The organism is Pedobacter aquatilis, from assembly GCF_032678425.1.
GTDB lineage: Bacteria > Bacteroidota > Bacteroidia > Sphingobacteriales > Sphingobacteriaceae > Pedobacter > Pedobacter aquatilis_B.
In genome coordinates, this window is sequence record NZ_JAVTSG010000007.1 from 115343 (window position 1) to 230685 (window position 115343).

General features: G+C 36.7%; 83 protein-coding genes (2 of these 83 running past the window's edge). 53 read left to right on the top strand and 30 right to left on the bottom strand.

Annotated features, from left to right (window positions below; translation table 11 throughout):
• The 6 genes from R2Q16_RS18760 to R2Q16_RS18785 form a co-directional block, all read left to right on the top strand.
• Positions 1 to 1550, top strand: the 3' portion of a protein-coding gene (locus R2Q16_RS18760; RefSeq protein WP_316739392.1) for a nitrite reductase. It extends 544 nt beyond the left edge of the window; the window shows 1550 of its 2094 coding nt (coding positions 545-2094); its start codon lies beyond the left edge, outside the window; the stop codon is at positions 1548 to 1550.
• An 84-nt stretch (positions 1551 to 1634) separates the two neighbouring features.
• A complete protein-coding gene (gene cobA, locus R2Q16_RS18765; protein WP_316739394.1) occupies positions 1635 to 2405 on the top strand; it encodes a uroporphyrinogen-III C-methyltransferase in 771 nt (256 codons plus the stop codon).
• Positions 2389 to 3900: a TSUP family transporter gene (locus tag R2Q16_RS18770; RefSeq protein ID WP_316739395.1), complete on the top strand. Its 1512-nt coding sequence runs from the start codon at positions 2389 to 2391 to the stop codon at positions 3898 to 3900. Before cobA ends, R2Q16_RS18770 begins: the two co-directional genes overlap by 17 nt.
• Before the next feature lie 2 nt (positions 3901 to 3902).
• On the top strand, positions 3903 to 4613 hold the full coding sequence (locus R2Q16_RS18775) for a phosphoadenylyl-sulfate reductase (RefSeq protein ID WP_316739396.1): 711 nt from the start codon (positions 3903 to 3905) through the stop codon (positions 4611 to 4613).
• A gap of 215 nt (positions 4614 to 4828) precedes the next feature.
• Positions 4829 to 5734 carry a sulfate adenylyltransferase subunit CysD gene (gene cysD, locus R2Q16_RS18780; protein WP_316739397.1) on the top strand — a complete coding sequence of 302 codons (906 nt, stop codon included), beginning with the start codon at positions 4829 to 4831 and terminating at the stop codon, positions 5732 to 5734.
• A 153-nt stretch (positions 5735 to 5887) separates the two neighbouring features.
• Positions 5888 to 7138 (top strand): sulfate adenylyltransferase subunit 1, encoded by a 1251-nt coding sequence (locus R2Q16_RS18785; RefSeq protein WP_316739398.1) that lies wholly within the window; start codon positions 5888 to 5890, stop codon positions 7136 to 7138.
• An 88-nt stretch (positions 7139 to 7226) separates the two neighbouring features.
• On the opposite strand, the gene R2Q16_RS18790 is transcribed toward R2Q16_RS18785, so the two are convergent.
• Complete coding sequence (locus tag R2Q16_RS18790) at positions 7227 to 8090, bottom strand: hypothetical protein (RefSeq protein ID WP_316739399.1); 864 nt, start codon at positions 8088 to 8090, stop codon at positions 7227 to 7229.
• 238 nt (positions 8091 to 8328) lie between these two features.
• Between R2Q16_RS18790 and R2Q16_RS18795 the strand changes: the two genes are divergently transcribed.
• The gene (locus R2Q16_RS18795; RefSeq protein ID WP_316739402.1) at positions 8329 to 8685 is read left to right on the top strand and encodes a response regulator; all 357 of its coding nucleotides are present in this window, start codon (positions 8329 to 8331) and stop codon (positions 8683 to 8685) included.
• Positions 8686 to 8695: 10 nt separating this feature from the next.
• Here R2Q16_RS18795 and R2Q16_RS18800 read toward each other — a convergent pair whose 3' ends face one another.
• The 5 genes from R2Q16_RS18800 to R2Q16_RS18820 all read right to left on the bottom strand — a co-directional run bounded on the left by R2Q16_RS18800 (position 8696) and on the right by R2Q16_RS18820 (position 12185).
• Positions 8696 to 9043 carry a hypothetical protein gene (locus R2Q16_RS18800; RefSeq protein ID WP_316739403.1) on the bottom strand — a complete coding sequence of 116 codons (348 nt, stop codon included), beginning with the start codon at positions 9041 to 9043 and terminating at the stop codon, positions 8696 to 8698.
• A 73-nt stretch (positions 9044 to 9116) separates the two neighbouring features.
• Entirely contained in the window at positions 9117 to 9899 is a 783-nt protein-coding gene (locus R2Q16_RS18805) for an HAD-IIA family hydrolase (RefSeq protein WP_316739405.1), read from the bottom strand.
• Between the two features lie 82 nt (positions 9900 to 9981).
• Complete coding sequence (locus R2Q16_RS18810) at positions 9982 to 10191, bottom strand: DUF6965 family protein (RefSeq protein WP_316739406.1); 210 nt, start codon at positions 10189 to 10191, stop codon at positions 9982 to 9984.
• 336 nt (positions 10192 to 10527) lie between these two features.
• Positions 10528 to 11727 (bottom strand): pyridoxal phosphate-dependent aminotransferase, encoded by a 1200-nt coding sequence (locus tag R2Q16_RS18815; protein ID WP_316739407.1) that lies wholly within the window; start codon positions 11725 to 11727, stop codon positions 10528 to 10530.
• Positions 11728 to 11789: 62 nt separating this feature from the next.
• The gene (locus tag R2Q16_RS18820; protein WP_316739408.1) at positions 11790 to 12185 is read right to left on the bottom strand and encodes a DUF1573 domain-containing protein; all 396 of its coding nucleotides are present in this window, start codon (positions 12183 to 12185) and stop codon (positions 11790 to 11792) included.
• Between the two features lie 172 nt (positions 12186 to 12357).
• On the opposite strand from R2Q16_RS18820, the gene R2Q16_RS18825 reads away from it, so the two are divergent.
• Both R2Q16_RS18825 and R2Q16_RS18830 read left to right on the top strand, forming a co-directional pair.
• Complete coding sequence (locus tag R2Q16_RS18825; protein WP_316739411.1) at positions 12358 to 14778, top strand: thiamine pyrophosphate-dependent enzyme; 2421 nt, start codon at positions 12358 to 12360, stop codon at positions 14776 to 14778.
• Between the two features lie 414 nt (positions 14779 to 15192).
• The gene (locus R2Q16_RS18830; protein ID WP_316739413.1) at positions 15193 to 17292 is read left to right on the top strand and encodes a tetratricopeptide repeat protein; all 2100 of its coding nucleotides are present in this window, start codon (positions 15193 to 15195) and stop codon (positions 17290 to 17292) included.
• Here R2Q16_RS18830 and R2Q16_RS18835 read toward each other — a convergent pair.
• From R2Q16_RS18835 to R2Q16_RS18875, 9 genes are all read right to left on the bottom strand, one after another.
• On the bottom strand, positions 17289 to 18026 hold the full coding sequence (locus R2Q16_RS18835) for a LytTR family DNA-binding domain-containing protein (protein ID WP_316739414.1): 738 nt from the start codon (positions 18024 to 18026) through the stop codon (positions 17289 to 17291). The genes R2Q16_RS18830 and R2Q16_RS18835 overlap by 4 nt on opposite strands.
• Positions 18027 to 18094: 68 nt before the next feature.
• On the bottom strand, positions 18095 to 18703 hold the full coding sequence (locus tag R2Q16_RS18840) for a DUF1684 domain-containing protein (RefSeq protein ID WP_316739415.1): 609 nt from the start codon (positions 18701 to 18703) through the stop codon (positions 18095 to 18097).
• 186 nt (positions 18704 to 18889) lie between these two features.
• Entirely contained in the window at positions 18890 to 19987 is a 1098-nt protein-coding gene (gene aroC, locus R2Q16_RS18845; RefSeq protein WP_316739417.1) for a chorismate synthase, read from the bottom strand.
• An 82-nt stretch (positions 19988 to 20069) separates the two neighbouring features.
• Positions 20070 to 21338 (bottom strand): 3-phosphoshikimate 1-carboxyvinyltransferase, encoded by a 1269-nt coding sequence (gene aroA, locus R2Q16_RS18850; protein WP_316739418.1) that lies wholly within the window; start codon positions 21336 to 21338, stop codon positions 20070 to 20072.
• 184 nt (positions 21339 to 21522) lie between these two features.
• Positions 21523 to 22662, bottom strand: a complete 1140-nt coding sequence (locus R2Q16_RS18855; RefSeq protein ID WP_316739420.1) for a chorismate mutase — start codon at positions 22660 to 22662, stop codon at positions 21523 to 21525.
• A 90-nt stretch (positions 22663 to 22752) separates the two neighbouring features.
• Entirely contained in the window at positions 22753 to 23586 is an 834-nt protein-coding gene (locus tag R2Q16_RS18860; protein ID WP_290244125.1) for a prephenate dehydratase, read from the bottom strand.
• A gap of 582 nt (positions 23587 to 24168) precedes the next feature.
• Positions 24169 to 25122, bottom strand: a complete 954-nt coding sequence (locus tag R2Q16_RS18865) for a sterol desaturase family protein (protein ID WP_316739423.1) — start codon at positions 25120 to 25122, stop codon at positions 24169 to 24171.
• Position 25123: 1 nt separating this feature from the next.
• Positions 25124 to 26182 carry a 3-dehydroquinate synthase gene (gene aroB, locus R2Q16_RS18870; RefSeq protein ID WP_316739424.1) on the bottom strand — a complete coding sequence of 353 codons (1059 nt, stop codon included), beginning with the start codon at positions 26180 to 26182 and terminating at the stop codon, positions 25124 to 25126.
• Positions 26182 to 26388 carry an RNA-binding S4 domain-containing protein gene (locus R2Q16_RS18875; RefSeq protein ID WP_025142770.1) on the bottom strand — a complete coding sequence of 69 codons (207 nt, stop codon included), beginning with the start codon at positions 26386 to 26388 and terminating at the stop codon, positions 26182 to 26184. The genes aroB and R2Q16_RS18875 overlap by 1 nt, the downstream gene beginning before the upstream one ends.
• A gap of 92 nt (positions 26389 to 26480) precedes the next feature.
• On the opposite strand from R2Q16_RS18875, the gene R2Q16_RS18880 reads away from it, so the two are divergent.
• Positions 26481 to 27668 carry a proline dehydrogenase family protein gene (locus tag R2Q16_RS18880; protein ID WP_316739428.1) on the top strand — a complete coding sequence of 396 codons (1188 nt, stop codon included), beginning with the start codon at positions 26481 to 26483 and terminating at the stop codon, positions 27666 to 27668.
• Between the two features lie 391 nt (positions 27669 to 28059).
• On the opposite strand, the gene R2Q16_RS18885 is transcribed toward R2Q16_RS18880, so the two are convergent.
• The 4 genes from R2Q16_RS18885 to R2Q16_RS18900 all read right to left on the bottom strand — a co-directional run bounded on the left by R2Q16_RS18885 (position 28060) and on the right by R2Q16_RS18900 (position 30654).
• The gene (locus tag R2Q16_RS18885) at positions 28060 to 28380 is read right to left on the bottom strand and encodes a DUF962 domain-containing protein (RefSeq protein ID WP_316739430.1); all 321 of its coding nucleotides are present in this window, start codon (positions 28378 to 28380) and stop codon (positions 28060 to 28062) included.
• Between the two features lie 9 nt (positions 28381 to 28389).
• Positions 28390 to 29025: an HAD family phosphatase gene (locus R2Q16_RS18890; RefSeq protein WP_316739433.1), complete on the bottom strand. Its 636-nt coding sequence runs from the start codon at positions 29023 to 29025 to the stop codon at positions 28390 to 28392.
• 65 nt (positions 29026 to 29090) lie between these two features.
• Positions 29091 to 29288, bottom strand: coding sequence for a hypothetical protein (locus R2Q16_RS18895; protein WP_316739435.1), 198 nt, complete (start codon positions 29286 to 29288; stop codon positions 29091 to 29093).
• A gap of 52 nt (positions 29289 to 29340) precedes the next feature.
• Positions 29341 to 30654 (bottom strand): patatin-like phospholipase family protein, encoded by a 1314-nt coding sequence (locus R2Q16_RS18900; RefSeq protein ID WP_316739436.1) that lies wholly within the window; start codon positions 30652 to 30654, stop codon positions 29341 to 29343.
• A gap of 183 nt (positions 30655 to 30837) precedes the next feature.
• On the opposite strand from R2Q16_RS18900, the gene R2Q16_RS18905 reads away from it, so the two are divergent.
• Positions 30838 to 31602, top strand: coding sequence for a LuxR C-terminal-related transcriptional regulator (locus tag R2Q16_RS18905; protein WP_316739439.1), 765 nt, complete (start codon positions 30838 to 30840; stop codon positions 31600 to 31602).
• A 202-nt stretch (positions 31603 to 31804) separates the two neighbouring features.
• Here the strand turns inward: R2Q16_RS18905 and R2Q16_RS18910 are convergent, their stop codons facing one another.
• Both R2Q16_RS18910 and R2Q16_RS18915 read right to left on the bottom strand, forming a co-directional pair.
• Positions 31805 to 31987, bottom strand: coding sequence for a hypothetical protein (locus tag R2Q16_RS18910; RefSeq protein WP_316739440.1), 183 nt, complete (start codon positions 31985 to 31987; stop codon positions 31805 to 31807).
• Positions 31988 to 32238: 251 nt separating this feature from the next.
• On the bottom strand, positions 32239 to 32643 hold the full coding sequence (locus R2Q16_RS18915; RefSeq protein ID WP_316739441.1) for a hypothetical protein: 405 nt from the start codon (positions 32641 to 32643) through the stop codon (positions 32239 to 32241).
• A 246-nt stretch (positions 32644 to 32889) separates the two neighbouring features.
• Here R2Q16_RS18915 and R2Q16_RS18920 point away from each other — a divergent pair, with 246 nt between their 5' ends.
• Positions 32890 to 33666: a helix-turn-helix domain-containing protein gene (locus R2Q16_RS18920; protein ID WP_316739442.1), complete on the top strand. Its 777-nt coding sequence runs from the start codon at positions 32890 to 32892 to the stop codon at positions 33664 to 33666.
• A gap of 3 nt (positions 33667 to 33669) precedes the next feature.
• Here R2Q16_RS18920 and R2Q16_RS18925 read toward each other — a convergent pair whose 3' ends face one another.
• Together R2Q16_RS18925 and R2Q16_RS18930 are read right to left on the bottom strand one after the other, a co-directional pair.
• Positions 33670 to 34365: an NUDIX hydrolase gene (locus R2Q16_RS18925; protein ID WP_316739444.1), complete on the bottom strand. Its 696-nt coding sequence runs from the start codon at positions 34363 to 34365 to the stop codon at positions 33670 to 33672.
• Between the two features lies 1 nt (position 34366).
• Positions 34367 to 35038: an HAD family phosphatase gene (locus R2Q16_RS18930; RefSeq protein ID WP_316739446.1), complete on the bottom strand. Its 672-nt coding sequence runs from the start codon at positions 35036 to 35038 to the stop codon at positions 34367 to 34369.
• A 128-nt stretch (positions 35039 to 35166) separates the two neighbouring features.
• On the opposite strand from R2Q16_RS18930, the gene R2Q16_RS18935 reads away from it, so the two are divergent.
• Complete coding sequence (locus R2Q16_RS18935; RefSeq protein ID WP_316739448.1) at positions 35167 to 36315, top strand: aldose epimerase family protein; 1149 nt, start codon at positions 35167 to 35169, stop codon at positions 36313 to 36315.
• A 1-nt stretch (position 36316) separates the two neighbouring features.
• Here the strand turns inward: R2Q16_RS18935 and R2Q16_RS18940 are convergent, their stop codons facing one another.
• The 4 genes from R2Q16_RS18940 to R2Q16_RS18955 are packed head-to-tail and all read right to left on the bottom strand — an operon-like array spanning position 36317 to position 39116.
• Positions 36317 to 37138 (bottom strand): amidohydrolase family protein, encoded by an 822-nt coding sequence (locus tag R2Q16_RS18940; protein ID WP_316739450.1) that lies wholly within the window; start codon positions 37136 to 37138, stop codon positions 36317 to 36319.
• Positions 37139 to 37144: 6 nt separating this feature from the next.
• A complete protein-coding gene (locus R2Q16_RS18945; RefSeq protein ID WP_316739452.1) occupies positions 37145 to 37474 on the bottom strand; it encodes an L-rhamnose mutarotase in 330 nt (109 codons plus the stop codon).
• 3 nt (positions 37475 to 37477) lie between these two features.
• Positions 37478 to 38326 (bottom strand): fumarylacetoacetate hydrolase family protein, encoded by an 849-nt coding sequence (locus R2Q16_RS18950; RefSeq protein WP_316739454.1) that lies wholly within the window; start codon positions 38324 to 38326, stop codon positions 37478 to 37480.
• Positions 38327 to 38351: 25 nt separating this feature from the next.
• On the bottom strand, positions 38352 to 39116 hold the full coding sequence (locus R2Q16_RS18955; protein WP_316739457.1) for an SDR family oxidoreductase: 765 nt from the start codon (positions 39114 to 39116) through the stop codon (positions 38352 to 38354).
• A gap of 342 nt (positions 39117 to 39458) precedes the next feature.
• Between R2Q16_RS18955 and R2Q16_RS18960 the strand changes: the two genes are divergently transcribed.
• The 7 genes from R2Q16_RS18960 to R2Q16_RS18990 all read left to right on the top strand — a co-directional run bounded on the left by R2Q16_RS18960 (position 39459) and on the right by R2Q16_RS18990 (position 54547).
• Positions 39459 to 42209, top strand: a complete 2751-nt coding sequence (locus tag R2Q16_RS18960; RefSeq protein WP_316739459.1) for a hypothetical protein — start codon at positions 39459 to 39461, stop codon at positions 42207 to 42209.
• 1 nt (position 42210) lies between these two features.
• Positions 42211 to 43758, top strand: coding sequence for an MGH1-like glycoside hydrolase domain-containing protein (locus R2Q16_RS18965; protein ID WP_316739460.1), 1548 nt, complete (start codon positions 42211 to 42213; stop codon positions 43756 to 43758).
• Between the two features lie 15 nt (positions 43759 to 43773).
• Positions 43774 to 45360 (top strand): glycoside hydrolase family 28 protein, encoded by a 1587-nt coding sequence (locus tag R2Q16_RS18970; protein ID WP_316739461.1) that lies wholly within the window; start codon positions 43774 to 43776, stop codon positions 45358 to 45360.
• Between the two features lie 41 nt (positions 45361 to 45401).
• On the top strand, positions 45402 to 48215 hold the full coding sequence (locus R2Q16_RS18975; protein ID WP_316739464.1) for a glycosyl hydrolase family 95 catalytic domain-containing protein: 2814 nt from the start codon (positions 45402 to 45404) through the stop codon (positions 48213 to 48215).
• 4 nt (positions 48216 to 48219) lie between these two features.
• Entirely contained in the window at positions 48220 to 51729 is a 3510-nt protein-coding gene (locus R2Q16_RS18980; protein ID WP_316739466.1) for a malectin domain-containing carbohydrate-binding protein, read from the top strand.
• Positions 51730 to 52048: 319 nt separating this feature from the next.
• Positions 52049 to 53554 carry a sodium:solute symporter gene (locus R2Q16_RS18985; protein ID WP_316739468.1) on the top strand — a complete coding sequence of 502 codons (1506 nt, stop codon included), beginning with the start codon at positions 52049 to 52051 and terminating at the stop codon, positions 53552 to 53554.
• Between the two features lie 60 nt (positions 53555 to 53614).
• Positions 53615 to 54547, top strand: coding sequence for a dihydrodipicolinate synthase family protein (locus tag R2Q16_RS18990; RefSeq protein WP_316739469.1), 933 nt, complete (start codon positions 53615 to 53617; stop codon positions 54545 to 54547).
• A 74-nt stretch (positions 54548 to 54621) separates the two neighbouring features.
• Here the strand turns inward: R2Q16_RS18990 and R2Q16_RS18995 are convergent, their stop codons facing one another.
• The gene (locus R2Q16_RS18995; RefSeq protein ID WP_316739471.1) at positions 54622 to 55491 is read right to left on the bottom strand and encodes an AraC family transcriptional regulator; all 870 of its coding nucleotides are present in this window, start codon (positions 55489 to 55491) and stop codon (positions 54622 to 54624) included.
• A 229-nt stretch (positions 55492 to 55720) separates the two neighbouring features.
• On the opposite strand from R2Q16_RS18995, the gene R2Q16_RS19000 reads away from it, so the two are divergent.
• From R2Q16_RS19000 to R2Q16_RS19050, 11 genes are all read left to right on the top strand, one after another.
• On the top strand, positions 55721 to 56002 hold the full coding sequence (locus tag R2Q16_RS19000; RefSeq protein ID WP_316739473.1) for a hypothetical protein: 282 nt from the start codon (positions 55721 to 55723) through the stop codon (positions 56000 to 56002).
• A 6-nt stretch (positions 56003 to 56008) separates the two neighbouring features.
• Positions 56009 to 56683 carry a DUF3826 domain-containing protein gene (locus R2Q16_RS19005; protein ID WP_316739475.1) on the top strand — a complete coding sequence of 225 codons (675 nt, stop codon included), beginning with the start codon at positions 56009 to 56011 and terminating at the stop codon, positions 56681 to 56683.
• A 33-nt stretch (positions 56684 to 56716) separates the two neighbouring features.
• Positions 56717 to 59887, top strand: coding sequence for a TonB-dependent receptor (locus tag R2Q16_RS19010; RefSeq protein ID WP_316739476.1), 3171 nt, complete (start codon positions 56717 to 56719; stop codon positions 59885 to 59887).
• 10 nt (positions 59888 to 59897) lie between these two features.
• The gene (locus R2Q16_RS19015; protein WP_316739477.1) at positions 59898 to 61754 is read left to right on the top strand and encodes a RagB/SusD family nutrient uptake outer membrane protein; all 1857 of its coding nucleotides are present in this window, start codon (positions 59898 to 59900) and stop codon (positions 61752 to 61754) included.
• A gap of 115 nt (positions 61755 to 61869) precedes the next feature.
• Positions 61870 to 62847 (top strand): hypothetical protein, encoded by a 978-nt coding sequence (locus R2Q16_RS19020; RefSeq protein WP_316739478.1) that lies wholly within the window; start codon positions 61870 to 61872, stop codon positions 62845 to 62847.
• A 387-nt stretch (positions 62848 to 63234) separates the two neighbouring features.
• On the top strand, positions 63235 to 64890 hold the full coding sequence (locus R2Q16_RS19025; protein ID WP_316739479.1) for a polysaccharide lyase: 1656 nt from the start codon (positions 63235 to 63237) through the stop codon (positions 64888 to 64890).
• A gap of 1 nt (position 64891) precedes the next feature.
• Positions 64892 to 66523: a polysaccharide lyase gene (locus R2Q16_RS19030; protein ID WP_316739480.1), complete on the top strand. Its 1632-nt coding sequence runs from the start codon at positions 64892 to 64894 to the stop codon at positions 66521 to 66523.
• Positions 66524 to 66719: 196 nt separating this feature from the next.
• On the top strand, positions 66720 to 69881 hold the full coding sequence (locus R2Q16_RS19035; protein WP_316739481.1) for a DUF6298 domain-containing protein: 3162 nt from the start codon (positions 66720 to 66722) through the stop codon (positions 69879 to 69881).
• A gap of 2 nt (positions 69882 to 69883) precedes the next feature.
• Complete coding sequence (locus R2Q16_RS19040) at positions 69884 to 71284, top strand: glycoside hydrolase family 140 protein (RefSeq protein WP_316739482.1); 1401 nt, start codon at positions 69884 to 69886, stop codon at positions 71282 to 71284.
• Positions 71285 to 71508: 224 nt separating this feature from the next.
• Complete coding sequence (locus R2Q16_RS19045; protein ID WP_316739483.1) at positions 71509 to 72438, top strand: glycoside hydrolase family 43 protein; 930 nt, start codon at positions 71509 to 71511, stop codon at positions 72436 to 72438.
• Between the two features lie 84 nt (positions 72439 to 72522).
• Positions 72523 to 74346 (top strand): six-hairpin glycosidase, encoded by a 1824-nt coding sequence (locus tag R2Q16_RS19050; RefSeq protein WP_316739484.1) that lies wholly within the window; start codon positions 72523 to 72525, stop codon positions 74344 to 74346.
• 18 nt (positions 74347 to 74364) lie between these two features.
• On the opposite strand, the gene R2Q16_RS19055 is transcribed toward R2Q16_RS19050, so the two are convergent.
• Entirely contained in the window at positions 74365 to 75093 is a 729-nt protein-coding gene (locus R2Q16_RS19055) for a hypothetical protein (protein ID WP_316739485.1), read from the bottom strand.
• Between R2Q16_RS19055 and R2Q16_RS19060 the strand changes: the two genes are divergently transcribed.
• From R2Q16_RS19060 to R2Q16_RS19105, 10 genes are all read left to right on the top strand, one after another.
• Positions 75071 to 76429 (top strand): sialate O-acetylesterase, encoded by a 1359-nt coding sequence (locus tag R2Q16_RS19060; RefSeq protein WP_316739486.1) that lies wholly within the window; start codon positions 75071 to 75073, stop codon positions 76427 to 76429. The two genes, R2Q16_RS19055 and R2Q16_RS19060, sit on opposite strands and share 23 nt — an antisense overlap.
• Positions 76429 to 79197 carry a glycoside hydrolase family 2 protein gene (locus R2Q16_RS19065; RefSeq protein WP_316739487.1) on the top strand — a complete coding sequence of 923 codons (2769 nt, stop codon included), beginning with the start codon at positions 76429 to 76431 and terminating at the stop codon, positions 79195 to 79197. Before R2Q16_RS19060 ends, R2Q16_RS19065 begins: the two co-directional genes overlap by 1 nt.
• Before the next feature lie 542 nt (positions 79198 to 79739).
• Positions 79740 to 82478, top strand: a complete 2739-nt coding sequence (locus R2Q16_RS19070; protein WP_316739488.1) for an alpha-L-rhamnosidase — start codon at positions 79740 to 79742, stop codon at positions 82476 to 82478.
• 232 nt (positions 82479 to 82710) lie between these two features.
• Positions 82711 to 83847: a sialidase family protein gene (locus R2Q16_RS19075; protein ID WP_316739489.1), complete on the top strand. Its 1137-nt coding sequence runs from the start codon at positions 82711 to 82713 to the stop codon at positions 83845 to 83847.
• Entirely contained in the window at positions 83844 to 85427 is a 1584-nt protein-coding gene (locus R2Q16_RS19080) for an acetylxylan esterase (protein WP_316739490.1), read from the top strand. The genes R2Q16_RS19075 and R2Q16_RS19080 overlap by 4 nt, the downstream gene beginning before the upstream one ends.
• Positions 85428 to 85433: 6 nt before the next feature.
• Positions 85434 to 86327 (top strand): sugar phosphate isomerase/epimerase family protein, encoded by an 894-nt coding sequence (locus R2Q16_RS19085; protein ID WP_316739491.1) that lies wholly within the window; start codon positions 85434 to 85436, stop codon positions 86325 to 86327.
• 7 nt (positions 86328 to 86334) lie between these two features.
• Positions 86335 to 88836, top strand: a complete 2502-nt coding sequence (locus R2Q16_RS19090) for an L-rhamnose mutarotase (RefSeq protein WP_316739492.1) — start codon at positions 86335 to 86337, stop codon at positions 88834 to 88836.
• A gap of 263 nt (positions 88837 to 89099) precedes the next feature.
• A complete protein-coding gene (locus R2Q16_RS19095; RefSeq protein ID WP_316739493.1) occupies positions 89100 to 90185 on the top strand; it encodes a Gfo/Idh/MocA family oxidoreductase in 1086 nt (361 codons plus the stop codon).
• A 261-nt stretch (positions 90186 to 90446) separates the two neighbouring features.
• Positions 90447 to 92033 carry a sodium:solute symporter family transporter gene (locus R2Q16_RS19100; RefSeq protein WP_316739494.1) on the top strand — a complete coding sequence of 529 codons (1587 nt, stop codon included), beginning with the start codon at positions 90447 to 90449 and terminating at the stop codon, positions 92031 to 92033.
• Positions 92034 to 92157: 124 nt separating this feature from the next.
• Positions 92158 to 94323, top strand: a complete 2166-nt coding sequence (locus R2Q16_RS19105) for an amylo-alpha-1,6-glucosidase (RefSeq protein WP_316739496.1) — start codon at positions 92158 to 92160, stop codon at positions 94321 to 94323.
• Positions 94324 to 94627: 304 nt separating this feature from the next.
• On the opposite strand, the gene R2Q16_RS19110 is transcribed toward R2Q16_RS19105, so the two are convergent.
• Positions 94628 to 95401, bottom strand: a complete 774-nt coding sequence (locus R2Q16_RS19110; RefSeq protein WP_316739498.1) for an IclR family transcriptional regulator — start codon at positions 95399 to 95401, stop codon at positions 94628 to 94630.
• A 274-nt stretch (positions 95402 to 95675) separates the two neighbouring features.
• Between R2Q16_RS19110 and R2Q16_RS19115 the strand changes: the two genes are divergently transcribed.
• The 12 genes from R2Q16_RS19115 to R2Q16_RS19170 form a co-directional block, all read left to right on the top strand.
• Positions 95676 to 98435, top strand: a complete 2760-nt coding sequence (locus R2Q16_RS19115) for a family 78 glycoside hydrolase catalytic domain (RefSeq protein ID WP_316739499.1) — start codon at positions 95676 to 95678, stop codon at positions 98433 to 98435.
• Positions 98428 to 99528 carry a glycosylase gene (locus R2Q16_RS19120; RefSeq protein WP_316739501.1) on the top strand — a complete coding sequence of 367 codons (1101 nt, stop codon included), beginning with the start codon at positions 98428 to 98430 and terminating at the stop codon, positions 99526 to 99528. Before R2Q16_RS19115 ends, R2Q16_RS19120 begins: the two co-directional genes overlap by 8 nt.
• A 6-nt stretch (positions 99529 to 99534) precedes the next feature.
• Positions 99535 to 102093, top strand: a complete 2559-nt coding sequence (locus R2Q16_RS19125) for a glycoside hydrolase family 2 TIM barrel-domain containing protein (RefSeq protein WP_316739503.1) — start codon at positions 99535 to 99537, stop codon at positions 102091 to 102093.
• Between the two features lie 209 nt (positions 102094 to 102302).
• The gene (locus R2Q16_RS19130; protein WP_316739504.1) at positions 102303 to 103463 is read left to right on the top strand and encodes an ABC transporter substrate-binding protein; all 1161 of its coding nucleotides are present in this window, start codon (positions 102303 to 102305) and stop codon (positions 103461 to 103463) included.
• Positions 103460 to 104611 (top strand): CaiB/BaiF CoA-transferase family protein, encoded by a 1152-nt coding sequence (locus R2Q16_RS19135; protein WP_316739506.1) that lies wholly within the window; start codon positions 103460 to 103462, stop codon positions 104609 to 104611. Before R2Q16_RS19130 ends, R2Q16_RS19135 begins: the two co-directional genes overlap by 4 nt.
• A 309-nt stretch (positions 104612 to 104920) precedes the next feature.
• On the top strand, positions 104921 to 106084 hold the full coding sequence (locus R2Q16_RS19140) for a CaiB/BaiF CoA-transferase family protein (RefSeq protein ID WP_316739508.1): 1164 nt from the start codon (positions 104921 to 104923) through the stop codon (positions 106082 to 106084).
• A complete protein-coding gene (locus tag R2Q16_RS19145; RefSeq protein ID WP_316739509.1) occupies positions 106077 to 107312 on the top strand; it encodes an extracellular solute-binding protein in 1236 nt (411 codons plus the stop codon). The genes R2Q16_RS19140 and R2Q16_RS19145 overlap by 8 nt, the downstream gene beginning before the upstream one ends.
• Complete coding sequence (locus R2Q16_RS19150) at positions 107312 to 108391, top strand: Gfo/Idh/MocA family oxidoreductase (RefSeq protein WP_316739512.1); 1080 nt, start codon at positions 107312 to 107314, stop codon at positions 108389 to 108391. The genes R2Q16_RS19145 and R2Q16_RS19150 overlap by 1 nt, the downstream gene beginning before the upstream one ends.
• Before the next feature lie 301 nt (positions 108392 to 108692).
• Entirely contained in the window at positions 108693 to 109133 is a 441-nt protein-coding gene (locus R2Q16_RS19155) for a MaoC/PaaZ C-terminal domain-containing protein (protein WP_010603407.1), read from the top strand.
• A gap of 143 nt (positions 109134 to 109276) precedes the next feature.
• Positions 109277 to 110566, top strand: coding sequence for an L-fucose:H+ symporter permease (gene fucP, locus R2Q16_RS19160; RefSeq protein WP_316739517.1), 1290 nt, complete (start codon positions 109277 to 109279; stop codon positions 110564 to 110566).
• A 52-nt stretch (positions 110567 to 110618) separates the two neighbouring features.
• Complete coding sequence (locus R2Q16_RS19165) at positions 110619 to 114020, top strand: glycosyl hydrolase (RefSeq protein WP_316739519.1); 3402 nt, start codon at positions 110619 to 110621, stop codon at positions 114018 to 114020.
• Between the two features lie 88 nt (positions 114021 to 114108).
• Positions 114109 to 115343 carry the 5' portion of a glycoside hydrolase family 127 protein gene (locus tag R2Q16_RS19170; RefSeq protein WP_316739520.1) on the top strand. The gene runs 787 nt beyond the window's last position, so only the first 1235 of its 2022 coding nucleotides appear in the window; the start codon lies at positions 114109 to 114111; the stop codon falls past the right edge of the window.

The following is a 115343-nucleotide window of genomic DNA, read 5'->3' on the forward strand; positions in this document are numbered from 1 at the left end:
TCAGTTACATCCATGATTTAGGTTTCATCCCAAAAATTAATGAAGCTGGTGAACGTGGTTTTAAGGTTTTATTTGCTGGTGGTTTGGGCGCACAACCATTTTTGGCTAACGCGATACATGAGTTTTTGCATGAAGACCAATTGATTCCGTTTACAGAATCTGTTCTTCGCGTATTCGACCGCTACGGCGAACGCAGCAACAGAAATAAGGCTCGTTTAAAATATTTAGTACAGAAACTGGGTTTGGAGGAGGTTTTACGCTTGGTTACCGAAGAGCGTATCGCAAATAAAGTTAAAACTTATAAAGTTGATATAAATACCGTTCCGCAACCTGAATTACCAGCTGAGCAAAACTTTGGCGAGATTGATATTTTAAACGAAACCCATTATAAACACTGGTTTGCAACAAATGTTGTCGAACAAAAGCAAGCTGATTTTTATTCGGTTTACGTAAAAGTTCAGGTTGGAGATATTAAAACTGATAAAGCAAGAGCATTTGTAGATGCGATTAAACCTTTCGTTGCTGATGAAATCAGGGTAACACAAAATCAGGGGTTACTTTTAAAATTCGTTAGAAAGGAAGCTTTACCATCATTATATTCAGCTTTAAATAAAATTGGTTTTACTACGGCTGGCTTTGATAGTTTGGCAGATATTACCACTTGCCCTGGAACAGATACTTGTAACTTGGGAATCTCAAATTCCATGACTTTAGCCGAAGTTTTGGAAGATGTAATTTATACTGATTTTCCTGAATTTATCTACGAGAAAAACATCAACATTAAAATAAGTGGCTGCATGAATTCTTGTGGTCAACATGGTTTGGCAGAAATTGGTTTTCATGGCAGTTCGGTGAAAGCAGAAGGTAAAGTGGTTCCTGCGGTACAAGTAATGTTGGGCGGTGGTACAGTTGGAAATGGTGTTGGTAGAGTTGCTGAACGCGTTATTAAAGTGCCATCGAAAAGAGCTACAAGCGTTTTACATTTCATTTTAAACGATTTCAAAGCGAATAACGAAGAGAATGAAAATTTCCATCAATATTATGATAGAAAAGGTAAGGACCATTTTTATCAGTTGTTAAAACCATTAGCAGATTTAACGAATCTACAACAAGAAGAGTTTGTGGATTGGGGCCATGCAGAAGAATTTGTTACAGCAATTGGTGTTGGTGAGTGTGCGGGTGTTGTAATTGATTTAGTGGCAACTTTGCTTTTAGAAGCTGACGAGAAATTTGGCTGGGCAAAGCAAAATTTAGAAAAAGCTGCTTACGCTGATTCGATTTACCATACCTATGCAACTTTCGTTAGTGCAGCAAAATCCTTGCTTTTAGATAAAGGTGTAAACAGCAGTACACAAGTTGGCGTAATCAGAGAGTTCGATAATCACTATGTGGAAAGTGGAGAATTTGATTTGCCTACAAATTTTTCAGATTTAGTACTTCAAATTAATAAGAATGAACCTACTGAAGAATTTGCAGTGAAATACTTTAACGAAGCTGGAGAATTTTTAAATCAGATTAAAGTGAAAAGGAATGAGAGAATGATTGAGTAAGAGAATGATTGAATTTTAGCAATCGCTAGAAAACATTCAGTCAATCACTCATTAAAAATTCACTCATTAAAAAATTTAAAAGACATGATTAATCAATATAGAGAATCAAAAATTACCCTTTTAGGCGCTGGTCCGGGCGACCCGGATTTGCTGACTTTAAAGGGTGTAAAAGCTTTGCAAGCCGCTGATGTAGTGTTGTACGATGCTTTAACGAATGAGGCCTTGTTAGAGCATGCGCCAACTGATGCTATAAAAGTTTACGTTGGAAAACGTTCTGGCGAACATTCTTATCCGCAAGAAACGATTAATAAATTGATGATTGATTATGCTTTAAACTATGGTCATGTGGTGCGTTTAAAAGGTGGCGACCCATTTGTTTTTGGTAGAGGATATGAAGAATTAGATTATGCTGCCTCTTACAGTATTCCTGTTGATGTAATTCCAGGGATTTCGAGTTCGATTGGTGTGCCAGGATTGCAACAAATTCCAGTAACGCATCGTGGCTTAAGCGAAAGCTTTTGGGTAATTACGGGTACAACAACATCAGGTGAAGTTTCGAATGATATTTATCTGGCGGCAGAATCAAATGCGACCGTTTTGGTTTTGATGGGCTTGAAAAAATTATCAAAAATTGTAGAAATTTTTAAAGCGGCTGGTCGAAATAATTTGCCTGCTGCGATTGTACAAAATGGTTCATCAGAAGAAGAGAAATTAGTAATTGGTACCGTTGAATCCATTGAAAAAATGGCTCAGGAAGAAAGTTTGAAAGCACCAGCGTTGTTAATTTTTGGTGAAGTTGTTTCCTTACATCCATCCTTTAAAAAATTAGTAAAACAATATGCAAGTATTGCCTAACCAACCTAATAATGAAGCAGCTTTCTTCGAAGAAGAGAAAGGAAATCAGCTTTTTCCAGTTTTTGTAAAGCTGAACAAACTGCGTACATTATTAATCGGGGCAGGAAATATTGGCCTTGAAAAGTTAACGGCGATTGTAAATAATAGCCGTCAGGCTAAAATTACCATTGTTGCAGAAATTGTTTCGCCAGAGGTTTATGCGCTAATTGCAAGTTATCCTCAAATAAAAGTAAAACAAAAAAGTTTTGATGTTTCTGATTTGGAAAACATCGATATTGTTTTTGCAGCAACAAATAATGATATTTTAAACGAAGAAATCAGAGCTGTAACGCATGAAAAAGGCCTCCTAATTAATGTTGCTGATAAACCCGATTTATGCGATTTCTATCTCGGTTCTATCGTACAGCGAGGTGATTTGAAAATTGCGATTTCTACTAATGGTAAATCTCCAACGATTGCAAAACGATTAAAACAAATTTTAAATGAAGGCTTGCCAGCAGAATTGGATGAAACCTTACAAAATATGAGCGCTTTGCGCCAAACTTTAAATGGCGATTTTTCGGCAAAAGTTAAAAAACTGAATAAGGTTACGCAGAGTTTGATTAATCCACGTAAAAGTTTTGCCGAGCGTAATATCAAATGGCTAATTTGGGTGGCTTCAATTTTGTTGGTAGGTGCAATTGGTTTTTCACTATGGAATACCGAACCCGAATTTCAAACCTTTTTAATCAACATCGACCCATTATTTTATTGGTTTTTAGGTGCTGGATTTTTATTTGCCTTAGTCGATGGCGCAATCGGAATGTCGTACGGCGTAACCACCGCTTCATTTTCTTTGGCTATGGGTTTACCGCCTGCATCAGCGAGTATGGCTATTCACATTTCTGAAGTAATGAGCAATGGTATAGCAGGCTGGATGCACTATAAGATGGGTAATGTAAACTGGAAATTGTTTAAAATTCTCATCATTCCTGCAATTATCGGTGCGGTTTTAGGTGCTTATATTTTATCTTCTTTAGAACATTACAGTTCGTATGTGAAACCAATTGTTGGTCTGTATACATTATTTTTGGGTGGTGTAATTTTAACTAAAGCGTTTAACATCAAAAGGAAAAAAAGCAACGAAAAAATTAAAAAAATTGGATTTTTAGGCTTTGTTGGTGGGTTTATAGATGCTGCTTTTGGCGGCGGATGGGGTTCAATCGTTTTGTCGAGTTTAATTGCAGGTGGCCGCCATCCTTTATTTTCTTTAGGTACGGTAAAAATTAGTAGGTTTTTTATTGCAACCTTAAGCTCACTTACTTTTTTTACCATGCTAGGCGGTAAATATTGGGAAGCCGTAGTGGGTTTAATTATTGGTAGTGCAATCGCTTCGCCAATTGCAGCAAGAGTTTCGAATAAAATTTCGGCAAAAACCATTATGGTTGCCGTTGGAATTATTGTAATGATTGTGAGTTTGCGTAGCGTAATAATGTTTATTTTAAAATTAATATAGTGATGGGGAATTTAGCGGAGATACAACTGGAATTATCAGGTCTAAATACAATAGATAAGTTAAAATATCTGGCAGAAAATTTTGCCGATAGAATCATTTTTTCGACCAGTTTTGGTTGGGAAGACCAAGCCATTACACACTTAATTTTCTCTAATAATATTCCAATTAAAGTATTTACACTCGAAACGGGTCGGCTTTTTCCAGAAACCTACTATGTTTGGAATCGCACTTTAGAGGTTTACGATAAACCGATCCATGCATATTACCCAAAAAATGATTTATTGCAGGATATGGTTAATACAAAAGGACCGAATAGTTTTTACGAATCTGTTGAGAACAGAAAAGAGTGTTGCTATATCCGTAAAATCGAACCTTTAAAAAGAGCTTTAAAAGGGAACGAAATTTGGGTAACGGGTATTAGAGCTGAGCAAAGCCCGAATCGTGAAGATATGCACGATTTAGAATGGGATGAGGGAAATCAATTGGTTAAATTCCATCCAATTTTCGATTGGACATTGGATGATGTGAAAACTTACATCAAGGAAAATAACATCGTTTACAATACTTTACACGATAAGGGTTTTCCAAGCATTGGTTGCGCACCATGTACAAGAGCAGTACAATCAGGCGAAGATTTTAGAGCAGGAAGATGGTGGTGGGAAGACCAAAGCAAAAAAGAATGTGGCTTGCACGCAACGGAGCAGAAAGCTTAAAGACAAAAGTGGAAAGCTTAATGACAAAAGGGGGAAAGGTCAAAGCCTAAAGCGGAAAGCTTTCAACTCCACGTCACTGCGAGGTACTAACCATTCTTAAAGTTGTAGATGTGCATTAGGATTGCTTCACGCCTCGCAATGACGAAAATATAAACAACAACAACAAATATTTGAATTAGGAACATTCCAACATTCAAACATTATAACATTACCAAATGAGTACATATAATTTTGATTATTTAGATGAACTAGAAGCTGAGGCGATTCACATTTTACGAGAAGTAGCAGGGCAATTTGAAAAGCCTGCCTTATTATTTTCTGGCGGAAAAGATTCGATTACTTTAGTTCGCTTGGCAGAAAAAGCCTTTAGACCTGGGAAATTTCCTTTTCCATTGGTGCATATTGATACGGGGCACAATTTCGAAGAAACCATTACTTATCGTGATAAAATGGTAGAAAGAATTGGCGAACGCTTAATTATTGGCTCTGTTCAAGAATCTATCGACCAAGGAAAAGTGATTGAGCAAACTGGTAAAAATGCCAGTAGAAATGCTTTGCAAACCGTTACGTTGTTAGATACCATTGCTAAACATCAGTTCGATGCTTGTATAGGTGGTGCCCGTAGGGACGAAGAAAAGGCCAGAGCGAAAGAACGTATTTTTTCTGTTCGAGATGAGTTTGGACAGTGGGACCCAAAACGCCAGCGCCCCGAACTTTGGAATATTTACAATGGTAAAATTCATAAGGGCGAAAATGTTCGTGTTTTTCCAATTAGCAACTGGACTGAACTTGACGTTTGGAATTACATCCGCAGAGAAAAAATTGAATTGCCGAGCATTTACTTTTCGCATGAGCGTGAAGTGATTACCAGAAATGGCCAACTAATGGCTGCATCACCATTCTTAAATATGGATGAAGAAGATTTTATTTTCCGCAAACAGGTACGTTTCCGTACCGTAGGCGATATGTCTTGTACTGCCGCTGTAGAATCAGAAGCAACTTTAATAGATGATATAATTGCCGAAATCAGCGAATCGAAAATTTCTGAACGTGGTGCACGTATGGATGATAAAGTTTCGGAAGCCGCAATGGAGGATAGGAAAAAAGGGGGATATTTTTAATGTAGTAGATAGTGTTTTGGTATCTAGTATCAAGTATTAAGTCTGGATGCGAATTACAAAAACTAATCTTCTAAATAAAACTAGTATGAGTTGAATGTGATAGACTGCAATTCGTCTTGATACTTGATACTTGTAGCTTAATACTTAAAGAACATGAACATATTAAAATTTTTCACAGCAGGCAGCGTAGATGATGGTAAAAGTACCCTAATCGGCCGTTTGTTATACGATACAGATTCCATTTTAGCTGACCAGTTGGAAGCATTACAAAGCTCTAACCGCAAAAACGACGATGGAACAATAGATTTAGCCATTTTAACCGATGGTTTAAGAGCTGAGCGTGAGCAAGGAATTACCATCGATGTGGCTTATAAATATTTCCAAACCCAGAAACGTAAGTTTATCATAGCAGATACACCTGGACACATTCAGTACACCAGAAATATGGTTACAGGTGCATCTACAGCTAACTTGGCAATCATTTTAATTGATGCAAGAAACGGCGTGGTGGAGCAAACCATTCGCCATTCTTATTTGGTTTCTTTGTTGGGTATTAAACATGTTGTTGTTGCAATTAACAAAATGGATATGGTTGATTATAGCGAAGATGTTTACAGTTCAATTATCGAAAAATACAAAGTTTTGGCGCAACAGCTAAGATTGAAAGATGTAACCTATATTCCAGTAAGCGCATTAAAAGGCGATAATATCGTTCAAAATTCTGAACGTATGGATTGGTATGATGGCGAAAGTTTGCTACACTTTTTAGAACAAGTTGATACAGATAATCTAGATAAATCTCAATTGGCTCGTATGCCTGTGCAGTGGGTTATTCGCCCGCAAACGGATGAACTTCATGATTACCGCGGTTATGCCGGGCGCATTTTGAGCGGCACATTTAACTTAAATGATAAGATTACGGTTTTACCATCGGGTGCAAATTCTACTATTGAAAGGATCGAATTTTTCGACCAAGCACCTAATGCCGCACACGCAGGTCAATCTGTTACCATTCATTTAAAAGATGATGTAGACATTAGTCGTGGTGATACAATTGTAAATGCATCGGCTTTGACACAAGAATCTAAATTAATTGAAGCCGATTTATGTTGGATGGATGGGCGTGCCTTGGATACTTCAATTATGTATCTAATTCAGCACAATAGCAAAACCACAAAATGTAAAATCAGCGAAATTTTGCACAAGGTTGATATCAATACCCTAGAAAAGCATCAAGCTGATGAATTTAAATTAAATGATATTGGTAGGGTAATTGTTAAAACTGCTGATGCTTTGGCTTTTGATTTATATGATGATAATCGGGCAAATGGTTCGGCAATATTAATTGATAGCCGTACAAATTTAACCGTTGGTGCTTTAATGTTCAGGGCGGCTGTAGAATAAGTTTCTGCCATTTATTCAAGATAAAAAGTTATAATATCGGCTATTTAATTTCAAGATTAGAGGCCGATATTATTGTTTCAGGTATTCCCTAACTTGTCTGATTTACAACCTCATCAAGCTTGATTTTATAGAGGTTTTCGAGCTTGTTTACTCTTTTATTGTTTTCATCAAACAGCCTTTTCAGCTCGTCAAAATCATTTTTTAAATACCTTGATGCAAACGAATTGGAAATAAACTGTCGGATTTTATCACCCAAAAAAACTTCTGTTAAGATTAAAGATATGATGAAAATATAGTGTATCGCAAATATAGAATGCGAAGCTCTGCTTGTTGAAGTTAAGCCTCTTGTTAAAAAATCTAAAATGATTGGGATTATCAAAATGGCGATTACTGATGCTATTTTAGTTGCATAAACAATTTTCTGCTCGGCACTTTTAAGTTTAATGAAGTTGCTTGAGCTTTTATCATCAGCATTTGGTTTTGCGATTGTGCTGCGCTGGTTAATTTTCTCTTGCTGTTTACCATACTCAATATCGATTTCCCGAACGTGGTTAATCAATTCTGTTTCAGCTTGATTTAGTTTTTCTTGGTCAGAAACTATGGATTCTTGCTCTGCAATTAGCTTTTCCATTATTAGCAAATCATCAGGAATTCCCCTTGCCATTTTTTGTTCTGCTGCAATAATTCTGTTATCCAGCTGCCTGTACTGTTTTTTTAATTCCAAGAGTTCGGCATCCCAATGGGCCTTTTTTAAATCATAATCTTTTTTAATGCGAATAATCTCAGCTTTATTTTCAAACCGTTTTAGAGCACTTTCGTTTATTTCTAATTTACTATAAAGTTCAATCAGTTGGGCAAATAAAAAACTTATAGAATTTTTCTTATCAGATAAAAATCTTTGAAAACCAATAATATCTTTTTCAGAAAGTGGAGTCAATGGCGTGTTGGGCATATCGTTGCTAAAATTATAAAAATTATGCCAGTAGTGGATATTTAATGCTAAGGGAAAATAAATTTATGCTTCGATTATTTAACGAAATAAAATGCAAATGATACGCTTAAACTTCTGCTAATTAGTAATAATAATTTGTGTGATTTTGTAACAGCTTGTTGGCCAGTTAGAAAGACTTAATTGTTCTGCTTTACATTATAACATATATTACTTAGATTTAAGTACCGAATCTCCTCTTATGTCAAAAATACTGATAGTTGATGATGACGTAGTTAACGCCGATTTACTGACCTCAATTTTCGAAAAAGAAAATTTTGATGTAGAAAGTATCCACAATTGTGATTTGCTGCAAGCCGTTATTCAGCACTTCCGTCCAAATTTAATTGTAATGGATATTCAACTTAATTGCGCAGATGGTAGAATATTGTGCAATATCATTAAAGATAATCCGAAGAATAGTAAAATTCCAGTTATTCTATTATCAGCCTTGAGGCCTAAAGAGTTTTTGGAAATCCCATGTTCGGCCGATGATTTTATTATCAAACCTTTCGATGTTGAAGACCTTTTAGAAATCGTAAAGTCATATTTACGCTGAATATTTAGGGTTAAATCTCTCGTAAATAATCTTCGATTGAAATTTTCAAATCGCTATTTATAGGTTCTTCGCTAAAATTTTTAAGTTTATGTTGAGATGAATTATATTTCTCAATATAGGTTGCCTCAGCCGAATTAAACTTCAAATATCCTTGTTCAAAAAAGCGTTCTTCTATTTCTGTTGATGAATCCATTGAAAGAAACAATAATTTCACTAACGATTTTGAACCTTTTTCGAAATGCAACCAATGAAATGTTTCGTTTAAACTTGCCGTTTCTGGCAAACCAAGGCGTTTAATTTCTATAATTACCAGTTCCTGGTTTTCAAATTGAAATAGTGTTTTGTATTTAGAAGACATTGTTGCAAAAATAAAAACAAGAAGCTATCCACTTGAATTTATTTGTCAACATTTAATAAAAGATAATAATTATTTATTTGGCTACCCACCAACTTAACGGAAACTGAATTTCATCAACAGAACTTGCAACCATATCAGGTTTGAAGGCATAATGGCCAAGCGTATCTTTACTCGAAATTCCAGAAAGCACAAGAATGGTTTTGTAACCCATTTGTACACCTCCTTGAATATCTGTTTCCATTGTATCGCCAATTACAGTAGTTTCGCTGGTTTCTAAGCCTAAAAACTTTCTGGCCGAGCGCATCATGACCGGACTAGGTTTTCCTGTAACGAATGCTTTTCTTCCGGTAGCTTCCTCAATCATAGCTGTCGTTGCGGCAATGCCAAGATTATTCCAGCCTGGTTTTTTAGGCGAAGGATCACGATTTGTGGTAATAAACTTTGCTCCAGCTAAAATCATATCAACAGCCCGCTGAACCATCTCCAACGTGAAATTTCTGCCTTCTCCAAGCACCACAAACTCTGGGTCGGTATTTACTAAAGTGATGCCATTATCATGTAAACTGCTCAGCAAACCACCTTCACCTAAAACATAAGCTGTTCCGTTAGGACTTTGGTCTGCCAAAAACTTTGCAGTTGCCATTGCGCTTGTGTAAACATGGCTTTCATCAACAGTAATTCCTAAACCTTTTAATTTACGTACCACCTCGAGGCTGGTTCTTTGGCTATTATTCGTCATGAAGGCAAAGGGAATATCTTCGTCAATTAGGTTCTTGATAAATTTATCAGCTCCAAAAATTAGTGCCTCGCCGCTGTAAATTACACCGTCCATATCAATTAATAAGCCTTGCTTCATAGGTATATGATTTTGTTTCGGTAAAAATAATTGTTAAATGTTAACTGCCGATGAAATATTAGGCATAAAATACCACTAGTTTTTATGCATTAGATTCGATTAGAAGTTTTAAGGCCTTTAACCGCCAAAGTAGTGGTTGGTTTACTCGTGAATCCGGATCTTTTCTTAAAGGAGCAAAGTGACTTTCTAAAAAATGCTCGTAATTATTAATTACCGTTGCAGGATTGAGCAAGATTGGCAACTGCGGTTTTTCTGCTGTTTTAAAATATTCTTCGAGTTCTGATATCGTCATAGTTCAAAGATAGCAATTGAAACAACAGGGCTTAATTAAACTGCTTTAAAATTATTATAGAGATAAGTACAAAACTTAGAATTAAGATAAACATAACCAATTGGCTATGGTCAGATTCATCACTATTTGCATTGTTACTTCTTATCGATTTTAAAAAATTCATGAGCCGTTCCTTTAAATTCATTGACAGAAAATTTGAGAGAAATAATTTATCAAAGTTTGACAGCTATAATTCTTGAAAGATTAATCGAGACAAAAATTTAACATTTAGATAATCTTGGACAAAAAAAGGCTTCAGTTTTAATTGAAGCCTTAAATATTGTTATGCAAAGTAAATTAAATCACTCTACCGGGATATTGTTTCAAAGCTAGCTCTAAACAGTCCATTGATGCATTTAAATCATCAGTATTTAAAACGTAAGCCATTCTAACTTCATTTTTTCCAGAACCTGGGGTAGAATAGAATCCCGTTGCAGGCGCCATCATAACGGTTTGGTTGTTGTGGCTAAATTCTTCCAACATCCATTGGCAAAATTTATCAGCATCATCAATAGGGAATTTGGCAACAACATAAAACGCACCACCCGGATTTGGACAAAATACGCCTTCAATATTATTTAGGCGATTTACAAGCGTATCTCTGCGAAGTGTATATTCAGTATTTACTTTTTCAAAATAACTATCTGGTGTATCAACAGCAGCAGCTCCGGCAATCTGCTCAACCATTCCTGGGCTTAATCTTGCTTGTGCAAACTTCAAACCTGAAGAAATTACTTCTTTATTTTTAGTGATTAAACAACCTAAACGAGCGCCGCAAGCACTGTAACGTTTAGAAACTGTATCCATAATTACCACATTTTCGTCCAGTCCATCTAAGTGCATCGGTGAAATAAACTCGCGACCATCGTAGCAAAATTCACGGTAAGCCTCATCAGAAAATAAAAACAAATCGTATTTTACACAAAGTGATTTCAAAGCTTCTAATTCTTCTTTTGAATATAGATATCCGGTAGGGTTATTAGGGTTGCAAATAATTATTGCCTTGGTTTTATCGGTAATAAGTTTTTCAAATTCTGCAATTGGTGGCAATGCAAAACCATTTTCGATATAAGACAAAATTGGTTTTACCCCAACATTGCTCATACATGCAAAACCGTTATAGTTTGCATAAAATGGCTCAGGAATAATAATTTCATCACCTTCATTAACACAAGTTTGCATAGCAATTGTAATCGCTTCCGAGCCACCAACAGTTACTAAAATATTTTCTGGTGTAATGTTATAACCAAGCTTATTGTAATATTCTGTTAATTTTTGGCGATAAGCTAAAGTACCTTCTGATGGCGTGTAAGCCCAAACATCAAAATCGATGTTTTTAATTGCATTTAACATTCCTTCTGGCGTTTCAATATCAGGCTGACCAATATTTAAATGAAAAACCTTTTTTCCATCTTGTTTTGCTTTATCTGCAAATGGCGTTAACTTTCTGATTGGCGATGCAGGCATCTGCAAGCCTTTTTGTGAAATTTTTGGCATGGCACAAAAATAAAAAAGTCCCGATGAAAATCGGGACTTTTTAAACATTATAGATTAAAAAATTATTTCGTGGCAGAAGCAACTGTTTCTCCTTTGATGTAAAGAACTTTAACAGGCGTTTTAGCGTTTGAAGTAATTGTTACTGTTTTTGTAAAAGGTTGTGGCGCACCAGCAGCACTAAATGTTACTGAAATTGTTCCACTTTCACCTTTTTTCAAAGGAACAGTAGTATATTTTGGTACAGTACAACCGCAACTTGCTTCAGCCTTTGTAATAATCAATGGCTCTTCACCAACGTTGGTATATTTAAAATCGTAAGTTACTGGTTTATTAACCGTAATTTTTCCAAAATCGTGGGTTTCAGCCTCGAATTTAAATTCTGCTTTGGCTGCGGTTTGTGCATTAGCTACTAAACCAAATCCCAAAATAAAAGCAAATAATACAAAAATCTTTTTCATGTTTATGTGTTGAAAATGTTTGTTAAAATTTATAAAACAAATTTAATATTTATAGGAGTAAAACAAAAACTATTCCAAATATATTTTACTAATCCATATATAATTTTACAATTGAGGTTAAAAGCAAACTTTTAATTTTATATATATTTGCGGCAACCAATATTTGATTACGATGCAGAATGAAAAATTGACTACCAACTCCATTAATACTTCTGAATTAAGTTTTAACGATTTTAAATCTATCGTTATAAACGACTATAAAATTGCTTACGAAAGCCGTCAGGCGAGTGTTTTAGGCAGGAGAGAAGTGTTAACAGGGAAGGCAAAATTTGGCATTTTTGGTGATGGTAAAGAAGTTCCGCAAATTGCAATGGCCAAAGCATTTAAAAATGGCGATTGGCGTTCTGGCTACTATCGTGATCAAACTTTTGCGTTCGCTACGGGGATTTCTACCATCAAGGAATTCTTTGCCCAGTTGTACGCAAACCCGGCAGAGGGCGCCGATCCTTTTTCTGGCGGCAGACAGATGAATTGTCATTTTGCAACAAAATCTATAAACGAAGATGGAAGCTGGAATGATTTAACTCAAATCAAAAATTGTTCATCAGATATTTCTCCAACAGGCGGTCAAATGGCTCGTTTGGTTGGTTTGGCTTATGCTTCTAAATTATTTAGAAATAATAAGGAACTCGATTATTTAAAGCATTTTTCGGTTAACGGAAATGAGGTTGCTTTTGGTACAATCGGTAATGCATCAACATCTGAAGGTGTTTTCTTCGAAGCAATAAATGCTGCCGGTGTTTTACAAATTCCAATGGCAATATCAGTTTGGGATGATGCTTATGGTATTTCAGTTCCAGCGAAATATCAAACTACAAAAGAAGATATTTCCGAAGTTTTAAAAGGTTTTCAGCGTGATGAAAATGCTGCAGGTTACGAAATTTACAAGGTAAAGGGATGGGATTATCCCGCTTTATGCGAAGTTTACGAAAAGGCAATAAACGTTTGTAGAGAGGAGCATGTTCCCGTATTAATCCATGTTACTGAACTCACACAACCTCAGGGACATAGTACTTCTGGTTCGCATGAAAGATATAAATCAAAAGATAGATTAGCTTGGGAAAACGAGCACGATTGCATCCTGAAAATGAGGACATGGATGCTAGAATCGGCAATAATTTCTGATGAAGACCTTGCAGAATTAGAAAAAACAGCAAAAATATTTGTTCGTAATGCGCAAAAAGAAGCTTGGAACGAATTTTTAGATAGTATAAAACCAGAACAAAAGCAGGTAATTGATTTAATTGGTGGATTAGTTAAGCACCAACCGGAACTTGCTGCACTCGCTACCCAACTCGCTTCAATTGCTGATGCGCAACGACGTGAGATATTCACAATCGCTCGCAAAGCGATTCGTTTATCGGCAAAATTTAATTCAGCTGAGCGAGATGAACTTTTATCATGGTATAAAAATCAACAGGGGTTAAATTACGAAAGATATAATTCAAAACTTCATACCAATGGTAATGAAGCTCCTGATAAAATTGAAGTTGTAGCACCTGTCTTCAATGAATTTTCAAAAATGATTGACGGTCGCGAGGTTTTGAATGCCTGCTTTAACGCAAATTTTGAACGCGACCAAAGACTTGTTGCATTTGGAGAGGATTTAGGTAATATTGGAGATGTAAACCAAGGTTTTGCAGGTTTACAGGAAAAGTTTGGTGAGCTGCGCATCACTGATACTGGAATTCGTGAAATGACGATTATGGGGCAGGGTATAGGGCTAGCGCTAAGGGGCTTAAAACCTATCGCAGAAATTCAGTATTTAGACTATTTAATTTTTGCTTTAAATGTACTTAGTGATGATTTGGCCTCACTAGCATATCGTACAAAAGGCATTCAAAAAGCACCAGTTATTGTTAGAACCAGAGGACATAGATTAGAGGGAATCTGGCATTCTGGTTCTCCAATTGCCATGCTTTTAGGTTCTTTAAGAGGTATGCATCTTTGTGTACCACGCAATATGACCCAGGCAGCGGGCATGTATAATACACTTTTTAGAGCTGACGAACCAGCTGTAGTAATTGAGTGTTTAAATGGATATCGCTTGAAAGAGAAACTACCAGAAAATGTTGGTGAATTTACCGTTCCATTAGGTGTAGCTGAGGTTTTGGAAGAAGGTTCTGATATTACAATTGTTTCTTATGGTTCAACATTGAGAATTGTACAGGAAGCTGCAGAAGAATTGGCAACAATGGGTATTTCCGTTGAGATTGTCGATACTCAAACTCTATTACCTTTTGATAAAACGATGATTTGCGCTGAATCATTAAAGAAAACGAATAAGCTTTTAGTTGTTGATGAAGATGTACCGGGAGGCGCTTCTGCCTATATTTTACAACAAATTTTAGAGCAGCAAAAAGGTTATTTTCACTTAGATGGACAACCAAGAACACTTTCTGCTAAAGCACATCGCCCGCCTTTTGGTTCAGATGGTGATTATTTCAGCAAGCCATCAGTTGATGATGTAGTTGAAATTGTTTGTGAAATGATGCACGATTCTAACCCAAATAAATATATCAGTCTATTTTAAATCGAACAACTATAGGTTGTAAAACTAGCGATTGTAATCAAAAACTTGGTTTTGGTGAGGATGGATTAACTTTTGGGTTTATCTATTGGGTAAAAAAAATTATCTTTCGGGATAATTAAGAAACCAATCATCCCAAATCATTCTCGTTTTCTAAAAACGATTTTTCTAATCAGTTCCGTTTGTACAGTTTCTTAATAGATCAAAATTTTTGAGTTAATTAAGATTGAACTAATGGTTGATAGGCGCTCCAAGATAAGTGATGTGTTTTTTAGTATAAAGACCTTTAGATTGTGCTTTATTATCTTAATTTGCGTCGCATTTTGTTCTAAAAGCATTGCGCAAAATGCTCTTCCTCATAAACTCGACAGCCTTTTTAAAGCAAATCAGAAAAATTCTAAACCAGATTCTAATAAGATGAAAACTTCTTATTTGATTATGAGGGAATATATGTTGCTTAGGAATTTTCCAAAGGTTGATGAATATTTTCAGAAAAGTCTTCAATTGTCTAAGGATTTGGATATGAGAAATTTTTCAGCAACGATTTATAATCGCAGGGCATTATTTAATCATGGTTTAGGGAATTATTTAGAGGCTGAAAAGTATTATAAAAAAGCATTGTACGAGTATGAAATTTTAAAAGATGAATACCAGCAGGCAAACATGTATTTAAATATGAGTGCTCTTTATAGTTCAATTCCCGATTATGCTAAATCTCTTGAGGTTAACCAAAAGGCAATGGCTTTGTATCAAAAGAACAATAAGCAAGATGATTTAGCCAGTTGTTACATAAATATTGCTGCTGTTTATCAGGCTTTAGGGCAACAAAAAACAGCATCAGAATATGGAAAACGGGCCTTGAAAATTTTCACTCTTAATGAAGATAAAATAGGCATAGCCTACGCTTATGAATGTTTGGGGCTAAGTTATTCTTCTGCAACATCGGCAGATTTAGTTGCGATGAAAATTGAGGAAGATAAAAAGTTGAATATTGCTTTGGATTATTTTACCAAAGGTTTAAAAATCGCAGAAAATTCAAATGATCAATTAGGAATTTCATCATTCAAAAAAAATATTGGCAAAATTTACGAGAAACAAGGAGAGGGTGAACTGGCTTTGCACTTTTATAAAGATGCTTTAAGCATTGATGAAAAAACAGGACAAAAAGGCTATTACGCCGAAAGTTTAAAAACCTTGGGTACTTTTTATAAAAATCAGCGGAAGTACGGTGAGGCCATTGAAATGCTCAATCTGGCTTTAAATATTTCAATTGAGAAAAATTTTTTGGATACCCAACGGGATGTACTTTTAAAGCTTAGCGAGGTTTATCAAGATTTAAATAAAAACAAGGAATCGTTAGATTATTATAAGCGATACATAATTGCCAGAGATAAACTTTTTAACGAAGAAAAGGAACGAGAGATAACCAGGAGGCAGTTAATGGTTGATTTTGGTGTCAAGGAAAACGATTACAAATTGAAGCAAAAAGTTTCTGATGCCACTTTGAAAGAGCAATATCTATTGGCAAGGCAGCAAGAACAACAGCTTTTACTCCGTAAAAAAGAACTTGAATTTTTTGGTCAGCAAAAGAATTTGCAAAGCAGTAATTTTGAACGCTCTAAACTGCAGTCGGCATACGATTCTTACCAAAAAAACAAGCAAATTTCTGAACAAAAACAGCAAATAGCATTTGATGAAAAAGTAAAAATTTTCTTAACTGTTGCGATTACATTAGTTGTTTTTACCGCAGGGTTAATTTATTTCAATCAACGGAAAACCACACGGTTGAATAAAATTATTAATAAGCAAAAACGAGAATTAGAACAATTGAGCAGAGTAAAAGATAGAATTTTCAGCATTGTTAGTCACGATATGCGTACACCTGTAAATTCATTAATTTCTTTTATTCAATTATTGGAGGCCGGAAAAATCGACCAGCCTAAGCTTACAAAATACGCATCTTCGCTAAAAAATAGCCTTACATATACCTCATCTATGATGGAGAATTTACTTAACTGGGCGGCAAGTCAAATGCAAGGTTTTAACCCATATTTGGAAACTTTAGATATATCAATTTTAATTACTGATGTCGTTAATACATCAAAAGATGCAGCAGATTTTAAGAAAATCATTATAGAAAATAATATTCAGCCAAATACACTTTGTAAGGCCGATGAAAATATGCTTTCGCTGGTACTAAGAAACTTAATCAGCAATGCAATAAAATTTACACCTGATGAAGGGAAGGTTATCATTTCATCTCATTTAGATAATAATGAACTAAAAATTTCTATTACTGACGATGGTATTGGTATGTCTGCCGAACAGGTAGAACATTTCAATAATTCGGCTTTTCAAGGTGCCGGATTTAGCACTCCCGGAACAAATAGAGAAAAAGGTACGGGTTTAGGGTTACTCTTATGCCGAACTTTTATGACACTTATGGATGGTAAAATTGTTCTGAATTCTTGTAAGAATGAAGGTTCAACATTCAATCTAATCTTTAAAAAGGATTAACTTTTTTTAAATCTGGAAAGTGTTTTTTTCTCAATCACATTCTCCATTAATTCTTGCTTGGCGGTTGCACTTAAGGGAACAACGTAATTATGTTCTAAATGTACCTCATGTGCAGTAAGCGTTGAAATTGCATTGATGTTGATTATATATTGCTTATGAACCCTCATAAAATGATTTGGCAGTTGTTTTTCGAGGTTTTTTAACCCAACCAAAATAATGTGCTTTTCGCCAGCTGTATATATTTTCGAAAAATCGCCCATACTCTCAATGTAAATTACATCGTTATATTTTAGCTTCGTAATACCTTTTGTTTCTCTAAAGAAAAAGTAATCATCTTCCTGGCGGATATCATTATCAACTGATTTTGCAGCCTTGCGAAGTTCAATATATTCAATAGCTTTATTTGCAGCCTTTAGTATTCGCTCAAAAGTTGCTGGTTTTACCACAAAATCGATTGCGTCTAAATCAAAACTTTCTGCAGCATACTGATTATGAGAAGTAATAAATATAAAAACTGGTTTATTTTTTAAAGTTTTTAATAAAGATGTACCAGAAAGTTCAGGCATATCGATATCGGAGAATATAATGTCAATCTTTTTTGTGTTTATAACATCAATTGCTTCAACACCATCTTTGCATATCGAAACGATATTTAAATTTGGGATTTTACTGATGTGCATAGTAATCGCATCGCGTTCTATCTCGTTATCATCTACTATTAAACAGTTATACATTATAGGGCGTTTTAGAAATTAAATATAACTATTAAAACAACTCTAATAGTCAAAATGTTCAAGCTTTCTTATTTATGCTTCCTTTCTCCTGTATATAATTTTTCTCCGGCTTTTATTTCCAATTGTAAATCATTTTCTTCCGGCGGAACCGGGCAACGATAACCATCACTATAGGCACAGTACGGATTGTACGCTTTATTAAAATCGACCTCAATTTTATTATCGATTATTGCTTTTGAACTTAAATCGATGTAGCGGCCACCACCATAAGTTTCTTTATTATTGGTTTCATCGGTAAAGGGCAAGAAAAGTAAGTTTTTATAAGCAGGGTTATTGGCTAAAGCAATACTTTTATACAATGTCATTGTAGTTGCTTTGCCATTTAAGTCGAATTTAATTTTCGCAAAACGATAAAATTCCTTACTCGTGCCATCATAAGTAGGCATTTTAAAAACCTTCTCATTTTTTAAAATTTCTACATCAGCTAAAACTTTATAAGTGCTGTCTGCATCAAAAAAGTGAAGGTTTGGCAAATCAGCTTCTTTTAATGGAGCATTTCCTTCTTTAATAAAATCCTGTTTATAGCTATCGCGATGCTTGGCGATTTGCTCGGAATAGGTTTGCGCAAATGAATTGATGCTAAAGAATAGGAATAGGATTGGGAGTAGTTTGCTCATAATTTTTATTTTGCCATCGTCATTTCGATTGGAGCAGAACGGAATGGAGAAATCTTTGAAATCTGATAAACGTAGTTCAAAGATTTCTCGGCTTCGCTCGAAATAACGGTTAATAATATTAGTAAAATCCTTCGACAAGCTCAGGATGACAAGTTGCTTTAGAATATTGCAATATTGGCTTTTAGCCTAAATCACACTCACTTTATTTCTCAAAAACTGGTCGGCTAAAATTAAAGCAGCCATCGCCTCAACAATAACTACAGCTCTTGGCACAACACAAGGGTCATGGCGACCTTTACCTTTAATTTCAGATGCTTCGCCTGCTGCATTTATCGTTTGCTGATTATGCATAATAGTGGCTACAGGTTTAAAGGCCACTTTAAAAGTGATATCCATTCCGTTTGAAATGCCACCTAAAATACCGCCAGCAAAATTTGTTGTGGTTTTAAATATTTTCGAATCAGCGGCTTTCGGTTGAGGAATATCATTATGTTGAGAACCTCTTAATTCGCTTCCGGCGAAACCAGAACCGTATTCAAAACCATGAACCGCGTTAATACTTAACATTGCTTTGCCTAAATCAGCGTGTAATTTATCAAAAACAGGCTCGCCTAAACCAGCAGGACAGCCTTTAATTACACAACCAATTTTACCGCCAACGGTATCACCATCTTTTCTAACCGAATCTATAAATTCAATCATTTCATGCGCTGTTGCAGGGTCGGCACAACGAACAATATTTTCTTCTCTTATATCCAGCAAAGCTGATAAATCGTTACTTTCTAAGTTTGGCGCCTCAATGGTTCCAACGGAAGTTACATGGGCAAAAATTTCGATGCCTTGCTGTTTTAAGAGTAGCTTAGCAATTGCACCAGCAGCTACACGAGCTGCCGTTTCACGGGCAGATGAACGTCCACCACCGCGATGGTCGCGTATGCCATATTTTGCATCATACACATAATCTGCATGACTCGGGCGATATACATCAACATTATGCCCGTAATCTTTTGAACGCTGGTCTTCGTTTGGAATGAGCAAAGCAATAGGTGTTCCTGTACTTTTTCCTTCGAAAACACCAGATAGAATTTGAACAGTATCACTTTCTTTTCTCTGCGTGGTTATTTTTGATTGACCTGGTTTACGTTTATCCAATTCTGATTGAATAAAATCCATATCAATATCCAATTGCGCCGGACAGCCATCAATAATTACTCCAATAGCTACACCATGAGATTCGCCAAAAGTAGTGATGCGAAAGAGTTGTCCGAATGAATTGCCTGCCATATTTATTTTAGATTGATGATTTTGGATTTACGATTTTAAGACGTTAGGTTTAGTCTTGATACTTGATTCTTATTACTTGATACTACTTAACACTAACATCAAACCCTGCTTTATTCAAATCTTCCCAAAAATAAGGATAAGATTTTTCAACAACCTGCATTTCTTCAATCTCCACTTCTTTAATTAATAGTGCAAGGGGGGCAAAAGCCATTGCCATACGGTGGTCTTCGTAAGTTGCAATGGTAATTTTTTCAGGGAAATGAAGTTCATCGGTGTTTAAAGTGTAAACTAAATTATTCTCTGTTAAGGTTACGCCAATTTTTGCCAATTCGTTTTGTAAAGCAGCAATTCTATCTGTTTCCTTTATTTTTAGGGTTTCTAGGCCTGTAAACTTCATGTTTTTACCTAATGCAGCTGCAATAACCACAATAGTTTGAGCTAAATCTGGGCAAGTTTTTAAATCTAAAACTTGATTAGTTTCTAAAGCAATGCCTAAGTTGCTAATCGAGATTCCTGTTTCAGTTTTGCTGGTAGCAATACCAAAAATCTTCATGATTTTTTGAATCTGACTATCGCCTTGCAAGCTTTTTTCTTTTAGTGCAGGCAAACTGATTTCAGCTTCATCAGCCAATGCCGCAATACTATACCAATAAGACGCTGCACTCCAATCTGGCTCAACAACCAATGTTCCAGGTTTAAAAGCCTGCGGTTTAATCGTAATCGAATTGCCATTCCAAGAATGTTCAATACCTACTTCGGCTAACATATCCAAAGTCATATCAACATATGGTTTTGAAGTTAATTCACCCTCAATTTCTAAAGTTAAACCTTGTGGTAAAATTGGTGCAATCATCAGCAAAGCTGATATATATTGACTGCTGATATCGCCTTTGATTTTAACTTCTGCAGTTTTTTGATTTAACGGGCCAGATATATTTAGTGGAGGAAATCCCTCAGACTCTGCGTAGGAAATATCTGCACCAATAGTTTTTAAAGCTTCAGCCAAAATTCCAATTGGGCGTTGTTTCATTCTCTCTGTTCCTGTTAAAAGGAAGTTTCCGTTTTTAGCAGAAAGATAAGCCGAAAGAAAACGCATAGCTGTTCCTGCCGGACCAACATCAACGGTTTTAGATTCCTCGATTTCAACTTCCAATTCTTCTTCAAGATTATTAAGTATACCGTTTAACGTTACCGTATCAGCAGCATTAGAAAGGTTTTCTACTTTAACTAATTTTTTACTTAAAGCGCTTATAATTAAGGCTCTATTGCATTCGCTTTTTGAGCCGGTTAATTGGATTTCCGTATTAATATTCTTGGTTCCTTTAAAAGAAACTAAGGCGTTTTTTGACATGGTATTCTGTTTTTATTATCAAATGCAATTGTCAGATGTCGTCACCTGACAATGCATTGTAATTTATAATATCACTTTTTCGTAGCGACCGTTTTAAGATTGCTTCGTGCCTCGCAATGATGTTGTGCTTCAGACCTTGCTTTCGCTTTCACTTTAGTCTTTCTGCTTCAAGCTTTTCGCTTTACTAAGCTTTAACTTCAGTATGTTGCTCAGCAGCAATTCCTTTTTCAGCTTTGCCAGCATTCATAATTTCAGTTTGCTTACGGATAGACTCGCCGTGTACCAATTCTAAGAATTTCTCGGTAAAGTTTAAATCTAATTTTAAAGCTTTTGCAAAAGCATGTCCTTTTTTGATAATCGAATCCCAACGATTTACTTGTAAGATGGTTACTTGATTATCGCGTTTGAATTCACCTATTTTCTCAACGATAGCCATACGTTCCGCTAATTTCTGTAAAAGGATATCATCAATTTTGTCGATGTTTTTACGTAGATCAGCTAATTTATCTGCAAAAGCTTCATTTGGTGCTTCTGGTTCACGAACGGTTAAACGGTCAACTAATTCAGCTAAAGCAGCTGGCGTAACTTGTTGTTTAGCATCTGTCCAGGCAACTGAAGGGTCAACATGAGATTCAATCATTAAACCTTGCATATCTAAATCCAAAGCCTTTTGAGAGATGTATGGAATTAACTCGCGGTTACCACAAATGTGACTTGGATCGTTGATGATTGGTAACTCTGGGCATAAAGTTTTCAACTGGATAGCCATTTCCCACATTGGTTCGTTACGGAAAGAACTTTTCTCGAAAGAAGAAAAACCACGGTGGATTGCACCAATTTTAGTAATTCCGGCACCATTAATACGCTCGATAGCACCAATCCACAGTTGTAAATCAGGGTTCACCGGATTTTTAATTAAAACAGGAACATCATGGCCTTTTAAAGCATCAGCAATTTCCTGAACTGTGAAAGGGTTTACGGTAGAACGAGCACCAATCCAAAGGATATCAACACCTGCAGCCAAAGCTTCTTCTACGTGTTTTGCATTTGCAACTTCAACAGCTGTTGGTAAACCAGTTTCTGCTTTAGCACGTTTTAACCACTCTAAACCAATGCTACCAATACCTTCGAATTCTCCCGGACGAGTACGTGGTTTCCAGATACCAGCTCTTAAAACCGATACTTTGCCAGTTGCAGCCAATAGATGTGCTGTAGTTAATAATTGCTCTTCAGTTTCTGCACTGCATGGTCCTGAAATGATTAATGGTTCGTTGTTAACGTTTAACCAAGTGTTTAGAGGTTGGATGTTTAAATTAAGTTTCATGATTTATGGCTTGTAATATTTTATAATTCGATTGTTTAATTGTTATATTGATGTTGAATCGTAATTCGTATATCTAAAATTGTAATTCACTTATACTTTATCGTTCTTTTGATATTCTCCGAGGATATTGAAATTTGACGTGTATTTTAATGCTTTGCGTACGGCTTTATCATATTTTTCAGTGCTTGGCCATTCTAAGTCAACGTAAAAATAATATTCGTTGCGCTTACCAAGCACCGGCATAGATTGTATTTTTGTTAAGCTTACCTCTTGTTCGGCAAAGATGTTTAATACGGTTGCCAAAGAGCCTGCTTTGTGTCCAACTTGGAAGCATATTGAAGCTTTGTTTATTTTTTTGCCTTCGTCTGTTTTATCTTTTTTAAGGATAAGAAAACGAGTATAGTTTTTCTTATTCGATTCTACGCGACGTTCTAAAATGTTTAATCCGTAAAGTTCTGCGGCTAAGTTGTTTGCAATCGCCATTGTATCCGTTAATTTTTCTTCCTGAATACGTTTGGCACAAGCTGCCGTATCATTACTTTCTACAATTTTAATATGCGGGTAATCATAAAAGAAATCGATGCACTGGCGGATTGCAATAGGGTGTGAGGTTACAATTTTGATATCCTCAAACTTTACACCTGGCAATGCCATTAAGTGCAATTGAATAGGTAAATAAACTTCGCCAACTACCGAAAATCCATAATCGCGGATTAGTGTATAATTTGGTAAAAGGCTACCCGCGATAGAGTTTTCAATCGCCATTACAACGAAATCTGCATCGTTTTTTTCTAGTTTATCACAAGTTTCTTTGAAAGAATTGCACTCTACAGTTTCGATGTTTTTACCGAAGAATTTGTAAGCTGCTTCTTCGTGAAAAGATGCTTTAATACCTTGAATTGCTACTCGTTTTGTCGTTTCCATTTTTGCGTTAAAACAAAAAAAGTCCCGGCTGTTTGCCGGGACTTTTTTATACATTTTAATATTGTTATATATCTTTTTGCATATTAGCCCCGGCTCTTACTAAAATAGTAAAAGTAACCAAAGTAATATGTGTTGAATAATTTCATTTTTCTTTTTGAATGAGCCAAATGTAATAACAAAATTTAATTTGTCAATAAGAAAATGAAAATATTTTTATTTTCTTATTGTTTATACCGTTTTGGTGTTGGGTATGAAAGAGCTTAATTAATTGATTGAGGGCTGTGGAAGTGATTAAAAGAAATCATGTTTTTTGTTCCCTAAACCTGATAGCAACGGAAATACTTTTTGTTGCAGGTCTTCGACAAGCTCAGACTGACATAGGACAAAAAGATTGAAGTGTATAGCAGGGCTGCATAAGCCAAAATGAACGGAACCTTACATTTCCAAATTTTTCAAATAATCTGCAGAATAAAAATCGCTTATAATTTTGCTACTTTGAAGATAACTCACAATTTAAATCGTGGGCAATATTCTAATTCTTGAAAAACAAAAACGGCCTGTAAAATACAGACCGCTTAAATATTATCCTGTTGAACTTAAGGTTTGATGCTTTTCATTAAAAGCTTTAACATCGTTTTTCTTTGCTAATTCCTCTTCTTCATGCAATTCTTGCTGCATAATTTTAGCAATTTTGGTGCTGCCATCATGGCTCCAACCCGGCGGATTGAAGATGTATTTCACTTTATCCATAAAGGTTGGGGCCTTTTTTACATCAGCAGTTAAGGCAATAAATTCGTGGAAAATAATATTTACCGGACCAGTATCTTTTGGTTGGGTGGTTAAACCGTATTTAACTTCATCTTCTGGTAATTCGGCTTGAAAAGTGCCAAACCATCTATCCCAAAGAATTAAAACCATGCCCATGTTTTTATCCAAATAACGTACGTTACTGGCATGGTGAACGCGGTGGTGAGATGGCGTAACAAATACATATTCGTACCATTTCGGGAATTTGATATTATACTGCGTATGAACCAAATTACCATAAATTTGTGTAACCAAATAGGCGAAAAGGATATCTACGGCGGTAAAACCCATAAATGCTAATGGCAAATAAAAGAAAACGCGATAAAGGGGTTCGAAAACTGTAGAACGAAATCCGGTGGTTAAGTTAAAATGCTCTGACGAATGGTGGGTAACATGCATGGCCCAAAAAAAGCGAACGTAGTGCCCAACGGTGTGCAAAAACCAATACAAAAAATCTTGTGCTAAAATTAAAACCAACCAATAAATCCAAACATTTGAAATCTGGAACAAACGGAATTGATAGCAATATTCGAGCAGAACAAATGTGCCTGTTTTGGTTGCTAAATTGATAACAATTGCAGCTGTCATCAAGTAAATGTTAGTCCAGGTATCGCGTTTGGTGTATAGTTTTCTGTCGTGCAAGTAACTGAAATACATTTCAACCAAGGTTAAAACGATTACAAAGCTAAAAAGCCCTATTACAGAAATATCACTTCCGGTATACTTCATTTTATAAACTGTTATAATAATCTAAACTGCTTAAAATATCGGCGGTAGCTACACGGCAGTTAAACGTGCATTTGCCTGTGGTTTCTAATAAGGAGAATAAAATGTTACCATCCTCGTTCTTTTTATCGCTCTGCATCAGCTCTAAAAGCGTATCAAAACTTTCTTTTTTAATGTCGTATTTGGGATATAGCGATAAAATATAGCTACTAATATCCTTCAATTCTTCCTTAGTTAAACCACTGTTTTTGATTGATAATGCGGCTTCGCACACAAAACCGATAGCAATTGCTTCACCATGTGTAAGTGGATTTTCATCATTTGCTAGAGAATAACTTTCTACAGCGTGACCAATGGTATGACCAAAATTTAAAATCTTACGCAGATTTTTTTCATGCGGGTCAATGGTTACAACTTCGTTTTTAATTTCTACTGAACGGTAAATATCTACGGCCGATGGCGTTGAATAATCGGTAGTTTTTAACTTTTCGTAATAAGCTTTATCATAAATCAAGCCATGTTTAATCATTTCGGCAAAGCCTGATAAAAGCTCGCGTTGAGGCAAGGTTTTTAAAAACTCAGTTTCGATAAAAACCATTTGTGGTAAGGTAAAAGTTCCCACCATGTTTTTAACATTGTCAATATCGATACCCGTTTTACCACCAACAGAAGCATCAACCTGCGAAAGTAGGGTAGTAGGAACGTTTACAAAATCGATGCCTCGTTTGTAGGTAGAAGCGATAAAACCGCCCATATCTGTGATAACACCACCGCCTAAATTAATCATCAAACTTTTGCGGTCGGCTTCAAAATCTAAGAGCGTTTTCCAAATGCCGATACAAAAATCTATGTTTTTATTTTCTTCTCCAGCTGAGGTTTCAATTAAATCGAAATCAGCAAAATCATCCATCATCGATTGAAAAACAGGCAAACAAATTTCGCTGGTATTTTCATCAGCAAGAACAAAAACTTTGCTGTATTTATTGCTGTCTATTAAGGTTTTTAAGGCGTCTAAATTGCTTTCGAAATAAAGCGAATGGCCTGCGCTCGTTAAGGTTTCCATTATATTACTTCGATTTTATCTTGTTCAAAAGTAATGATATCGCCAACCCTAACTTTATAACGTTTGCGAAACTCTACTTCTCCATTACATTTAACTAATCCGTCCATCACGGCAGCTTGGGCATCTCCACCTGTACCTACCAAACCAGTTGCTTTTAAAAGCTGGATTAGCGGAATAAATTCACCCTCTAATTTGAATTGTATCATTTTGCTGCAAAAATACGATTATTTCGAGGTTTTACGTTTCAACAATGAATGCTTTTTATAATTTTGCACCATTCTGACTTATTACAAACCAAATGATTGATTTATCACCGAATAAACAACCTAATTTCGATAATACTGAAGTGGCTTTTCGTCAAAAAACGAATGCTGATTTGAAAAAAGGCTACTGGCTTTTTAAAATGATTGGTAGCAACTTTTTAACAAAGGTTGGTCCACCCATTACCAATTTCTTTTTAAATATTGGATTGCCAATTCAGGGCGCTATTAAAGCTACTATTTTTAAACAATTTTGTGGTGGCGAAACCATTGCTGAGTGCGATAAAGCGATAGTACAACTGGCAAAAGGCGGTGTTGGAACTATTCTAGATTATTCAGTTGAGGGCGAGGAAGAGGAAATCGTTTTTGATGAAACTTGTCAGGAAATTATTCGTACAATTCTTCGTGCCGATGGCGATGCAAATATCCCAATTACGGTTTTCAAAATTACCGGAATTGGTCGTTTTGCCTTGCTTGAGAAATTAGATGCGAAACAATCTTTAAATGCTACCGAGCAAGCTGAATTTGATAAAGTAAAATTGCGTTGCGAGATGATTTGCCGTACGGCTTTTGAAAAAGCTGTGCCAATTATGATTGATGCTGAGGAAACCTGGATTCAGGATACGATTGATGAGCTTGCTATAGATATGATGCGCAAATTTAATCAGGAACGCATTATTGTGTACAATACGTATCAAATGTATCGTCACGATAAATTGGCAGATATGAAAGCCGATCACTTGATTGCTAAGGCCGCTGGTTTTATTCTCGGTGTAAAAATGGTTCGTGGAGCTTATATGGAAAAGGAACGTAAACGTGCTGCTGAAATGGGTTATCCATCGCCAATTCAGCCAGATAAAGAATCATCTGATAGGGATTATAACGAATCTTTACGCTATTGCGTAGACCATATTGAAGAAATTGCCATCGTTTGTGGAACGCACAACGAAGATAGCAGTCGCTTGTTAACTTACCTTTTAGATGAGAAAAAAGTGGCGCATAACCATCCTCACGTTTACTTTGCACAGCTTTTGGGCATGAGTGATAACCTAAGTTTTAATCTTGCGGATGCCAATTATAACGTAGCAAAATATGTTCCTTACGGACCAATAAAGGCAGTTATGCCGTACTTGTTTAGAAGAGCGCAGGAAAATACATCTGTTGCCGGACAAACTGGTCGTGAATTGGGCTTGATTGAGCGGGAATTAAAGAGAAGAAAACTTTAAATATTCCTTTAAGGTTTTATTTTTTTGGAAATGAGCGTTTAGTAGTTCTTCGGATTGTGCAGCCCCGCTTTCTGCTTCAATCTTTTTTAAACTTCTGTCAGTCTGAGAAACGAAGAACCTGTTTCGTCGGTTACAGATGCTTCGTACCTCAGCATGACAGCTTATTCAGGGTCGCTGCAACAAAAAGTATTTACGCTCCAATCGGGTTTAAGAACTTCATGCAGTTAAGTCGTTTTGCAAATATTTTTTTCCGTGTATTCTGTGTCTCTGTGGCAAAAATTTCATTTGGTGAAATGCAAAACATAAACTAATTAAAGTATTGAAACCCTGAAATTAATTCAAGATGACAACCGCTATACACTGAGGAAAATGAAAGATAGAATCGTATTTTTTATGGTTTAACCACAAAACTTTGTTTGCCAGTTAGCAAATCATAAAAAAGTATAAAATCACTAGCTAAACTATAACCAGGATATTGAAAAGTTGCAGGTTTGTTTCTCTCAAAGAAAAAATGACCAACCCAGGCAAAGCCATAGCCCAAAACTGGCATCGCTAGAAAAAAAAGCCAATTGTGAAACATAAAACCCGTAAAGAAAGCTAACACAACCAAGCCAGTTCCTATAAAATGTAGTATACGAGAAGTTGTATTGGTGTGCTCTGTTAAATAGTAAGGATAAAACTCTTTAAGCGATTTGAATTTCTTTTCTGTCATAATCTTAAATTACAAAATTCCATTAGCTTTTAAAAACGATTCCAATTTTGCCGGTTTTTCAGTCATAAGCAATGTGTTCAAGCCAACCTTTTTAGCACCCTCAATGTGCTGTGGACTATCATCAATAAATAAAGTTTCAGCTGGATTTAAGTTGTTTTCTTTTAAAACCTGTTCGAAAATGTTGGTATTCGGTTTGCGCAATTTCATATGTTGAGAGAAGTAAGCTTTCTCAAAATATTCATCGTAATTATTTAGTTCGAAGGTTGTTTTAAGGTAATTGATAATCCAATCGTAATGAATCTCATTATTATTACTTAAAAGGAATGTGCGGTATTTCTTTTTAACATCTAATAGCAGCTCATGGTTTTTTTGATGTGTTCCAATTAGCAAACTGTTCCAGGTATCATCAATTTGACTGTCAGTTAGTTCAGGTTTCTTGGCTGCTTTCCTAATTCCATCTCTAAATTCAGCTGGCAAAATTGCTCCGGTTTCAAAATCATCAAACAATTGATTATGAGCCTTGTGTGCAAAGAAATTTTCTATATCGGTTATGCCAAGTTTTTGAAATGATGCTTGCGCAATTCTGAAATCTATATCGAAAATTACGTTTCCGTAATCAAAAATGATGTTTTTTATATTTTGCATTGGGCTTAAACTTTGTGCAAATATCTTCAAATATTTAAGATTCTGCTCAATCAATTTAAAATTGCCTAGCAAACATTTTTTATTTTTCTGATTTCGATTTCAAAACCATTCTCTAACATAAATGTAAATAGCCAAAACAGATCTGTTGTTTCCACATCAATATTTTTTATCATTCCTGAAATTCCGTTATCACATTCAATAAATGTATTTTCTTTTAAACTTAAAAGATCTGAAGTTGGCGTATTTTCATCGATTTTTATCATAATTAAATATAGAGGCATATTATGATAAAATTCAAATCAGCCTCAGAAAAAATCAAATTGGATTAAAATTTAGCCATCTTTTTTTTGCTTTTGCATAGGTATCATCACCCAGGTGCATACCATTTCCATCTCCTCTAATAAGTTGGTTTGCTAAGGTTAGACCATTATTTCCATTAATAAAATTTACGCAAAGTTGTTTTATCAAGTCCACATCTTCATTAGCCACTGCATCCATATCTAAATCCATTAATCTGGCGAAACTTTCTGAACCATTTCCCTGCGCTTTATAAACATCGGGGGCCTCAAAAATTTGTGTTGAAGCATTTAAGATGGGTTTAATGCATGGGTTTATCCGCACTAAACAAGCCGTGTTGCTTAAAGAGGGGTCGATTATTGAATAGGCAATAAATGTTGCCGAATCAGGTGGGTCGCCCAATATACTTGTCGACATTTTTTTAATATCAGAAACGAAAGTTAAATTGTAATCTGTAAAGGCCAATTTGTTGTTTTTATTCTTCTGAAATATATTCTGTATCTCCGGGTTTGTCGAAGTCTGATAATCAGCAATCATGGCTTGTCCGCCTGTTCCGGTGCCTAATGAAAGGATTTTGTAATCGCTTAATGGAATGGTATTATTGGTCATGGCTTCTATTAAGCCGGCCAAAACCGGATTGTTAAAACCTGAAACTGCACCATCCCACATTTTTGTTTTACGGATATCTTGTCCGTTTAATTGGTTAATTTCAATTTCGGCAGGTGCATCAAAATAATTAACAGGTGCATTGCTCGATGAATGTATGGCATGGCCCAGACTAATTTGATAATATTTGCCACCACTAAATGCATCGGTTTTACTTGCAATATTCGAACGAAAGAATGTTGCCCGCTGCCTAAAATAATCGAAGCCAACAATTAATAATTGTAATTCGGGCTTACCGATAATTTTTGGGAGTTCGTTTAAGTTAATGTTTAATGTGGGTTGTGTGGTTTTACCTTCGAGCATTAATTTATTGTAAGCTTGCATAACGTTCTGCAAGCCCGATAATTTGCGCTCCATGCTATATTTCGGACCTAATACGTTTGTTAAGCTGGCTATGTTTCGCCATTTAAGTTTTTCCCAAAAAGATAATTTAGAAAATACCTGCTTCCGTTTGTTTTCATCCTCAAAAACAGAAATAATCTCACTTAATTTCATGTCATTGCAAAGCGTTGAGAGTACTAAACTGCCACCCGAGTTGGCAATAACCATATCAAATTTTTTTAGCAATTCATGGCCATTTAAATCGCCATAAATATCCAGTAGCACCCGTGCCTGTATCAAAGCCCATGACCCGCCGCCATCTAGAGAGAGAATTTTGTAAGACATAATTTTAGATGCTTTAAGGTTAATTAGATTTTTTCTCCAATTTGAATAACAAAAAACCGTTAACTATTTTATTTACAATATCTTAATTAAAAGGCGCTCAAATTATCCCTCAAAAGAGGGATTTTAACTATGTGAAAATTTAACAAAATTGTTGTATTTTTATTTTAGCTTAATTCTCTCATTATGAAGAAGTTGAATAGTGTGTCAGTTGCCGAACTTTTTAAGCTTGCCGGCTATACAGATAAGTTGCAAAAATGTAATCCATCAGCAACATTTTTTCCTGATTTAAGTCCTCATCAAACAGAAAGTTGCACAGGTTATCAAGGTATATTTAATTGGTCGAGTATGCAATATTTAAACATCAGCAACTCAATTAAAACTATACTTGGGTATGAGCCAGAAATATTCCTTAAAAAAGGTTTAAATTTTAGTTTGGGTATTATTCATCCTGTGGATTCAAGGAGGTTAAGTAGTATTCATCAAGCTATATTTGATTACTACTACAACACACCGCAGAACCAGCGCTCAAAACTCCGGTTTAGTTATAATTTAAGGGTAAAGGCGAAAGATTACAGCTATGTTCATATTTTAAGGCAGAGCAACTTTATGAGTTTAACCGAAGATGGAAAACCTTTAGTAGAATATATCAATTGTACTGATATAACAGGCTTCGGTTTTAATAATGTAATTTGCTTAACTGTTCATTTGTTATCTTCAAGCGGTACTTTTGTGCTTTGCCATGAAATGGAATTTCCGGAAATGGACAATAATTTATCTAAAAGAGAAAAAGAGGTTTTGGAACTGGCCAGACAGGGCCTTACGAGTAAACAAATTGCAGATAAGTTGTATTTATGCATCGAAACTATTAAAAGCCATAGAAAACATATAATCGCTAAAACAGGCACGGGGAATATGACTGCCGCAATAAATAAAATCATTAGGCATTAAATCTAAAACCTTTATCTCTAGTGGAATGGTTTTTGATTTTCAATTAAAATGTAATCACCAATTGTCTGCAATTATGGGTAACTAAAAACCAGGCAATAGCTAAACTATGTTATTACATTTTTTATTTATCGGATAATTATCAATAACCACTTATTGCATTTATCTTGATAAACTGAAAAGAGGGATTTTTTTATCCCTCTTTTTATTTTTTTACTGTTATAACCCTACCTGTAACTAGGTGAAATTCATAATTTCGATATAAAGCATCATCTGTGATTATTATTTCTTCCACAAGGCCAGTTTTACTAAAAGTGTCTGTCACCAAATCGCCTTTTTTAATGTCTTGCAGTTCTTCTGTGGGTGTTTCGCTATTAATTCGCTTCATCTTACAAAAGTAGTTATAACATTTTTAGCTTAACAAAATTTTAACTTATTCTTAAACAGAGTGCTAAATATCTAGAAAGTCTGTGAAATGTCATTTATTAGGTCTACCTTTCAAATATGGGCGATACACTAAACTTTATTCTTGGCGTTGGTTTTATTCTTGGCGGTTTTAGCGTTTTCTGTGTGATTTTTGGCGGCGGTAAAAAAAGCTGAATTTGAAACTTATCAGCTTCGCTATTAAATAATCTAAATTTAATTTTTAGGTTGTTTTTCCCTGCCCATAATATCAAAATACATATCGCCATTTAACTGATTTATTCTAACAATCAAATCTCTTACTGGCGATTTATTTGTCAAATCATTCGGTAAACTCAGTGAATATTTAAATTTATAATCTGAAAAATCTGTTATGTTCCTAGTCGTGTTGACATAAAAATAACCTCCCTTATTTGCGCTTCTAACATACCAACATAAAATATCAGGTTCACCTTCATTTGTGTATTTAATTGTAGTATGATAAAGTTGAATTTTGATAACATCAGGCTCAGGTATTTCTTTCTTACAAGCCTGAAATAAAATCAACATAAAGAAGCAAATTACTATCGCTTTCATAACATAACAACAAAAACAAAAATTAAGAGTTTTAAAAATACTCATAAATATTATATTTTGTAGAATTAATTTTACATGTAATGATTAGTAGTTTCAGAAATAACTCGTTAAAAAGTGAAAAATTTTAAACAACTTGATATCAAAACTGTTACTAAATAGCTTATAATTGATGTTTAAGGGTTAACAGACAGATACTAAGTATAATTAAGTAGATGTACCATTTTGTTAATTTTGATTTCTAAGCCTATAAGAGTATAATTGTATTTGAACCAGCAAAACACTTTGATGTAAATGATACAACTTGAAGATATCAAGGGGAGATTTAAAAGAGATAAAGCAATTAGCGCAGAATTTCCGATTAGGGTTCTGATTATTAAAGAGGCATCGGGTTTATTATGTATGAACTCCGGCGACTATATATTAGAGCCGGGTAGGGTTTTCTTTATACCTGAAGAAGGTATTATCCGCTTTGAAGGCGAGATAACATCTGCTTATTGGTTAAGTTTCAGTACTTTACTTTATTCTGAATTTTTGCTACAACATACGGATTCTCAATCTAAAAATCTTTTTATGATGCTTTCATTTAAAGATTTAACTGCTCAGCAGGCACAAAAGGCATTTACTTTACTAGAACAATTGCGACGAGAAATTGCTGCAAAGCGAGATACTTCTTATTTAGCTCAATATTTGTCGCTTTTGCTAGGTTTTTCTGCGGTTTTAAATGCCGAACTTATGGATTTATCTGTTGATGAATTACAGCAAGTATTAAGATTTAGAGCAATTTTAGAACAATATTTCAAAACAGAACGAGCTACAGAATTTTATGCAGCTGGAATGGGCATGTCATCAAGAAAGTTAAATTCATTCCTTAAAAAAGCTTTTACTAAAAATTTGCCCGAACTGCTTTATGCAAGGTTAATTCGCGAAGCAGAAGAATTACTGATACACACCGATTATTCTGTTTCAATGATTGCCGAAATATTAGGTTTTGAGCAGGCAAATTCATTTGTAAGCAATTTCAAAAAATCAAAAGGCGTTTCGGCACTCGAATTTAGACGAATGAATTAACCATTATTTAGGCTTCGATATAAAATTTAAAAACGATTGAAATTGAGCTTTATGCTTGAGCTTATCTAATTTAAAATAAAACGCACCTCTTCTCGAACTTGATTTATCCTTTTCGGTTTGTTTAATTAATAAACCACTCGCCGTAATTTTCCGGATAAAATTGCGGTTATCTATTGGCGAATCATACACCTGCTCATACAAATTCTGCAACTGCGGAATGGTGAATTTTTTAGGAAGTAACTCAAATAAAATTGGGTGCAAGGCCGCTTGATACCTAATTTTATCCATTGCAGATTTAACCATTTCATTATGGTCAAAAATTAATTCGGGTACATCTTTCACCTTAAACCACTCGGCGTGGTATTGATCGTTTATTTGCCCGCTGAATTTATTGATATCGATTAGGGCAAAGTAAACTACAGATATGGTTCGCTCTATGGGGTCACGGTCCGGACTGCCATAAGCATTCAGTTGCTCCAGGTAAACATCGTGTAAGCCCGTTAATTCAAATAAAATTCTTTTGGCTGCACCATCTAAATCTTCGCTATTGCCAATAAAGCCACCCATTAAACTCCATTTATCTTTAACTGGTTCAATTGCCCTTTTAATAACGAGTAGTTTAAGTTCATTGCCATCGTAACCGAAAATAATACAATCTACAGCAACTAAAACTGGTGTCTGGTTTATATATTTTGCCATATTATAAAAGTGTATTTAAAATTGGAGCGTTATAATCATCAATAAAAGCGATGATATTGTTGTATTCGGCAAATTCCGAAATTTCGTGTGTCGTGGTTAAAACAATGCAATTCATTCCTGCATTTGCAGCCGATTCAACACCTTTTGGTGCATCTTCAAAAACTATACAATTTTCCGCTTCGATATTTAATGCCAAAGCAGCTTTTAAAAAAGTTTCAGCATCGGGTTTGCTAAAGGTTACATCATCAGCAGAAATAATGGCTTTAAAATAATGCCTTAAGTTTAAGCCATCTAACACAAAATTGATATTAAAAGGTATTGCTGCTGAACCAATTGCCATTGGAATTTGCTTACCTAAAGCTTTTTCAAAAAAAGAATCCAAACCATCAATTAAAGCCAAATGCGGCATGTAAAGCGCTTGATAACGTTTTTCCTTATCAACAGAAAGTAACTCAATTTGTGCCTCGGTAAATTTATCTATACCAAAAACTCGCTCTAAAACCTCAGAATTTTTGCCATACATTTCTTTTTTTACATCAGCATAAGAAATTGAAGTTTTTAAATCTTCGTTCATAATTACATGCCATGCAAGTGTATGGTATTCCATATCGTTAATAATGGTACCATTTAAATCAAAAAGAAAGGCCTTAGGCTTTAAATTCGTTATGTTCATATTAGTTTGTACAATATGCTATTTTTTTTGATGTTTTAAAATCGCATCAATAATAAGCCAATTAAATTATAATCGTTACAATAACGTTATTTTATTTTCATATTTTAGTTGCAACCAAATTATTTGTTATGAAAAAAAACAATTATCAATTTTTACTTGCTGCACTGTTTTTAGTATCCTTCACAGCCTGCAATCAACCTCAAAAAAATACGGTCGAAACTGCTGATAGTACCGCCAAAAATTTAGCGTACAATGCAGAAATCGACGGAAAAAAAGTAGAATTATTTACTTTGAAAAATAAATCAGGATCGTCTGTTACCATCACAAATTATGGTGGCAGAATTGTTTCTCTTTTAGTACCTGATAAAAATAATAAGCTTACGGATGTAGTTTTAGGTTATGATAGCCTTTCATCTTACCGTAAAAAAGGTGAACCATTTTTTGGAGCCATAATTGGTAGATATGGAAATAGAATTGGCAAAGGGAAATTTAAGTTGGATGGTAAAGAATATTCTATGCAGCTAAATGATGGCGTAAATACACTTCATGGCGGTTTTGATGGTTTCTTTGGAAAAGTATGGGATGCAAAACAGGTTGATGCCGATAAAATCGAGTTAACTTATGTTTCAGCGGATGGAGAAGCTGGATATCCGGGTAAATTGGATGTTAAGGTTACTTACACTTTTAGCAACGATAATGCCTTGAGGATTGATTACGAAGCAAAAACTGATAAAACCACCATCATTAATTTAACTAATCATGCCTATTTTAATTTAAATGGTGAAGGTAATAAGAGTATTCTTGACCACGAATTATTTATTGATGCTTACGGATATACGCCAGTTGATTCGACCTTAATCCCGACAGGAAAAATAACCCCGGTAAAAGGAACTGCATTTGATTTTACAAATGCAAAAACGATTGGTAAAAACATTGAAGATAAAGATGAGCAGTTACAGTTTGGCAAAGGTTTCGACCATAATTTTGCGTTAAATCCTCATGACGGAAATAAAGCAATCGCAAAAGTTAAAAGTTCATCAACCGGAATTATTTTAGAAGTTTACACCACAGAACCTGGTTTACAATTTTATAGTGGTAACTTTTTAACTGGCGAAACTAAAGATGGTAAGGGCGGAAAATCTTATCCGCACCGTTCTGCAATTTGTTTAGAAACACAACATTTTCCGGATGCACCAAACCATCCAAATTTTGAATCAACAACGCTAAAACCGGGTTCGGTTTATAAAAGCACTACTACTTATAAGTTTTTGAAATAAACTAAAGTTTATAAAAACGACTGGCATTTTTCAGGAAAAGGTTTTCTTTTTCCTGAAATGTTAGCTTCGAAGAATATTTTTTTACCAGATTAAACCAATCTGAATAAGGTCTGCTTACTAAAACAACAGGCCAATCGCTGCCATACATTACACGTTCTGTTCCGAAGTTTTCGAAAATGGTATCAAAGCATTCAAAAAGTTCTGTTTCTTTCCAGTTCTGCCAATCTGCTTCTACCAATAAACCTGAAATTTTACAGTATACATTTGGGTTTTGAGCTAAAATTTTAATGTTTTCTTTCCAAGTTTTGATGCTTCCACTTTTTATATCGGGTTTGCCACAGTGGTCTAAAACTAAAGGCTGATCCTCCAGTTTTTCAACCAGCTCAATTATATCCGCAAGCTGATTGTGGTAACAGAGTAAATCGTAGGTAAAGTTGTAGGTATTTAATTTTTTTACACCTTGAATAAAATCATCAGATAAGAAAAAACCTGCGCTTTCGGCTTGTAGAACATGTCTGAAACCTTTAATTTTTTTATAAGAATTCCAGTGTTTTAATCGCTCACCCAGATTTTGGCTTTTTAAATCTACCCAGCCAACAATACCTTTTATAATTTCGTTTTGCTCGGCAAGCGTTAACAGAAAATTGGTTTCTTCTTCAGATTGATTGGCCTGAACAGCTATACATCCAGTAATTTTTAGTTCGTTGTAAGTTCGAATTAGGTTTTTTGGCGAGAAATCGTTGCGGATTATACTCATTTCTTCGGTTATCCAACTATCTCGATTAGCATCGAAATTCCAAAAATGTACGTGAGCGTCAATCATTTTTATTTAAAGTTTAAAAATTTCTTCCATTAAAATCCATTTTTCGCCTGGTTTTGCGCCAGGTAATGCTTGCTGGTATTTCCACATCAAAGTTTCCCATTCCTGCACTTTTAGGTTTTCTTCATCAGCTTTTTGCTTTGCTTCAAACGAAAAATCATCGTTCACTTCCATAATCATAAACAGGCGATTACCTAATAAATAGATTTCCATATTTTGTACGCAGGAATCTCTAATGCTCGATTTAATCTCGGGCCAAACCGCTTTATGGTGCGTTTTATACTCCTCAATAAGTTGCTCGTCGTTAATTAAATCAAGCGTTAGGCAATATCTTTTCATGTATTATTTGTAAGCTTTAACGTGTTGTTTGCTGCTTCCAAGTCCTTCAATACCAAGCTCGACTACGTCGCCATCGTTTAAATACCAAGGCTCTGGTTTTTGTCCTAATCCAACACCTGCAGGTGTTCCGGTTGTGATAACATCTCCTGGTAAAAGTGTCATAAATTGGCTAATGTATGAAACCATGAACGGCACATTAAAAATTAAGTTTGATGTATTTCCATCTTGCAAGGTTTTACCATTTACGGTTAACCACAGGCGTAAATTATGTACATCGGCAATTTCATCTTGCGTAGCAATAAATGGCCCGATAGGAGCGAAGGTATCACAACTTTTTCCTTTAACCCATTGTCCGTTTCTTTCTAATTGAAATTCTCTTTCGCTATAATCATTGTGTAAAACGTAACCTGCTATATGTTCCAAAGCATTTTCTTCACTTACATAACTTGCTTTTTTACCAATTACAATTGCTAGTTCTACTTCCCAGTCTGTTTTTTTGCTGTTTTTTGGAATGGTTAAATCATCATTCGGACCAACAATTGCTGATGTAGCTTTAAAAAATAATATCGGCTCTGCCGGAATTGGAGCATTCGTTTCAGCAGCGTGGTCTTTGTAATTTAAACCTACGCAAATAATTTTTGAAGGACGGGCAAGTGCAGCACCCAAACGCACGTTTTTATCAATTTCGGGTAAGTTTGCAGTTTTTACCGCTTCGCGAAGTTTTTCCAAGCCATCGCCGCCAAAAAAATCTTCGTTATAATCGCTAACCAGCGAAGAAACATCGTAATATTTATCTTCTATAATTAATCCCGGTTTTTCTGAACCCGGCTCGCCAAATCGAATTAATTTCATTTTATTTTTTATCTCGTTGTAATTGTTAATTATTTAAAGTTGTAAATCCACCATCTATTGGGTAATCGCATCCGGTTATAAACGAAGCCTCATCGCTACATAAATATAAAGCTAATGCACCAACTTCTTCAGGTTTAGCCATTCTACCAATAGGTTGTGTTTTTGATAGTTTTTCAAACATTTCGTCAATATTATCCGGATAGTTTTTTTGCAAAAATCCATCAACAAATGGCGTATGTACACGAGCCGGAGAAATTGAATTGCAACGGATGTTGTCACCGATGTAATCTTTGGCCACGCTCATGGTCATGGCTTTTACTGCACCTTTGGCAGTGCTGTAGGCAAATCTATCAGGCAAACCGATTAGCGCTGCAATAGATGCCATATTTATAATTACACCGCCACCCGAAAGTTTTAATAAGGGAATGGCCGCGTACAAACAATTATAAACGCCTTTAACATTTACACGCATAATGCGGTCAAAATCCGATTCTTCGGTAGTATCGGCTTTGCCAATGTGTGCAATTCCGGCATTATTAACTAAAATATTTATCTGTCCAATTTTATTAAATGTTTCGATAACGGCATTGTGATCAGAAACATCGCAGGCGTAACTGAATGCACTATTTCCTGCCGATTTAATTTCCTCAATTGCCGAATTGGCTTGCTCTAAACCAAGTTCTATAATGTGTACTTCTGCACCTTGAGCAGCAAGAACGGTTGCTATAGCTTTACCAATGCCGCTACCGCCGCCGGTTACAATTGCTTTTTTATTTTTTAATGAAAACATGCTTTTATTTTGATGTTATGTGTGAGTTAGCATCGCCGAAATATAGCGAATTTAATGCCTTTAAATTATGATACTCATAAATGTTACCTTGGTTAGAGATAAATTCAGTTACAAATAAAAAAGAATTTGCAAATTGAAAATTATACCTTCTTGCCTAAATATTATCTAATCTTTGCACTGGTTGATTTTTCAAATTATTTAACAGCTCAGCTTGCAGAAATTTTACAAACTTGACCCAATATATTACTTATATTTGAATATTACTTTTATATTTAAATAATATTTTAACCAAATATACTTCAAAGCCTATCAAAAAAGGCTTTAAGTTGTAGAGCCAATTAAATGAGAAATTTTCTGATTTTTGTTACCTGTCTGTTTTTATTGCCCATATTTTCTAGTGCTAAAATTGAAAAGACGAATGAAAGCAAAACCATTTTTGTTTCTGCTGAAAGTAGTCTTCGCATCAATTTTGGAATTGAGAAATTATCAGCTACGCTAAAAGACAATAACTATAAACCGATATTAAAAAGCATAAAACCAAGCCAAAAGGTAACACTTACAAAATCTGCTATTGTTGTTGGTAAGCTTGGCGATAAAGCGATTGAATCTCTGCTTCCGCAAACTCTAAAAAGTAAAGTATTAGGATCTGGTAAAGAGGGTTTCACTTTAATGTATGATGCCAAAGGTACGCTTTATATTATCGGTGCTGATGATTCTGGTACTCTTTATGGTTGCATGGAATTGGTAGAACAGATTAAAAATCAAGGTAAAATTCCTGGTAATATTTCGGTTAATGAGCAACCGGAAATGGTATTGCGTGGCACTTGTATAGGTTTGCAAAAACCTGATTATTTACCAGGACACGATGTTTACGAATACCCTTATACACCAGAAACTTTTCCATGGTTTTACGATAAAGAACTTTGGATAAAGTATTTGGATATGATGGTTGAAAATCGTTATAACTCTCTTTATTTATGGAATGGCCACCCGTTTTCTTCTTTGGTAAAGCTAAAAGATTATCCTTATGCCAAAGAAGTTGATGAAGAAACCTTTAAAAAGAACGAAGAAATTTTTAAGTTTTTAACGTATGAAGCGGATAAACGTGGAATTTGGGTAATTCAAATGTTTTATAACATTATTATTCCTAAACCTTTTGCTGAAAAACATGGCTTAAAGACGCAAGATAGAAACCGACCGATTATACCGCTAATTTCTGATTATACCAGAAAATCTATCGCCGCATTTGTAGAAAAATATCCTAATGTTGGCTTAATGGTTGCACTCGGCGAAGCGATGGAAGGTGTTGGTCAGGATGATATTGATTGGTTTACCAAAACAATCATCCCTGGATTGAAAGATGGTTTAAAAGCATCTGGCAGAACAGATGAACCACCAATTGTGCTGCGTGCGCATGATACCGATGCACCCGCGGTTATGAAAGCTGCTTTACCTTTATATAAAAATCTATACACCGAGAATAAATTTAACGGAGAAGCTTTAACCACTTACGAACCCCGAGGTGCATGGGCAGAATTGAATAGAAAACTTGCATCTATTGGAACAATAAACATTTCTAACGTACACATTTTAGCCAACCTGGAGCCTTTTCGTTATGGTTCGGCAGATTTTATACAGAAATCGGTGCAGGCAATGGATAAAATTTACGGTGCAAAGGGCTTGCATTTGTATCCGCAGGCAAGTTATTGGGATTGGCCTTACACTGCCGATAACGTTAAAGGCCGCTTGTTGCAAACCGATAGAGATTGGATTTGGTACAAAGAATGGGGGCGTTATGCCTGGAATAGTAAGAGAGACAGAAATGCCGAGATTGAATATTGGGGCAATGAACTTTCAAAGAAATACGGAACAGATTTAAACGGAGGAAAATCTATCTTAAATGCTTACGAAGAATCTGGAGAGATTTCGCCAAAGCTTTTGCGCCGTTATGGCATAACAGATGGAAATAGGCAAACCCTAACTCTAGGTATGCTTATGACGCAATTGATTAATCCTTTCAGGTATGGTTTGTTTACCTTAATGTACGAGTCTGAAGCCCCGGAAGGCGAAATGATTATCGAATACGCTGAAAAGGAATGGAAAAAACAAGGGCACATTGGCGAAACGCCAGTTCAAATTGCCAGGGAAGTTGTGGAGCACGGAAAAAAAGCCATTATTGCCATTAATCAGGCGAAGGCGACAAAAGATACAGCTGAGTTTAGCCGATTGAAAAACGACATTTACTGTTATAATGCCATGGCAAATTCTTACGCCGAAAAGGTTAAAGCAGCACTTTGGATTCTGCGCTATAAATATTCTAATGATGTTAGCGACCTTGAAAAAGCACTGCCATCATTACAAAAAAGCTTGGATTCTTACACGGAGTTGGTAAAACTTACAGAAAATGATTACCTGTATGCAAACAGCATGCAAACCAAGCAGCGCAAAATACCAATGCGTGGCGTAGATAAAACTTTTATCACCTGGAAAGAAATGCTGCCTGTTTTTACCAAAGAGTTCAATCATTTTAAACATAGTATCGATTCTTTAAAATCGGTTAAGCCAGGTTCGGAAATTAAAATCATCGCGTATAAAAACGCTGATGTTAAAATCCTTTCGCCGAAGGCAGAAGAAATTGTTTTTGATAAAAACGTAAATGTATTTGCTGATACCAATACTGTAATTAAAGAAATCACACCAGAATTAATCGGCTTAAAAGGCATAAAACTTTCAAAATTAAATCAGATAAAAGCAGGCACTGAAATAAAATTCAGTACAAAATCTGCAATTAAGCTTTTGGTTGGTTATTTTAATCCTAAAGATGCGGGTACCTTACATCCGCCTCAATTAGAAACAGATGCGAGCGCCAATAATTATGGTCAATCTGAAATTAAAATCTCGAATGCACTGGTTGTAAATGGTTATTTGCCGCTTAATGTTCATTCTTATTCTTTTCAGGCGGGTTCGCATACTTTAACTTTGGGTAAAGGCGCATGCTTAATTTTAGGTTTTATTGATGATAAACAAGAACTACGCATTTTTAATGCCGGTCTTGATGGTCGTGGAAAAGATATTGACTGGTTATTCGAATAAAATGAAGAAGATTTTTTTAACGATATTATTTGCAACCTCCTTCGCGTTTGCAAGTTTGGCGCAACAAAAAACAATTCCTTTAAAAGCAAAACTTAAGGGGTATGTAACTTATTTTAATTCAATCGATACGGAAGCGGTAAAAAACTTTGTGCCAAATGCCAACGCTTACAATTGGTTATCAGAAAACATTCCGCTGTTAGAATGCCCTGATAAAGTTTTAGAGCAAAATTATTATTACCGTTGGTGGTCGTTTCGCAAGCATTTAGTTAAAACGCCTGATGGCTTCATTTTTACTGAATTTATCGAGCCTGTAAAACATGCCGGGAAATATAACTCCATCAGCTGTGCTGCAGGTCACCATATTTATGAAGGCAGATGGTTAAAAGATAACTGCTACTTAAAAGATTACATTAAATTTTGGTTTTATAATGCCGATGTTGGTCAAACCCGACCTCGTTTCCATCAGTTTAGCAGCTGGATAGATGATGCCATTTATCAAAATCAGTTGGTTAACCCCGATGCTTCATTTCTTAAAAATATTTTCCCTGCTATGGATGCAGATTATGAAAAATGGGAGAAAGAACGTGGTTTAAAAAGCGGTTTGTTTTGGCAGCACGATGTTAAAGATGGTATGGAAGAATCGGTTAGTGGTTCCAGAAGAGACGAAAACCGAAGACCTACAATTAGCAGTTATATGTTTGCTAATGCAAAGGCAATGGCTCAAATCGCTGTTTTATTAGGCGATAATGACCTTAAAAATAAGTATGATGCAAAAGCGATTGCTTTGAAAAAATTGGTTCAAGATAGCTTATGGAATGTTTCTTCATCTTTTTTTGAAACTAAATTAGCTAAAGGCGGCTTGGCAAACGTAAGGGAGGCTATTGGTTTTATCCCATGGGATTTTAACCTGCCGGATGATAAACCTGAATATGCGGTGGCCTGGAATCAGCTTCTAGATACTGCCGGATTTGATGCGCCTTGGGGTTTAACAACCGCAGAACGTAGAAATCCAACTTTCAGAACGCGTGGAACGGGGCATAGCTGCGAGTGGGACGGTGCGCTTTGGCCATTTGCAACATCGCAAACATTAAAAGGACTCTCAAATTTATTAACCAATTATAGAAACCACGGCAAAATGACTGCTGATGTTTTTTATGATGAATTGCATACTTACGCTAAATCTCATACAAAAAATGGCAAGCCGTATTTAGGCGAATATCAGGATGAGAAAAATGGCGAATGGCTTAAAGGCGACAATCCACGAAGCAGTTTCTACAATCACTCCACTTTCTGTGATTTGATTATTAACGACTTAATCGGCGTTAAACCTCGTGCAGATGAAATTTTTGAGCTTTATCCACTTATCCCGAAAGGTAAATGGGATTGGTTTAAACTTGATAATTTATCTTACCACGGCAAAATCATCACCATAAAATGGGATAAAACAGGTAAGAAATACAATCAGGGGAAAGGTCTTTCTGTCTCTGTAAACGGAGTTGAAAAATATAAAGGTGTGGAGTTGAAAAAGGTACTTGTAAAGTTGAATTAGTAAATCAAATCGATAATGATATTTAAATCATCAATAAAATTAATAGCCTTATTCTTAGTTTTTTGTTCATCAATTTTTGTGAGCAAGGCACAATCTTATTACAATGTGATAAAGTACGGCGCTAAAAATGACAGCACTAAACTTGCAACTTTAGCCATAAAAAAAGCTATTGAAGCAGCCTCAGCTGCGGGCGGGGGAACAGTTTATTTCCCTGCCGGAAAATACTTAACAGGCGCTATTCACTTAAAAAGTAACATTACCATTTTAATTGATGCAGGTGCCGAATTGCACTTCAGCGATAATTTTGACGATTATTTGCCGATGGTGAAAAGCCGTTATGAAGGTGTAGATGTAACCAGTTTTTCGCCCCTGTTTTATGCTTATAAAGCTGAAAACATTTCTATAATTGGCAGAGGTTTAATTGATGGGCATGGAAAAAAGTGGTGGGATTTTGTTGAGGGTTACAAAGAAGGTCAGGCTCGCTCAAAATGGCAGCTTCAGTTTGATGAATTGAATAAAGATATTGTGCTTCCGGATGACCCAAAGCAAATGAAACGAGGATTTCTTCGTCCGCCTTTTATACAAACCATGTTTTGTAAAAATGTATTAATTGATGGAATTTCAATCCGAAATTCTCCATTTTGGACGGTAAATCCTGAGTTTTGCGAGAATGTAAAAATCCATGCAGTTACCATTAATAATCCGCACTCACCAAATACGGATGGGATTAATCCTGAATCCTGCAAGAACGTTCATATATCCGATTGCCACATTAGCGTAGGCGATGATTGCATCACCATAAAATCTGGTAAGGATGCACCTGGTAGAAAAATGGGTGTTCCGGCAGAAAATTATGTAATTACAAATTGTACAATGTTATCCGGTCATGGAGGTGTTGTAATTGGCAGCGAAATGTCTGGCGATGTACGCAAAATTGCCATTTCAAATTGTGTTTTTGATGGTACGGATAGAGGAATCAGAATTAAAACGGCGAGAGGAAGAGGCGGAATTGTTGAAGAAATTCGTGTAAGCAATATTATTATGAAGAATATTCGAAATCAGGCGATCGTATTAGATATGCAATATGCTAAAACAACCGTTGAACCCGTTTCAGAACGTACGCCAAGGTTTAGAAACATTCATTTTAGTAACATTACAGGCCAAACAAACGAAGCGGCATATTTAAATGGGATTGAAGAAATGCCGATTGAGAACATCACTTTTAGTGACATAAACATGGAAGCCAAAACGGGTTTTAAAATTGGTTTTGCCAATAAAATTGAGTTCCACAATGTTCAGGTGAATACCGAACTGGGCTCGGTAGTATCAACTTCAAATGTTAATCAGCTAACCATCGATAACGTAAAAACTTATACGCCTAAAGCAAACGCAGCAGTTATCGATTTGAAAAATACCAGCGATACTTTCATATACAATGCTTTTCCAACGGTTGGAACCTCAACCTATTTAAACCTGAGCGGAGGTAAAACTAAAAACATCTCTTTAGGAAATAATAATTTTAAAAATGCAGCAAAAGGTGTGGTTAAAACAGATGATGTAACAGAAAAAGTTAATGTTATCTCTGGCGATAAAGGACAGTAAGATTAATAAATTATTCCACAATGATTGATTTGAACTTAAATATGAATTCTAAAAAAATTGTAGTGCTTTTTGTATGGTTGTTTTGTATTATTTCTATCAAAAGCCAAGCGCAAAATCAATCTTTATGGTACACAAAACCGGCTTCAAAATGGACGGGTGCATTACCAATCGGAAACGGGAAATTAGGCGCAATGGTTTACGGCGGTGTAAACTCCGACCAAATCCAGTTTAACGAAGAAACGCTTTGGAGTGGTAAACCTCGTAATTATAATAGGAAAGGGGCATCAGCCTATTTACCGCAAATTAGAAAGTTGCTTGCAGAAGGTAAACAAAAAGAAGCCGAGGAATTAGCGCAGGCACAATTTATGGGTTTACAAAGTGAACCTGGTAATCGCGAAGCTTGGGTTAAAGAAATTAAATCGGGGAAAGGAATTGAAGGAAATCCACAACTAGCTAGTTACGATGATAAAAATTGGAAGAGCATCAAAGTGCCATCTTACGAAGGTTGGGAAGCGGTTGGTTTAGCCAATTTAGATGGTGCAGTTTGGTTCAGAACTTCGTTTGATGTTCCTGCCGATTGGAAGGGGAAAGATTTGATTTTGGATTTGAACAGAATCCGCGATCAGGATTTTACTTACCTAAATGGAAAGCTGATCGGAAATACTGATAATCTTGAACCTCGAAAATACACCGTTCCTGCATCAGTTATTAAAGTTGGCAAAAACATAATTGCCATCCAGGTTTTAAATTATTACGATAAAGGCGGCATTGCCGGATATAAAGACACAAGCAAAAAAATTGGTATTTATCCAAAGGGCAGTTCAGTTGAGCAAGGGATATCGCTAGTTAAGGAGTGGAAATACAAAATCCAGAACCAAGAGCCGCCAGCGGTTGCTCAATATCAGGCCAGTTATCAGCCTTTCGGCGATTTAAAATTGAATTTCAAACATGGAAATTCACAAATCACAAAATACAAACGCTCCTTGGATTTAAAAACAGCCATAGTTAAAACCAATTATACCCTAAACGGAATCGATTTTGAACGCGAATATTTTGCCAGTCAGCCGGATAATGCGCTTGTTATACATTTAAAATCAAACAAGGCGGGTGCGATAAGTTTATCTGCGGCACTTTCCAGTCCTCATTTAAAAACTGAAATTTCGAAGTTGGATGGGCACACCATTTCGATGAAAGTTCAGGTTAAGGATGGAGCGCTTAAAGGTGAAAGCCATTTAAGAGTGGAGGTTAAAAAAGGTTCTGTTAAAATTTTAGATAATAAAATTGATATAGCTAAGGCTGATGAAGTAACATTTTATCTTACTGCTGCTACAAATTTTGTAAGTGCAAGTGATGTTTCTGGTAATCCAAAATTGAAAAATTTGGCTTCTCAGCTTGGCTTGGCGGGAAAAGGATATGATTCAATTAAACAAGCACACATCAAAGAATATCAATCCTACTACAACACATTCAGTGTGAATTTTGGTCAGTCAGAAAATGAGAATTTGCCAACTGATGAAAGACTGGAAAAATTTGCAACTGCTAATGACCCTGCTTTTGCTGCACTTTATATGCAATATGGTAGATATTTATTGATTTCGAGTTCCAGACCAGGAACACAGCCTGCAAATTTACAGGGTATTTGGAACGATTTATTAAGTCCGCCCTGGGGAAGTAAATATACCACTAATATTAATTTAGAAATGAATTATTGGCCTACCGAAACTTTGAATTTATCTGCGTTAAATGAGCCTTTATTTAAAAAAATAGAAGGATTAGCTATAACGGGAAGCCAAACTGCAAAAGATTATTATAATGCACGCGGTTGGGTTTTACATCATAATACTGATATCTGGAACGGTACAGCGCCTATAAATGCGTCCAATCATGGTATTTGGGTTACGGGAGCAGCGTGGTTAAGTACGCATCTGTGGGCGCATTATCAATTTTCAAAGGACACCGCGTTTTTAAAAACACAAGCTTATCCCTTAATGAAAAAATCAGCTGAATTTTTTGAAGATTTTTTGGTTAAGGATGCTAGAACGGGCTGGTTAATTTCTACCCCTTCAAATTCTCCTGAAAATGGTGGCTTGGTTGCAGGTCCAACTATGGATCATCAAATTATCAGAACTTTATTTAAAAATTGTATTGAAGCGTCAAAAGTATTGGGCGCTGATGATGTGTTCAGGAAATCTCTAGAAGAAAAAGTGAAAATAATTGCACCAAACCAAATTGGAAAATATGGTCAGTTGCAGGAATGGTTAGAAGATAAAGATGATACCACGAACAAACATCGCCATGTTTCACATTTGTGGGGCGTTTACCCTGGAAATGACATAACCTGGGATGCAGATGTCAAAATGATGAATGCGGCTAAGCAATCTTTATTGTATCGAGGTGATGATGCAACGGGTTGGAGTTTAGCCTGGAAAATTAACTTTTGGGCAAGATTTAAAGATGGGGACCATGCAATGAAATTGATTAAGATGCTTATCAAACCTGCAAATAATGGTGCGGGTTCTTATGTAAATCTTTTCGATGCGCATCCGCCATTTCAAATTGATGGAAACTTTGGTGGCGCAGCAGGAATTGCAGAAATGATTTTGCAAAGTCACCAGGGATATTTGGATGTTTTGCCAGCTTTGCCAAGCGATATACCGGAAGGTGAAATACTTGGACTGTGCACCAGAGGTGGATTTGAGGTGGACTTGAGGTGGACTAAAGGTGGACTTTCGTCTTTAATTGTGAAATCAAAAACCGGAGAGAACTGTAGAATTAAATATAACGATAAATCGATTGAATTTAAAACGAAAGCTGGAGAAAGCTACAGCTTGAATAGAGATTTGAAACTTCAATAAAGAAATGATGAATAAAAAAGCCTTACTGATAGTTTTTTTTCTGTTTTTAATATCGAAAGCACACACTCAAGGCATTAGAAAAAATATAAATTTAAACGAGAACTGGTTAAGCATAGCTGATGAAAAAAACATAAATGCATTTAATGGTTTTCACCTGGCGGGATATAAAGCCTCAAACTGGATAAAGGTTAATGTTCCCCATAATTGGGATCAGTACGAGGGCTATAGGCGAAAGCTTCATGGCAATAAGCATGGTTATGCATGGTATCGTAAATCATTCAAAACCAATGAAAAACTAACAGGTAAACGATTTTTTCTATATTTTGAGGGCGTTGGATCTTACGCCACAATTTGGTTAAATGGCAAAAAAGTTGGCTATCATGCAGGTGGAAGAACAACTTTTACGCTAGATGTTACTTCAACAATAAAGCTAAATAATCAAGCAAATATTTTAGCGGTTAGGGCAGATCATCCGGCTAATATTCAGGATTTACCCTGGGTTGACGGTGGTTGCTCAACCGAACGTGGTTTTTCTGAAGGTTCTCAGCCGATGGGTATTTTTCGTCCGGTGCATTTAATCGTTACAAGTGATGTTCGTATTGAACCTTTCGGCGTTCATGTTTGGAATGATGATAAAGTTTCTGAAAAATCAGCAATTTTAAATATCCAAAGTACAATTAAGAATTACAGCTCATCAACAAAAGAAGTCACCGTTCTAAATCAGCTTATTGATGCAGATAAGAAAGTAATTGATGAACAAAAAAGTAAACTTATTGTAGCTTCGGGTAAAGAGGTCAATGTAAAACAAAAAACGGAGGAAATTGCAAACCCTAAACTTTGGTCTTTAGAAAATCCTTATCTCTATACTTTAAAAACCACCATTTTATCTAAGGGAAAAATTATTGATACGTTTGATACACCTTATGGAATTCGTTGGATTAGTTGGCCAATTGGCGAAAATGCAAATCAAAAGCAATTCATTTTAAATGGAAGACCTGTTTTTATAAATGGAATTGCAGAGTATGAACATTTAATTGGGCAAAGTCATGCTTTTAGTAGTGAGCAGATAAAATCAAGAGTTAGGCAAATAAAAGCTGCCGGATTTAATGCTTTTCGTGATGCCCACCAACCGCATAATCTCGAATATCAAATCCATTGGGATAAAATGGGCATCCTTTCCTGGACGCAAATGGCAGCACATATTTGGTATGATACGCCCGAATTTAGAAAGAACTTCAAAACGCTGTTAGTTGATTGGGTTAAAGAGCGCAGAAATAGTCCATCGGTAGTGCTTTGGGGTTTGGAAAATGAAAGTACCTTACCCGAAGATTTTGCCAGAGAGTGCACTGAACTGATTAGGAAACTTGACCCAACAGCATCATCGCAAAGAAAGGTTACAACTTGCAACGGCGGTAAGGGAACGGATTGGGATGTGCCTCAGAACTGGACCGGAACTTATGGTGGTAATCCACAAACCTATGGCGATGATTTACGGAAACAGGTTTTGGTAGGCGAGTACGGCGCATGGCGAACCATCGATTTGCATAAACTTGCTGCTGGCGAAAAAGGTTATACGGAAAATGCGATGACGGATTTGATGGAAACAAAAGTCAGGTTAGCAGAATCTGTAAAAGATAAAACTGCCGGGCATTTCTTTTGGCTATATAGCTCGCACGATAACCCGGGTAGGGTACAAGGTGGAGAAGGATTAAGGGATATCGATAGAATTGGTCCGGTAAATTACAAAGGTATGTTTACTCCTTGGGAAGAGCCGACAGATGTTTTTTATATGTTCAGAGCGAATTATGCACCAAAAGAAACCGAACCGCTGGTTTATATTGCATCACATACCTGGCCGAATAGATGGAATAATCCTGGAATAAAAGATAGTATTGTGGTTTATTCCAATTGCGATGAAGTTGAACTTTTTAATGATTTCGATAAAGAATCGCTAGGTAAACAAAAACGAAATGGCATTGGAACACATTTTCAATGGAATAAACCCAATATCAAATATAATGTGCTTTATGCAGTTGGTTATGTAAATGGAAAGCCTGTTTCGAAAGATTATATTGTATTAAATAATTTGCCCAAAGCGCCGAATTTCGAAAGCGCCTACAACATACAAACCGAAGTTAATTTAGCTAAAGCAGATTACAATTATGTATACCGCTTAAATTGCGGTGGTCCTGATTATATTGATTCAAAAGGTTTTAAATGGTTTGCGGATAGAAATTTAACTGATAATAAAAATTTTGGCTCAACTTCTTGGACAAAGGATTTCAAAGGAATTCCATCTTTTTTTGCCAGTCAACGGAGAACATTCGACCCCATAAAAGGCACAAAGGATTGGCCACTATTTCAAACTTTTAGATATGGAAGAGATAAACTCAAATATCATTTTCCACTTCCGGATGGAGAATATTTAGTAGAACTTTATTTTGTAGAACCCTGGTTAAATACAGGTGGCGGTATGGATGCGACTGGTATGCGCTTGTTTGATGTGGCTTTTAATAATCAAACAGTTCTGAGCAATTTAGATATCTGGAAAGAAGCAGGACATGATGCTGCCTTAAAAAAATCATTAAAATTTACAGTAAAAGGTGGTGTTTTGGATATTTCATTTCCCCAGGTAAAATCCGGGCAAGCTGTAATTTCTGCCATCGCGATAGCGAGTTTAAATAAAAATGTGAAGCCTGCGCCGCAAACAAAATCAATAGTAAAGGCTGCTGAAAATATTTTTACTGCCGATTGGATGGATGTTGGCGATAAGCAATACCTAGATGAATCAATTGAATTTGCTTCATTGCCATCGAATTTTTATGGAGCAGAATGGATAAAAACTTCCAACAAAAAGAAAGAAAAAATTAGCTTCAGCTTAAATGAAACTGCCGATGTTTTTGTACTTATCGATGCGGCTATTAAAGATAAATTTGATTGGCTTAAGGATTTCGAAGACACAAAAACTGTTGCTGAAAATAATGTAGAGGCGAGTTTCAAAGTTTATCGCAAACGATTCGGCAGAGATGATGTAGTTGATTTAGGTTTAAACCCGAATGGTGCTTTAATGTATTCTGTTGTGGTTATTCCGCCGAGTGAGCTAGAGCCTGCTTACGATTTGAAAACTACAACCAGTTACAAAGCCACTGATGCCAAATTAATTGGTACTGGTATTGTTAAAGAAGATTTAATGAGTAAGCAAAGGGTGATTTTTAAATCTCAGGCTGGCGATAGCCTGGAATGGAGTATTTGGGTTGGTGTTGCTGACACTTATTCGCTCACCATTAAATATCACAATCCTTTGGAGAAAAATTTGAAAGCAAAACTGGAGTTTTTATCAGCCGATGGTACAATTATGAAAACAGAAACGGCAGAATTTGCGCCTACAAAATCCGGTAAATGGAATTATTTCAATTCCAATACCGGAAGCATGATTAATGCCGGGAATTATAAATTGAGAATTATCGCTATAGATTCAAAAGATTTAGCCATTGATGCATTGGATGTGCAATAGGAAGTCTGTCAACTGTTGTTGGTTACCTGTTGTCAGTTGCCTGTTAGCCGACTGTTAATTTAAAGCCGCAACCAACAACTCGCACCAGAAAACAGGCAACAGATTATCGCAATTTTAATTACGAGCCATGACAGGCAACTCGCAACTCATAACAGATAACCGATTAAGATAATATTATACAATACATGGCGAAAATCTTATATGAATCTTGATTTCTAGTCGTGCATATTTGTTTTAACCAAATTAATAAACGAGCCAACCGATAATGAAGGGTTTACCTGTATTCGATCTTGCAATCATCTTCATATATCTTGTTGGAATGATATTAGTTGGAGTTTATTTCTCGAGAAAAAATAAAAATTCCGAACAGTTTACAAAAGCTTCGGGCCTCATTCCCGGATGGGCAATAGGTTTATCAATTTATGCAACATTTTTAAGCAGTAACACATTTTTAGGTGTGCCGGGAAAAGCATTTGGTGGAAATTGGAATGCATTTGTTTTCAGTATTTCTATGCCATTGGCCGCGTGGATTGCCTCAAAATATTTTGTTCCATTTTACCGTAGTACAGGCGAAATATCTGCATATACCCATTTGGAGCATCGTTTTGGCGCTTGGGCGAGGGTTTACGCAGTTGTTTGTTTTTTGCTAACGCAAATGGCTAGAATGGGTTCCATATTTTTTGGGATAGCATTGAGCCTGCAAGCCTTAACAGGTTATTCTATGCAAATGATAATGATCGTTATGGGAATATCAATCATTATTTATACGGTTTTAGGTGGGATTGAGGCTGTTATCTGGACAGAAGTTGTGCAAGCTGTTGTGAAAACGTTGGGTGCTTTGCTTATCCTTTATTTAATAATCACGAACATGCCGGGAGGCATTTCAAAAGTGATTGAGATAGGGACAACTGATGATAAATTTAGCTTAGGGAGCTTCACTCCAGATTTTGTGAATTCTTCATTTTGGGTTGTGCTGCTCTATGGTTTTTTTATCAACTTGAATAATTTTGGAATGGACCAAAACTATGTTCAGCGTTACCATACAGCATCATCAAGTAAGGCTGCTTCCAAATCAATTTGGCTTTGCGTTTGGCTTTACATTCCAGCTTCGCTTCTGTTTTTTATTATAGGATCTTGCTTGTATGCGTATTACGATGTTAACCCTGAATTGGTACAATCCATCAAGCACCAGGTTGCTATTGAAAGATTGCCTGTTGGATCATCAACAATGGAAATCCTGGCCTTGGAAAACACGCTAAAGCCTGCTGATTATGGCGATAAAATTATGCCTCATTTTATGGTTACTAAAATCCCGGTAGGTTTAGTTGGCTTAATTGTCTCTGCAATATTATCTGCAGCTATGAGTACCATTAGCTCGGGTATGAATGCTTCTGCTACGGTATTTTCAGTCGATATCTACAAGCGATACATTAAGCCAGATATCACGGAAAAGCAAAACTTATCGCTTTTACACATTGCAACCGTTGGTTTTGGTTTATTAGGGATGATAACAGGTATCGCCATGATTGGTGTAAAAAGTATTTTGGATGTTTGGTGGCAACTATCGGGCATTTTTGCGGCAGGGATGCTGGGTTTATTTTTACTCGGAATAGTAAGTAAGCAAACTAAAAATCACGAAGCAATTATTGCCATAATTATTGGCATACTCGTAATTATATGGATGACTTTTTCTTCATTTCTCCCAACTAATTTAGAAACTTTCAGGTATCCTTTACATCAAAATATGATTATTGTAGTGGGCACCTTATCAATATTTCTAATTGGTATTGTGCTAACTAAATTAAAAAACAAAAAAACAGGCTAACTAAGGTTTTAAATCTTATGTCAAGCATTATTTCATTAAAATCTTACCATATCAAAAATAATGGAAAACTCACAAAAAGGGTTCATCCCGGTTATGCTCACGCCTTTTTTAAGCAATGGAAATATCGATTATCCGGCATTAACACAACTTACTGAAATTTATTTACAGGCTGGTTCTTCAGGTTTATTCGCCAATTGTTTATCAAGCGAAATGTTCGAATTAACTGATAAGGAAAAAATTGATGCGATCAAACATATCATAAAAGTAGTAAATGGTGCTGTACCTGTTGTTGCTACTGGTACTTTTGGCGGTGCAATTTCAAAACAGGCAAATTTTGTGAAACGTGTACACGATACAGGGGTGGAAGCCGTAATTGCCATTACGAGTTTGCTAGCTGATGAAAATCAAGACGATAAAGTTTTTGATAATAATGTATTCCAGTTATTGAAACAGACAGATAACATTCCAATTGGATTTTATGAATGCCCGGTTCCATACAAAAGAGTAATAAAGCCTAATCAATTGGCCGATTTTGTCTCTACGGGTCGGTTAATTTATCATAAGGATACGTGCTTAGATTTGGCTCAGATAAAGGATAAAATTAACCTTACAAAAGATTTTAATTTTGGTTTGTACGATGCTTATATCGTTCATGCTGTCGAATCTTTAAAGGCAGGTTCCGCTGGTTTATCTTGCATACAGGGCAATTATTTTCCTGAATTAATTGTATGGCTTTGCGACCATTATTATAATGCTGATTTAGCACAAGAAGTAAGCATTGTGCAGCAGTTTTTAATAGATAATATGGATGTGATGCACAATGTTTATCCTATTGTTTCGAAATATTTCCTGCAAAAGAGAGGATTAGATATCTCGACTTTTACCCGAAGAGATGTAGGCAACTTCACTCCGAATGTTGTTAAAAAAGTAGAGCAATTATTTGATGATTATACGGCGCTAAGAAGCGATTTGAATATTCAGGTGTTTATTTAACTCAATTAAATATTGCTTTGAGGTTAACAGCTCGTCATTGCTTCGTGCCTTGCAATGACGTAAAACCCATAATACTAATTCAAATACTTCCTTTTGTAATCCAAAGGCGTCATTCCCGTAACTTTTTTAAAGTGTCTGTAAAAGTTAGATACATTATTAAAGCCGCAGTCGAAACAAATCATTTCAGTTGGTAATTTATTTTCAATCAGGAATCTGCAGGCGTGGCTTACTCGTATCTCAATTAGAAAATCATAATAAGTTTTCTTGGTCATTAATTTAAAGTAACGACAAAAGGAAGTTACACTTAGGTTACTGAGCGATGCAACTTCTTCTAAGGTGATGTCTTTCTTGTAATTACTCAGGGTATAAGTGTATATTTTATTAATACGAAGTGTTTCAGATTCGTTGGATTGATAAAAAGTGCTTTTGCTGGTTACGATGTTTTCAAATTCATCTGTTTCGGCTAAAGTCTTTAAAATAGATAATAAAATGATGATTCTATCGATGTTAGTGGCATTAACAGCTTGAGTCATTAATTCTATAAGTTTTTCCTTGGCCTCGCCATTGATAACCATTCCACTTTTAGCCTTTTCAAATAACTTAGGAATTAAATAAGCCTCAGGTAAATTAATTAGGTATTTGCCTAAACAATCGGGCAAAAAATGGATAACCATCGCTTCGGTCTTAAGTGCTGGATTATTCTGAAAATATTCATCTTTACAACGCCAGGTATGAGGCAAATTTTCGCCTATTAAAACCATTTCTCCAGGCTCAAAATTACTAATGTTATCGCCAACGAAACGAAGCCCTTCGCCCTTGATAATATAGTGCAATTCCAGCTCGGGATGGTAGTGCCAAATGTTACCAAAATTTGGGTTATTATCATGCCGAATACTAAACGAACTTTGGAGCGTTACCGGGACTTTATGAAAATGAGGTTTCATGATTTCATTAAAAAATATTTGGTCAAAATAGGGCTTCGATTTTTGTGAAACACAAACGTATCTTGGCTAAAGATAGGCTCTTTTAGGATAACATCCTATATAAATTTGATAAAAACTACCATAAATTAACTATTTTGATTGTTGAGTTTTGTATATAGCCACTCAGGCTACAACCAAAATATAAACCGACAAATTATTTTTATATAAATATTTTGTTCATCAATGAATTATGAAGCACGCAAAATTGAGCGAAATTTTACTGGTTTGCAGTGATAATTTACGGCTTTCAGCTAATCAAAATTGCTGGGCTGCACAACTCGAAATAGAGCAAAAATCTACTGCCGAAATTAATAAATACGGGTGGTTGGTTTGGTCTGCTCATGCCTACAATTCAAACAAAAAAAATAGCCTCATAAATTCGCAAAGAAATGGCATCGGTAACTTCAGAAATATCGACCCAAAACTCGTTCAATTTTATGGCGATGAAAAAATGATTAAAAACAGAAATTAAGAGAATATGAAATTGAGAATTATAGCTGCGCTTTTTGTTGCATTTATTTCAATAAATGCAAATGCACAAAATAAGTTATCGGTAGAGGAGCAAGCAAAGTATGTAAAAGCGATTACTGAAAGGGCAGATAAAATTGTAGCGGCGCTTGAAATCGCTGATGCTAAAAAGGCTGAGGCGGTTAGAAATACCATTAGAGACCAGTATAGCAATTTGAATGATATTTATATCGTTCGTGATGCTAAACTGAAAGAAATTAAAGATAAGAATGCTGATAATAAGGTAGAAAGAGATTCTGCAATTGCGAAGCAGAACCGTGCTACTGAATCGTCATTAGCAAAACTTCATAAAAAATATATTGGCAAACTGGCTTCTAATTTAAATGATAGTCAGGTAGAAAAAGTTAAAAACGGAATGACTTACAATGTCTTACCGATTACATATAAAGCATACCAGGAACAAATCTTAACCCTAACAGAAGAACAAAAGAAGCAAATCCTTATCTGGTTAACCGAGGCTAGAGAGTATGCTATAGATGCAGAATCATCAGATAAAAAACATGCCTGGTTTGGAAAATATAAAGGCAGAATTAATAACTATTTATCAGCCGCAGGCTACGACTTAAAAAAAGAAGGTGTGGAGTGGGAGAAAAGAAGAAAAGCAGCTGCTGAGAAAACAAACTAACCGAATAGATTAAAAACTAACCAAATAATAAATATGAAATTGAAATTTTTACAAAAATTTTCATGGTCCTTACTGGTTGCAATGCTTGTAAGTACAGTTCTTTTTGCACAACAGCGCCAAATTACAGGTAAAGTTGTAGATAAAAAGGACGGACAGCCGGTACCAGGAGTAACCGTTGGTATCCGTGGCAAAACCAATAATGTGAGCACAAATGATAGAGGTGAATTCTCTTTAGTTGCAGATCCAAGTACTGATGCACTGGTGTTTTCGTACATTGGCTACATTAGGCAAACGGTTCCATTAGCCGGTAAAACAACATTAAGTATCAGCTTTGTAGAAGATGATAAAAATTTAGATGATGTTGTTGTCGTTGGTTACGGAACAAAGAAACGGTCAGAAATTTTAGGTTCTGTTGCTACCATTACAGGTGCAGAAATTCAAGATGTTCCGGCACCAAATTTAGCAGGTGCGTTAAGAAATAGAATCGCTGGTGTTGGCGTTTCACAAGTTTCAGGTCGCCCAGGTGCTCCGATTACGTTAAACATCCGAAACGCAAGTGTGTCGCCTACTTTAGTGGGAACGGATGCTGGTGGAACTTCTGAACCGCTTTATATTGTAGATGGTATAACAGTAACCAGAGATGCTTTTGACAACCTTGATGCTTCGATGGTTGAAAACATGACTTTCTTAAAGGATGCTTCAGCTGCTATTTATGGTGCATCGGGTGCAAAAGGTGTTGTTTTGATTACAACTAAAAAAGGTAAAATTGGCAGACCAAGCATTACTTACAACGGTTATGTGGGTATTTCTGATGCTGCAAAAACTCCAGAAATGTTATCCGGATATGACCACGCAAAATTACTTAATGAAACCTATCGCATTCAAAACGCAAGTGCTTCAGCATATTTCTCTCCAGAGGATTTAGAATATATAAAAACGTTGAATTATAAAAGCTGGTACGATGAGCTTTGGCAGCCTGCAACAACCCAACGTCATAACGTAGGTATTTCTGGTGGTAGTGATAAAATTACTTTTTTCGCTGGTGGAAGTTATCAAAGTGAAAACGCAAACTATGCAGGGATGAAATTTGATAAATACAGCTTTAGAAGTGGTGTAGTGGCAACATTGGTAGATGGTTTAAAAGCTGATATCAATTTTAACGTAGATTATGGAACAAGAGTACAGCAACATAACGCACAAGAAAATGATGCTAACTTTATTGAAAAGCTTTTAACTACACCAAGATGGGTGCCTATTAGTATTAATGGTAACTATGTTAATTATCTGGGTGTTAATAATAATAATTTAAATCCGGCTGCACAAGCAGCTTCTGGTTATTACAATAATCGTAGCAATAAAGGATATAGAATTAATGCAAGTTTAAATTACGAGCCAACATTCTTAAAAGGTTTTTCAGCAAGATTACAAATATCTCAGGCAAGTGGTTCTGCAAAGAGCACACAATATGTTCCGCCTTATAGATTGTTTAATTATGCTAGAATTGGAAACAACAGCTTATTGTTTAGTGATCAGTTAGTGAATACCTCTCCAACATCATTCTTTGTAGAGCCAACAAGTGCAAGTGCTGCTACAATTTCACCAGGCGTTTCAGAAAATAATAGCTATCAAGGTTTCTTGACTTTACAATATGGCAGAACGTTTGGAAAACATACCATGAACTTATTGGTTGGTGGCGAGCAAAGTGAAGGTAATTCACAGGCTTCAACGGTTCGTTATACAAATCAATTAATACCGGGCATAGATCAATATTGGGCATTTGATGCATCAACCTTAGCTCGTCAGGATTTTTCGAGATCAACAACTTCAAAACGTTCTGGCTTTGGGCGTTTAAGTTATGATTATGATAAAAAATACTTATTAGAGGTAATTACCCGTTTAGATGCTTCATCTCAATTTGCTACCGGAAACCGTTGGGGTGTTTCTCCTAACGTAGGCTTAGGATGGGTTGTAAGTCAGGAAAAATTCTTTAAAGATTCCAAATTTTTAGGTTTTGTTAATTTCTTAAAATTAAAAGCCAACTGGGGTATTACCGGTGATGACAGAATTGGAACTCGTTTATGGCAAGATAGATTCCTGATTGATGTGACAAACGGATATCTTTATGGAAACTCTACACAAAACAGCTTAAACCGTTCTCGTTTAGCTAATCCAGATATTACCTGGGAAAAGAAACAAACCTTAAATATAGGTTTAGAAACTTCGATGTTTAACAATAAGTTAGATTTTAGTGTTGAGGTTTTCAGAAATTACAATTACGATGCGTTTGATTTAGGTGGTAATAACTTATATCCACAATATTTTGGAACAGCAGCACCTATTATTAATTATAGAGAAACTTACAATTGGGGTTCTGAGTTTAGCATCGGTTACAAAGCAAAATTAGCAACCGACTGGAATTTAAATGCAAGTATTAACTTCTCGTATGGTAATTCAGTTGTTGATAAAATACTTTATGCCCCCGGAAATTTATTTAACAATGTAGCTACCGATTGGCTTATAGATTTCGGGACAGATCCTCGTGTATATAACTCAAGCAACATTGGCTTAAAAACAATAGGTATGTTCAGAACACAATCTGAAGTTGATGCTTTCATGGCTAAAAATCCAAATTACAGAGTTTATGATCGCATTCCACAAGCAGGTTGGTTATACTATGAAGATACCAATGGTGATGGTGTAATCTCTGATAGTGATATGCTACCTATGTTTAAAAATACGAACGCATTCTTTGGTGGTGGTATCAATTTAAACTTAACTTATAAGAGCTTCGCCTTAAGCACTAACATTAATGCAAGGTTTGGTGGTAAAGTTTTCTATGATGGAAGATCGAGAACAGCTCCGGCAGAAAATAGAAACGTTTTAACAATCTGGCAAGATCGCTGGACACCGGAAAATCCGATGCAAGGAAAGTATCCTCGTTTTGATGACCCATCTTTAGCTAGAAACTCTGATTTCTGGGCAGTTGATGGAACAACTATTCGTATAAACACGATGACTTTAAGTTACAAAGCTCCGGCAGGATTTACTAAAAAGATAGGTTTTAGTGGTGCACGCGTTTTACTTACAGGTAACAACCTGTGGACAATCGTAAACCCACTTCCTTACAAAGATCCATACACTTCAAGTGCATGGGATTATCCTATCCTAAGAACAATATCTTTAGGTTTAAGTCTTAACTTATAATTTTTGAGCAATGATTAAGCAATTAAAAAACAACATAACAAAATCTTTATTGGTTTTAGCCATCGCAGCAGCATTGCCTGCCTGCGTAAATAAGGATGAATTTTTTCTTTTACCAGATACCGAAGGTATTGATATAGCCATTTGGAATAATGAAGGTTCGGTACAACTACACCTAAATAGGGTGTATGATGTAACAATTCCTTGGTTTCCATTGCAAGTATTGCCAGATAGAATTGGTGTACACCTTGCAAGTGATGAAAATTATTATCCTAATGGAGATGCAAATGCAAGAGCGGCACTTGGCATGGAAGGTATGTTAGGCGTAAACGATGTTCGCGGCATTGTAGGTAATCGATACGGGGGTAATCCTGGTGATAATAAATATTGGGATATAGCCAGATGTAATGATGCGATTACCAATATTCCGAACGGTGGTATGCCTCAAGCCAGACAACGTGAGTATTTAGGTCAGTATTATGCTTTAAGAGCGATGGCTTACTTTGAATTGGTTAAAATTTATGGTGGTGTGCCATTAATTTTAGAGCAACAACTTGCCAATAGCGTGTACACAGGAGGTAGAAAAAGCGCAAGAGAATGTGTTGCTGCTATTATCAGCGATTTAAATAATGCTATGACCATGTTAGAAGGTTTTAACCCGGCAGACGGAGATGGAAGAGGCAAAATGACTAAACTTATTGCTGCATGTTTAAAAGCTAAGGTTTTACTTTACTGGGCAAGCCCACAGTTTAATCCAACTAACGATCCGAAACATCCATATGTTGCGGCTAGATGGACAGAGGCTTTAGCAGCCAATAAAGAAGCTTATGATTTATGTATTGCTGCCGGTAAACGATTAATGCCTAATTATATTGATATTTTCCGTACTGAAGGCACTGCTAATACTGAGGCGATTTTAGTAAGAACCTATTCAAATACAATTCCAAACAGGGGTCATCAAGGCGAGTCTAGAAACAGACCAACTTCAGAAGGTGGTGGATACAATCAAATGTATACTCCAACGGTGAAAATGTTAGAATCTTATCCCATGAGAGATGGAAAACCTAGAGGAACATCTACAGATTTTCCTTACGATCCGGTTATGTTTTGGCAAAATAGAGATCCAAGGTTTGAAGCAACTTTCGCAACAAACGGTAGTGTTTATCCTTTAAGTGGTAACACAACCAGAAAACAATGGACATACAATAATGCGATTAACGAATCTAACGGTAATGCTGTATATGTGAAACGTTTTACAACTCCAGGCTTAGCAGTTGGTGGTGTAAGTTACTCTAACGGTATTGGTGGTAGTGGCATGGATTGGATTGAGTTAAGATTCTCAGAAGTAATGTTAAACTACGCTGATTGTTTAAATGAAACCGGAAATATTGCATTCGCGAAGGACTTAGTTAGACAAATTAGAGTAAGAGGTGGTGTGGTTGCTGGTAATGCAGATTATGGTTTGGGCTTAGCAAACAGTACTTCTGATTTCCGCACTTTACTTTTAGCCGAAAGACAAGTTGAATTTGCATTTGAGAACAAACGAAATGCTGATTTAAGAAGAACACGTACTTTCCATTTGTTAACTGGTAACATGTCTAAATTAGAAGTTTCATTAGCAAATACAGCAGATAAGGCATTATTAGAAGCCGTAACAAATGGTGTAATGTTTAGAGAAACCATAAATGTAAATGATAAAACAACTTATCAAAGGTATTTCAGAAATGTAACAACAACACCAAATTTTGGAGCCTACGCTATACCTGAGTTTCATTATTTCTACACGTTCCATAACGATTTTGTGAATTTTGGTGCCAACATCACAACAACTGTTGGTTGGCCGGGTGGTACTTTTGATCCGCTTGATTAAAAACTTGCAGATTATAAACTGAGCTTATCAGATTAATAAAATTAAATATGAAACCTGCGTGAGTGTGCTAATTAACTGCTCATGCTGGCTTCATTACCTTTAAAATGTTATTCAAATGAAAACTAAAAATATTCAAAAGTTATTCCTTCTTGCACTAAGCGTAATGTTATTTGCCTCTTGCAAAAAGGAATCTGAAAATATATTTACCATGTTTAAGGATGTAACTGTAACTTTTAACAACAGCGATCCGCGTTGCGTTACTGATTACAAAGTGGTAAATGATAAAGATGAAGTATGGATTGATTTTACAATTAATTCTGCTGTAGAAGATATGTATTCTTACGTTATAGAAACATCAGCTGGTACAACAACCCCATCCAGAATTACAACTGCAATTGCAGATCCGGCACAACGCAGAAGTTTTTCTTTTATCTACAAAATTCCAAATAGTTTATACCCTGCATTAAGAGATGGTAAGCAAAGTTTTAGAGTATATGCTTTAAATCAAAAGGGAATTTACATCGGTGATGGATACAAAAAAGTAACGATTGATGTAAATCCAAGCTTTAAAATTTTTGCCAACAGGGATATCTTTTTACCAGATTCTACTGCGAAGGTTTTGCCATCATTCTTCTCATTAAATGATGCTACAAGTTTTAGTTATACTAATGGTGCAACAAACGCTGCCAAAATAGATTTTGGTATTTACCGTACAATGTATAAAGATGCACAAGGTGTAACTCAATATGCAATCAACTTGTACAACACAACGGCACCCGCAAGTGTATTTCCAATTTATGATACTAGTACCTGGCAAAAAAGAGCTACGAAGTTTAGTGCGCCAATCACCAGTCAGGGAACAGTATTTTTAACTGGCGCTATTTCAGGCTCAACCATTGAAACATTAGCAAAAGCCAGAACGATAAATCTAAATAACACTGTCGGAACTACAGCTGCAAATGGTTTGGCAGCAAGTAGTGCAGTATTTTTCCTTACACCAGAGGGTAAATATGGAATGATGTTAATAAATCAGGTTACTACAGACTTGCAGAAAAGACCTTACATCAACGTTAGTATTAAAATGCAAAATTAAATTGCTTGCTGTTTGGCGGGTTTAGCACCGCCTCTTTTATATATATTTGGTTTGAAAAAGGGGAGCAGCGAGTGCTCTCCTTTTTTATTTAAGAATGTTACATTTATATATGAATTTTTTATTTACCTTGTAACACGGCTTTGATGATGAATATAATTTGTTGCAGCTTATTGGGTCAATTGGTAACATTGTACAATAGCTAGCGAAAATTATACAGTAAAAGGCTGTTTTTTGATTGCAAATTTGAAAGATAATATACTTTCTAACCAAAACTTATAACCACGAAGAACTACAGGATGAGCCACGATTCCCAAATTTAATCTGGAACTTTTCAGAGATAAATTTTTTCCGGCTAAACTTAGTCTTCCTTTTACGAGCAAAACACAAATGAAAAAGAACTTATTCAATCTGCTATTTTCATCAGCATTAATTCTCTCAGCTGGTTCAGCTTTTGCACAGTACCCAAAAATTCCTGCAGATGTTCAAAAAACATCAGATTCTTTGATGAAAGCAGCTACCCGCCATTCGGATATTGCCTGGGAAAAAGCTAAGCCGATTATGGCAGCAGAAGCCAAGCAAGGCAAACCTTACATTCCTTGGGCTGGAAGACCAACTGATTTACCTCAATCAGAATTATTAGCATTTCCTGGAGCAGAAGGTGGCGGCGCTTACAGCTTTGGCGGCCGCGGCGGCAGAGTTATCGTGGTTAAAAATCTGAACGATAGTGGTTCAGGTTCTTTGCGTGATGCTTGCGAGCAGGGTGGAGCCAGAATTGTTGTGTTCAACGTTGCCGGTATTATCAGGTTAAAAACCCCTTTAATTATTCGTGCGCCGTATATTACAATTGCAGGGCAAACTGCTCCTGGTGATGGTGTTTGCGTTGCAGGCGAATCGGTTTGGTTAAATACACATGATGTGGTGGTGCGCTACATGCGTTTTAGAAGGGGTGAAACTTTTGTAGGTCGTCGTGATGATGCGATTGGTGGTAATCCGGTAGGAAATATCATGATTGACCACGTTTCGGCAAGCTGGGGTTTAGATGAAAATATGTCGATGTACCGCCATATGTATAACGATAGCACAGGTAAAACAGAAGAAAAATTAGGGACGGTAAACATTACCATACAAAATTCTATTTTTTCTGAGGCCTTAGATTATTGGAACCACGCGTTCGGCTCAACCCTGGGTGGCGAAAACTGTGCCTTTGTACGAAACCTCTGGGCAGATAATGGTGCCAGAAATCCTTCAATTGGCTGGAATGGCATTTTCAACTTTGCAAATAATGTTGTTTTCAACTGGAATAACCGTTCTACTGATGGTGGTGATTATACTGCACAATACAACATCATCAATAATTATTATAAACCAGGTCCTGTTACTGAACTAAAGGACCCGATTTCTTATCGCATTTTAAAACCTGAATCTGGTCGCAGTAAATTGCCTTATGTAGTTTTTGGAAGAGCGCATGTTGAGGGAAATATTATTGAAGGAAATGATAAAGTAACCAAAGATAACTGGAATGGTGGTGTTCAGATAGAAGATAAAAAAGGTGGTTTGATGAGTTTTGAACAAGCATCTCCATATTTTGCGGCAATGAGGGCTAAAAAACCTTTCCCGATGCCAAAAATATCCATCATCCCAACTTTGCAGGCTAAAGAATTTGTATTAACCAATGTTGGTGCAACTTTGCCAAAAAGAGATCCGGTTGATACAAGAGTAATTAAACAGGTTAAAACTGGAATTATCGAAGTGCATCCTGATGCAAAACCATCAGCATTTCAATTTGAGCACCGCAGATTACCTGGGGATTCATATAAGCAAGGTATTATTACAGAGATTTCTCAAGTTGGTGGATATCCGGAATATAAAGGAACGTCTTACAAAGATTCTGATGATGATGGTATGCCAGATGCTTACGAATTAAAAAACGGATTGAATCCGAAAGATGCATCTGACGCAGCTAAAATCACTAAAAATGGTTATTCGAACATCGAAAATTATTTAAATAGCGTGGTTAATGTTTCAACTGTAAAACCTAATTAATATGCGTACTTGGAATACTATTTTTGGGGTACTTGCACTCTGTGCAGTTGGAAATGTTGCTTTGGCTCAATATCCTGTCATTCCCGAGGCAATGGAGAAAAAATCAGATTCAATAATGTCGATTTATTCCAAAAGGGCTAATCAACAATTTCTGAAAGCTAAAGTGATTATGGACGAGGAGGCGAAAGCAGGTAAGCCATATATTCCTTGGGCGAACAAACCAAGCGATTTACCGCAGTCTAAACTGGTTGCATTTCCAGGTGCAGAAGGTGGTGGCGCTTATTCTTTCGGCGGCAGGGGTGGCAAAGTTTATGTGGTTACAAGTCTGGAAGATTCTGGAAAAGGAACTTTGCGTGAAGCTTGTGAGCAAGGTGGCGCCAGGATCGTTGTTTTTAACGTTTCCGGAATCATCCGTTTAAAATCGCCACTAAGTATTAAAGCACCATATATTACCATTGCCGGACAAAGTGCGCCGGGCGATGGTGTTTGCATAGCTGGCGAATCTGTGTTGATTGATACTCATGATGTCGTGATTCGTTACATGCGTTTCCGTCGTGGAGAAACTGATGTAACCCGTAGAGACGATGCCATAGGAGGTAATCCGGTAGGTAATATTATCATAGACCACGTATCGGCAAGTTGGGGTTTAGATGAGAATATGTCTATTTATCGCCATGTGTATGATAAAAAAGATGGCTCAAAACCTGAGAAATTAGCAACGGTAAATGTGACTATCCAAAACTCTATTTTCTCAGAGGCTTTAGATACTTATAATCATGCTTTTGGAAGTACTATCGGTGGCTTAAACTCAACTTTTATGCGTAACCTTTGGGCATCTAACATTAGTAGAAACCCATCAGTTGGTATGTATGGCGATTTTGGTTTTGCCAATAACGTAATTTTTAACTGGTGGAACAGAAGCGCCGATGGTGGCGATAACGCTTCATTTTATAGCTTTATCAATAATTACTACAAACCTGGGCCAATTACGCCTGTCGGAGAGCCAATTTCTTATCGCATTTTAAAACCAGAATCTGGCCGAGATAAACGTTTTGTAAATGATTTTGGTCGTGCTTACGTGACGGGAAACATCATAGAAGGTAATGAAAAGGTAACTAAAAATAATTGGGATGGTGGTATCCAACCAGAAAGCAAACGTGATAAGCAGAAGTTATTGGATTCCATTCGTACAGATAAACCATTGCCAATGGCGAAGATTTCCATCATTGATACTAAAAAAGCTTATGATTATGTTTTGGCCAATGCTGGAGCAAGTTTACCAGTACGTGATGCGGTAGACAAGCGTATAATTAAGCAAGTAGCAACAGGTAAAATTGAGGTTTTTGAAGGCGCACATCTAACGGAAAAACAAAGTTATGTAAAGCGCAGATTACCTGCTGATTCATACAAGCAGGGAATTATTTCGGATATTAGCCAGGTTGGCGGTTACCCGGAATATAAAGGAAAACCTTATTTGGATTCGGATAATGATGGTATACCTGATGCGTACGAATTGAAAAATGGTTTAAACCCAAAGGATGCTAAAGATGCAATCAAAATTACAAAATCGGGCTATTCGAATATCGAAGTTTATTTGAATAGTTTAGTGGATGTGAATAAAGTTAGGCCGTAGGGGGGGTTAGAGTTTTACGTTTTAAGTAGTAAGTTTTACGTTTTAAGTAAAAAGTAAAAAAGGGAAAAGTTCAGAGTCGAAAGTGAAAAGCTGAAAGTACCATGCTTGTCCATCTCGTCATTGCGAGGCACGAAGCAATCTAAATCATTAAGATTGCTTCGTGCCTCGCAATGACGGAAAGTATAACAAAATAAAAATGCCAAACACTAACCATATATCAAAAGTTAAACAGCTTAAAATATTATCAATTTTGATATTAATGTTTTTTGTTGCGAACTTTTCTTTCGCCCAAAAACCAAAAACTATTGAGCCGCCTAAACCAATTTTTAAAGGCAAGGATGGTAAATTGGCTTACACATCGGATGAAAGTGGAAACCGCATTCCCGATTTTTCTTTTGCAGGATATATGGCTGGTGAAAAACCGATTCCAGATGCAGCAGTTAAAGTTATAGTGCCTGTATCAAAAGGAGACGCCACTTTACGTATTCAATCTGCAATTAATTATGTCTCGAAATTACCTGTTGGCAAAGATGGTTTACGCGGTGCAGTTTTGTTAGAAAAAGGCACATATGAAGTAGCGGGGACGTTAAAAATTTCAGCTTCTGGTGTAGTGCTTCGTGGTAGCGGAATGGCTGAAAATGGTACTAAAATTTTTGCAACAGGTTTAGATAGGATTGGAGTTATCAGAATTTTAGGCAAGAACAATAAAATTGAAGAAAAGCCTGTTTCGGTTAGTGATAATTATGTTCCGGTAAACTCAACTAAGCTTAGTTTGTCAAATGCGTCAGGTTTTAAAGTTGGCGATAAAATATTCATCCATCGTCCATCTACAAAAGAATGGATAGAAACCTTGAAAACAGCTGAGTTTGGTGGCGGCGAAAGTGCTTTAGGTTGGAAACCTGGAACAAGAGATATTCATTTCGATAGGGAAATTATAGCGATTAACGGTTCTGAAATTACAATTGATGCCCCAATTACAACCGCATTAGATGCAAAATTTGGAGGGGCAACCGTTTCAAAATATAAATGGGAAGGAAGAATAGCTCAATCTGGCGTTGAAAATCTAAAACTTGAATCCGATTACCACAAAGAAAATATTAAAGATGAATACCACCGATGGACGGCCATTAACTTAGAAAATGCAGAAGATGCCTGGGTTCGTCAGGTGGTTTTTGAACATTTTGCAGGCTCAGCTGTAAATGTTTTAGAAACTGCTAAACGCATAACGATTGAAGATTGTAAGTCGCTTGCACCAATTTCTGAAATCGGAGGCGAACGTCGAAATACTTTTTATACAACTGGCCAGCAAACACTTTTTCAAAGGTTATATTCCGAATATGGCTACCACGATTTTGCAGTAGGTTTTTGTGCGCCAGGACCAAATGTTTTTGTACAGTGTCAATCTTATTTGCCATTCAGTTTTAGTGGTACAATTGATAGTTGGGCATCAGGTGTTCTATTTGATATTGTTAACATCGATGGACAAGCTTTGAGTTATTTAAATCGGGGTCAGGATGGCCAAGGTGCAGGTTGGAGCGCCGCAAACAGTGTTTTTTGGCAATGTAGTGCGGCAAGGGTTGATAATCCGCAACCGCCAACGGCTCAAAATTGGGCTTTTGGAACCTGGGCGCAATTCTCTGGAAATGGCTATTGGGATATGTCTAATGAGCAAATTCAGCCTCGAAGTTTATATTATGCTCAACTTAAAGATAGATTGGGCAATAATATTGATGCAAGAACATTTCTACTTCCAGTTGAAACTGAAGCATCAAGCAGTCCGCCTGTAGAAGTTGCTCAAAAGTTAACCAAACTAGCTGTTAAACCAGCTTTAACCGTTTCAGAATATATTGATGCGGCTGCTGAGCGAAATAAAATCTCAACCGAAACGAAAGGTGTAAAAAGCATTGATAAGATAGGTTTGGATAAAGTTACTGAACCTAAGCTTGCTGATGGAATGACCATTAAAAACGGTTGGTTGGTGCGTGGTAACGAACTTGTTTTGGGCAATCGTCGTGATGTACCCTGGTGGAATGGCAGTGCTCGTCCGCATGGGTTAAAAAATCCAAGATTTCACATTACACGTTTTGTTCCAGGCAGGGCCGGAAATGGTTTAACGGATGATTTGGATGAAATTACTGATTCCATGAAAAATGGCTCGGTAAAAATATTAGACCACAATTACGGCCTTTGGTACGATAGAAGAAGAGACGACCACGAGCGCATTCGTCGTATGGACGGTGAAGTCTGGGCGCCTTTTTACGAATTGCCCTTTGCTCGTAGCGGACAAGATAAAGCTTGGGACGGTTTAAGTAAATACGATATTTCAAAATATAACCTTTGGTATTGGGATAGGCTAAAAACCTTTGCAAACCTAGCCGACCAAAAAGGTTTGGTTTTAATACACGAAAATTATTTTCAGCACAATATTATCGAGGCTGGAGCACATTATGCCGATTTTCCTTGGCGTACGGCAAATAATATTAATCACACTGGTTTTCCTGAACCTGTTCCATATGCTGGCGATAAGCGTATTTTTATGGCCGAGCAGTTTTATGATATCAGTAATGAACATCGCAAAGCAATACATAGAGCCTACATCAGAAAATGCTTAGAAAATTTTGATGGTAATACTGGCGTAATTCAATTAATTGGTGCAGAATTTACAGGTCCGTTGCACTTCGTTCAATTCTGGATTGATACTATTGAAGAGTGGGAAAAAGAAACGGGCAAACATCCGATTATTGGTTTAGGTGTAACAAAGGATGTTCAGGATGCAATTTTATTAGATGCGAAACGTGCCAAAGTGGTTGATTTAATTGACATCAGATATTGGCATTATCAGGCAGATGGAACGGCCTATGCTCCACAAGGTGGACAAAATTTAGCACCTCGTCAACATGCTCGTTTGCTAAAACCCAAGAAAACATCGTTCGAAGAAGTTTATCACGCGGTTTCGGAATACAAAGCCAAATTTCCTGATAAGGCAGTAATTTATTCTGGGGATAGTTTTGATGCATTTGGCTGGGCGGTTTTAATGGCTGGTGGCTCACTCACAAACGTTCAAAATATTAATAAAGCTACGCTTGATGCAATTTCATCAATGAAACCATTTCTTCCGGCAGGAAAAAATAATAAGCAATATGGTTTGGAAAACGCGGGTAAAGCCTATCTCTTTTATAATTTATCGGCTGAAGCCATCAATTTAGATTTAACTAAAACCAGTGGGAAATTCAGTGTTAAAATATTCAATCCAAAAACAGGAATCGTTATTAAGGAAGAAAAAATAAATGGTAAGGCCATTTCGAAAATTAATAAAGTTGGAACTGGAGATGAACTCATCTTCATTAATAAAATATAAATATGATGCTAAAATCTAAACTGTACTTCTTATTTTTTCTCAGTCTCATTGCTTTTGGTTGCAAAGAAAAGCCACATTTTGGCGATAAAAGCTTATTGGTTTCTGAGAATGGAAGATTTTTTAGCACAGGCGATGGAAAGCCATTTTTTTGGTTGGGCGATACAGGTTGGCTATTATTTAGTCGTTTGAATAGAGACGAGACAAATACATATCTCGAGGATAGAAAGCAAAAAGGTTTTAATGTGATTCAGGTAATGGTTTTGCATGATGTTGCTGCTAAAAATATTTATGGTGATTCTGCTTTAGTTAACAAAGATGTTTCTAAACCCATAGTTACTGATAAAAATGATTTCAAAGATTCTACTGCTTATGATTATTGGGATCATATTGATTACGTGATTGATAAGGCAGCAGAAAAAGGTCTTTATATGGCGTTGGTTCCGGTTTGGGGCACAAATGTAAAAGAGAAAAAGGTTAACGAAGCGCAGGCAAAAATTTATGCTAAGTTCTTAGCTGATAGATATAAAGAGAAGTGGAACATCATTTGGTTAAATGGTGGCGATATCAAAGGTAGTGATGGCTTGAAAGTTTGGAATTCAATCGGCGAATCTTTAAGAGCGAATGACCCAAATCACTTAATTACCTTTCATCCAAGAGGTAGAACAGCATCTTCAGCCTGGTTTCACAATTCAAATTGGAACAATTTCGACATGATTCAATCTGGCCATCGCCGTTATGATCAGGATACTTCTGCTAAAGAAAAATTGCATTATGGAGAGGATAATTGGAAATACATTGAATCTGATTATAAACTGAAACCAACAAAACCAACCATTGATGGCGAACCTTCATATGAAGGTATTCCGCAAGGTTTACATGATACTACACAACCTAGATGGACTGATGCAGATGTAAGAAGATACGGTTATTGGTCGGTTTTTGCTGGTGCTTTTGGTTATACGTACGGACATAATTCTGTTATGCAGATGTATAAAAAAACCGATTTAAAGCCAGCTTATGGCCCGAAAGAACAATGGATTGAAGCCATTAATTCGCCAGGTGCACAACAAATGAAATTCCTGAAAGAGTTAATGCTTTCCCGTTCATATTTCGACCGTGTACCAGACCAAACATTAATTGCAGGCACAAATGGTGAAAAGTACGACATGGTTTTAGCAACAAGAGGAGAGGAATATGCCATGTTTTATATTTACACAGGCAGAACATTTAGCGTACAAATGGGTAAAATTGATGGTGATGAAGTTTCTGCATCATGGTTCGACCCAAAAACAGGCAAAACTACAGTAATAGGAAAGTTTGAGAATAAAGGAACTAAAGAATTTAATCCACCAGGAGAACCCGCAAATGGCAACGATTGGGTTTTAGTTTTGGATAAAATATAGTACGGTCGTCATTGCGAGGAGAAACGACGAAGCAATCTCTTTTAACCGAAGCATTGACATTGCTGTCATTCTGAGGTACGAAGAATCTTAAACCGATTAGTACCAACAGAAGCTCTATCAAAGTTTTGTGGGAAATAAGGTAATTGGCGATTGTGAAGTATCGCTTGGAGATTCTTCACTGCGTTCAGAATGACAAAACTAGCAACTAAAAAAAAGAATAATAAGTGTTTAAATCAAAATTCATATCATCATTTCGTTTGGCTATAATCGGCTTATTTTTATGTGGATTAACATCTTGCTCGAAGCGAGCTTATTTATTTACCTCATTCCATGAGCCTGCTAACGAAGGCTTAAGGTATTTGTATAGCTATGATGCTTACCATTGGACAGATTTAAACAAAACCTACCTCAAACCAGAAATTGGTGCACAAAAAGTAATGCGTGACCCGTCAATTGTACAAAGTCCGGACGGTACTTTTCATTTGGTTTGGACTTGTAGTTGGAAAGGTGATAAGGGTTTCGGCTACGCCAGTTCAAAAGATTTGATTCATTGGAGTGAGCAAAAATTTCTTCCGGTGATGGCGCATGAACCAAAAACGGTTAATGTTTGGGCACCAGAAATTTTCTATGATGATGAAAAGAAAGAATTTGTAATTATCTGGGCTTCAACCATTCCATTTCGTTTTAAAAAAGGTATCGAAGAGGAAGAAAACAACCATCGAATGTATTCGATAACAACGAAAGATTTTAAATCCTTTTCAGAGACAAAATTATTCTTGGACCCAGGTTTTAGTGTAATTGATGCGGTAATTGTAAAAAGAGCGTCCAAAGATTATGTGTTGGTTCTGAAAGATAATACTCGCCCGAATCGGAATTTAAAAGTTGCCTTTGCCCAGGATGCTTTAGGGCCTTATAAAGATGTTTCAGAAACTTTTAGTCCGAAATTAACAGAAGGACCAACGGTTGTAAAAGTAAAAAACGATTGGTTGATTTATTTTGATGCTTATGGGCAGAAAACATACACAGCCTATAAAACTTCTGATTTCAAAAATTTTAAGGATATAACTTCTGAGGTTTACATCCCCGAAGGCCATAAGCATGGAACAATAATAAAAGTGAAAAGGAAAGTGATTGAGGGATTGAAGAATAAATAACCAACTCGTCATTGCGAGGCACGAAGCAATCTTATTTGCTGATGAGATTGCTTCGTGCCTCGCAATGACGGAATGCATATAAAAATGAAAATATTTAAAATACTTTACATAACACTACCATTTGCACTTGTGCTTTCAATCTCGCATGCGCAAGATACCGTTCGTTATACAGGTAAAACTTTGGTTAATGCCGATTACCATCATGGACAATTAACACCAGTGGTTGGGGTACACAATATCCAAACGTTCAGGGCAAACCGAGAACACCCAGAATTAGCAGAAAACTTTGGCTGGACATATAACCATGCGCCGATGTTGGCCTATTGGAAGAACAAATTTTATGTAGAATATTTGAGCGATAAGGTTGGAGAAAGCATCCCGCCAGGACAAACATTATTGCAATCTTCATCAGATGGTTCCACCTGGACTAAGCCTGATGTGATTTTTCCAATCTATAGAATTGCGGATGGCACGACAAAAGAAGGTAGAACCGATGTTGCAAAAGATTTAGATGCCGTAATGCACCAGCGCATGGGTTTCTATGTTTCAACAAAAAATGTATTTCTGGTTTTAGGTTTTTACGCGATTAGTTTTGATGCTAAAGACGACCCGAACGATGGTCATGGAATTGGCAGAGCTGTTCGCGAAATTCAGTCTGATGGGAAGTACGGACCGATTTATTTCATTCACTATAATCCTGGTTATTCGGAGCAAAACACGAAATACCCATATTTTACGAGAAGCAAGAACAAAGCTTTTGTTACTGCTTGTAATGAGTTATTGGCTAATAAATTAATGACCCAACAATGGAATGAAGAAGCGGATAGAAAAGACCCATTAATTACTTTGCAAAAGCAATACAAAGCCTTTAGTTATTACCATTTACCTGATGGAAGAGTGGTTGGCTTATGGAAAAATGCGCTGACTGCAATCAGCAACGATAATGGCAAGAGCTGGCCAGAAAGTGCATTTCGTGCACCTGGATTTGTGAACAGTAATGCTAAAATATGGGGGCAAAAAACCGCTGACGGAAATTACGCAACCGTTTATAATCCATCAGAATACAGATGGCCATTGGCCATTTCAATGAGTAAAAACGGACTGGATTACACCAATTTGCTATTGATAAATGGAGAAATTACGCCAATGCGTTACGGTGGAAATTACAAATCTTACGGTCCGCAGTATGTTCGTGGCATTGAAGAGGGTAATGGAAAACCTGCTGATGGAAAGTTGTGGGTTACCTACAGCATGAATAAGGAAGATATTTGGGTGTCTTCTGTTCCGTTACCAGTAAATGAAAAAGTTTTAAAACATGTGGACGATAATTTTAGCAGCAATAAAACTTTGGAATCGTGGAATATTTATAGTCCGCTGTGGGCACCTATAAAAGTTGAAAATGGCACTTTAGTTTTAAAAGATAAAGACCCATTCGATTATGCAAAAGCAGAGCGGATTTTTCCTGCTTCTAAGAAAATTATTACTTCATTTTCGGTAACGCCTAAACAAAATGATTTCGGTTTGTTGGAGATTGAATTGCAAGATGCAAAAGGATTAGCTTCGGTTCGCTTAACTTTTGATACGGCCGGAAATTTAAGCGGTAAGAATGGTTCTCGGTATAAAAACTTTATGAAATATGAAGCTGGAAAAAGCTATGACATTAAGTTGAAATTAGACGCCCACACCAGATTTTATTCGCTTACGGTTAATGAAAAAGAACTTTCATTAAGTTTAGCTTTTCAGCCAGTGGCTGATGTTTCACGTATTGTGTTTCGCACTGGCGAAGTTCGTCGCTTTCCTAATGTAGATACGCCCGCCGACCAGACTTATGATTTGAAAAATGCAGGAGAATCAGAGAAAAAGGAAGCTGTTTATTCGATTAAGTATTTAAAAACGGAAGGGTTTTAAGATGGGAAAAGTTACTAATTATGTCGTCATTGCGAGGAGGCACGACGAAGCAATCTCATCAGATAAGTTAGATTGCTTCAGCTCGCACAAACCCAGCTTCGCAATGACGAGCGCCATTCCTGCAATGCGCCCAACTATGTCGTCATTGCGAGGAGGCACAACGAAGCAATCTTTGCTAACCGTCATTTCGACCGTAGCGAAGAAATCTTTAAACCTAACAAAAAAGGTTTCTCGACTTCGTTGCACTTTGCTCGGAATGACGAAACGTGAACCAGATTGCTTCAGCTCGCACAAACCCAGCTTCGCAATGACGAGCGCCATTCCTGCAATACGCCCAACTATGTCATCATTGCGAGGAGGTACGACGAAGCAATCTTTGCTAACCGTCATTTCGACCGTAGTGGAGAAATCTTTAAACCAAACAAGAAAGATTTCTCGACTTCGCTGCACTTCGCTCGAAATGACGAAACGTGAGCCAGATTGCTTCAGCTCGCACAAACCCAGCTTCGCAATGACGAGCGCCATTCCTGCAATACGCCCAACTACGTCGTCATTGCGAGGAGGCACGATGAAGCAATCTATTTTATCCGTCATTTCGACCGTAGCGGAGAAATCTTTAAGCCTAACGAAAAAGATTTCTCGACTTCGTTGCACTTCGCTCGACATGACGACGCTTATTATTCTATTTTCGCTTTTTCCCATCTCTGCAAATGCCAAAATCCTTTTGCCGCAAATCTTATCAAGCAATATGGTTTTGCAACGCGATAAACCCATAAATATTTGGGGTTTTGCATCAGCAGGAGAAATAATAGAAGTAAAATTTGCAGGCCAAAAAAGGCAAACCATTACCGATAAAGACGGAAAATGGGCGGTGATTTTATCTCCATTGAAAACCTCCTTACAACCACAAACAATGACTATTAGTGGTTCAAATAAAATCGAACTAACCAATATTTTAGTTGGCGAAGTTTGGGTTTGCTCAGGTCAATCAAATATGGAATATCAAATGCGCAAGCTGGCCAAAATTCCGAAGCCTAAAAATGAAAAATTAGGTTTTCCATCAGATGAAGTTGAAAAGGCAAATAATCCGCAAATCAGGATTTTCCTCGTTAATCGAAAGCAGTTAATCAAACCAGATTCTATACATAAAAGTTGGGCAATAGCCGAAGATTCAGCATTAAAAGCATTTTCCGCCGCAGGCTATTTCTTCGCGAAGGAACTACAAAATAAGTTAGGTGTTCCTGTGGGTGTAATTTCTTCATCTGTTTCAGGCAGTGCCATAGAACCCTGGATATCGCCAGAAGCATTTGCACAAGAGCCTTATTTCAAAAGCCAAAAAGTAAGCAACGACCCAGGCAAGTTTTATACACCAATGATTGAACCGCTGTCAAAATTCAAAATCAAGGGTTTTCTGTGGTATCAAGGCGAAACTAATTGTTTCTTAAACGAAACCATCAGCTATGCTTACAAATTAAAAACCTTAATTAACCTTTGGCGAAATGCCTGGGGCGAAAAAGATTTGCCCTTCTATTACGTACAAATTGCGCCTTTCGATTACAGCAAACAGAAAAGCGACAAAGTTACGTTGACCGCTGAAACAGAACCTAATTTTTGGGAAGCACAGCAACAAATATTGCGTATGCCGAATACCGGAATGATTTCTACCTCAGACTTGAATGATAACGGAGGCGATTTACACCCAACCTACAAATGGGAAGTGGGTAGGCGGTTGGCACTTTTAGCATTAGGCAAAACCTACAATAAAAAAGTAGATTTTTCTGGTCCGATTTATAAAGCTGTTTCTTTTAAAAAGAGTGAAGCTATTTTGCAATTTGATTATTTAAAATCATCAAGCCGAAACATCACAGGATTTACAATTGCAGGCAATGATGGAAAGTTTGTAAATGCCGATGCAATTATAAAAAATGGAAAAGTTGTGGTTTCATCAAAAGAAATTGCAGCACCAGTCGCAGTTCGCTACGACTGGACTGAAAGCCCAACAGGAAATTTTTACAGTAACGGATTGCCTGCCTTGCCATTCCGCACTGATAATCCATTAACTAATCAATTTAAAGCCAATTAATGAAACTTAGATTCATCCTTTTCTTGTGTTTAATAAATCTGTATGGTGCTTTAAATGCCCAGCAAACGGAGAAATTATTTCTTTCGGGAACTGGAAACGATAATACCGTTAACTGGGATTTCTTTTGTACTGATGGTATGAAATCTGGCAAATGGACCACTATTCCTGTACCTTCAAATTGGGAATTGCAAGGTTTCGGCAAGTACAATTATGGTTTCAATAAAGAAGCAAATAAGGGAAAAGAAGAAGGACTCTATAAATATAACTTCATCGTTCCTGGAGATTGGAAAAGCAAAAAAATCAATATCGTTTTCGAGGGTTCGATGACGGATACCGAGGTGAAAATCAATGGAAAATCGGCAGGTGCAATTCATCAAGGTTCATTTTATGTTTTTAAATACGATATTTCAAAACTGTTAAAATCAGGAGAAAATTTACTGGAAGTTAAAGTTGCCAAACATTCTGCAAATCCATCTGTAAATGAAGCCGAACGCAAGGCCGATTATTGGATTTTCGGAGGGATTTTTCGTCCGGTTTATTTAGAAGCTTTGCCACAAACCTACATCGATAGAATTCAAATTGATGCAAAGGCAAATGGCATTTTTACGGCTAACGTTTTTACTTCAGGCGCAGCCGATAAAATTAACATAGAACTTACAGATGCCAATGGGAAGAAATTTGGAAGTGATTTTTCTACTAAAATAACTTCGGGATTTACCAAAATCGAGCAGGGATTTAAAAATCCTGCGCTTTGGTCATCAGAGTTTCCAAACCTTTACACCGCAACCATTTCGCTAATTAAAAACGGCAAAACCATACATCAGATTAGAAAGAAAATTGGTTTCAGAACGGTTGAAGTTAAAGAACGCGATGGCGTTTATTTAAACGGTGTAAAAATGAAATTCAAGGGCGTAAATCGACATTCTTTTTACCCAACGTCTGGCAGAACAACAAGTAAAAAAATCAGCATTGCTGATGTTTTGTTGATGAAAGAAATGAATATGAATGCGGTGCGTATGTCGCATTATCCACCTGATGGACATTTTTTGGATGTTTGCGATTCGCTTGGCTTATTTGTAATGGATGAATTGGCAGGTTGGCATGGCAATTACGATACTCAAACCGGAACAAAACTGTTCAAAGAAATGGTTGTAAATGATGAAAATCATCCATCGATAATATTTTGGGCGAACGGAAATGAGGGTGGTCACAATCGCGAGCTTGACCATCTTTTTGCTGATGAAGACATCCAAAAACGCCCGTTAATTCATCCTTGGGAAGTTTTTAATGGTTTCGAAACCACGCATTACCGTGAATTTAATTATGGAATTGGCAGTTATGACCACGGACATAATATTTTGATGCCAACCGAATTTTTGCATGGCATGTGGGATGGCGGCCATGGGGCTGGTATAGAAGATTATTGGAATGCGATGTGGAACAATCCGCTTTCGGCAGGTGGTTTTCTTTGGGATTTTGCAGACCAAGCCGTTGTGCGTACCGATAAAAATGGCGAATTAGATACCGATGGAAATCATGGTCCTGACGGAATTGTCGGACCGTACCATGAAAAAGAAGGCAGTTTCTTTACCATTAAAGAAGTTTGGAGTCCTGTTTTTGTAGAGAAGAGAGAAATGACCGCTGGTTTTGATGGTTCGTTTTTACTAGAAAACAGATATGCTTTTACGAACCTCAATCAATGCACTTTCGATTGGAAATTAAAGAAATTGAAAACAGGTGGTGAAGATGCTGAATTTAAATCGGGCAAAGCCGATGCACCGAATGTAAAGCCTTTCGAAAAAGGCAAGCTACAAGTTAATCTTCCAGCTGATTGGAAGAGCTTTGATGCCTTGTATTTGACTGTAAAGGATTTTTACGGAAAAGAATTATTCACCTGGAGTTTTCCAATTGCGTTACCAAAAGACGATGCAGAAAAAATTGTGGTAAAGACTGGTTCATCAAAGGTGATTTTAAAGGAAGATGCTAAAATGTATCAAGTTTCTGCTAATGGAATCAGTTTAACTTTCGATAAAACAACTGGTTTACTGCAAGAAGCAAAAAACACAAAGGGTGTTATTCCATTCTCTAATGGTCCAATTTTGCAAGAAGGTGTAAACAACTTCAAAAATTTTAAAGCTAAAATGGATGGCAAAAATCTGGTTATTTCATCTGCTTATGATAAAAAAGAAAGCTGGAATACTTTAGAATGGACAATTTACCCTTCAGGTTGGTTAAAAATGCAGGTTAAATATTTTCCATCTGAATACTTTACCACATTTGTAGGATTGAATTTTTCATATCCTGAAACAGAAATTAAATCGGTTGAATATAAAGGAAATGGACCATACCGCGTTTGGAAAAACCGAATGAAGGGAGCTGAGTTTGGTGTTTGGAAAAAGGATTATAATGATTCGGCAACCGGAGAACCAGCTTGGCAATATCCAGAGTTTAAAGGTTATTACTCAAATATGTATTGGTGTGAATTTATCGGGAAATCACAAAGTTTTAAAGTGGTAACGGATAGGGAGGACGTATTTTTAAGGTTATTTACACCGAAGAAATCGAAAGATACGGAGTATGATAATATGAGTCCAACTTTTCCGAATGGAGATATTTCCTTTATGAATGGAATTTCGGCAATTGGAACAAAAACGCAGAAACCAGAAACAACTGGGCCAATGGGTATGAAAAATATTTATTACGATTTTGATAAGGCACCGAATAGGGCATTGGATATGACTTTGTATTTTGATTTTAGTGAAAAATAAGGTTTAACCGCAAAGAAGGGGAAGATTTTTACAAAGAAAAAGAAGAAGAAAATTGCCCGCAGATTTAATATGATTTACGCAGATATCAATATTTTCTGCGGTAATCTGTGAAATCAGCGGGAGATAATAAAAATAGATTGCTTCGGCTCGCTCGAACCCAGCCTCGCAATGACGATTATGGAGCTCGTCATTGCGAGGAGGAACGACGAAGCAATCTAATGAATGAAACATATAAAGATAAAAATGGATTAACGCAGATAAATTTTAACACCGTCATTTCGACCGCAGCGGAGAAATCTTTGAACCAATGAAAAGATTTCTCGGCTTCGTTTTACTTCGCTCGAAATGACGACCGCCACATGAGCGTAAATGAAAGATAATCAGTATAATCAATTAATCAGTGTAATCAACTGCTAGCGTAAATGAGTATTAAAACCTTCATATTAATCATCAGCATCTGCATATTTTCAGTTGGTCAAACCTTTGCGCAAATTACCTTGCAAAAAACCTCAATTAATCAGTGTAATCAACTGCTAGCGTAAATGAGTATTAAAACCTTCATATTAATCATCAGCATCTGCATATTTTCAGTTGGTCAAACCTTTGCGCAAATTACCTTGCAAAAAACCACCTGCGAAATGTTGGAAAACCCTTTGGGGATTGATGTTCAAAAACCACGTTTTGCCTGGCAAATTATTGCTAAAGAACGAAACGTGATGCAAAGCGCCTATCAGATTTTAGTGTCATCATCAGCAGAAAAATTAAAGGCCAACGAGGGTGATATTTGGAATTCTGAAAAGGTTAATTCATCTGAATCTATTCATGTAGCTTATAATGGGAAAGCACTCACCAGTCGGTTAAAAGTTTATTGGAAAGTTAAAATCTGGACAAATACGGGGCAAAGCGAATGGTCGGCAGATAATTATTTTTCGATGGGTTTGTTGAATTATAAAGATTGGCCAAAAGGTTGGATAGGTTTCGATAGAGCTTTTCCATGGGATAATATTAAAACCGATTCCCGTTTATCCGCAAGGTACTTCAGAAAGGAATTTCAAGCGGCTAAAACTGTAAAATCTGCCACAGCATCTATCATTGGTTTGGGTTTATACGAGTTATACATCAATGGTAAAAAAGTTGGAGAAGATGTATTATCGCCAACAGCAACAGATTATACTAAAAACGTAAAATACAATACTTACGACGTTACATCATACATTAAAAGCGGTAAAAATGCTGTAGGAGCTATTTTAGGGAATGGCCGTTTCTTCGCCATGCGCCAAAATGAAAAGCCATATAAAATTAAAACTTTTGGTTTCCCAAAAATGCTGATGAATATTCGCATTGTTTATAGTGATGGTTCTACCGCAAATATTGACACCGATGATAGTTGGAAAGGTACAACCGATGGACCAATCAGAACTAATAATGAATACGATGGCGAGGAATATGATGCTACCAAAGAAGCTAATGGTTGGAATAATGTAGGTTTCGACGATGGCAAGTGGACAAAGGCAGAATTCGTACAAGAGCCAAGCGGAACAATTGAATCGCAGATGAATGAAAATATGCGGGTGATGAATACGCTTAAACCAGTTTCAATCTCAAAATTATCTGGCGGAAGATATGTGCTTGATATGGGCCAAAATATGGTGGGTTGGTTGCAAATAAAGGTAAAAGGTTTGCGTGGAAAACAAATTAAAATGCGTTTTGCAGAATCGTTACAAGAGAATGGCGAGCTTTTTACAGCCAATCTTCGCAATGCGAAATGTACCGATTTATACACTTTAAAGGGTGGCGAACAAGAAACCTGGGAGCCAACATTTACGTACCGTGGCTTCAGATATGTGGAATTAAGCGGTTATACTTATCAGCCATCGCTAAATGATTTTCTTGGCAAGATGATTTACGACAACATTAAAACCGTTGGCACATTCGAAACTTCGGATGCCCTTTCAAACCAGATTTTCAAAAATGCCTGGTGGGGAATCGCAGGAAGTTACAAAGGTATACCAGTCGATTGTCCGCAACGTAACGAGCGTATGCCTTGGCTAGGTGATAGAGGTGCGGTTGCCTACGGCGAAAGTTTCGTTTTTGATAACGGTCGTTTTTACTCGAAATGGTTACAGGATATTAGAAATTCGCAAAAAGAAGATGGTGCGATTCCAGATGTTGCACCTGCTTTTTGGCGTTACTACAGCGATAACATGACCTGGCCAGGCGCAATGCTTCTGGTTACAGAGATGTTGTACAAACAAACTGGTGATGTTTCTGCAGTTCAGGATAATTACCCGGCAATGAAAAAGTGGTTGGCTTATATGCAAGACCGCTACATGCAAGATTACATTTTAACAAAAGATAGTTATGGCGATTGGTGTATGCCACCAATTACGATAGAGTTTGGCAGAGGCAAAAGTGCCGATACAAAATATCCGTCAGCGTTAATTTCCACTGCTTATTATTATCATTTCACTCAGTTGATGATGCAGTTTGCAAAGGCAATTGGCAACGAAGCTGATATTAAAACTTATGAGGTTTTAGGCAATAAAATTAAGGATGCTTTTAACCAGAAATATTACAACGAAAAAGGATATTACGCTTCAAATGCATTAACCGAAAATATTATACCGCTTTATTTTGGAATGGTGCCAAAAGAAAAAGTTGAGAGCGTTTTCAAAAATATTACCTACACAGTTGAGGTAACAAATAAAGGTCATTTGAGTAATGGTTTGGTTGGTATTCAGTGGTTAATGCGTTGTTTAAATGATTATGGCAGACCAGATTTGGCTTACACCATTGCTACGAAAAAAACTTATCCAAGTTGGGGTTACATGGTTGATAATGGCGCAACTACGATTTGGGAATTATGGAACGGAAACACCGCCAACCCTAAAATGAATTCGCAAAATCATGTAATGATGCTTGGCGATTTGTTGATTTGGTATTATGAGAATTTAGCGGGAATAAAATCCGAAAATGCGGCGTTTAAGCAAATCACTTTAAAACCAGAAATGATTGCAGGTTTGAATTCTGTTAATGCAAGTTATAATTCAGTTTATGGAATGATAAACAGCAGTTATACTAAAACTGGTAATAAGTTCAGTTGGAAAGTGAGCGTGCCACCAAATACAACTGCACAGGTTTACATTCCTGCAAATAACAAAAACGAAGTTTCGGAAAAAGTGAAATCAATAAAAGATATAAAATTTATAAAAATGGATAAAGGCAGGGCAATTTATGAGGTTGGCTCTGGAGATTATGAGTTTGTGGTGGAAGGGAAATAGTAATTATCGTCATTTCGAGTGGAGTGCAACGAAACCGAGAACCAAAGCTAAATCTTTAAAGCTTATTTAAAAGATTTTTCCGCTACGGTCGAAATGACGCAAGATGATTTAATAAGCATCTTGCTTTACTCATCGTCATTGCGAGGCACGAAGCAATCTTAAAACGATAGCATTTGGATTGTTTTTCGCCTCGCAATGACAACCATTTATAGATATTTGATTAAAAGTTATTATGTTGAAAAGAAAAATATACATCGCATTAGGACTTGTTTTAACATTGGCAACATCAGCCAGTGCCCAAGTAGAAAAATGGCAAACAGGAATCGTAAAACAAGAATTCCTTTATGAGAAGGCAGCATTTCCATCATGTCATTCTGCAACAATTGCCGAAACACCAACAGGCTTGGTGGCATCATATTTTGGAGGAACCAGAGAACGCGACCCTGATGTAGAAATTTACATCAGTCGTTTTGTTGATGGCAAATGGTTGGCACCAGTTTCAGCTGCAAATGGTATTCAGGCAGATGGAAAAAGATTACCTACATGGAACCCTGTTTTATATCAAGTACCTGGCGGAGATTTAATATTATTCTATAAAATCGGACCAAAACCATCAGAATGGTGGGGCATGATGAAAACTTCGAAAGACGGTGGTATAACCTGGTCTGAAGCTACAAAACTACCCAACGGTTACATCGGTCCAGTGAAAAATAAGCCAGTTTTATTGAGCAATGGAAACCTGTTTGCACCATCAAGCAAAGAAGGTAATGGCTGGAAAATTCATTTTGAGGTTACAAAAGATAATGGTAAAACCTGGAGAACTGTAGGGCCAATTGCTGAAAATGGAATTAAGGCCATTCAGCCAAGTATTTTGCAACATGGTAATGGAAAATTACAGATTTTGGCCAGAACGGCGAATAGAGCAATTGTTGAATCTTGGTCTGAAGACAATGGTGAAACCTGGTCGGCTTTAGTCAAGACCACACTGCCAAATAATAATTCCGGTACAGATGCCGTGACGATGAAAGATGGACGACATGTTTTAGTTTATAACCATGTTTTGCCTCCAGGCGATTTAGCAAAAGGACCCAGAACACCATTAAATGTTTCGGTTTCGAAGGATGGAAAAGAATGGTCGGCGGCACTTATTTTAGAAGATTCGCCGATTAGTCAGTATTCTTATCCAGCGGTTATTCAAACTTCTGATGGTATGTTACATTTCATTTATACCTGGAGAAGGCAAAAAATTAAGCATGTTGTTGTCGACCCATCAAAGTTAAAATTGAAGAAGATTAAAAATGGAGTTTGGCCATCCTTAAAGGGTTATACTGCCCCAGTTATCGGTGAAACTAAAAACGAAGAGCCATGAGAAAGGTAGAGAAATCACAACACACTACCGTCATTTCGACCGCAGTGGAGAAATCTTTTGAGTTAGTTACAAAGATTTCTCGGCTGTCGCTCGAAATGACGGGAGGTCTATTTTGTTTTAAGAATGTCGTAAATAATATTTCAAAATCATGCTACCCACCTTTGGAGTGGGTTGGGGGAGGATTTATAGCTAAATCTTTTATTGCCATACTATGTTGTTTTTTAACCTTTTACTCATCCGCCCAAACGCAAAACTCTGATAATCTCTACAAAAAACCTTTATCAGCAGTTCTAAAAGAAATTGAAATGCGCTTTAAAGTTCAGATAAAATACAGCGAACCACAAGTAAAAGACAAATGGGTAAGCTATGCCGACTGGCGTTTCCGTGCTAATGTAGATGAAACACTCGCTAATGTGCTTACACCTTTGGATATGAAAGTAAACAAAGAAAAACCAGGTGTTTACAAGTTAAAAGAATACGAATATTACCGTTGGGAAGTTGAAGATGGCTGGGCTTATTTAGATGGGTTGGCAACAAAATACACCGACAAGCAAAGTTGGGAAAAACGCAAGGCGGAAATTAAACCAGAGCTTTACAAAGCTTTAATGCTATCGCCATTACCAGCAAAAATCAATTCAAAACCCATAATCACAGCCAAAAGAATTTTTGATGGCTATTCGGTTGAAAATATCGCTTTAGAGATTTTACCTGGCGTTTGGATTAATGGCTCATTGTACAAACCGTTGAATGCAAAAGGTAAAATCCCAGTGGTTTTAAGTCCTGATGGACATTGGGAAAAACAACGTTACCGTGCCGATTGCCAGCTACGATGTGCAACAATTGCTCGTATGGGCGCAATGGCTTTTAGTTATGATTTATTTGCATGGGGCGAATCAATGCTTCAATTCAAATATGAAGACCATCGCAAAAGCTTAGCGCAGTCGGTTCAAACTTTGGGCGGAATCAGAATTTTAGATTATTTCACTTCGTTAAAAGAAACCGACACTACAAGAGTCGGCATTAGTGGAGGTTCTGGAGCAGGAAGTCATTCTATTTTAATGACAGCTATGGACGATAGAATAAAATTAAGCGCACCTGTTGTGGCCATGTCGTCATATTTTTATGGCGGTTGTCCTTGCGAAAGTGGTATGCCCATCCATCAATGCGGCGGCGGAACGGATAACGTAGAATTGGCAGCATTTGCTGCTCCTCGTCCGATGTTGCTGGTGTCTGATAGTAGCGATTGGACAGCACACACACCTGAACATGATTTTCCTTATCTGCAAAAAATGTATGGTTATTATGGCGTAACAGATAAAGTTGAGAATGTTCATCTCCCTTCCGAAAAACATGATTTCGGTATTAATAAGCGTATTGCACTTTACGATTTTCTGATTAAAAACTTCAAGCTAAATGGGGTTGCAGTTAAAGATAAATCTGGAAAATATGATGAAAGTAAAGTAACCATCGAAAAAGAAAATGCGATGTATGTTTTTGGTGATAAGGGCGAAAAATTACCAAAAAATGCAGTTATGGGATTTGAAAATCTGGAGAAATTATTTCCTCAACCGACAAAATAATTTAATATGAAGAATCAAAATAGGAGAACTTTTATTAGCAATGCCGCTTTGCTTACAGGCGCTTTATTGATGCCGAATATTTTAAAAGCATCAACTTTAAAAAGCAAATACAAAGTTGCGGTTATTGATTTGATGATTCTTAAACGCCAAAAAATAAGTGCATTGCCACTTGCAAGAGAAATCGGTGCCGATGGTTTGGAAATTGATATGGGCGGTTTGGGCAACAGAGAAACTTTTGATAACAAACTCGCAGACCCAAAAATCAGGCAGGAATATTTGGATAAAGCCAAGGAATTAAAATTAGAATTTTGTGCTTTGGCGATGACTGGATTTTACGCTCAATCTTTTGCTACACGACCAACCTATCAAAAAATGATTCAAGATTGTTTGGATACCGCAAAGGCGATGAATGTTAAGGTTGTTTTTCTTCCTTTGGGTGTTCAAGGTGATTTGGTTAAAAACCCTGAATTAAGAGCTCCAATTATCGAACGGTTGAAAATCGCTGGTAAAATGGCGAAAAAAGTAAACGTTGTTATTGGAATTGAAACTTCATTGGATGCAAAAGGTGAGTTGCAATTGCTAAAAGAAATAGACTCTAAGCATGTAAAAAGCTATTTTAATTTCTCGAATGCTATAAAAAACGGCAGAGATTTGCACGAAGAATTACGGATTTTAGGTCGTAAAAATATTATTCAAATCCATGCCACAAATGAAGATGGGGTTTGGTTAGAAAATGACCCAAAAATCGACCTAAAAAAGGTTAAAGTAACCTTAGATGAGATGGGTTGGAGTGGTTGGTTAGTTATTGAACGTAGTCGTGATGCCAAACAACCTACTAACGTGAAGTACAATTTTTCTGCGAATACAAAATATCTGAAGTCCATTTTTCAAGCCGAATAACATTTTTATGAGAATTTTTCTATCCGTTTTACTGATTTTAAATTTGATGTGCTTTCAATTAAGCGCAGCTGATATTTTCGTTTCAAAAAATGGTTCAGACAGTAACATCGGAACAAAAGAAAAACCCTTAGCCTCTTTACAATTTGCAATTAGAAAAGCTCGTGAATTGAGGCGGTTAAATGCTTCTTTCGTAAAAAATGGAATAAAAATTTACGTTGAAAAAGGTTTTTACCAATTGAATGAACCTATAATTATTCGCCCTGAAGATTCAGGTACAAAGGATAGTCCGACTGAGATTATTGCCTCTGAAAAAGTTGTTTTAAGTGGTGGAATAAATGTTAATGGATGGAAAAAGTTAATTAAATCTGTTGCTGGTTTACCAAAAGAAGCAATGGGTAAGGTTTGGGTTACGGACGTTCCAAATTTTGATGGAAGCGATTTGCAATTCCGCCAACTTTGGGTTAATGGCAAGAAAGCCACCAGAGCTAAAAACTATAATGGCGAGCTAATGGGCAGAATTTTATCCTGGGATAAGGAAAAACAAACTTGCCGGATTCCGCTTCAAAAAAACATCAACCTTAGTAATATCAAAGGCATGGAGATGCTCATTCATCAATGGTGGGCGGTTGCAAATCTTCGTGTAAAATCTGTTAAAATTATAGGTAGTAGTGTAGAACTTACCTTCATGCAGCCAGAAAGTAGAATTCAATCAGAACATCCCTGGCCTGCGCCCTGGATTTCTGAAAAAACTGGAAACTCTGCTTTTTACCTAACTAATGCAATTCAATTCTTAAATGAGCCTGGCGAATGGTACGAAGACTTGAAAAATCACAAGCTTTATTATTGGCCAAGGACAAATGAAAATATGCTTCAGGCTGATGTTGTTGCTCCGGTTTTGGAAAATCTGGTTAAGATTGAAGGAACGATTGATAATCCTGTTTCTTTTGTGAGTTTCAAAGGGATTTCCTTTGAATATTCTAGTTGGTTACGGCCATCAAAATTTGGGCATGTGCCACATCAAGCCGGCATGTACATGCTCGATGCTTACAAATTGCAAACACCTGGAACACCTGATAAAGCAACTTTAGAGAATCAGGCTTGGGTTGGCAGGCCTGCTGCTGCGGTAGAAGTGAGTTATGCAAACCATACTAACTTTCAATCTTGTCGTTTTGAACATCTTGCATCAATTGGATTGGATTATAAAAAAGGCACAGCCGATAATCTTATCCAAGGGAATTTATTTAAGGATATTGGAGGTTCGGCAATTCTAATTGGTACATTTTCTGATGAAGCCACAGAAGTGCATTTGCCCTATAATCCATCCGATAAAAGAGAAATTTCTACGAATGATGTAATCGAAAATAATTTGATTACGGATGTAACCAATGAAGATTGGGGCGCTGTTGGCATTGGAGCAGGCTATGTTCGCGGTATTAAAATTTTGCACAACGAGATTCGTGATGTTTCGTATTCGGGGGTTAGCATGGGCTGGGGTTGGACTAAAACGACAAATGCGATGAATAACAATATGATTAGTGCAAATAAAATTCATCATTATGGGAAGCACATGTATGATGTTGCGGGTATCTATACTTTGTCTGCCCAACCTGAATCGTTCATCACTGAAAATGTTATCGATAGCATTTACAAAGCGCCTTATGCCCATCTGCCTGAGCATTGGTTTTACCTATATACAGATGAAGGTTCTTCACATTTTACCATAAAAAATAACTGGACACCAACTGAAAAGTATCTTCAGAACGCAAACGGACCAAATAATTTATGGGAGAATAACGGGCCGAAAGTTCCACTAGAAATCAAGCAAAATGCAGGTTTAGAAAAGCAATTTCAATATTTATTAAAGGAAAAAGCTAACTATTCAAATCGAGGAATTAATCAAGCGGAAGATAAATCGGTCGTGTTTGAGTTGGTTTTCGAAAATCAAAATCTCCCGAGTGAGAAAGTCTTAGAAAACTTCGCAAAGGAAAATAATCTGTTGTCTTCATCAATTTACAAATGGAACAATCGATTGGTAGTTTACACTTCATCATTAAAAGTAGAAAGTTTACAACAAACCTTAAAGCGGTTAAATGCTAAAGAAATTAAGCTTTACGATAATTTGTTTTACGATTTTACCAGAGCAAAACACTGTAATGAAAAACCTGTTGAAGAATGGGATAACATCATTTTATCAGCCAATTTGGTAAAGGATGAAAAGCTTCAAAACGAATATCTGGATTACCATAAAACACAGTTCGAGAAATGGCCAGAAATATCAAAAGGCTTTTGCAATGCGGAATTTCAGCGATTGGCGATTTTTAAAAAAGATAGGCAATTGATGCTGATTATCAGCATCCCTAAAGGGAAAAAACTGGATGATTTGAATCCAAGAACAACGCAAAATAACCCAAGAGTAGATGAATGGAATACAATAATGAAGAAATATCAAGAGGGAATTAAGGGCACAAAACCAGATGAGGTTTGGGTGTTTTTTAAGTCGATAGAATAATTTTTTCGTCATTGCGAGGTACGAAGCAATCTATTGTAACAAACGTTATAATTGACTCATTAAGATTGCTTCGTACCTCGCAATGACGGGAATTGAAAGGAAATTAAAAAGATCTATTTATAAACGGTCGTCACTCGGAACTTATTTCAGAGTCTTGAAAGCAAGATTATTTAGCATATGATGCTGAAATAAATTCAGCATGACGAAGTGGTTAACTGAATGACAAAAAAAGAAAAAACAATAACGCTTAGAGAAATATAAATATGTTAAGATTAGGGATTTTAGGGTTAGGTGAGGGCAGAAGTACCATTTCTGCATCCTTGGCAAGTAAAAAATTTAAATTGATTCAAATTTGCGACGCTAATAGAAAACTTTGCGAAGAGCGTGCTTTGGAGTTCGATTTTCAAAACTGGACAACCAATTACGAAGATATGTTAACGAGCGATAAAATCGATATGATTGCGATTTACACGCCCGACCATCTACATTTCGAGCACATTAAATTGGCCTTACAACATGGTAAGCATGTAGTTTGCACTAAGCCATTTATTGATGATTTAGCGCAAGCAAACGAACTTCTGGAATTAAGTGAAAAATCAAGAAAAAAGATTTTCGTTGGGCAAAGTTCTCGCTTTTTTGAGCCTGCAATGCGCCAAAGAAAAGATTTTGATAAAGGTTTAATTGGCGAATTAATTACGATAGAAAGTTATTATCACGCCGACCATCGCTGGTTTTTAGAAAAAGGTTGGTCGTTAAAACAATCTTTTAAATGGTTATACGGCGGCTTAAGCCACCCTGTTGATTTTGTACGTTGGTACATGCCCAATATTGAAGAAGTAATGGGCTATGGAATGCTGAGTTCAAATGGCTTGAAAGCAGGATTGAAGAATCAAGACACTATGCACTTTATTTTTAAAGCTAAAGATGGTAGAATCGCTCGTGTGAGTGGTGCATATACAGGCCCGACGCAGCCTGCAAGCAGAGATAGTGGAATGAGCTGTATTTTACGTGGAACGGAAGGCGCAAGCCAGGCCGATTACCATGAATTACGCTATTCGGTAACTAGCAAAACCGGCGAAGAGAAGGTAATTATCTGGGGTGATGCGACTTTAAAACATTATTTCCGTTTCGAAGGGCAAAGCCACCATGCCGGAGAGTACCAAAACTACCTGGATTATTTTGCGGATAGCATTAATAACAAGTTTACGGCTTATCCAGATTTAAAAGAAGGTATTGGAACGGTTGCACTTCTACAGGCAATGGATAAATCAATGGAAACTGGTTTACCTGTAAAAATAGATGAAATTTTGCAGGCCAATAATATAACAAGAGAATCGATAGGATTGTAATCGTTGCCACGGAAACACAGAAGACACGGAAAAGAAATGAAATAATTAAAACGGTCGTCATTGCGAGGCACGAAGCAAGCCTACAACTTTAGTCTAGATTGCAACCGAATAAAAATTGCTTCGTACCTCGCAATGACGGGACACTTAATAGGGCCAAAGTACAGACTTCAAAACAAAAATTTTAAGCCGGCAATTTTGTTTCTTTTGTTGTCAAAAGAAAAAAGCCCGTCCGGCTAGGACAATTAATAACCAAATAAACCAATGAATAACATTGTAGAACGCTTAACCAATTTAGATTATTTCATTGTCATCGCTTACCTCGTCATTCTGGTAATTATCGGATATCGGGCAAGTTTTTCGAAAAAGAAAAGCGATGAAAACTTGTTTTTAGCGAATAAATCTTTGGGTTGGAGCAGCATTGGTTTCAACATGTGGGGCACAAATGTTGGTCCATCAATGTTGGTTGCATTCGCAAGTATTGGTTACACAACAGGCATTGTAGCTGTAAATTTCGAGTGGTATGCCTTCATTTTTTTGTTCCTTTTGGCTATTGTTTTTGCACCTAAATATTTAGCTGCAAAAGTAAGCACCATGCCCGAGTTTATGGGAAACCGTTATGGCGATTCTACCCAAAATATATTGGCTTGGTATGCCTTAATTAAGATTTTAATTTCCTGGCTGTCGCTCGGTTTATTTGCTGGCGGTGTTTTAGTTCGCCAAATTTTAGGCGTGCCGATGTGGCAATCAGTAACGGTAATTGTTGCTTTTGCAGGGCTATTTGCTTTTTTTGGAGGATTAAAAGCCATTGCCAAAGTAAATGTTTTTCAAATGATTTTGCTCATTTGTGTATCGCTCGCTTTAACGTATTTGGGATTGGAAAAAGTAGGGGGTATTACTGCGCTTTACCAAAATACCCCAAAACATTTTTGGAATTTGGTACAGCCAGCCAGCGACCCGCAATATCCCTGGTATGCTATTCTGTTAGGTTATCCAGTTTCTGCGGTCGCTTTTTTCTGTACAGACCAATCGATGGTACAATCAGTTTTGGGCGCTAAAAATTTAGAGCAAGGTCAGCTTGGCGTGAGTTTTATTGGTTGGCTTAAAATATTATCGTTGCCGCTTTTTATCGTTACTGGTATTTTGTGTTATGTTCTGTATCCTGGATTAGAAAATGCAGATATGGCATATATGACAATGGTAACAACCTTATTTCCCCCTGGAATGAACGGTTTAGTGATTGTAGTACTTATTGCGGTTTTAGTCGGCTCAATTGGCTCTTGCTTAAATTCGTTAAGCACTGTTTTTACGATGGATGTTTATGTGAAAAAACTCAATCCACAAGCAACAACAAGCCAAGTAATTAAAGTAGGTAGATTAACTGTAATTGCTGGTTGTATTTTCGCAATTTTAGTCGCTTTAGCGATAGATAACATCCAAGGTTTAAAGTTATTCGATATTTTTCAAGCTGTGCTTGGTTTTATCGCTCCGCCATTATCGGTTGTGTTTTTATCTACAGTTTTCTGGAAAAGAACAACCAAAAAAGCAGTTAACTTCACGCTTTCCGTAGGTTCTTTTATCAGTTTAGGGATTGGGGTTTGTTACTTGTGGATTTTTCCATCAACAAAATACAATTTCTGGCCACACTACTTGGTTTTATCATTCCTGATTTTTGTTTTGTTAGCCGTTTTGGCTACAACAATTTCACTTACTGATTCATCGCCATCAGTTTATAAAGTAAACGAAGAGCATTTAGCAAATACCGAGAAACCAACACGCCGAGTTTGGATTTCTTTTGGCGCTTTAACCATTATAATGATTGCCTTATACATTTTCTTTAACGGACATTAATACATAATAAATAAGTCGTCATTTCGACCGAAGCGCAGCGGAATGGAGAAATCTTTTAAAAGGACTAAAAGGTACAAAGATTTCTCCGCTACGGTCGAAAGGACGACACATAAATCCATACAAGATGAAAAACTTAAAAAAAATATTTCTAGTTACTATTTTCAGCGCATTCATAGGCCCTGTTCTGGCTCAAAAAGCATCATGGATTTGGTATCCTGGCGATTTTGATATTTATATGAGTAATGTAATGCAAAACCGCAGAACAGAACGCGGCTCATTTTTTCCTGTTTTTTGGAAAATGGATAGCCATTATGTTTTGGTCGATTTTCATAAAGAATTTACGCTAACAGAAACTGAAGAAGTTAAACTTTTTGTAGAGGGAACTTACAATGTTAAGATTGATGGTCAGGCAATTTCAGGTTTTCCAAAATCAATTAAAATCCCTGCGGGTAAACATAAATTAAGCTTAAAAGTTTACAGTCAAGGAACTGTACCTGCAATTTTTGTACAAGGGAAAACGATTGTTTCTGACGAAACCTGGTTAACTACTTTTGAAGATAAAGAATGGATTGACCAAAGTGGCAAAGTTTCAGATAAGTCGGGAACTACTTTTGTTACCGCGGGCTCATGGAATTTAACCGACCCTAATACGCTTCCATCAGCTTTCAAATTGCCTGTAAAACCAATGGCTGCCATAAGCAGAAAAAAGCATGATGGTGGCGAATTATTAGATTTTGGCAAGGAAACTTTTGGTTTTATAAAACTCCATGGATTAAGAGGCAAAGGCAGGGCTAGTCTTTATTATGGAGAATCGCCTGAAGAAGCACTTTCTACAGATAAATGTGAAACTTTAGATTATGTTGATGTTGATTTATCACAGCGTAAAGATTCAATAATGCCACTTTCAAAAGCTTTCCGTTATGTTAATCGAGAATTTTCAGGTAATGTAACAGTTGATTCAATATCAATGCTTTACGAGTATGCGCCTGTTGCCGAGCGTGGAAGCTTTAAATCATCTGATAGTGAACTGAACAAAATTTATGATGTAGCCAAATATACTTTCCACTTAAACACACGCGAGTTTTTTATCGATGGTATAAAACGCGACCGTTGGGTTTGGAGTGGCGATGCCTACCAAAGTTATCTGATGAATTATTATTCGTTTTTTGATGCACCAACAGTTAAAAGGACGCTATTGGCACAACGTGGTAAAGACCCGGTTACTGCCCACATTAACACGATAATGGACTATTCCTTTTATTGGTTCTTAGGGATATACGATTACTACAAATTTACAGGCGACCAAAAATTTGTGCAGGATATTTACCCTAGAATGCAATCGTTAATGACTTATATTGATGGTAGAAAAAACAAAAATGGTTTGTTGGAATGGATGCCAGGCGATTGGATTTTCATTGATTGGGCTGATAAATTAAGTAAGGATGGTGAGGTGAGTTTTGAACAATTACTTTACGCCAGAAGTTTAGAAACCATGGCTTTGTGTGCTAAACTTGCAAACAATAAAGATGATGCATCAAAATACGATAAGCAAGCTAAAGAACTGAAAAGTAAAATTTTCGACCTTTACTGGAATCAGAATAAAAATGCTTTAGTCCACAGCAGAATTGATGATAAGCAAACCGATAATGTAACCCGTTACGCCAATATGTTTGGTATTTTCTTCGATTATTTTACACCAGAGCAAAAAACAGGCGTTAAAAAGAATGTATTATTGAATGACAATGTTGCCAAAATTACGACACCATATATGCGTTTCTATGAACTGGAAGCATTGTGTGCGATGGGCGAGCAGTCGTATGTGCTTAAAGAAATGAAAAACTATTGGGGAGGGATGTTAAAGTTAGGTGCAACCTCCTTTTGGGAAGAATACAATCCTGATAAAAAAGGAGTGGAGCATTTGGAAATGTACGGTCGCCCGTTTGGGAAAAGCCTTTGCCACGCATGGGGTGCTAGTCCGATTTATTTATTGGGGAAATATTATTTAGGCGTGAGTCCGGTTAGTGCAGGTTACCAAACCTATACAATCGAACCTAGTTTAGGTGGCTTAGAATGGATGGAAGGTAAAGTGCCAACTGCAAATGGCGATATTTCGGTTTACATGAATAAGAAAGAAATTAAGGTGAATTCTGCGGTTGGAACAGGAACGCTTAAAATTAAAAGTAAATCGAAACCAATTGTTAAAGGTGCAACGGTTAAAGAGGTTGAGAAAGGAGTTTTTGAAATTGCAATTGAGAAAGGGAAAGATTATTTGGTGAGATATAGCGGATAGAAGCTCATTACCGTCATTGCGAGGCACGAAGCAATCTTTAAGCGCTAGATAGAAAACCTTAGTAGTAAGATTGCTTCGTACCTCGCAATGACGATAGTTTCATATTTGGAAAACCAAACCTAAGTAAACTAAACCCGATTGGAGTGGAAATACTTTTAATAAATCTATAAGGTTTTTTAAACCTTATAGATTTGAAAAAGATTGAAACGAAAAGCGGGACTGCTGTTTCCGAAGAAATGCAAGCCCCGCTTTTCAAATAATTAATAAGATTGCTTTATAATGCTTCCTCGCAATAACGAATTGGCTATACCCCAATCCTTTGCTCTATTTTTTTAACGCATTTGTACGCTTCTTCCAAAATTACATCATTTTCAATGGCTTTATCAGCGTTTAATGCATTTAGCATTGAAATGGTTAAGCAGGCAATAATGCCGTTGTTGCTGGCAATGCCGATGGGTACGGAAATATCGGTAACACCAGAAACAGAGTCGCTGTTTTTGAAATATGAACCCGTTTGTTGAATATCGGTGAGCGAATTTAAAAAATCTTCTTGTTGCGGTTTAGGATATTTCTTAAAAATGGCATTGTTTTTTAAAACTGTACTACGCTCATTTTCGGGCATATAGGCTAATAAAACCTTACCAGATGCCGTTAAGGGTAGTGGAAATAAATTTCCTTCTTCGATAGATAGCGCAATTGGCCCTGGGCTTTTTGCATGGATAATAACCATAACCTGGTTCATGTACAAAATACTGACATGGCAAGATTGGCGGATGGTATTTGCAAGTTCTTCTAATGGAAATTGTGCAGCTTTTCTAAGCTCGTCCATTGGAGAGTGGCGATGTGAAAGGTAAAATAACTTGAGCGAAAGGCGGTATTTGCCAGAAACTTCATCGCGTAAAATATAACCACGGCTCTCTAAACTCATTAACATGCGATAAATCTCGTTCGGCGTTTTTTCGATGCCTGTTGCAATTTCTGTTTGCGATAATGGCACGGATTGAGCGGATAGATATTCTAAAATATCAAGACCTTTATCTAACGCTGGTGCCTGATATTTCGATTCATTTTCTTTCATAAAGGTTTAATTTGGCTATAAAACATTTTAGCAATTTCAAACATACAAAATGCTTTTATATTTTATTAATAGATTAAATAAACATCATTAAAAAGCAAGACATGTGTTTTCATATTTAAAAAAAATATTTATATTTGAAATATGTGTAAAATTTAAAGTTAAGAAATATATTAATCTTAATTCAGAAGAAATTTAGATTTTAATTTCTGATTAATTTATACCTAGTAACCAAATAATAAACCTAAACAACATCAATAGCGGTGTAGAACTTTTAATGAGCAAAATTATAATATTTTCTTACCTGTTTTTATTTAGCATTTCGCTGTTTGGGCAAGATATAACTGTTGCTGAAGTTCGCTGTAATTACCGCAACAATCCTATTGGGGTTGATTTAAGCTCGCCAAACCTGAGCTGGAAATTAACATCATCTAAACAGAATGTGATGCAAACGGCTTATCAAATTTTGGTTTCAAGTAGCATCAATAATTTAAATAAGAATATTGGCGATGTATGGGATACTAAAAAGGTAAATTCTCCTCAATCTATTCAAATACAATACAAGGGTTCAAAACTTTCATCAACCAAAACTTATTATTGGAAAGTTAGGGTTTGGGCTAATTTAGGTAATCAATCCAACTGGAGTCAACCTGCTTTTTTGCAAATGGGTTTGTTAAATGTTGAGGATTGGAAAGGTGCAAAATGGATTGCCTACGAAAAACTTGCAGATACGAACGTAAATATTTTACCAACCGATGGTAAGAAAGACAAATACAACAGCAACAACGTGCTGCCAATGTTTCGTAAAGGATTTTCGATAAATAAAACCATTAAAAAAGCAACCGCTTTTATTTCTGGTTTAGGGCATTTTGAAATGAGTTTAAATGGTAGAAAAGTTGGCGATGATTTTCTTGCGCCAGGCTGGACGAAGTATGATAAAGAAGCATTGTATGTAACTTATGATATCACTAAACAGGTAAAAAAAGGTGCAAATGCTATTGGCATAATGCTTGGAAATGGTTTTTATTATGTTCCGCCGGTAAAAGATAGATTCAGAAAATTGAAAGTAGCTTATGGTTTTCCAAAAATGATTTGCAGGGTTTTGGTTGAGTATGCTGATGGAACGACTGAAAATATCATCAGTAACCAAAGTTGGAAAACAGATAAATCGCCCATTGTTTTTTCGAGCATTTATGGTGGTGAAGATTATAATGCAAATCTCGAGCAAAAAGGCTGGAATATCGCAGGTTTTAATGATGGCAAATGGAAATCGGCTTTAATTGTTGATGGACCAAAATTAAATGCACAGAAAGAAGAACCTGTTAAAGTATTCGAAAATTTTACCGCTCAAAAAATAACGCAGATTCAAAACGGAGAATGGGTTTATGATATGGGTCAAAATTCATCAGCCATTATCGAACTAAAAGTTCGCGGGAGAAAAGGTGATACCATTCGCATTACACCTGCCGAATTAATTAAGGATGATGGCGCAGTTACACAAAAAAACATTGGCGGCCCTTCTTATTTCACTTACATTTTAAAAGGTGATGGTTTGGAAACCTGGAAACCTAAATTCTTTTATACTGGTTTTCGCTATTTGCAAATAAAAGGTGGTACGCCTGCGGGAAAAGAAAATACATCGGGCAAAGCCGTAATAGAAAGTTTAAAAGCTCTACACGTTAGAAATGCGGCAGAAAAAGTTGGTGAATTTTCAACCTCCAATGAATTATTTAATAAAACTTTTAACCTGATTGATTGGTCGATTAAAAGCAATATGGTTAGCGTTTTTACCGATTGTCCGCACCGCGAAAAGTTGGGTTGGTTAGAGCAATTGCATTTAATGGGCAATTCGGTTGGCTATAATTACGATGCTGCACCGCTTTTCAAAAAGGCATTGCAGGATATGAAAAATTCTCAATTACCGAATGGGTTAATTCCTGAAATTGCACCAGAATATGTAAAGTTTGAATGGGGTGGCGATATGTTTCGCGATTCCCCTGAATGGGGTAGTAGTGGTATTTTGTTGCCTTGGTATTTATATCAATGGTATGGCGATAAACAGGCGATGGTTGATTATTACCCGATGATGCAACGCTACATTAACTATTTGGCAACCAAAGCTGATAACCATATTTTATCGCAAGGTTTGGGCGATTGGTATGATTTAGGTCCAAAACCTCCTGGCGTTTCTCAATTAACACCAATGGGTGTAACTGGGACAGCAATTTATTATTACGATTTAAAAATCCTTGAAAAAATGGCTGCCGTTTTAGGTAAGAATGCTGATGCAATTGCCTATTCAAACCTAGCTGTTGAAGTTAGAAAATCATTCAACAATAAGTTTTTTGATGCTAAAACGAAGCAATATGCAACAGGTTCTCAAGCTGCAAATGCGATGGCAGTTTATATGGGCTTGGTTGAAAGCGCAGATAAAAATGCAGTGATTGATAATTTGGTAAAAGATATCAGAGATAGAAAAAATAGTTTAACCGCTGGCGATATTGGTTACCGATATGTTTTACGTGTTTTGGAAGATGCAGGCAAATCGGATGTGATTTTTGATATGAACAGCCGTTCGGATGTGCCTGGTTATGGAATGCAAATTGCAAAAGGAGCAACAGCTTTAACCGAAAGTTGGGCGGCTTTGCCAACCGTTTCAAATAATCATTTTATGCTCGGGCATTTGATGGAGTGGTTATACAGCGGTGTTGGTGGCATTCGTCAGACCGAAAATTCAATCGCTTTTAATCATATTAAAATTGAACCTGAACCAGTTGGCAATTTAAAAACTGCTACTGTTAGCTACAATTCTCCTTACGGAAAAATAACTTCCTCATGGGAAAAAACCGATAAAAGCTTTACGTTGGAGCTAAATATTCCGGTTAATACAAAGGCTGATGTTTATTTCCCTGGGAAAGCAAAACAAACCATTACCGATGAATTGAATCCAAAAATGAGTGCTTTAATTATAGAAAATGGAAGGGCAAAAATCACAATAGGTTCTGGTCATTATAAATTTATATGCACAAATGAATAGAATAAATATTTTCTTATTTCTAATGTTTTGTGCCTTTGGTGTGAAAGCTCAAAACCTAAATCCAGTTTCTGCCGAAACGATGGATAAAATTTATCAGGAAGTTAGAACACCTCATAAATATGGTTTGGTTATGGTTCCAGAGGATAAAGACCATAAAATGGATTGCCCAACTATTTTTAGAAAAGGCAAAGATTGGTATATGACGTACCTGATTTTTAGCGGTCGTGGTTACGAAACCTGGATGGCAAAAAGTAAGGATTTATTGCACTGGGAAAACTTGGGTAAAATAATGTCGTTCGAAGATTCTGGTAAATGGGATGATAACCAAAAAGCTGGTTACAATGCACTTTTAGATACGAAATGGGGCGGAAGTTATCAGGCAAAGTCATTCAGCGGAAAATATTGGATGTCGTATTTCGGCGGGAAAGAGAAAGGTTACGAAGTAGAACCATTGTCAATCGGAATGGCTTTTACAAGCAAACATCCATCAATTGTGCAAGAATGGAACAGATTAGATAAACCTGTTTTAAGTTCATTAGATAAGGATGTTCGCTGGTGGGAAAATCGAAATAAGCTTTTTAAAAGTACGGTAATTGAAGATAAAGAACGCTTAACCGGACATCGCTTTGTAATGTATTACAATGCTGTGGGCGATTCTTTGGCGAATAATAAAAAAACACGTTGGTACGAGCGGATTGGTATGGCGGTTTCTGATGATATGATTAACTGGCAACGATTTAACAAAAATCCTGTTGTTCATCATCCTGTCGGGATAACGGGAGATGGCGTAATTCAGCAAATTGGTAATCACTATGTGATGTTTTATTTCGGTGCCTTTTGGGAGGATAGAAAGGGCTCTTTTAATCGCTTTGCGGTATCAAAAGATTTAGTAAACTGGACCGATTGGACAGGCGATAATTTAATTGAATCATCAGAAAAATACGATGATTTGTATGCACATAAATCATTTGTGTTAAAATATAAAGGTGTGGTTTATCATTTTTATTGTGCCGTAAACAAGCAAGATCAACGCGGAATTGCAGTGTCAACATCAAAAGATTTAGGTAAAAGTAAAGTGAATTTTGTTCAATAATTAAAGATGAAAATAACTCAGCTTACATATAGAATATTAGTTTTAACACTTTTGATATCGGCATCGCGTCATTGCGAGGCTTCTGGTTTCGTCATTTCGACTGAAGCGCAGCGGAATGGAGAAATCTTTGAACATGGTTTAACTACAAAAGGAAAAGATTTCTCCACTACGGTCGAAATGACGACAAATTCAACTCCTCGCTCTCGCATAAGCTTCAATAAAGATTGGAAATTCTTTTTAGGCGATGAACCTGGCGCAAAATCGCCTGCATTTATCGATACAAAATGGCGTAAATTAACTTTGCCCCACGATTGGAGTATCGAAGGGAAATTCGATGAGAAAAACCCTGCGAAACCGGAAGGCGGTGGTTTGCCAACTGGAATTGGTTGGTACAGAAAAGAATTTACGGCACCTGCAAATTTTCAGAACAGATTAATAACAGTTGAATTTGATGGCGTTTACAAAAACAGCGAAGTTTGGGTAAACGGGAAATATTTAGGGAAACGTCCTTATGGCTATTCTTCATTTTCTTACGAGATAAGCAAATTTTTAAAAACCGGCAAAAACATTATTGCGGTTAAGGTTGATAATTCTGCACAACCAGATTCTCGTTGGTATTCAGGTTCGGGTATTTATAGAAACGTTTGGTTAACCTCAACCGCTAAAATCGCAGTTGCAAACTGGGGAACTTTTGTTAAGGCTGATTTTGTTAAGGCGAATGCTAATGATGTTCATTATCCAGAAGCTCATGCAGTTGTTGAGATAAATACAAAAATTATAAATATAACAGGTAAAATTCAGTCTGCTATCATAATTGAGAACATCTTCGACCCAAATGGTAAATTAGTTAATGAATCAAATTATAAAGTTAAAAAAATAGGCAAAGAAGAAAGTTTATCAACCATTTTTTATGACTTAAGAAATCCAATCCTTTGGTCTGTAGAAAATCCAAAACAGTACAAATTAGTTACCCAAATTCTTCAGAATGGTAAAGTAATCGATAGCTATGAAACCAAATTTGGTATTCGTTCTTTCAATTTCGATGTACAAAAAGGCTTCTCTTTGAACGGAAAACCAATGAAAATTTTGGGCGTTTGCTTGCACCACGATTTAGGCGCATTAGGTGCTGCAGTTAATGTGCGAGCAATGGAACGTCAATTGGAAATTATGAAAGAAATGGGCGTCAATGCCATTCGTACGGCACATAATCCACCAGCGCCAGAGTTTTTAGATTTATGTGATAAAATGGGTTTTTTAGTGATGGATGAAGCTTTTGATATGTGGGCGAAAAAGAAAAATAAAAACGATTATCATCAGCATTTTCCCGAATGGCACAAACGTGATTTGGAAGATATGGTTCTTCGCGACCGTAACCATCCGTCCATCATTTTATGGAGTATTGGTAATGAAATTCGCGAACAATTTGATAGCACAGGGATTGCACTTACAAAAGAGTTGGTTGGCATCGTTAAAAATTTAGATAAAACGCGTCCAGTTATTTCGGCATTAACAGAAACCGATTCGACGAAAAATTTTATGTATCAGGCGAAAGCTTTGGATATGTATGCCTTAAATTATAATCACAAAAAATACGCTGATTTTCCTAAAAATTATCCTGGGGTTAAATTTATTGCTGCCGAAACTACATCGGCTTTAGAAACCAGAGGTTTTTATGATACAGCCGATACCATTCGCCGCTGGCCGCGAGATGGTAAAACCAAATTTGTTGAAGGAAACAAAGAATGGTCGGCATCTGCTTACGATAATGTTTCTGCTTATTGGGGTTCTACGCATGAAGAAACCTGGGCGGCAGCTAAAAAGTACGACCATGTTTCTGGCTTATTTGTTTGGACGGGTTTTGATTATTTAGGCGAGCCTTTGCCTTATCCGTGGCCTGCCAGAAGTTCATATTTTGGTATTGTAGATTTAGCTGGTTTTCCGAAGGATTCTTATTACATGTATCAAAGCGAGTGGACAAATAAACCTGTTTTGCACATTTTGCCACATTGGAATTGGGAGCAAGGTAAATCGGTAGAAGTTTGGGCATATTACAATAATGCCGATGAAGTAGAATTTTACCTGAATGAAAAATCTTTAGGCAAAAAATCAAAACAAGGCGAGGATTTGCACATTAAGTGGGATGTAAATTTCGAGCCTGGAACATTAAAAGCTGTATCCCGTAAAAATGGTAAAGATGTTTTAGTTCGTGAGGTAAAAACTGCCGGAGCACCTGCAAAAATTGAATTAATTGCCGATAGAAAAGATATCAAGGCCGATGGTAAAGATTTATCATTTGTAACCGTTCGCATCTTAGATGCTAATGGAAATGTTGTGCCAAATGCAGATAATTTAGTTGATTTTAAAGTTGAAGGAAATGGTTTTATTGCTGGTGTTGATAATGGCTTTCAAGCAAGTTTAGAACCTTTTAAAGCCAATTACCGCAAGGCATTTCATGGTTTGTGTTTGGCTATTTTACAATCAACAGAAAAAAACGGAACCATTAAGTTAACAGCTACATCAAATGGTTTAGCTTCTTCATCAGTTACAATTAATACTTATAAATGATGATGAATTTTTTTGAAATAAGATTGTGGTTGTCATGCTGAGGAACGAAGCATCTGCAAACGATGGAAAACTGTTTTAAAAATGGCAGCAGTATTTGTTGGGTTTGCAATGAATAGGTTGGAGATCCTTCGCTGCGCTCAGAAAGACAAAAAGCATATTGCCGTTGACTTCAGTCAACGGTTTAGAAAAAAATAAATAGAGGAAATAAAGTGGAGAAGACGATAAATTTAAAAGGAATAACCTGGAATCATAGTCGCGGATTGTTGCCGATGCAAGCAACTGCGCAGCGATTTTCTGAATTGAACCCAAATGTAAACATCACTTGGGAGAAAAGAAGTTTGCAGCAATTTGCCGATTTTTCCATTCAGGAATTGGCAGAGCGATTCGATTTATTGGTTATCGACCATCCTTGGGCGGGTTTTGCCGCTAAAACAAAATCAATTGTACCATTAGATTTTTACCTATCGGAGGAATACTTGAAAGACCAGGAAGAAAATTCTGTTGGTCAATCTTACGAAAGTTATTTTTACGATGAACATTTATGGGCTTTACCAATTGATGCAGCAACGCCTGTAGCCGCTTCCCGACCAGATTTATTTACTGCAAAAGGTTTAGAATTGCCAAAATCATTTGAGGATTTATTAGCACTTGCAGATAAAAGTTTGGTTGCTTTTGCGGGCATCCCAATTGATGTTTTAATGAATTTCTATACGCTTTGCTGTTCTTTAGGTGAAGACCCTTGCCAGGATGATGAAAAAGTTGTTTCTGCCGAAATTGGTGTAATAGCCTTGCAAATGTACCGCGAATTGGCATCGAAAATCGATAAAACTAATTTCAACAGAAACCCAATTCAAGTTTATGAAGCCATGACACAAAGTGATGATATTGCTTATTGTCCATTTGCTTATGGCTACTCAAATTACTCAAGAAATGGATATGCCCGTAAAATGCTTTATTTTCACGATATGATTTCCTTAGATGGAAAAAATAATTTGAGAAGCACTTTAGGCGGAACAGGTTTAGCCATTTCTTCAAAATGCGAAGCATTGGAAATTGCCGCTAAATATGTAGAATTTGTAGGTGCTCCAACCTGTCAAGCCACATTATTTTTCGAGAATGGCGGTCAGCCGGGGCATTTAGCGGCTTGGAAAAATGAAGAAGTAAATCGCCAAAGCCAAAATTATTTTGCAAACACTTTACCAGCTTTACAACGGGCTTTTCTTCGTCCACGTTATCATGGTTCAATGTATTTTCAAGACCATGCAGGCGATGTTGTTCGCGATTATTTGATGAACGGCGGCGATGAAAATCAAGTTTTATTAAAAATGAATCAGTTATATCAAAAATCTAAAAGTTTAGTTTTATCATGAACAGGCCGTTAGAAGGACTTTTGGTTTTAGAGTTTTGCCAATTTCTGGCAGGACCATCAGCTGGTTTAAAACTGGCTGATTTAGGAGCTCGTGTAATCAAAATTGAGCGTCCAAATTCGGGTGATGCTTGCCGACAGTTATCCATAAAAAACCTATTTGTTGATGAAGATAGTTTGCTCTTTCATACCATCAACCGAAATAAAGAAAGTTACGCAGCCGATTTAAAAAATCCTGAAGATTTAGCAAAACTGAAACAATTAATCAGTAAAGCTGATGTAATGACACATAATTTCCGTCCTGGTGTAATGGAAAAAATTGGTTTGGATTACGAAAATGTTAAACAAATCAATTCGAAAATTATTTATGGAGTGGTTACAGGCTATGGCAACGAAGGACCATGGAGAAACAAGCCAGGTCAGGATTTATTGGTGCAATCCGTTTCAGGCTTAACTTTTTTGTCGGGTTTAGATACCGACGGACCTGTTCCTTTTGGTTTATCAGTTTCTGATATCATGTGTGGAAATCATTTAGCGCAAGGCATTATGGCGGCTCTAATCAAAAGGGCAAAAACCAATAAAAGCGTTTTAGTTGAGGTAAGTTTGTTAGAATCGATTCTTGATGTACAGTTTGAAGTGATTACAACTTATTTAAATGATGGCGGTAAACTACCAGACAGAAGTGGGGCAAAGGGTAGTGCACATGCTTATTTGAGTGCACCTTACGGGATGTACGAAACCAGAGACGGTTACATCGCAATGGCGATGGGCAACCTTCCAAATATTTGCAACATCATAAAATGCGATATCAGCGATTTATACGTGGAAGCGGGTTCTGCTTTCGACAATCGGGATAAATTAATTGTGCGTTTGGCGGAAAGGTTTAAACAAGACGATACCAAAAACTGGGTTAACCTTTTAGAAAATAATGGAATCTGGTGTGCAGAGGTTTTGAATTATCAAACCGCAACGGCATTAAGCACTTATAAAAATTTACAAATAGAACAAGATTTAGAATTGAGTAACGGTAATAAAATTAGGACAACCGTTAGTCCAATTCGTCTGGATAATGAGAAATTATTTGCCACGAAAGCAGCACCAAAACTGGGTATTGATACGCAGGAAATAAATAAAGAGTTTGAATTAAGTTAGTTCGTCATTGCGAGGTACGAAGCAATCTTATTTAAAAAATGCTTGTTATAAATTACAGTTACAAGGAGATTGCTTCGTACCTCGCAATGACGAGGTGCAAATATGAAATGAGTAATAACAAGTTAGTGTTAGGCCAATTGTTACGTTGAGTCTGTCGAAACGCATTAAAAAGTTCTTCGACAAGCTCAGAATGACAAATTAAACGAAATAAATAACAGTCCTCACCCTGAATTTTCAGGGCCTTAAGCAAAAAGATGCTGATCCCGAAAATTCGGGACAGCATGACGAGTTTTTAATAAAAAATAAATTATGCGACCGCTTGAAGATTATTTAGTTATCGATTTTAGTCAGTTCCTTTCGGGACCGTCTGCGAGTTTGCGTTTAGCCGATATGGGCGCCCGTGTAATCAAAATTGAACGTTTGGGCGTTGGCGATATTTGTCGTACGCTATACACTTCAAACCTGATTATGAATGGCGAATCCTCAGTTTTCCATGCCATCAACAGAAATAAAGAAAGCTTTGAGGTTGATTTAAAAAGCGAAGAAGATTGTGAAATGGTTCGCGAGCTGCTAAAAAAGGCCGATGTAATGATTCATAATTTCCGCCCGGGCGTGATGGAGCGTTTGGGCTTCGATTACAAATCGGTTGCCGATTTAAATCCTTCTATTATTTATGGCGAAATTTCGGGTTATGGCACAGAAACAGACTGGAAAAATAAACCTGGCCAGGATTTGCTGCTACAATCTGTTACGGGCTTAACTTCCTTAACAGGCAACGCCGATAGCGGCCCTGTTGCAATGGGTTTATCCATTGTAGATATGCTGGCAGGCGCACATCTGGCACAAGGATTATTGGCTTGTTTGTATCGCAAAGCGATAAAAAATGAGGGCGGTTTTGTGCAGGTAAGTATGATGGAATCGGCTTACGATTTTCAGTTTGAAACCATTACATCTTATCTAAATGATGGCGGAAGTTTACCAGAACGCTCCAAAAGGAATAATGCCAATGCTTATTTAGGTGCACCGTATGGTATTTATCAAACAGAAAATGGCTATTTGGCATTGGCAATGGGTTCCATTCCTCAACTCGGGGATTTGCTCGGATGCGATAAGCTTTTAGATTACATAGCCATTGAAGAGGCTTTTGATAAGCGAGACGAAATCAAGGCCGTTTTAGCAGAACATTTGTTAACTGAAACAACCGAAAGTTGGCTTTCTAAATTAGAACCAGCCGATATTTGGTGTGCCGATGTTTTAAATTGGAATGCTTTAATGGCTCATGATGGTTTCAAAGTTTTGAATATGATACAGGAAGTTGAAATGGTCGATGGCTACAAATATGAAACTACCCGTTGCCCAATCCGTATTGATGGAGAATTATTAACTTCACCAAAAGGTTCGCCAAAATTAGGTCAGGACAACGAAAAAATCATCAAAGAATTTATTGCCCAGAATACAATCGCAAATGCATAATCAAGCCGATACTTTTAGAATAGCCGTCCGTAAATATGCACCTTTTGAGTCTGCAATGCAGAAATTTTGGGATAAATATTGTGCGTTTTCTGGTTGTAAAATGAAACTCGAAATGGTAGTGATGGATTTGCATGAGCTTTACGAAAGCACCATTATAAATAAAGGCTTAGAAAATGGCGATTTTGATGTAGCGCACATCAACACGGATTGGATTTATGAGGGTTATTTAAGCCATGCTTTCGAAGTTTTAAATCCTTATATCAACAACAATAAGCCTGTCGATTTCCCAAAGGGATGGAGCAAATCCTTATTGGGTTTACAGCGTTTTGGATGGGAAGTTGTGGGTTTACCTTTCCATGATGGACCAGAATGTTTCATATATAGAAAGGATTTATTTGAAAATGAAACGGAGCAGGCTAACTATTTACAACAATTTGGAAAAATATTAGAAGTGCCAAAAACTTGGGAAGATTTTCATCGGGTAGCTCAATTTTTTAATCGCCCTGCGGATAAATTATATGGCAGTATCTTCGCTTGTTACCCCGATGGACACAACACAGTTTTCGATTTTTGTCTACAACTTTGGACTAGAGGTGGAATTTTGGTTGATAAAACAGGAAACATTCAAATCAATTCGCAAGCTGCTATTGATGGCTTAGATTTTTACCGCAAAATCGTAAATGATGAAACAGCGGTTCATCCAAAATCTGCCGAATTTGAATCTGTAGCCGCTGGAATTGCTTTTTCGCGAGGCGAGGCCGCAATGATGATAAATTGGTTTGGCTTTGCCGCAATGTGCGAAGTAGATTCAAACTCAAAAGTAAAAGGTAAAGTTGCAGTTGATTTATTGCCATCAGCGGTTGGCAAAAACTCTGCATCTTTAAATGTCTATTGGCTTTACACCATCGCCAAAGGCAGTAAAAATAAAAATGTTGCCTACGATTTTTTAAGGTTTGTAACTGATGTTGAACAGGATAAAATGTTAACGTTGGAGGGTGGAATTGGTTGTAGAATTTCGACCTGGAAAGATGCGGAAGTGAACGAAATTATTCCGTATTACCATAAACTGGAAGAATTGCATGAGGTGGCAAATATGCTTCCGCAACATAAAAACTGGACTTCAATAGCCAAAATAATTGATGAAATGGTTTTGAAAGCGGTGAATACGGAAGCGCAATCGGCAGTTTTGATTGAGCAGGCACAAAACCAAATTAACAAATTTAATTAATGAGTTTCGAAATTAAATATAAACCAGAATTGCCCAAAACCAAGCAGCCAATCATCATTATTGGTGCTGGTGGAATTGTTGCTGATGCGCATTTGCCAGCTTATAAAATTGCAGGTTTTGAGGTTTTTGGAATCGTAAACAGAACGAAAGAAAGGGCGCAAAAATTAGCAGATGCTTTTGGCATTCAGAATGTATTTAACACGGTTGCAGAGGCTGTAGCAAATGCACCAGAAAATACAGTTTACGATTTAACAACGATGCCTGCGCAGTATATCGACGCTTTAAGTCAATTACCAAATGGAAGTGCTGTTTTAATTCAAAAGCCAATGGGCGATGATTTTGAACAGGCCAATGAAATTTTGGCGCTTTGTAAAACGAAAAACCTGAAAGCAGCAATTAATTTTCAATTGCGTTTTGCGCCCTTTGTTAGTGCAGCCAGATTTTTAATTAATAAAGGTTTAATTGGCGAATTGTACGATATGGAGGTTCGGGTGACAATTAAAACGCCTTGGGAGATTTTTCCTCACGTAATTATTCATCCGCGTTTGGAAATTCAGTACCACAGCATTCACTACGTTGATATGATTCGCTCTTTTTTAGGAAATCCGGCTAGCGTATTGGCGAAAACGTTAAAACATCCTGCAAAAAACTTGTCATCATCTCGTTCTACAATTTTAATGGATTATGGCGACACAATGCATGCGGTAATTAACACCAACCACGACCATGATTTCGGTCCAAATCACCAGGGAAGTTATATAAAATGGGAGGGAACTAAAGGTGCAATTGTAGCTAAAATAGGTTTGCTTATGGATTACCCACATGGTGTGCCTGATGCTTTTGAATATTGCCTGGTTGAAGAAGGTAAATCACCAGAATGGCAAATGGTAAAATTAGAAGGCTCTTGGTTTCCAGAGGCTTTTATTGGTACAATGGCAAATTTAATGCGATTTAATGAAGGAAGTGATGAAGTTCTGCATACTAGTGTTGAGGATGTAATACAAACGATGGCGGTTGTAGAAAGTGCGTATAAATCGAGCGATATTGGAGGGGTTACGGTTTCGGGTTATAAGTTGTAGGTTATAAGTTAGAAGTTTGGGCGCACATCGTCATTGCGAGGCACGAAGCAATCTTTTTAGGTTTGTCTTGGCCAGACGGGCTTTTTTCTTTTGACAACAAAAGAAACAAAATTGCCGGCTTAAAATTTTTCTATTAAAGTTTCTGCTGAGGCTTGGTAAGTGGAATCCGAAAAATTTGTTAGGCCGGATTAAAGTAGAACGAAGATGTAGTGAGTAGGCTTAGTAGGGTGTTAATGCCAAAAATGCATAATACAGTTCATGATTTCAATCATGATGAATTAAAAAAATAAAAAATATTAAAATGTATTTCAAATCAACATTTTTTGAAGATTATCAATTACAAGATAAACGCGTAACCTTAGGTCGCACGATAACGGAAACCGATTTCGTAGTACACGCGGGCCACACAGGCGATTTCTTCCCACATCATATGGATGCAGAATGGTGCGCCACGCAACCTTTTAAACAACGTATAGCGCACGGAACGATGATTTTTAGCATTGGCATAGGTTTAACAGCATCAGAAATTAATCCTGAAGCGATGTCAAAAGGATATGATAAATTACGTTTTGTAAAACCTGTTTTTATTGGCGATACCATTCATTCGGAAATCACCATCTCAGAAAAAGGAGAGAGCAAAAGACCCGAATATGGAACCGTTACCGAACACGTCGAAATCATCAATCAGCATGGCGAAGTTGTTTTAGTTTGCGACCATTTACTTGTAGTAAAGAAGAAATAAGTTTAGTAGGTCATTGATTCACTGTTTATTAGTTAAAATACTATTCAAACTAATGAACTATATTGTTAGCTAATACAAGCGCTTACAACTGAACAAATGACTAATGAACGAATCAACCATTGAACCAAAATAAACCAAATATAATGAACCACAGCACACAACCAGAAATCATATCGGAGCATAGCCCTGCCTCAGAAAAAAAGTATTTATTGCCATTTATTTTGGTGGTAAGTCTGTTTTTTCTCTGGGGGATGGCACATAACTTAGACTCGATCCTTATACCGCATTTAAAAAAAGCTTGTAATTTAAGTAATAGCCAATCAACGCTGATTGATACCTCTGTATTTCTTGCTTACTTTTTAATGGCTATCCCTGCGGGAATTCTATTAAAGCGTTTCGGCTATAAATCAACAATGATAACAGGTTTACTGGCATTCGCCTTTGGTGCATTTCTCTTTGTTCCAGCAGCGAATAACTTATCATACATTACTTTTTTGGTTGCATTATTTATTATCGGTTGCGGTTTAACTTTGCTAGAAACATCAGCAAATCCTTATGCAACCATTTTAGGTAATCCTGATAAAGCGGCATGGAGAATTAATTTGGCAGCCACGTTTAATGGTTTGGCAGCGCCATTGGCTACAGTTGTTGGTCGGTTTATTCTTTCTGGTAAATCGCACACGCAAGATGAATTAGCCGCAATGACCGAAACGGTTAGAAACAATTACTTTTTAACCGAGGCATCAACAGTAAAAACACCATACATCATTTTAGGGACAGTGCTGGTTTTGGTAGCAATTCTATTTTATTTTATGAAACTGCCAGAAGTTAAAACCGCTAGTAAAGATGGTATTTCGCAGGGCAGTTTTTTAGGCGCTTTAAAACATAAGCATTTGCGTTGGGCCGTAATTGCTCAGTTCTTCTATGTTGGTGCTCAGGTTTGTGTAACTAGTTTCTTTATTAGGGCGGCACAACAAGCAGGTGGCTTTGATGAATACACAGCACTTTATTATCTGGGTTTATACGGTACATTATTTTTGGTAGGGCGTTTTGTTGGTACTGCCTTACTTCGTTATATCGCCTCAAATAAACTGTTAGCAATTTATGCTGTGGTTTGTGTACTGCTAAGCATTGTTGCCATTACAGGAACTGGCGTGGTAGTAGTTTATGCCTTAGGCGGATTAGGTTTTTTTATGTCGATTATGTTTCCCACAATTTTTGCTTTAGGTATTGATGGTATTGGCGATGATACCAAGCCAGGTTCATCATGGTTAATTATGTCAATTGTTGGTGGCGCAATTTTGCCTTATGCAATGGGTAGTTTAATTGATGCTTATGGCGATAATATCCAAATCGGTTATAGCATTCCGCTGGTTTGCTATTTGATTATTTTATTCTTCGGATTACGAGGATATAAAATCGTTCATAAATAATTATCAATTCGTTATTGTTAGACACAAAGCAATGCCGAAAACAAAATTAATCATGAAATTTAGGTTTATAATACTCTTATCATTTTTTCTGCTTTGTGCTTTTTGCTTCATGCTTAAAGCACAGCAGAACGATAACGCAAAACCTTGGGTATTTTGGTATTGGGTAAAGGGTGCGGTTTCGAAAGAAGGAATAACTGCCGATTTGGAAGCCATGAAAACCAACGGCATTGCTGGTGCTTATTTAATGAGTATTCAAGGACCAGATAAAACGCCAGTTTATAGTCCGCCAGCAGTTCAGCTTACGCCAGAATGGTGGAAATTGGTGGAGTTTGCCATGAACGAAGCAAAACGGTTAGATTTAAAATTAGGCATGCATGTAAGCGATGGTTTTGCTTTGGCTGGCGGACCGTGGATTACGCCAGAACTTTCAATGCAAAAAGTTATTTGGTCGAAAATAAGTATCAACAAATCCATCCACAAAATAAATTTACCTAAACCAGAACATAAAGAAAATTATTATAAAGATATTGCGGTTTATGCTTATCCGTCGCCCATTGGAGAAGGAATATCAACCCGAACAATAATTCCAAAAATCACATCAAGTAACAGTGTTGATGCGAGTGGCTTGGTTCAAGTTGGTAATAAAAAAAGCTTTGGTTCAAGTGAGCCATGTTACATACAATACGAATTTGAAAAGCCATTTACCTGCCGAACGGTCACCATCAAAATCAGTGGAAATAATTATCAGGCGCAAAGATTAGCCATTGAAGTAAGTGATGATGGAAAAATATTTCGCGCTGCCGGGAGGTTAGAAGCGCCGCGACATGGTTGGCAAGATACCGATGAAGATGTAACGCATTCCATCACACCGATAACAGCAAAATATTTCAGGTTTATTTACGATAAAAAAGGTTCTGAACCTGGCTCAGAAGATTTAGATGCAGCAAAATGGAAACCATCCTTAAAATTGGTCAATCTGGAATTATCATCAGCAGCGCAAATAAATCAGTTCGAAGGTAAAAATGGTTCCATTTGGAGGGTTAGCAAAAGAAGTACGGATGAGCAAATCGCCAAAAATCTCTGTGTTCCCTTAAATAAAATCATTAACCTAACGGATAAATTAAATCCTGATGGAAGCTTGAACTGGAAAATACCAAATGGGAACTGGACGATTTTAAGACTCGGACATACCTCAACAGGACATACCAATGCAACAGCAGGTGGAGGTAAAGGCTTGGAAAGTGATAAATTTAATCCAGAAGCTGTAAAACTGCAGTTTGATAGTTGGTACGGTGAGGCTTTAAAGCATGGCGGATCAGAAATTGCAAAGAAAGTTTTAAGCACTTTTCATGTGGATAGTTGGGAATGTGGAAGTCAGAATTGGTCACCGTTATTTAAGTCAGAATTTTTAAAGCGCAGAGGATACGATTTAACGCCGTATTTGCCAATTATGACTGGATTACCTGTCGAAAGCACAGAATTATCTGAGGGCTTTTTATACGATGTGAGAAGAACCATTTCTGAATTGGTTGTCGATCAGTTTTATAAAACCTTAGCCAAACTCGCTAAAGAGCAAGGCGTAACTTTTACAGCTGAAAGTATTGCACCAACCATGATGAGCGATGGATTGTTACATTACAAAACAGTTGATGTGCCCATGGGTGAGTTTTGGTTGAATAGCCCTACGCATGATAAGCCAAACGATATGTTGGATGCCATTTCTGGCGCACACATTTATGGGAAAAACATTATTCAGGCGGAAGCTTTTACAACTGTGCGCATGGATTGGAATGAAAGTCCTGCCAATATGAAAACCCTGCAGGATAGAAATTATGCTTTGGGAATTAATAAATTAAGCTATCATGTTTTTACACACAATCCTTGGATAGATAGAAAACCCGGAATGACTTTGGATGGGGTTGGATTGTACTTTCAACGCGACCAAACCTGGTGGAAACTGGGTAAAGCTTGGATTGATTATGCAGAACGAACACAAAACCTTTTGCAGCTAGGCAAACCTGTAGTTGATATCGCAGTTTTTACTGGCGAAGAATTGCCCCGTCGCTCGGTTTTGCCAGATAGATTGGTAGAAACTTTACCGGGAATTTTTGGCGATGATGTAGTTGAATCAGAAAAGAAACGTTTAGCAAATGTTGGCGAACAATTAAGACAAATTCCAGCAGGAGTTACACACTCTGCAAACATGGCCGACCCAGAAAATTGGGTAAATCCACTTCGTGGTTATGCTTATGATAGTTTTAACCCTGATGTGCTAAGCGCAGCAACGGTCAAAGATGGTAATGTTGTTTTCGAAAGTGGCGCAACCTATAAGGTTTTAGTATTTACTGGAAAGTTAAAGTTAAATCCAAATTATGAGTACCTCAGTTTTGAGACAGTTAAAAAATTAGGAGAGCTGATTAAATTAGGTGCAAAAGTAATTGTTGCTGAAAAACCTTTGTATCAAACTGGACTCAAACAAGTTTCAAATTCAGATTTTAATATGCTTGTTGATGAAATATGGGGCGGAAATTTTGAATCGTTCAAAAGTGGAGGTAAGCCAATTTACGTTAAGAAATTAGGTTTAGGTCAGGTTTTTAGAGCGCCGTTTGAGGGGAATGATTTTACAAGTTTAGGTTTAGAAAAGGATTTGGATATAAAAGATGATTCATCAAAAACTTATGCTAAAAATCTCACTTATACGCACAGAAATGATAAAGATGTCGATTTATATTTCATTTCAAATCAGGAAAATAAAACTCGTGAATTAAATTTTTCATTTAGAATAAACGGCAAAATACCGAAGCTTTATAATGCTGTTTCAAATAATACAATTGCTTTAAAAGATTGGTCGATTAAAGATGGAAGAACGAACATTCGGCTCAAGATGGATGCAAATCAATCGTCATTCATTCTATTTGATAAAAATACAACAAATACACAAGTTGCAAATGGCAATAATTGGTCAACTTTTAAACCAATTCAAGATATTTCTAAAGATTGGGAAGTTAGCTTCGATGCTACTTATGGTGGGCCATCAAAGCCAATTTCATTTAGCGAATTGATGGATTGGACTAAGCATCCAGATAGTTCAATCAAATATTATTCAGGTCCTACTACCTACACCAAAGCTTTTAATCACAACGGAAAAAATAAAAACATTTGGATTGATTTAGGTGGTTTTTCAAGTATGGCAGCTGTAAAAGTTAATGGAATAGACTGCGGCACTTTATGGACTGCGCCGCATCGTCTTGATATTAGTAAAGCCATCAAAAAAGGTAAAAATATAATTAAAATTGAAGTGGTAAATACCTGGGCTAATCATTTAATTGGCGATAGTAAATTACCAGAAAATAAAAGACTTACAAAAACAACAGCACCTTTCAGGTTAGAAGGGAAGCCACTTAATCCTGCGGGTTTGTTTGGGCCTGTGGTTATACAGTTGGAGGAAAATTAAATCGTTCGTCATTGCGAGGTACGAAGCAATCTATTTTGATATTTAGATTGCTTCGTGCCTCGAAATGACGGCAAAAAAATATAGCAATATGAATAACAAATTTGCATTCATTATCATATCTACCTTAAGCTTTTTAACGGCAACAGCCCAAGACAAAGCTTTGGTTAATACCTCGAACAGTAAATTTGCAAAGCTCCACAGCGTGAACATGAGCGATGTAACCTGGACTAAGGGTTTTTGGGCGGATAGATTTAAGGTGGCAACCGAAACGATGGTTCCGAATATGTGGGCAATTTACAACGACCCAAAAATCAGCCATGCGTTCAAAAACTTTGAAATAGCTGCGGGTATAGATACTGGTTCGCACGCTGGCCCATCTTTCCATGATGGAGATTACTACAAGACTTTAGAAGCCGTTGCCGTACTCTATGCTTCGACCAAAAATCCCAAGCTCAATGAAATGATGGATAAGGCCATCACAGTAATTGGTAAATCACAACGTGAGGATGGTTACATTTACACCAAAGCAATGATTGAACAGCGTAAAACAGGTTCTAAAAATCAATTTCAAGATAGGTTAAGCTTTGAATCTTATAATATCGGGCACTTAATGACGGCCGGTTGCATCCATTACCGGGCAACGGGCAAAACCAACTTGCTTAATATCGCTAAAAAAGCGACAGATTATTTATACAATTTTTACAAATCAGCTTCACCAACCTTGGCTAGAAACGCCATTTGTCCATCGCATTACATGGGCGTTGTTGAGATGTACCGTACCACAAACGACCCCCGATATTTAGAATTGGCGAAACATTTAATCGCCATTAAAGGCAAAATTGATGATGGAACAGACGATAATCAAGATAGGATTCCATTTTTACAACAAACAAAGGCAATGGGGCATGCGGTAAGGGCAAGTTATTTGTACGCTGGCGTTGCGGATTTATATTCAGAAACTGGAAAAGATTCGCTTCTAAATACTTTGAATTTAATGTGGGATGATGTGCAAAACCATAAAATGTATATTACCGGAGGTTTAGGCTCATTATATGATGGGACTTCTCCTGATGGAACTTCATACAATCCAACTGATGTTCAGAAAATTCATCAGGCTTTTGGACGTGACTACCAACTGCCAAATTTTACCGCCCACAACGAAACTTGTGCCAACATTGGAAACGTACTTTGGAACTGGCGAATGCTGCAAATAACAGGCGATGCAAAGTATGCAGATGTGATGGAATTGGCTTTGCATAACAGCGTTTTATCTGGAATTAGTTTAGATGGGAAGAGGTTTTTATACACCAATCCGCTTGCGCA

What these genes read in the sequence shown, in the direction of transcription:
- R2Q16_RS19065 (WP_316739487.1), top strand. Translation starts at nt 76,429, where the DNA reads ATGAAACTTAGATTCATCCTTTTCTTGTGTTTAATAAATCTGTATGGT.
- fucP (WP_316739517.1), top strand. Translation starts at nt 109,277, where the DNA reads ATGAACCACAGCACACAACCAGAAATCATATCGGAGCATAGCCCTGCC.
- R2Q16_RS19095 (WP_316739493.1), top strand. Translation starts at nt 89,100, where the DNA reads ATGTTAAGATTAGGGATTTTAGGGTTAGGTGAGGGCAGAAGTACCATT.
- R2Q16_RS18860 (WP_290244125.1), bottom strand. Translation starts at nt 23,586, where the DNA reads ATGGAAACGACAAAACGAGTAGCAATTCAAGGTATTAAAGCATCTTTT.
- R2Q16_RS19155 (WP_010603407.1), top strand. Translation starts at nt 108,693, where the DNA reads ATGTATTTCAAATCAACATTTTTTGAAGATTATCAATTACAAGATAAA.
- aroB (WP_316739424.1), bottom strand. Translation starts at nt 26,182, where the DNA reads ATGGAAACCTTAACGAGCGCAGGCCATTCGCTTTATTTCGAAAGCAAT.
- R2Q16_RS19070 (WP_316739488.1), top strand. Translation starts at nt 79,740, where the DNA reads ATGAGTATTAAAACCTTCATATTAATCATCAGCATCTGCATATTTTCA.
- R2Q16_RS18995 (WP_316739471.1), bottom strand. Translation starts at nt 55,491, where the DNA reads ATGAAACCTCATTTTCATAAAGTCCCGGTAACGCTCCAAAGTTCGTTT.
- R2Q16_RS19120 (WP_316739501.1), top strand. Translation starts at nt 98,428, where the DNA reads ATGAATAGAATAAATATTTTCTTATTTCTAATGTTTTGTGCCTTTGGT.
- R2Q16_RS19050 (WP_316739484.1), top strand. Translation starts at nt 72,523, where the DNA reads ATGAAAATATTTAAAATACTTTACATAACACTACCATTTGCACTTGTG.
- R2Q16_RS18925 (WP_316739444.1), bottom strand. Translation starts at nt 34,365, where the DNA reads ATGGCAAAATATATAAACCAGACACCAGTTTTAGTTGCTGTAGATTGT.
- R2Q16_RS18935 (WP_316739448.1), top strand. Translation starts at nt 35,167, where the DNA reads ATGAAAAAAAACAATTATCAATTTTTACTTGCTGCACTGTTTTTAGTA.
- R2Q16_RS18800 (WP_316739403.1), bottom strand. Translation starts at nt 9,043, where the DNA reads ATGTCTTCTAAATACAAAACACTATTTCAATTTGAAAACCAGGAACTG.
- R2Q16_RS19140 (WP_316739508.1), top strand. Translation starts at nt 104,921, where the DNA reads ATGCGACCGCTTGAAGATTATTTAGTTATCGATTTTAGTCAGTTCCTT.
- cobA (WP_316739394.1), top strand. Translation starts at nt 1,635, where the DNA reads ATGATTAATCAATATAGAGAATCAAAAATTACCCTTTTAGGCGCTGGT.
- R2Q16_RS18985 (WP_316739468.1), top strand. Translation starts at nt 52,049, where the DNA reads ATGATATTAGTTGGAGTTTATTTCTCGAGAAAAAATAAAAATTCCGAA.
- R2Q16_RS19010 (WP_316739476.1), top strand. Translation starts at nt 56,717, where the DNA reads ATGAAATTGAAATTTTTACAAAAATTTTCATGGTCCTTACTGGTTGCA.
- R2Q16_RS18910 (WP_316739440.1), bottom strand. Translation starts at nt 31,987, where the DNA reads ATGAAGCGAATTAATAGCGAAACACCCACAGAAGAACTGCAAGACATT.
- R2Q16_RS19135 (WP_316739506.1), top strand. Translation starts at nt 103,460, where the DNA reads ATGAACAGGCCGTTAGAAGGACTTTTGGTTTTAGAGTTTTGCCAATTT.
- R2Q16_RS18790 (WP_316739399.1), bottom strand. Translation starts at nt 8,090, where the DNA reads ATGCCCAACACGCCATTGACTCCACTTTCTGAAAAAGATATTATTGGT.
- R2Q16_RS18875 (WP_025142770.1), bottom strand. Translation starts at nt 26,388, where the DNA reads ATGATACAATTCAAATTAGAGGGTGAATTTATTCCGCTAATCCAGCTT.
- R2Q16_RS19035 (WP_316739481.1), top strand. Translation starts at nt 66,720, where the DNA reads ATGCCAAACACTAACCATATATCAAAAGTTAAACAGCTTAAAATATTA.
- R2Q16_RS19105 (WP_316739496.1), top strand. Translation starts at nt 92,158, where the DNA reads ATGAAAAACTTAAAAAAAATATTTCTAGTTACTATTTTCAGCGCATTC.
- R2Q16_RS18970 (WP_316739461.1), top strand. Translation starts at nt 43,774, where the DNA reads ATGATATTTAAATCATCAATAAAATTAATAGCCTTATTCTTAGTTTTT.
- aroC (WP_316739417.1), bottom strand. Translation starts at nt 19,987, where the DNA reads ATGGCAGGCAATTCATTCGGACAACTCTTTCGCATCACTACTTTTGGC.
- R2Q16_RS18920 (WP_316739442.1), top strand. Translation starts at nt 32,890, where the DNA reads ATGATACAACTTGAAGATATCAAGGGGAGATTTAAAAGAGATAAAGCA.
- R2Q16_RS18965 (WP_316739460.1), top strand. Translation starts at nt 42,211, where the DNA reads ATGAAGAAGATTTTTTTAACGATATTATTTGCAACCTCCTTCGCGTTT.
- R2Q16_RS19005 (WP_316739475.1), top strand. Translation starts at nt 56,009, where the DNA reads ATGAAATTGAGAATTATAGCTGCGCTTTTTGTTGCATTTATTTCAATA.
- R2Q16_RS19125 (WP_316739503.1), top strand. Translation starts at nt 99,535, where the DNA reads ATGAAAATAACTCAGCTTACATATAGAATATTAGTTTTAACACTTTTG.
- R2Q16_RS19145 (WP_316739509.1), top strand. Translation starts at nt 106,077, where the DNA reads ATGCATAATCAAGCCGATACTTTTAGAATAGCCGTCCGTAAATATGCA.
- R2Q16_RS19030 (WP_316739480.1), top strand. Translation starts at nt 64,892, where the DNA reads ATGCGTACTTGGAATACTATTTTTGGGGTACTTGCACTCTGTGCAGTT.
- R2Q16_RS19085 (WP_316739491.1), top strand. Translation starts at nt 85,434, where the DNA reads ATGAAGAATCAAAATAGGAGAACTTTTATTAGCAATGCCGCTTTGCTT.
- R2Q16_RS19090 (WP_316739492.1), top strand. Translation starts at nt 86,335, where the DNA reads ATGAGAATTTTTCTATCCGTTTTACTGATTTTAAATTTGATGTGCTTT.
- R2Q16_RS18840 (WP_316739415.1), bottom strand. Translation starts at nt 18,703, where the DNA reads ATGAGCAAACTACTCCCAATCCTATTCCTATTCTTTAGCATCAATTCA.
- aroA (WP_316739418.1), bottom strand. Translation starts at nt 21,338, where the DNA reads ATGTCAAAAAACGCCTTAGTTTCTTTTAAAGGAACCAAGAATATTAAT.
- R2Q16_RS18775 (WP_316739396.1), top strand. Translation starts at nt 3,903, where the DNA reads ATGGGGAATTTAGCGGAGATACAACTGGAATTATCAGGTCTAAATACA.
- R2Q16_RS18880 (WP_316739428.1), top strand. Translation starts at nt 26,481, where the DNA reads ATGATTGATTTATCACCGAATAAACAACCTAATTTCGATAATACTGAA.
- R2Q16_RS18810 (WP_316739406.1), bottom strand. Translation starts at nt 10,191, where the DNA reads ATGACGATATCAGAACTCGAAGAATATTTTAAAACAGCAGAAAAACCG.
- R2Q16_RS18930 (WP_316739446.1), bottom strand. Translation starts at nt 35,038, where the DNA reads ATGAACATAACGAATTTAAAGCCTAAGGCCTTTCTTTTTGATTTAAAT.
- R2Q16_RS18830 (WP_316739413.1), top strand. Translation starts at nt 15,193, where the DNA reads ATGAAAACTTCTTATTTGATTATGAGGGAATATATGTTGCTTAGGAAT.
- R2Q16_RS18820 (WP_316739408.1), bottom strand. Translation starts at nt 12,185, where the DNA reads ATGAAAAAGATTTTTGTATTATTTGCTTTTATTTTGGGATTTGGTTTA.
- R2Q16_RS19025 (WP_316739479.1), top strand. Translation starts at nt 63,235, where the DNA reads ATGAAAAAGAACTTATTCAATCTGCTATTTTCATCAGCATTAATTCTC.
- R2Q16_RS19000 (WP_316739473.1), top strand. Translation starts at nt 55,721, where the DNA reads ATGAAGCACGCAAAATTGAGCGAAATTTTACTGGTTTGCAGTGATAAT.
- R2Q16_RS18940 (WP_316739450.1), bottom strand. Translation starts at nt 37,138, where the DNA reads ATGATTGACGCTCACGTACATTTTTGGAATTTCGATGCTAATCGAGAT.
- R2Q16_RS19040 (WP_316739482.1), top strand. Translation starts at nt 69,884, where the DNA reads ATGATGCTAAAATCTAAACTGTACTTCTTATTTTTTCTCAGTCTCATT.
- R2Q16_RS18805 (WP_316739405.1), bottom strand. Translation starts at nt 9,899, where the DNA reads ATGAAGCAAGGCTTATTAATTGATATGGACGGTGTAATTTACAGCGGC.
- R2Q16_RS19110 (WP_316739498.1), bottom strand. Translation starts at nt 95,401, where the DNA reads ATGAAAGAAAATGAATCGAAATATCAGGCACCAGCGTTAGATAAAGGT.
- R2Q16_RS19015 (WP_316739477.1), top strand. Translation starts at nt 59,898, where the DNA reads ATGATTAAGCAATTAAAAAACAACATAACAAAATCTTTATTGGTTTTA.
- cysD (WP_316739397.1), top strand. Translation starts at nt 4,829, where the DNA reads ATGAGTACATATAATTTTGATTATTTAGATGAACTAGAAGCTGAGGCG.
- R2Q16_RS19020 (WP_316739478.1), top strand. Translation starts at nt 61,870, where the DNA reads ATGAAAACTAAAAATATTCAAAAGTTATTCCTTCTTGCACTAAGCGTA.
- R2Q16_RS18770 (WP_316739395.1), top strand. Translation starts at nt 2,389, where the DNA reads ATGCAAGTATTGCCTAACCAACCTAATAATGAAGCAGCTTTCTTCGAA.
- R2Q16_RS18975 (WP_316739464.1), top strand. Translation starts at nt 45,402, where the DNA reads ATGAATTCTAAAAAAATTGTAGTGCTTTTTGTATGGTTGTTTTGTATT.
- R2Q16_RS18795 (WP_316739402.1), top strand. Translation starts at nt 8,329, where the DNA reads ATGTCAAAAATACTGATAGTTGATGATGACGTAGTTAACGCCGATTTA.
- R2Q16_RS18865 (WP_316739423.1), bottom strand. Translation starts at nt 25,122, where the DNA reads ATGAAGTATACCGGAAGTGATATTTCTGTAATAGGGCTTTTTAGCTTT.
- R2Q16_RS18955 (WP_316739457.1), bottom strand. Translation starts at nt 39,116, where the DNA reads ATGTTTTCATTAAAAAATAAAAAAGCAATTGTAACCGGCGGCGGTAGC.
- R2Q16_RS18890 (WP_316739433.1), bottom strand. Translation starts at nt 29,025, where the DNA reads ATGCAAAATATAAAAAACATCATTTTTGATTACGGAAACGTAATTTTC.
- R2Q16_RS18825 (WP_316739411.1), top strand. Translation starts at nt 12,358, where the DNA reads ATGCAGAATGAAAAATTGACTACCAACTCCATTAATACTTCTGAATTA.
- R2Q16_RS18895 (WP_316739435.1), bottom strand. Translation starts at nt 29,288, where the DNA reads ATGATAAAAATCGATGAAAATACGCCAACTTCAGATCTTTTAAGTTTA.
- R2Q16_RS19150 (WP_316739512.1), top strand. Translation starts at nt 107,312, where the DNA reads ATGAGTTTCGAAATTAAATATAAACCAGAATTGCCCAAAACCAAGCAG.
- R2Q16_RS18950 (WP_316739454.1), bottom strand. Translation starts at nt 38,326, where the DNA reads ATGAAATTAATTCGATTTGGCGAGCCGGGTTCAGAAAAACCGGGATTA.
- R2Q16_RS18945 (WP_316739452.1), bottom strand. Translation starts at nt 37,474, where the DNA reads ATGAAAAGATATTGCCTAACGCTTGATTTAATTAACGACGAGCAACTT.
- R2Q16_RS18885 (WP_316739430.1), bottom strand. Translation starts at nt 28,380, where the DNA reads ATGACAGAAAAGAAATTCAAATCGCTTAAAGAGTTTTATCCTTACTAT.
- R2Q16_RS19080 (WP_316739490.1), top strand. Translation starts at nt 83,844, where the DNA reads ATGAGAAAGGTAGAGAAATCACAACACACTACCGTCATTTCGACCGCA.
- R2Q16_RS18815 (WP_316739407.1), bottom strand. Translation starts at nt 11,727, where the DNA reads ATGCCAAAAATTTCACAAAAAGGCTTGCAGATGCCTGCATCGCCAATC.
- R2Q16_RS18785 (WP_316739398.1), top strand. Translation starts at nt 5,888, where the DNA reads ATGAACATATTAAAATTTTTCACAGCAGGCAGCGTAGATGATGGTAAA.
- R2Q16_RS18900 (WP_316739436.1), bottom strand. Translation starts at nt 30,654, where the DNA reads ATGTCTTACAAAATTCTCTCTCTAGATGGCGGCGGGTCATGGGCTTTG.
- R2Q16_RS19115 (WP_316739499.1), top strand. Translation starts at nt 95,676, where the DNA reads ATGAGCAAAATTATAATATTTTCTTACCTGTTTTTATTTAGCATTTCG.
- R2Q16_RS18835 (WP_316739414.1), bottom strand. Translation starts at nt 18,026, where the DNA reads ATGTATAACTGTTTAATAGTAGATGATAACGAGATAGAACGCGATGCG.
- R2Q16_RS18980 (WP_316739466.1), top strand. Translation starts at nt 48,220, where the DNA reads ATGATGAATAAAAAAGCCTTACTGATAGTTTTTTTTCTGTTTTTAATA.
- R2Q16_RS19100 (WP_316739494.1), top strand. Translation starts at nt 90,447, where the DNA reads ATGAATAACATTGTAGAACGCTTAACCAATTTAGATTATTTCATTGTC.
- R2Q16_RS19165 (WP_316739519.1), top strand. Translation starts at nt 110,619, where the DNA reads ATGAAATTTAGGTTTATAATACTCTTATCATTTTTTCTGCTTTGTGCT.
- R2Q16_RS18905 (WP_316739439.1), top strand. Translation starts at nt 30,838, where the DNA reads ATGAAGAAGTTGAATAGTGTGTCAGTTGCCGAACTTTTTAAGCTTGCC.
- R2Q16_RS18855 (WP_316739420.1), bottom strand. Translation starts at nt 22,662, where the DNA reads ATGAAACTTAATTTAAACATCCAACCTCTAAACACTTGGTTAAACGTT.
- R2Q16_RS18915 (WP_316739441.1), bottom strand. Translation starts at nt 32,643, where the DNA reads ATGAGTATTTTTAAAACTCTTAATTTTTGTTTTTGTTGTTATGTTATG.
- R2Q16_RS18960 (WP_316739459.1), top strand. Translation starts at nt 39,459, where the DNA reads ATGAGAAATTTTCTGATTTTTGTTACCTGTCTGTTTTTATTGCCCATA.
- R2Q16_RS18990 (WP_316739469.1), top strand. Translation starts at nt 53,615, where the DNA reads ATGGAAAACTCACAAAAAGGGTTCATCCCGGTTATGCTCACGCCTTTT.
- R2Q16_RS19075 (WP_316739489.1), top strand. Translation starts at nt 82,711, where the DNA reads ATGTTGAAAAGAAAAATATACATCGCATTAGGACTTGTTTTAACATTG.